The 115,343-nt window shown below is 69.9% G+C and carries 94 protein-coding genes, 2 tRNA genes and 2 pseudogenes; 55 read left to right on the forward strand and 43 right to left on the reverse strand.

Annotation, left to right across the window (positions count from 1 at the left end):
• From E8A74_RS14520 to E8A74_RS14540, 5 genes are all read right to left on the reverse strand, one after another.
• Window positions 1-707 (reverse strand): transporter substrate-binding domain-containing protein (locus E8A74_RS14520; protein WP_136929597.1); only part of this gene is annotated, 707 nt, incomplete at its 3' end.
• Between the two features lie 717 nt (window positions 708-1,424).
• Window positions 1,425-2,381, reverse strand: coding sequence for a hypothetical protein (locus E8A74_RS14525; protein ID WP_136929598.1), 957 nt, complete (start codon window positions 2,379-2,381; stop codon window positions 1,425-1,427).
• On the reverse strand, window positions 2,378-2,683 hold the full coding sequence (locus tag E8A74_RS14530; protein ID WP_136929599.1) for a PadR family transcriptional regulator: 306 nt from the start codon (window positions 2,681-2,683) through the stop codon (window positions 2,378-2,380). The genes E8A74_RS14525 and E8A74_RS14530 overlap by 4 nt, the downstream gene beginning before the upstream one ends.
• Window positions 2,684-2,787: 104 nt before the next feature.
• Window positions 2,788-3,183 carry a hypothetical protein gene (locus E8A74_RS14535; protein ID WP_136929600.1) on the reverse strand — a complete coding sequence of 132 codons (396 nt, stop codon included), beginning with the start codon at window positions 3,181-3,183 and terminating at the stop codon, window positions 2,788-2,790.
• A gap of 131 nt (window positions 3,184-3,314) precedes the next feature.
• The gene (locus E8A74_RS14540; protein ID WP_136929601.1) at window positions 3,315-3,980 is read right to left on the reverse strand and encodes a hypothetical protein; all 666 of its coding nucleotides are present in this window, start codon (window positions 3,978-3,980) and stop codon (window positions 3,315-3,317) included.
• Window positions 3,981-4,231: 251 nt separating this feature from the next.
• Here E8A74_RS14540 and E8A74_RS14545 point away from each other — a divergent pair, with 251 nt between their 5' ends.
• The 3 genes from E8A74_RS14545 (at window position 4,232) to E8A74_RS14555 (ending at window position 7,542) form a co-directional block, all read left to right on the forward strand.
• Entirely contained in the window at window positions 4,232-4,417 is a 186-nt protein-coding gene (locus E8A74_RS14545; RefSeq protein ID WP_136929602.1) for a hypothetical protein, read from the forward strand.
• 380 nt (window positions 4,418-4,797) lie between these two features.
• Complete coding sequence (locus tag E8A74_RS14550; RefSeq protein ID WP_136929603.1) at window positions 4,798-5,118, forward strand: hypothetical protein; 321 nt, start codon at window positions 4,798-4,800, stop codon at window positions 5,116-5,118.
• 87 nt (window positions 5,119-5,205) lie between these two features.
• Window positions 5,206-7,542 (forward strand): MYXO-CTERM sorting domain-containing protein, encoded by a 2,337-nt coding sequence (locus E8A74_RS14555; protein WP_136929604.1) that lies wholly within the window; start codon window positions 5,206-5,208, stop codon window positions 7,540-7,542.
• 251 nt (window positions 7,543-7,793) lie between these two features.
• Here E8A74_RS14555 and E8A74_RS52265 read toward each other — a convergent pair whose 3' ends face one another.
• Together E8A74_RS52265 and E8A74_RS14565 are read right to left on the reverse strand one after the other, a co-directional pair.
• The gene (locus E8A74_RS52265; protein WP_170229126.1) at window positions 7,794-8,630 is read right to left on the reverse strand and encodes a hypothetical protein; all 837 of its coding nucleotides are present in this window, start codon (window positions 8,628-8,630) and stop codon (window positions 7,794-7,796) included.
• Between the two features lie 70 nt (window positions 8,631-8,700).
• Window positions 8,701-9,876, reverse strand: coding sequence for a hypothetical protein (locus E8A74_RS14565; RefSeq protein ID WP_136929605.1), 1,176 nt, complete (start codon window positions 9,874-9,876; stop codon window positions 8,701-8,703).
• Between the two features lie 101 nt (window positions 9,877-9,977).
• Here E8A74_RS14565 and E8A74_RS14570 point away from each other — a divergent pair, with 101 nt between their 5' ends.
• The 6 genes from E8A74_RS14570 to E8A74_RS14600 all read left to right on the forward strand — a co-directional run bounded on the left by E8A74_RS14570 (window position 9,978) and on the right by E8A74_RS14600 (window position 17,563).
• Window positions 9,978-10,850, forward strand: coding sequence for a LysR family transcriptional regulator (locus E8A74_RS14570; RefSeq protein WP_170229127.1), 873 nt, complete (start codon window positions 9,978-9,980; stop codon window positions 10,848-10,850).
• A 113-nt stretch (window positions 10,851-10,963) separates the two neighbouring features.
• Window positions 10,964-11,884 (forward strand): hypothetical protein, encoded by a 921-nt coding sequence (locus tag E8A74_RS52270; RefSeq protein ID WP_170229128.1) that lies wholly within the window; start codon window positions 10,964-10,966, stop codon window positions 11,882-11,884.
• 544 nt (window positions 11,885-12,428) lie between these two features.
• Window positions 12,429-13,019: a hypothetical protein gene (locus E8A74_RS14585; protein WP_136929609.1), complete on the forward strand. Its 591-nt coding sequence runs from the start codon at window positions 12,429-12,431 to the stop codon at window positions 13,017-13,019.
• A gap of 3 nt (window positions 13,020-13,022) precedes the next feature.
• Entirely contained in the window at window positions 13,023-13,505 is a 483-nt protein-coding gene (locus E8A74_RS14590) for a hypothetical protein (RefSeq protein WP_136929610.1), read from the forward strand.
• A gap of 100 nt (window positions 13,506-13,605) precedes the next feature.
• Window positions 13,606-14,619: a hypothetical protein gene (locus E8A74_RS14595; RefSeq protein WP_136929611.1), complete on the forward strand. Its 1,014-nt coding sequence runs from the start codon at window positions 13,606-13,608 to the stop codon at window positions 14,617-14,619.
• Window positions 14,620-14,785: 166 nt separating this feature from the next.
• A complete protein-coding gene (locus E8A74_RS14600; protein WP_170229129.1) occupies window positions 14,786-17,563 on the forward strand; it encodes an RHS repeat-associated core domain-containing protein in 2,778 nt (925 codons plus the stop codon).
• Between the two features lie 277 nt (window positions 17,564-17,840).
• On the opposite strand, the gene E8A74_RS14605 is transcribed toward E8A74_RS14600, so the two are convergent.
• From E8A74_RS14605 to E8A74_RS52275, 3 genes are all read right to left on the reverse strand, one after another.
• On the reverse strand, window positions 17,841-19,145 hold the full coding sequence (locus tag E8A74_RS14605; RefSeq protein WP_136929613.1) for a hypothetical protein: 1,305 nt from the start codon (window positions 19,143-19,145) through the stop codon (window positions 17,841-17,843).
• A 128-nt stretch (window positions 19,146-19,273) separates the two neighbouring features.
• Window positions 19,274-19,486 (reverse strand): hypothetical protein, encoded by a 213-nt coding sequence (locus E8A74_RS14610; RefSeq protein ID WP_136929614.1) that lies wholly within the window; start codon window positions 19,484-19,486, stop codon window positions 19,274-19,276.
• Window positions 19,487-19,490: 4 nt separating this feature from the next.
• Entirely contained in the window at window positions 19,491-20,762 is a 1,272-nt protein-coding gene (locus tag E8A74_RS52275) for an FxLYD domain-containing protein (protein ID WP_170229130.1), read from the reverse strand.
• A 152-nt stretch (window positions 20,763-20,914) separates the two neighbouring features.
• Here E8A74_RS52275 and E8A74_RS14630 point away from each other — a divergent pair, with 152 nt between their 5' ends.
• Entirely contained in the window at window positions 20,915-21,274 is a 360-nt protein-coding gene (locus E8A74_RS14630) for a PEGA domain-containing protein (protein WP_170229131.1), read from the forward strand.
• A 135-nt stretch (window positions 21,275-21,409) separates the two neighbouring features.
• On the opposite strand, the gene E8A74_RS14635 is transcribed toward E8A74_RS14630, so the two are convergent.
• Together E8A74_RS14635 and E8A74_RS14640 are read right to left on the reverse strand one after the other, a co-directional pair.
• Window positions 21,410-22,432, reverse strand: coding sequence for a tetratricopeptide repeat protein (locus E8A74_RS14635; RefSeq protein ID WP_136929617.1), 1,023 nt, complete (start codon window positions 22,430-22,432; stop codon window positions 21,410-21,412).
• A gap of 36 nt (window positions 22,433-22,468) precedes the next feature.
• On the reverse strand, window positions 22,469-22,924 hold the full coding sequence (locus tag E8A74_RS14640) for a hypothetical protein (protein ID WP_136929618.1): 456 nt from the start codon (window positions 22,922-22,924) through the stop codon (window positions 22,469-22,471).
• A 174-nt stretch (window positions 22,925-23,098) separates the two neighbouring features.
• On the opposite strand from E8A74_RS14640, the gene E8A74_RS14645 reads away from it, so the two are divergent.
• The gene (locus E8A74_RS14645) at window positions 23,099-23,422 is read left to right on the forward strand and encodes a hypothetical protein (RefSeq protein ID WP_136929619.1); all 324 of its coding nucleotides are present in this window, start codon (window positions 23,099-23,101) and stop codon (window positions 23,420-23,422) included.
• A gap of 114 nt (window positions 23,423-23,536) precedes the next feature.
• Here E8A74_RS14645 and moeB read toward each other — a convergent pair whose 3' ends face one another.
• Together moeB and E8A74_RS14655 are read right to left on the reverse strand one after the other, a co-directional pair.
• The gene (moeB, locus tag E8A74_RS14650; RefSeq protein WP_136929620.1) at window positions 23,537-24,703 is read right to left on the reverse strand and encodes a molybdopterin-synthase adenylyltransferase MoeB; all 1,167 of its coding nucleotides are present in this window, start codon (window positions 24,701-24,703) and stop codon (window positions 23,537-23,539) included.
• A gap of 98 nt (window positions 24,704-24,801) precedes the next feature.
• The gene (locus E8A74_RS14655; protein ID WP_136929621.1) at window positions 24,802-26,382 is read right to left on the reverse strand and encodes a hypothetical protein; all 1,581 of its coding nucleotides are present in this window, start codon (window positions 26,380-26,382) and stop codon (window positions 24,802-24,804) included.
• Window positions 26,383-26,485: 103 nt separating this feature from the next.
• Here E8A74_RS14655 and E8A74_RS14660 point away from each other — a divergent pair, with 103 nt between their 5' ends.
• Entirely contained in the window at window positions 26,486-27,184 is a 699-nt protein-coding gene (locus E8A74_RS14660) for a cob(I)yrinic acid a,c-diamide adenosyltransferase (protein ID WP_136929622.1), read from the forward strand.
• 44 nt (window positions 27,185-27,228) lie between these two features.
• Here the strand turns inward: E8A74_RS14660 and E8A74_RS55895 are convergent.
• The 3 genes and pseudogenes from E8A74_RS55895 to E8A74_RS14675 all read right to left on the reverse strand — a co-directional run.
• Window positions 27,229-28,077: pseudogene (locus E8A74_RS55895) on the reverse strand (phosphatase PAP2 family protein); the annotation flags it as partial.
• Between the two features lie 8 nt (window positions 28,078-28,085).
• Window positions 28,086-28,907 (reverse strand): CDP-alcohol phosphatidyltransferase family protein, encoded by an 822-nt coding sequence (locus tag E8A74_RS14670; RefSeq protein ID WP_232379566.1) that lies wholly within the window; start codon window positions 28,905-28,907, stop codon window positions 28,086-28,088.
• A gap of 110 nt (window positions 28,908-29,017) precedes the next feature.
• Window positions 29,018-30,178: a hypothetical protein gene (locus E8A74_RS14675; protein WP_170229132.1), complete on the reverse strand. Its 1,161-nt coding sequence runs from the start codon at window positions 30,176-30,178 to the stop codon at window positions 29,018-29,020.
• Between the two features lie 234 nt (window positions 30,179-30,412).
• Between E8A74_RS14675 and E8A74_RS52280 the strand changes: the two genes are divergently transcribed.
• The gene (locus E8A74_RS52280; protein ID WP_170229133.1) at window positions 30,413-31,027 is read left to right on the forward strand and encodes a type II toxin-antitoxin system RatA family toxin; all 615 of its coding nucleotides are present in this window, start codon (window positions 30,413-30,415) and stop codon (window positions 31,025-31,027) included.
• Between the two features lie 328 nt (window positions 31,028-31,355).
• Here E8A74_RS52280 and E8A74_RS14685 read toward each other — a convergent pair whose 3' ends face one another.
• Window positions 31,356-31,742, reverse strand: a complete 387-nt coding sequence (locus E8A74_RS14685; protein ID WP_136929626.1) for a hypothetical protein — start codon at window positions 31,740-31,742, stop codon at window positions 31,356-31,358.
• 5 nt (window positions 31,743-31,747) lie between these two features.
• On the reverse strand, window positions 31,748-32,242 hold the full coding sequence (locus E8A74_RS14690) for a MarR family winged helix-turn-helix transcriptional regulator (protein WP_136929627.1): 495 nt from the start codon (window positions 32,240-32,242) through the stop codon (window positions 31,748-31,750).
• Between the two features lie 212 nt (window positions 32,243-32,454).
• Between E8A74_RS14690 and E8A74_RS14695 the strand changes: the two genes are divergently transcribed.
• From E8A74_RS14695 to coaE, 6 genes are read left to right on the forward strand one after another with little or no spacing between them, the layout of a single operon-like run.
• On the forward strand, window positions 32,455-34,221 hold the full coding sequence (locus E8A74_RS14695; RefSeq protein ID WP_136929628.1) for a glycoside hydrolase family 15 protein: 1,767 nt from the start codon (window positions 32,455-32,457) through the stop codon (window positions 34,219-34,221).
• Window positions 34,203-35,561, forward strand: a complete 1,359-nt coding sequence (locus E8A74_RS14700) for a cation:proton antiporter (RefSeq protein ID WP_232379554.1) — start codon at window positions 34,203-34,205, stop codon at window positions 35,559-35,561. The genes E8A74_RS14695 and E8A74_RS14700 overlap by 19 nt, the downstream gene beginning before the upstream one ends.
• A 32-nt stretch (window positions 35,562-35,593) precedes the next feature.
• The gene (locus E8A74_RS14705) at window positions 35,594-36,982 is read left to right on the forward strand and encodes a nicotinate phosphoribosyltransferase (protein ID WP_136929629.1); all 1,389 of its coding nucleotides are present in this window, start codon (window positions 35,594-35,596) and stop codon (window positions 36,980-36,982) included.
• A gap of 12 nt (window positions 36,983-36,994) precedes the next feature.
• The gene (locus E8A74_RS14710; RefSeq protein ID WP_136929630.1) at window positions 36,995-37,645 is read left to right on the forward strand and encodes a cysteine hydrolase family protein; all 651 of its coding nucleotides are present in this window, start codon (window positions 36,995-36,997) and stop codon (window positions 37,643-37,645) included.
• Window positions 37,642-38,211, forward strand: coding sequence for an NUDIX domain-containing protein (locus tag E8A74_RS14715; RefSeq protein WP_136929631.1), 570 nt, complete (start codon window positions 37,642-37,644; stop codon window positions 38,209-38,211). Before E8A74_RS14710 ends, E8A74_RS14715 begins: the two co-directional genes overlap by 4 nt.
• A 1-nt stretch (window position 38,212) precedes the next feature.
• Window positions 38,213-38,827 carry a dephospho-CoA kinase gene (gene coaE, locus E8A74_RS14720; RefSeq protein WP_136929632.1) on the forward strand — a complete coding sequence of 205 codons (615 nt, stop codon included), beginning with the start codon at window positions 38,213-38,215 and terminating at the stop codon, window positions 38,825-38,827.
• A gap of 336 nt (window positions 38,828-39,163) precedes the next feature.
• Here coaE and E8A74_RS14725 read toward each other — a convergent pair whose 3' ends face one another.
• Window positions 39,164-39,673, reverse strand: coding sequence for a J domain-containing protein (locus E8A74_RS14725; protein WP_136929633.1), 510 nt, complete (start codon window positions 39,671-39,673; stop codon window positions 39,164-39,166).
• 291 nt (window positions 39,674-39,964) lie between these two features.
• Between E8A74_RS14725 and E8A74_RS14730 the strand changes: the two genes are divergently transcribed.
• The 6 genes and pseudogenes from E8A74_RS14730 (at window position 39,965) to E8A74_RS14750 (ending at window position 45,298) form a co-directional block, all read left to right on the forward strand.
• Window positions 39,965-40,732 (forward strand): hypothetical protein, encoded by a 768-nt coding sequence (locus E8A74_RS14730; protein WP_136929634.1) that lies wholly within the window; start codon window positions 39,965-39,967, stop codon window positions 40,730-40,732.
• A gap of 117 nt (window positions 40,733-40,849) precedes the next feature.
• Window positions 40,850-41,092 (forward strand): annotated as a pseudogene (locus E8A74_RS56015) (hypothetical protein); the annotation flags it as partial.
• A gap of 40 nt (window positions 41,093-41,132) precedes the next feature.
• On the forward strand, window positions 41,133-42,446 hold the full coding sequence (locus E8A74_RS14735) for a ribonuclease H-like domain-containing protein (protein ID WP_136929635.1): 1,314 nt from the start codon (window positions 41,133-41,135) through the stop codon (window positions 42,444-42,446).
• Window positions 42,443-42,958 carry a hypothetical protein gene (locus E8A74_RS14740; RefSeq protein ID WP_136929636.1) on the forward strand — a complete coding sequence of 172 codons (516 nt, stop codon included), beginning with the start codon at window positions 42,443-42,445 and terminating at the stop codon, window positions 42,956-42,958. Before E8A74_RS14735 ends, E8A74_RS14740 begins: the two co-directional genes overlap by 4 nt.
• Before the next feature lie 495 nt (window positions 42,959-43,453).
• Window positions 43,454-44,107, forward strand: a complete 654-nt coding sequence (locus E8A74_RS14745) for a DUF72 domain-containing protein (protein WP_136929637.1) — start codon at window positions 43,454-43,456, stop codon at window positions 44,105-44,107.
• A gap of 81 nt (window positions 44,108-44,188) precedes the next feature.
• Window positions 44,189-45,298 carry a hypothetical protein gene (locus tag E8A74_RS14750; RefSeq protein WP_136929638.1) on the forward strand — a complete coding sequence of 370 codons (1,110 nt, stop codon included), beginning with the start codon at window positions 44,189-44,191 and terminating at the stop codon, window positions 45,296-45,298.
• A 1-nt stretch (window position 45,299) separates the two neighbouring features.
• On the opposite strand, the gene E8A74_RS14755 is transcribed toward E8A74_RS14750, so the two are convergent.
• A complete protein-coding gene (locus E8A74_RS14755) occupies window positions 45,300-45,788 on the reverse strand; it encodes a hypothetical protein (RefSeq protein ID WP_136929639.1) in 489 nt (162 codons plus the stop codon).
• A 116-nt stretch (window positions 45,789-45,904) separates the two neighbouring features.
• Here E8A74_RS14755 and E8A74_RS14760 point away from each other — a divergent pair, with 116 nt between their 5' ends.
• Window positions 45,905-46,807, forward strand: coding sequence for a nucleotidyltransferase family protein (locus tag E8A74_RS14760; RefSeq protein ID WP_136929640.1), 903 nt, complete (start codon window positions 45,905-45,907; stop codon window positions 46,805-46,807).
• A 9-nt stretch (window positions 46,808-46,816) separates the two neighbouring features.
• Here the strand turns inward: E8A74_RS14760 and E8A74_RS14765 are convergent, their stop codons facing one another.
• Window positions 46,817-48,196: a hypothetical protein gene (locus E8A74_RS14765; protein WP_232379555.1), complete on the reverse strand. Its 1,380-nt coding sequence runs from the start codon at window positions 48,194-48,196 to the stop codon at window positions 46,817-46,819.
• Between the two features lie 81 nt (window positions 48,197-48,277).
• On the opposite strand from E8A74_RS14765, the gene E8A74_RS14770 reads away from it, so the two are divergent.
• The 3 genes from E8A74_RS14770 to E8A74_RS14780 all read left to right on the forward strand — a co-directional run bounded on the left by E8A74_RS14770 (window position 48,278) and on the right by E8A74_RS14780 (window position 52,526).
• On the forward strand, window positions 48,278-49,747 hold the full coding sequence (locus E8A74_RS14770; RefSeq protein ID WP_136929641.1) for a chorismate-binding protein: 1,470 nt from the start codon (window positions 48,278-48,280) through the stop codon (window positions 49,745-49,747).
• Between the two features lie 77 nt (window positions 49,748-49,824).
• Window positions 49,825-51,693: an arginine--tRNA ligase gene (gene argS, locus E8A74_RS14775; protein ID WP_136929642.1), complete on the forward strand. Its 1,869-nt coding sequence runs from the start codon at window positions 49,825-49,827 to the stop codon at window positions 51,691-51,693.
• Window positions 51,690-52,526 (forward strand): SPOR domain-containing protein, encoded by an 837-nt coding sequence (locus E8A74_RS14780; RefSeq protein ID WP_136929643.1) that lies wholly within the window; start codon window positions 51,690-51,692, stop codon window positions 52,524-52,526. The genes argS and E8A74_RS14780 overlap by 4 nt, the downstream gene beginning before the upstream one ends.
• A gap of 4 nt (window positions 52,527-52,530) precedes the next feature.
• Here E8A74_RS14780 and E8A74_RS14785 read toward each other — a convergent pair whose 3' ends face one another.
• Genes E8A74_RS14785 through E8A74_RS14795 form a run of 3 tightly spaced genes read right to left on the reverse strand, consistent with a single transcriptional unit; the run spans window position 52,531 to window position 54,904 of the window.
• Window positions 52,531-53,250 carry an SDR family oxidoreductase gene (locus E8A74_RS14785; protein WP_136929644.1) on the reverse strand — a complete coding sequence of 240 codons (720 nt, stop codon included), beginning with the start codon at window positions 53,248-53,250 and terminating at the stop codon, window positions 52,531-52,533.
• Complete coding sequence (nikR, locus tag E8A74_RS14790) at window positions 53,247-53,765, reverse strand: nickel-responsive transcriptional regulator NikR (protein WP_136929645.1); 519 nt, start codon at window positions 53,763-53,765, stop codon at window positions 53,247-53,249. Before nikR ends, E8A74_RS14785 begins: the two co-directional genes overlap by 4 nt.
• Window positions 53,766-53,785: 20 nt before the next feature.
• The gene (locus E8A74_RS14795) at window positions 53,786-54,904 is read right to left on the reverse strand and encodes a hypothetical protein (RefSeq protein WP_136929646.1); all 1,119 of its coding nucleotides are present in this window, start codon (window positions 54,902-54,904) and stop codon (window positions 53,786-53,788) included.
• A gap of 100 nt (window positions 54,905-55,004) precedes the next feature.
• Between E8A74_RS14795 and E8A74_RS14800 the strand changes: the two genes are divergently transcribed.
• The 3 genes from E8A74_RS14800 to E8A74_RS14810 all read left to right on the forward strand — a co-directional run bounded on the left by E8A74_RS14800 (window position 55,005) and on the right by E8A74_RS14810 (window position 60,776).
• Window positions 55,005-56,237: an SPFH domain-containing protein gene (locus E8A74_RS14800; protein WP_232379556.1), complete on the forward strand. Its 1,233-nt coding sequence runs from the start codon at window positions 55,005-55,007 to the stop codon at window positions 56,235-56,237.
• A 307-nt stretch (window positions 56,238-56,544) separates the two neighbouring features.
• A complete protein-coding gene (locus E8A74_RS14805) occupies window positions 56,545-58,110 on the forward strand; it encodes a serine/threonine-protein kinase (protein WP_170229135.1) in 1,566 nt (521 codons plus the stop codon).
• Between the two features lie 113 nt (window positions 58,111-58,223).
• On the forward strand, window positions 58,224-60,776 hold the full coding sequence (locus E8A74_RS14810) for a response regulator (RefSeq protein WP_136929648.1): 2,553 nt from the start codon (window positions 58,224-58,226) through the stop codon (window positions 60,774-60,776).
• Here E8A74_RS14810 and E8A74_RS14815 read toward each other — a convergent pair whose 3' ends face one another.
• From E8A74_RS14815 to E8A74_RS14825, 3 genes are read right to left on the reverse strand one after another with little or no spacing between them, the layout of a single operon-like run.
• Complete coding sequence (locus tag E8A74_RS14815) at window positions 60,777-61,805, reverse strand: ABC transporter permease (protein WP_136929765.1); 1,029 nt, start codon at window positions 61,803-61,805, stop codon at window positions 60,777-60,779. It abuts the gene before it with no gap.
• The gene (locus E8A74_RS14820; protein ID WP_232379557.1) at window positions 61,802-64,414 is read right to left on the reverse strand and encodes an ABC transporter substrate-binding protein; all 2,613 of its coding nucleotides are present in this window, start codon (window positions 64,412-64,414) and stop codon (window positions 61,802-61,804) included. The genes E8A74_RS14815 and E8A74_RS14820 overlap by 4 nt, the downstream gene beginning before the upstream one ends.
• Window positions 64,411-65,262, reverse strand: a complete 852-nt coding sequence (locus E8A74_RS14825; protein WP_136929649.1) for an alpha/beta fold hydrolase — start codon at window positions 65,260-65,262, stop codon at window positions 64,411-64,413. Before E8A74_RS14825 ends, E8A74_RS14820 begins: the two co-directional genes overlap by 4 nt.
• A 283-nt stretch (window positions 65,263-65,545) precedes the next feature.
• On the opposite strand from E8A74_RS14825, the gene E8A74_RS14830 reads away from it, so the two are divergent.
• Window positions 65,546-66,070 carry a MerR family transcriptional regulator gene (locus tag E8A74_RS14830; protein ID WP_136929650.1) on the forward strand — a complete coding sequence of 175 codons (525 nt, stop codon included), beginning with the start codon at window positions 65,546-65,548 and terminating at the stop codon, window positions 66,068-66,070.
• A 209-nt stretch (window positions 66,071-66,279) separates the two neighbouring features.
• Window positions 66,280-67,062, forward strand: coding sequence for a sigma factor-like helix-turn-helix DNA-binding protein (locus E8A74_RS14835; protein ID WP_136929651.1), 783 nt, complete (start codon window positions 66,280-66,282; stop codon window positions 67,060-67,062).
• Between the two features lie 385 nt (window positions 67,063-67,447).
• On the opposite strand, the gene E8A74_RS14840 is transcribed toward E8A74_RS14835, so the two are convergent.
• Window positions 67,448-69,928, reverse strand: a complete 2,481-nt coding sequence (locus E8A74_RS14840; RefSeq protein ID WP_136929652.1) for a serine/threonine-protein kinase — start codon at window positions 69,926-69,928, stop codon at window positions 67,448-67,450.
• A gap of 28 nt (window positions 69,929-69,956) precedes the next feature.
• A complete protein-coding gene (locus E8A74_RS14845) occupies window positions 69,957-70,838 on the reverse strand; it encodes a hypothetical protein (RefSeq protein ID WP_136929653.1) in 882 nt (293 codons plus the stop codon).
• 120 nt (window positions 70,839-70,958) lie between these two features.
• Here E8A74_RS14845 and E8A74_RS14850 point away from each other — a divergent pair, with 120 nt between their 5' ends.
• On the forward strand, window positions 70,959-71,477 hold the full coding sequence (locus E8A74_RS14850; protein WP_232379558.1) for a hypothetical protein: 519 nt from the start codon (window positions 70,959-70,961) through the stop codon (window positions 71,475-71,477).
• 86 nt (window positions 71,478-71,563) lie between these two features.
• Entirely contained in the window at window positions 71,564-72,025 is a 462-nt protein-coding gene (locus E8A74_RS14855) for a septal ring lytic transglycosylase RlpA family protein (protein WP_136929654.1), read from the forward strand.
• Window positions 72,026-72,834: 809 nt separating this feature from the next.
• Here the strand turns inward: E8A74_RS14855 and E8A74_RS14860 are convergent.
• Entirely contained in the window at window positions 72,835-75,192 is a 2,358-nt protein-coding gene (locus E8A74_RS14860) for a PQQ-binding-like beta-propeller repeat protein (RefSeq protein ID WP_136929655.1), read from the reverse strand.
• 101 nt (window positions 75,193-75,293) lie between these two features.
• Here E8A74_RS14860 and E8A74_RS14865 point away from each other — a divergent pair, with 101 nt between their 5' ends.
• From E8A74_RS14865 to E8A74_RS14875, 3 genes are all read left to right on the forward strand, one after another.
• Window positions 75,294-76,742: a hypothetical protein gene (locus E8A74_RS14865; protein ID WP_136929656.1), complete on the forward strand. Its 1,449-nt coding sequence runs from the start codon at window positions 75,294-75,296 to the stop codon at window positions 76,740-76,742.
• 31 nt (window positions 76,743-76,773) lie between these two features.
• Complete coding sequence (locus E8A74_RS55500; protein ID WP_136929657.1) at window positions 76,774-79,314, forward strand: dynamin family protein; 2,541 nt, start codon at window positions 76,774-76,776, stop codon at window positions 79,312-79,314.
• Between the two features lie 92 nt (window positions 79,315-79,406).
• Complete coding sequence (locus tag E8A74_RS14875; protein ID WP_136929658.1) at window positions 79,407-81,167, forward strand: ABC transporter substrate-binding protein; 1,761 nt, start codon at window positions 79,407-79,409, stop codon at window positions 81,165-81,167.
• A gap of 138 nt (window positions 81,168-81,305) precedes the next feature.
• On the opposite strand, the gene E8A74_RS14880 is transcribed toward E8A74_RS14875, so the two are convergent.
• On the reverse strand, window positions 81,306-82,376 hold the full coding sequence (locus E8A74_RS14880; RefSeq protein ID WP_136929659.1) for a PEGA domain-containing protein: 1,071 nt from the start codon (window positions 82,374-82,376) through the stop codon (window positions 81,306-81,308).
• Complete coding sequence (locus E8A74_RS14885) at window positions 82,376-84,091, reverse strand: serine/threonine-protein kinase (protein WP_170229136.1); 1,716 nt, start codon at window positions 84,089-84,091, stop codon at window positions 82,376-82,378. The genes E8A74_RS14880 and E8A74_RS14885 overlap by 1 nt, the downstream gene beginning before the upstream one ends.
• Before the next feature lie 336 nt (window positions 84,092-84,427).
• Between E8A74_RS14885 and E8A74_RS14890 the strand changes: the two genes are divergently transcribed.
• From E8A74_RS14890 to E8A74_RS14930, 9 genes are read left to right on the forward strand one after another with little or no spacing between them, the layout of a single operon-like run.
• The gene (locus E8A74_RS14890; RefSeq protein WP_170229137.1) at window positions 84,428-85,615 is read left to right on the forward strand and encodes an FIST signal transduction protein; all 1,188 of its coding nucleotides are present in this window, start codon (window positions 84,428-84,430) and stop codon (window positions 85,613-85,615) included.
• A gap of 60 nt (window positions 85,616-85,675) precedes the next feature.
• A complete protein-coding gene (locus E8A74_RS14895) occupies window positions 85,676-86,761 on the forward strand; it encodes a methyl-accepting chemotaxis protein (RefSeq protein ID WP_136929662.1) in 1,086 nt (361 codons plus the stop codon).
• 14 nt (window positions 86,762-86,775) lie between these two features.
• Window positions 86,776-87,186, forward strand: coding sequence for a chemotaxis protein CheW (locus E8A74_RS14900; RefSeq protein ID WP_136929663.1), 411 nt, complete (start codon window positions 86,776-86,778; stop codon window positions 87,184-87,186).
• Entirely contained in the window at window positions 87,173-88,576 is a 1,404-nt protein-coding gene (locus E8A74_RS14905) for a CheR family methyltransferase (protein WP_136929664.1), read from the forward strand. The genes E8A74_RS14900 and E8A74_RS14905 overlap by 14 nt, the downstream gene beginning before the upstream one ends.
• Window positions 88,573-89,178 carry a chemotaxis protein CheW gene (locus E8A74_RS14910; protein WP_170229138.1) on the forward strand — a complete coding sequence of 202 codons (606 nt, stop codon included), beginning with the start codon at window positions 88,573-88,575 and terminating at the stop codon, window positions 89,176-89,178. Before E8A74_RS14905 ends, E8A74_RS14910 begins: the two co-directional genes overlap by 4 nt.
• Entirely contained in the window at window positions 89,178-91,901 is a 2,724-nt protein-coding gene (locus E8A74_RS14915; protein ID WP_136929666.1) for a response regulator, read from the forward strand. The genes E8A74_RS14910 and E8A74_RS14915 overlap by 1 nt, the downstream gene beginning before the upstream one ends.
• A complete protein-coding gene (locus E8A74_RS14920; RefSeq protein WP_136929667.1) occupies window positions 91,901-93,367 on the forward strand; it encodes a chemotaxis protein CheB in 1,467 nt (488 codons plus the stop codon). Before E8A74_RS14915 ends, E8A74_RS14920 begins: the two co-directional genes overlap by 1 nt.
• Before the next feature lie 18 nt (window positions 93,368-93,385).
• Window positions 93,386-94,735: a serine/threonine-protein kinase gene (locus E8A74_RS14925; protein WP_136929668.1), complete on the forward strand. Its 1,350-nt coding sequence runs from the start codon at window positions 93,386-93,388 to the stop codon at window positions 94,733-94,735.
• A 52-nt stretch (window positions 94,736-94,787) separates the two neighbouring features.
• On the forward strand, window positions 94,788-95,825 hold the full coding sequence (locus E8A74_RS14930; protein ID WP_136929669.1) for a hypothetical protein: 1,038 nt from the start codon (window positions 94,788-94,790) through the stop codon (window positions 95,823-95,825).
• Here E8A74_RS14930 and E8A74_RS14935 read toward each other — a convergent pair.
• Complete coding sequence (locus E8A74_RS14935; protein WP_136929670.1) at window positions 95,822-96,610, reverse strand: exodeoxyribonuclease III; 789 nt, start codon at window positions 96,608-96,610, stop codon at window positions 95,822-95,824. The two genes, E8A74_RS14930 and E8A74_RS14935, sit on opposite strands and share 4 nt — an antisense overlap.
• 147 nt (window positions 96,611-96,757) lie before the next feature.
• On the opposite strand from E8A74_RS14935, the gene E8A74_RS14940 reads away from it, so the two are divergent.
• Entirely contained in the window at window positions 96,758-97,585 is an 828-nt protein-coding gene (locus tag E8A74_RS14940) for a hypothetical protein (RefSeq protein WP_136929671.1), read from the forward strand.
• 273 nt (window positions 97,586-97,858) lie between these two features.
• Here E8A74_RS14940 and E8A74_RS14945 read toward each other — a convergent pair.
• A tRNA-Asp gene (locus tag E8A74_RS14945) sits at window positions 97,859-97,932 on the reverse strand.
• A gap of 138 nt (window positions 97,933-98,070) precedes the next feature.
• A tRNA-Val gene (locus tag E8A74_RS14950) sits at window positions 98,071-98,142 on the reverse strand.
• Between the two features lie 184 nt (window positions 98,143-98,326).
• On the opposite strand from E8A74_RS14950, the gene E8A74_RS14955 reads away from it, so the two are divergent.
• The 4 genes from E8A74_RS14955 to E8A74_RS14970 all read left to right on the forward strand — a co-directional run bounded on the left by E8A74_RS14955 (window position 98,327) and on the right by E8A74_RS14970 (window position 102,716).
• Entirely contained in the window at window positions 98,327-99,307 is a 981-nt protein-coding gene (locus E8A74_RS14955) for an ATP-grasp domain-containing protein (RefSeq protein WP_136929672.1), read from the forward strand.
• Window positions 99,304-100,695: a circularly permuted type 2 ATP-grasp protein gene (locus tag E8A74_RS14960; RefSeq protein ID WP_136929673.1), complete on the forward strand. Its 1,392-nt coding sequence runs from the start codon at window positions 99,304-99,306 to the stop codon at window positions 100,693-100,695. Before E8A74_RS14955 ends, E8A74_RS14960 begins: the two co-directional genes overlap by 4 nt.
• Entirely contained in the window at window positions 100,692-101,819 is a 1,128-nt protein-coding gene (locus E8A74_RS14965) for a carboxylate-amine ligase (protein ID WP_136929674.1), read from the forward strand. The genes E8A74_RS14960 and E8A74_RS14965 overlap by 4 nt, the downstream gene beginning before the upstream one ends.
• Before the next feature lie 123 nt (window positions 101,820-101,942).
• Complete coding sequence (locus E8A74_RS14970; protein ID WP_136929675.1) at window positions 101,943-102,716, forward strand: hypothetical protein; 774 nt, start codon at window positions 101,943-101,945, stop codon at window positions 102,714-102,716.
• Window positions 102,717-102,749: 33 nt separating this feature from the next.
• Here the strand turns inward: E8A74_RS14970 and E8A74_RS14975 are convergent, their stop codons facing one another.
• Entirely contained in the window at window positions 102,750-104,528 is a 1,779-nt protein-coding gene (locus E8A74_RS14975) for a serine/threonine protein kinase (RefSeq protein ID WP_136929676.1), read from the reverse strand.
• A gap of 291 nt (window positions 104,529-104,819) precedes the next feature.
• Here E8A74_RS14975 and E8A74_RS14980 point away from each other — a divergent pair, with 291 nt between their 5' ends.
• Window positions 104,820-106,448 carry a hypothetical protein gene (locus E8A74_RS14980; RefSeq protein ID WP_136929677.1) on the forward strand — a complete coding sequence of 543 codons (1,629 nt, stop codon included), beginning with the start codon at window positions 104,820-104,822 and terminating at the stop codon, window positions 106,446-106,448.
• A 21-nt stretch (window positions 106,449-106,469) separates the two neighbouring features.
• Window positions 106,470-107,018 (forward strand): GNAT family N-acetyltransferase, encoded by a 549-nt coding sequence (locus E8A74_RS14985; protein ID WP_136929678.1) that lies wholly within the window; start codon window positions 106,470-106,472, stop codon window positions 107,016-107,018.
• A 454-nt stretch (window positions 107,019-107,472) separates the two neighbouring features.
• Here E8A74_RS14985 and E8A74_RS14990 read toward each other — a convergent pair whose 3' ends face one another.
• The 6 genes from E8A74_RS14990 to E8A74_RS15015 form a co-directional block, all read right to left on the reverse strand.
• Window positions 107,473-108,786: an outer membrane protein assembly factor BamB family protein gene (locus E8A74_RS14990; RefSeq protein WP_232379559.1), complete on the reverse strand. Its 1,314-nt coding sequence runs from the start codon at window positions 108,784-108,786 to the stop codon at window positions 107,473-107,475.
• Window positions 108,787-108,797: 11 nt separating this feature from the next.
• A complete protein-coding gene (locus E8A74_RS14995; RefSeq protein WP_136929679.1) occupies window positions 108,798-110,114 on the reverse strand; it encodes a tetratricopeptide repeat protein in 1,317 nt (438 codons plus the stop codon).
• 123 nt (window positions 110,115-110,237) lie between these two features.
• Window positions 110,238-113,579: a sulfatase-like hydrolase/transferase gene (locus E8A74_RS15000; protein WP_136929680.1), complete on the reverse strand. Its 3,342-nt coding sequence runs from the start codon at window positions 113,577-113,579 to the stop codon at window positions 110,238-110,240.
• Entirely contained in the window at window positions 113,576-114,052 is a 477-nt protein-coding gene (gene greA / locus E8A74_RS15005; RefSeq protein ID WP_136929681.1) for a transcription elongation factor GreA, read from the reverse strand. Before greA ends, E8A74_RS15000 begins: the two co-directional genes overlap by 4 nt.
• Window positions 114,053-114,140: 88 nt before the next feature.
• A complete protein-coding gene (locus E8A74_RS15010) occupies window positions 114,141-114,473 on the reverse strand; it encodes a hypothetical protein (protein ID WP_136929682.1) in 333 nt (110 codons plus the stop codon).
• A 5-nt stretch (window positions 114,474-114,478) separates the two neighbouring features.
• Window positions 114,479-115,333: an outer membrane protein assembly factor BamD gene (locus E8A74_RS15015; RefSeq protein WP_136929683.1), complete on the reverse strand. Its 855-nt coding sequence runs from the start codon at window positions 115,331-115,333 to the stop codon at window positions 114,479-114,481.
• Window positions 115,334-115,343: the final 10 nt, after the last annotated feature.

A 115,343-nucleotide genomic window follows, 5' to 3' on the forward strand; every position in this document is an offset into this window, starting at 1 on the left:
ATGGTGTCGAAGTTCGAGTTGACCCACTTCGGGGTCAGGCATAGCTCCTTGGCGATGGCTTCGATGAGCTCGACATCGAATCCCGTCGTTTCGCCGCTCTCGGTGAACAACTCGAAAGGAGGATAGGGGAGGTCCGATCCGATCGTCAACATCTTCGGCTGCACGGTCGATAGCGAGGGGCAGCCGGAGAAGGGTACGGCCGTCGCCTCCTCCACATGAGACGGGAGCTGCTGCCTGGGAAAATACTTGGTGAAGATCGCCTTGTAGGTGCCGTCGGCGAAGAGGTTCTCGAGCGCCTGGTCGATGCCCTGGAGGAGCGCGAGGTTCTCCTTGTGGACGGCGAATGCGTATTTTTCGCCATTGTCGATCCGCTGGACGATCTTCAGATCGGGCTTCCTCTCGACCACGTCCTCGGAGATCGGAAGGTCGTTGATGATGGCTTGGATCTGCCCCGCCTCAAGCGCGTTGTACATATCCGGGGCCTTGATGAAGGTCACGATCTGGACACCCCTCGGCGCAAGCGTGTCCTCCGCGTAGAACGCGCCGGTCGTGCCCCGCTGCACGCCAACCCTCGCCCCGGGCATGAGGTCGCTCACGCTCGTGATCGGGTGGGCGGGGAGCGAGGGCGGTGCCCTCTTGTCGCACGCCGCAGCGGCCAACCCTATCGCGGCGAGGAACGCCGACGCCCAGGCGAATCGCTTCTGCATTCTTGTCCTCTCTCCGCACGAATCCGGGCACGAGCTGGACCAGACGCCGGGCTCGCCCAACGCATCCGTTTCGTTGGGCTGGCGATCGAACAGGTTGTCCAGGCGGGCGCAGGCTTCCTTGGCGCCGAGCCGACAGAACAGGCAACGCGAGCTCCGCGCCTGCAGGCTCCGCGCGCGAGAGATGTCCGCCGAGCAGCAACGACGCGTCTGCGGCCGCGGCGGCGCCGAGGGACGACCATCGCCTGCGGAAATCGTACATGGTCCATGGCGATTGCACGTGTCGTGCCCAGCGTGGCCAAAGCGTTCCCTGGCACGCGGATCGCTTCAGCATTTGCGTGCGGTCCGGTACCGAAAAACCGCCACCTCGGAGAAGAAGCAATGAGAGCGAGCGCCCGGCTGGCGCAGATCCTCACGAACCTGCTCGACAACGCCGCCAAGTACTCCGGCGCCGGCTCGCCGATCCGGGTGACCCTCCGTGCGGAGGCTGAGCATTGGTCTCATCGGGGGCGTGGGAGCCGGGGCGCTGCCCCGGACCCCGCGGGGGCTGTTCGCCCCTCGACCCGAACCAGCGCCTGCGCTGGACCTTTTGTGGAAGAACTGCGCTCCGCGCAGTTTTTCCAAGGGCCGATGGCAAGACCACGGACGCGCGTCTCTACTGGCAACGGGGCGTTGCCAGCGGAGCCGTCAGCGCTGCATGGCGCCTTTCTGAAGCTTCGGTCAGGCCATCTCGCGGTCGCTGCGACCCTGTCCCGAGCCGGCAGCCTGCCGACGGAGGACACGCCAGTGCACCCAGGAAACCGTCACGACGACCGCGGTTCCAAGGAACACGAGCGGATCGCTCGTCTGCAGGAAGTCGCGTGTGTTCCAGCCGATCACGGCAACCCCGAGCGCGATGAACCAGCGGGGATCCGCGAACCCGGAGACGGTGCACGCGACGAGCAGAAGAGCCGCGACGGCGGTCGCGCATCGGTCGATGGTGCCGGGCACGAGGTGCCACGTCGTCGTCGCGAACCAGGCCGCGAAGCGAAAGGCCGTCGCCGCGAACGACACCAGCGCAAGCCCGACGAGCGCCGGCCGAACGGCGAGCGCGCGCTCGGTCTTCCTCGTGCCCATCGTGCATGCAGCCATCACGAAGGGGATGGCGCCCGGAACCGCCATACCGAGCGCCCACCGGATGCCGATGGGTCCCGGGTAGCGGAGCGTCCCGAGGAGGCCGATGGCGCCGAGGGTGAGGGCTCCCGTCCAGAGGAGCACACGCCGCCGATGCAGCAGCGCGACCGCGAGGAGCACGTACGCCGCGAGCTCGAGCGCGAGCGGCCCGGCGTAGAGCGCGAGCTCCTCGGACGGCACGCCGGCGGCGCTGTTGGCTGGGAGCCAGCGCAAAAACCACCCGAAGCGAAGCAGGAGGGCGCCAATACGAACGCCGGCGAGGAGGATCGCGCCGAGCACGATGCCCTGGGCGAGCACGAGGCGGAAGGGTTCGGTCGCGGGCGTCGTCGCGTGGGCGCGAATCGCCGAGAGGACGAGATCCCACGCGTCTCGCGGGTGGGGCCAGGACTGCTCGGCCGTGCACGTCTCGAGCGTGGTACGGACGAGCTCTTCCTCCCACCGCGCTCGAAACGACGCCGGGAAGAGGGAAATGAGCGCGCGGACGCGACGTTCGAGGGGGCTCATCGGTGCGCGAGCCTTTGCTTGGCGAGCCCCACGAGGGCCTCCCGCCGTTCGGTTTCTTCGACGAGGAGGCTCCGCCCGCGCCGCGTCAGGCGGAAATAACGTCGCGGCCGCCCCTCCTCGATTTCCTCGCGATCGAGCTCGACGTGACCGGCTTCTTCCAGCCGCTCGAGCGCTCCGTACAAAGTCCCGGGGCCGAGCCGGATCGTCCCTCGGCTCAACTCGCTCGCCTCGAGGAGAATGCCGTAGCCATGGCGAGGCCGATCCGAGAGCGCGAGGAGAATCAGGTACGTGGGGTCCTGCATCGGCTCTCCACATGTCGCTTCCCCATGTATCGGTCAACGATATATGTCGCCCGGGCGACCGTCGTCAGAGCCGCCCGGGGCTCCGGACGCGGCGTCGCGCGTGTTTACGTGGACGTAGAAAGCTCGCCTTCCTCGATCTTGGCCTCGAGTCGCGCCAGGGCTTGCTGCAGGTTCGTGCGCTGCGAGCGACTCTCGATTCCGTACTCGTAGAAGCCGTCGTCTCCGCCCACTTGCTCCGGAAAGCGCGCGCGGAGCCACGCACGCAATCGTGCGCTCAGCGAGGGGTGCGTGAGGTCGAGCCGCACGCAGATGCCTGGGGAGACCCAGCTCCCTCGGTACACGCCGTCATAGGGGGGGTCACCGGGGATGATCGGGTGCGCAGGCGCCTGCGCATAATGGTACGGGAGCCAGCCGACGTCTTCGCTCATCGGACGCGCCGGAGCCGCATCGAGCGCGTCCGCGAACGGCAGCAACCCGGGCGAGAGCTTGGAGGGGGACATGGGCACCTGGCGAGACTATCACTCCCTTTCTGTGCGTGTCGACGCCGGCCGTCATGACGTCGTGACGGGTGCTGTCACGGCGTCATGACGATGGTCGCGCGCCCGTGACGGCCTGCGTGGGTCGCCTGCGCTCAATTCGAGCGCGCACAGTTGAGGTAGAAGCAGTTTCCCACGGGAAACGCCACGCCGAACGCTCCCTCACCCCTGTGGCAGGACCCGGTCGATTCCCCGGCCTTCCCCGTGGCCCCGACGGCCTCGGCGCCGGTGCACGCCCACCCGTCGTTCGAATTCTTGTCGATGACGGAGGTACAGGTGTACCCCGTGCCGCTCACCGCGTCGTTCAGCGTCGTTCCCGTCGAATCGACCGATACGACCGTGAGCGCGACGTCCGCCTCCGGACAGCCCCGCTCGCAGACGCCGGCCTTGCAGGCGCCCTTGCAGTCGAATACCTCCTCGACGACCACGCCCGTGAGGATTGGCTCGCAGGCTTGGGGGTCGCAAATCATGGTGGATTCGCAGTTGTATTGGACGAGGTGGCCGCTCTCGTCGCAATGGTCGACGAACGTGCCATTGGTTCCCTTCACGGCCTCCACGACGTACGGGTTGGTCGAGATGCCATACGTGGTAACGCCCTGCCAGCACTCGTGCGTCTTCGTGGGGCCACCTCCGTCTCCGCCGGCCGCACCCCCGCCTCCGCCTTCGCCGGCCGCGCCTCCGCTGCAGCCGGCCATCACCACCACCCAGGCTGCCGCCACGAGCCCCAAAACCCGCCCCCTCCGGCCATCTCTCTTCGCCATGTTCGCCTCCGTGCGTCGCGCGTGCCTTTGCAACCGCCGTGCCGCGCCTTCGACGCGGGCAGAGGGCATGCCGGGTCGAACTCTCACTCGGCGACGAGAATCCCTCGCACCGTGGACGCCTGACCGATGCCGCTCGTCGCGATGAGGATCGGATATCCATTGTCGACCGGCATGAGGAAGTTCTTGCTCTCGCCGTCCCCCAGGCTGCCGGTCTCCAGGATCGTCTTGTCGTATGCTCGAGCTTGATCGCCGTGTCCGTGCTCGCGAACACGAGCGCCTGCTGCCAGGAGTCGAAGGCCCCGCCGCTCCCGTTCCAGGGGCCGCGCATCGACATGCGATTGAGGTTCGTGTTCGGCACGAATTCCTTGCCGTCGCCGTCGATGAACCCGTCGGAGCTTTCCATCCTGCGCAGCGCGTGGGCCATGTCGAAGAGCTGATTGGCCACCACGCTGTCCCACTCGCCGGGCGGCTTCGTCGAGACCGTGAATTTGCTGCCGTTCTCCACGTAGATGGCGAAAGGCGTATCGGTGTTTCGGTCGACGAGGCGGGCCCCGTAGACCTGGAGCGTCTTGAAATGCTGGGACACCGGGGGGGCCGGGTGAGCGCTCTCCCTGATGTCGGCGGCGCAGACCTCGTCGAACCTCCGGGCCCTGGACATGCGCGGTCGCTTTTCTTACCAGGGCGCGTGTCGCCGCATGTGGGCCCATAGCCCCCGGTAAATCAATTCACCATCTCGATTTCGACTGCGGCTTCTGATAGCGTGACGTCACGCCTGGAACAGGAGCACTTGAAGATGTTGCGTACAGCATGGGTTGTCATGCTCGCAGCCCTCGTTTTCGGCTGCGGCGACGATGGCGAGCGCCCGATCACCGACTTCAACGGCGTTCCGTTCGGTGCGACGTGCGACAACGACAAGGATTGTGGCGGCGCGCAAAACGCATGCTGCACAGGGGGAAAGTGTTCTCCCGAGGGGTGGTGCAGCCCAAACTGCGCGAGCGATCAGGATTGCCCGAGCGGTTTCTTTTGCATCGACCGAGACGGAAAGCGCTGCTTCAACGAATGTGCGGACGACCGCGATTGTCCCACGGACTTCATCTGCGAAGAGAAAAGCGGGCACAAGACGTGCCGGTACAAGTGAGAATTGCCTGCGCGGAACGAGGTCGTTCGTGAGCAAAGGGGCGCCGCGCGGCCTCGAACGCACAGGCCCATGCTGGAGGAGGCACGCATGAAGCTCAGCAAACTCTTGTTCGCGGGGATGGCACTCTGCCCTGCGCTGGCGCTCACCACCGTCGCCGCGCGCGAAGCTCGCGCGGAGGACCGGACCTTCCCCGCCGGGAGCCTGATCATCCCCATGGATCAGGCCTACCAAGCCGAGGGGATCTACCAGTCCTACGGGCTGCTCTTTCACCTCCTCCGCGAGGGCGTGCCCGTGCATTGGGTGATCGAGTCTGACAAGGTCTGGCACGGCGCGGCTTGCAACACCGCCGGCGACCTGTGCGCGTGGGACTGCGCGGAGGAGGGCTCGGGGGTGAAATGCCCATACCCCACGGCGAGCCCCGACTTCTTCGCGGGCGCCCAGGTGGTCTGGGGCAACCCCGCGAAAGGCGCCACGATCAAGAACCACGGCTACCGCGGCGGGCCGTTCGTCGTCGACGCGCCCCACCGCGACAAGGCGCTCGAGATCGTCAACGCCTGGAACGATCAAAGCCTGTGGGGCCAGAACCCGTGGGCGGACCGCGCCACATTCCAGGTCGTGACGGTCCACGAGGCGACCGCGCCCTTCACCGCCGATTCCAAGAAGGAGCTCCTCGCGGCGCCGACCATCGCCGTCTTCGCCGACGGCAACGAGGACATCGCGACGGCGTATCTGCGGGCTGCAGGGATCAAGCAATCGAATGGGGCGGAGTTCCCGGCGGCCAAGTGCGGCGCGGGCACCTGCGGCCCCGGCACGACGAACCCGGACCTGCTCACCGTGCCCAGCGTCATGGGGAACATGGGCACCTGCGATGCGCCGAACCAGAACCACAAGAATGGCGCCCTCTTCACGCCCGAGGGCCTGCCGGCCTACTGCCAGATCATGAGCATGCACTGGAACGTGGCCGACCGGGAGCTCGTGCAATGCGGCGGCGGGAACTGCCCGGCGACGCCGGAGGAATGCGCCGGCGAGCCCATCACCTACCACGGCCACGAGGTCGTCGCCGAGGTCCGCTCGTTCCTCCAGTACCCGACCCATTTCTTCGCCGAGTGCCAGGCGGTCAACGCGTACGAGAATGCGGTGCCGAACCCTGCGTGGCCCTATCTCGACGATCCCGGGCGCATGGGCCATTTCCTCACGACGACCGGAAACCCGCCCCCCTGTCCCTGCAACCCCGGCCCCGACGAGGGCGACTTCCAATGCGTGGTCGACGGCTGCGGCCCCGGCAAGGACTGCTGCCTGCCGAAGGACATCAAGGAGAGAGGCGCCGGCTTTCTCATCGCGCCCTCGCCGAGCCCCATCAAGGTGCTGCGCCCCGACGTGCCGTACATGCAATTCGATGGCTTCTTCGCGCCCGAGGGCGGGAGCGAGCCGGCCTATAACCTGAGCACCTACCTCGGGACCACGTACAAGAATGATCGCGACGTGACGTTCATCACGGCCACGGACGGGCCCGGCAAGGAGGACGTCTGGATGTCCGGGTACATGGACGGGACGTGTGACGTCGATCCGCCGCCGCCACCTCCCAAGTTCACGGGCGACGAGGCGCCGCCGAAGAGCTTCAACCCGGAAGCGTCGTGCGGCGGCAAGGTGAGCTACCTGGGCGGCCATTCCTATACCGGGAAGGCGGGGCAACGCCTCTTTTTGAATGCCCTCTTCGAGGCGGATTGCACGAGCGAAAGTGGGCAACCGCGCATGGGCCTGTCGCTCACCGGCGAGCTCGTCGTGGCGGCGAAGAGCCTGCCCGTCGAGCGCGGCTACGTGGTCGGTTACAAAAACGAGGGGAGCGGGCCGGCGCTCGACGCGGTCCTCCGCGCGCTCCATGCCGCGAGCGGCCTCGAGGTCGTCGACGCCAAGATGGGCACCGTCTCGGCCGAGGGCGGGAGCTGGGCGCTCGGCGCCGTCAGCGGCACGATCTCGCAGCCGAACGATCCCGCGGCGTCGGGCTCACGCGACGCGACGCTGAAGTTCACCCAGTTCGGCGAACACGTGCTCAACCTGGACATCCGCTACAGGGTCGGCGTGTCGAACCTTTCGAGCACGATGAACGTCACGATCCGCGTGCTCCTCGACACCGACGCCGACGGCGTGCCCGACGAGACCGATCCTTCGCCGAACGACCCCGCGTCGTGCGGCGACTCCGATATGGATGAGTGCGACGATTGCAAGAGCGGCACGTTTGATCCCGGAAACGATGGGTGTGGACCTTCCGGGAACGGCGGGAGCGGCTCGTCGGGCGGCGCCTCGTCGGATCCGGCCGGCTGCGGCTGCCATATCGGCCCGGCCAGCACGAGCCCGGCCTTGCTGCTCGCGTTTTCACTCCTGGGCCTGGGCCTCGGCCGAAGGACCCGGCGCCGCCCCCGCTGAAGCGCCCGCCTCTGCCCCCCTCAACCATGCCGATGGAGGGACCGACGTGGACACGGGTCCACCTTCGCCATGTTCGCCTCCTTCGTCTTGCACCACCGCTGTTCTCCGGCAGTGGGAGCGGAAGCGGGAGCGGAAGCGGCAGCGGGAGCGGAAGCGGGAGCGGAAGCGGCGGCGGAAGCGGAAGCGGAAGCGGGAGCGGCAGCGGCAGCGGCAGCGGCGGCGGTGACGTCCGGCGCCGCGCGGCGCTCGCCTCATTCCACGCGGGCCGAGAGCGCGCGCACGAGTTCGACCGTGGCCTGCCCGAGGAGCCCGGTCTGCGCGAGTCCCTCGAAGGTCGCGGCGTGGGCCGCAAACGCCGCGCGGCAGTCACGGATCACGGGCACGGCGGCGAGGTGCGCCGCGACCAGGTCGTCGAGCAGGAAGAGCGGCCCGCCCTCCGCTTCGAGCGTCGCCTGGATCCGGGCCTTCACCACCGCCTCGGGCTCGTCGGGCAGCTCTTCCAAGGACTCCTCGGCGATCACCTCGAGCCAGTCGCGGAGCGTCTCGCGCGAAGACACGGCGGGCATCGCGAGCAGATCCGCCATCGCGGCGACCGCCGCCGGGGCCGCCGAGGCGACCGTATGCTGGTGGGCCACGCACTCGCCCGCGAGCTCCGCGGCGTCCTCCGCCCACGCGGGGTCGACCGCGAGGCAGCGCCGCAAAAGCACGCCGACCATCGTCCCCGGGCCAAAGGCGCACGTAAAGCGCCACCAGGGCGCGCGCTCGATGGAGTCCGGGCTCGGGCTGGCGCGCGTAGGCTCACGGAAGGGCGCGAGATCGAGCCCCGAGGCCGCCAGGGTGGCGTCGAGCTCGGCGAGCGACGGCGCCCGCTCCGGCGGGAGCGGCCGCGTGGTCCAGTCCTCGTGCTCGTCGAAGGGCTCGACGGTCGAAACGCCGAGGAAGGTGCGGCCGAATTCCCCGGCGAGCCCGTCGCGGCGCGCGGCGGCGAGGGCTTGGGGCAGGCTCTCGCGATCGAGGAACTGCCAGGCCTCCTCGGTGCAGGTACCGTCGGGATGGCGGAAGGCGAGACCCATGATGTAGGAGGGCATGGGGGCTCGTGTACCACGCGGACGGAGGGCGACGCAGCCGAACCGTGGGCCGAATCGAGCGCCCGTGCGCTCAGGGCGTGATGCTGAACCGCGTCGTCCAGCGCTGCGTCGTGCCCGGGATCGTCACGGAAAGCCGGCACTCGCCAGGGTCCCCGATCACGGCCACCGGCATGATGCTGGACGCGAAGGGCTCGACGCCGCCCACGCTCGCCTCGCATTGCGCGGGCGTCGACGACGACGACGCGAACCAGGACTCCGGCATGTTCGCGCAGAGCTTTCCATGGGTGGTCATCGCCGCTTCGACGTGGAGATCGACGCCGTTGCTCTCCTCGGGGAGGAAGATCGAGTACGACGTGCCTTCCTCGATGGGCACGGAGACGTTGCCCTTGAGGGCGGCCTTGCGCAGGTAGAACGAGGCCTCGACGGACGTCAGCGCGTCGGGGCCCACCACCTCGAAGGCCTGCATTCCCTTCACCGGCAGCGTCGTGTCGACCGACACCGTGACCGTGCCTGGGCCCGCGGTCAGGTACGTCGAGCCAGGCCCCGGCGTCAGAGCTCCGTGCGACCGGAGCGTGAGGGCCACGGGCGCGGGCGCGTTGACCGGCGAAAAGGGGTTTTCCATTGCATCGAGCGGGCGCGCCGTCGGCGCCCACAATGGCGCGTCCGACGGCAGCACGAGGGTGTCCCAGCAGTCGGCGAGGCGCTGGTCGAACTGCTCGATCACGAAGCCGGCGACGGGTTTGACGTGCAGCACGAGCCGGTGCTGGAGCGGCACCGCCGTCGCCATCGATCCGTCGCCGGAGGGGCAATGCTGCTTCGTGATCTCGCCTTCGAGGAGCACGGTCACGGTGCCCTCCTCCCGTAGCTCGATCGCGAGCGCGCCGTCGACGAGAGCGACCGTCGCGGCCGTCCCCTGCACGTCGGTGATCGACTGCCAGACCACCTGGCCCGGGGAGGTCGAGCAGTCGGACGACAAGACGAAGCCGTTCTTCGCCACGAGCGTCACGTCGCGCGGGTAGCCATCGGAGAGCCCGTAGGTCACTTCGGTCTCTTCCTTCGCCAGCCCATTCACGAGTTCGGCGTAGGCGACGACGTCGGACGACGACGCATACCTCGTGGGCAACGTCAGCGTGTGGATCGGCTTTGCGGGGCCAGACGGCGGCTCGGCAGCGTTCGGGGCGGGGTTGTCGGCGCAAGCGGCGAGGGCGAGGCCGAACATGAGCATGAGCGAGGCGAAGGGGCGCATGAAAACCTCCAGGGGGCGAGGGGACGCGGCAGGCGTAGCGCCCCGGAGGCCGGGGGAGAATGCACGTCGGCACCCGACGGCCGTGCAAGAATCCACAGCGTATGAACTGGGACGATCTTCGCTTCGTCGCGGCGCTTTCGCGCGCCGGATCGCTCGCCAAGACGGCCGCGGCGCTCGGCGTCGACCACACCACGGTCGGCCGTCGTATCGAGGCCGCCGAGCGCGCGCTCGGCCTACGGCTGTTCACGCGCACCGCCGCCGGGTACGTGCTGACCCGCGACGGCGAGCGGATGCTCTCGCCCCTGCGCCAGGTCGAGGACGCGGTGCTCGCGCTGGAGCGCGGCGTCCACGCGCAGCGCGGCGCGCTGGAGGGCACGGTGCGGGTGACCTCGCCGGAGACCTTCGGCATTGCGTACCTGGCCCCGCGCCTCGCGCGGTTTGGCCGCCAGTACCCGGCGCTCTGCGTCGAGCTTTTGCCGGCAGGCGTGGTGCTCGACCTCAGCCGCAGCGAGGCCGAGCTGGCGCTGCGTTTTGTACGTACATCGCACGAGTCGTTGCGGGTCCGCCGCGTCGGCGAGGTGAGGCACGGCTTGTATGCGTCCGCCGCGTACCTGGCCCGGCATCCGGTGCGTGGTCCGGGGGATCTGCACGCGCACCCGCTGCTGCTGCCCTCGAGCGGCGTCGAAGTGGCCTGGCTCGAGCAGCTCTCGCCGGGCGTGCGGCCCGCCTTCGTGAGCGACGTGTCGCTGGCCCTCGCGGAGGCCGCCCAGGCCGACGCCGGGGTGGCGGTGCTGCCGAGGTTCTTGGGGGATCAGGCGCCGGGCCTGACGCACGTGCCCATGCCGCGCGAGCCGGGGCAACCGTTATGGTTGACCGTGCACCGCGACCTGCGGCAAACCCCGCGGGTGCGCGTGCTGGTCGATTTTCTGGTGGCCGCCCTGCGAGCCGACCGTGACGTCTTGCTCGGCGCCTAAGCCTTTCGCCCTCGCGGGTGGTGGCCGGCCCCGATGTTGCAGCCTGCGCCCGGCATGCACCCCGGCCGCGTCCTTGCTTGTGCCGGGCTGTGCCTGGGAGGCGAGCTGGGATCATGGACCTCACGAAGCGCATCGGACTTCTCGCGGCCCTCTTCCTCGTGGTCCTCGCCCCGGCCTGCAAGAACGCAGAGGTGACGGGCGGCCCGGGGGAGAACCTCGGGGGCGGTGGCACGGGTGGCACAGGGGGGGCGAGCGACGGCGGCGGGGGCACCGGCGGGTGCCAGGACCCTGCACCGTGTCCGGTGAGCTGTCCGGGGGACGGCACGCCGCCGGGAGGACCCTGCCTGGTCGAGGGCGAGGTGTGCGTGGATTTCGACGAATGCGGCTATGGCATGCGGGTGGCGTGCGAGGACGGGTTCTGGTCGACTTCCGTGCACGATCCCGGGCCCCACGCGTGCGGGTGCGGCGCGCCCTGCATCGATCCCTGTCCTGAAGCGCAACCCGTGCCTGGCAGCGCGTGCGACGGCGATTTTTATGAGTGCTCCTACCCCGAGCCGATGTGCGACGGGAACGAGAATGTCGCGATGTGCAAGGGCGGGACGTGGGTCCTCAGCTATCACGGCTGCCTGAAGCCGTGCCCGGATACGCTGCCGGCCGAAGGCACGCCCTGCAATGCATGTTGTGCGTCGAGCACCTGTGCCTACCTCGACACGAGCGGCTGCCCCGCGCAGATCGCCTGTGAGAACGGCGTATGGGCTTCAAGCGCAGCGTCCTGCACGCCGAGCTCGGCGTGCGCCACCCTGGACAAGGGCCCGTGCAGCCATGCCCAGGGGTGTCGATGGATGCAATGGATGCCCATCGGCACGTGTGACTCCTTGCCCGAGGGTGGTTTCCCGCAGGGCTGTTATCCGGTGGCCGACTGCGCCTCGGACGCGGACTGCAAGGGCGGGACGTGCAAGGCCGTCGCGGTCGACCCTTGCCCCGACGGCGATTGCAACATGTGCGCGGACCTGGCGCATCTCTGCGTGCCCTGATCGACCCGCCTTCGAGAGGGTCGTGACCCTCCCGCATGGCAGGTCGAGCCCCCTCCGAGAGGGTAACGAGCGTCCCGCAAGTGCCGTCGACAAGCCTTCGAGAGGGTCACGACGGTCCCGCAAGTCTCGTCGACCCCCCTCCGAGAGGGGTGTGACCCTCCCGCATGCCTCGTCGAGCCCCCTCCGAGAGGGTCACGATCGTCCCGCAAGCCCCGTCGACATGCTTCCGAGAGGGTCGTGACCCTCCCGCAGGCCTCGTCGACCCCCCTCGGAGAGGGTCGTGACCGTCCCGCAAGTCCCGTCGACAACGCCTTCGCGAGGGTCATGACCCTCCCGCAGGCCTCGTCGAGCCCCCTCCGAGAGGGGTGTGGCTGTCTTGCAAGCCCCGTCGACATGTCTCCGCGAGGGGCGCGACCGTCCCGCAGGTCTGCTCGACCCGGCTCGGAGAGGGTCACGACCCTCCCGCGGCCAAGGACCTGCGCCCCTCCCAGCGGCTCCGCTGTCCCGCCGCACCCCCTCGCGACGCCGATGAGGGATGGGGAAGGTGCTCACGACGAACATGTCGTCCGGAGATCACAACTTCACGAGCAACGTCGTGCTGCAAGCGGTCACGCCTTCCTCCATCCAGCCGTCGCAGCTCACCATGACCACCCAGATCCTGCTGAACGACCCCGTGATGAGCGGTGTGACGCAGAGAGTCACCGCATACTTCTGGACGATGCCCGTCGGGCTGGAGATCTACTCCATCACGCACGTGGGTGAGCCGAAGCTCTTCTTCGTCAGAAAGGACCAAGGCCAGCTTTTGCGCGGGAGAGGGTATCCATCCGATATCAACATGCTCGTGTACACGTCGTATGGCGACTTCAATATTTTCGGGTGGCAATACCGCATCACCATCGCGAAGAACCAGTTCGCCGTGGATGTGCTCCGTGTAAACCCCTTTAGTGCCGTAAAATCCACCTGGAATACGGGTGTGGTGTTTTCCGTCATCGACATGTACGGCAACGAGCACCGGTACCGCGTCGATCCATCGAGCGACGACTCGACCGTGACCATCGCCCCTGGTCCAAGGTCAATCGAACTGCCCCAGGCTGAGCCGGCGCATGCAGAGCTCGCGCACGAGGGGGAAGCGTAAGCCATGAGCGTATCCATTTACTCTAACGCGTTCAATTTCGGCTCGTACCTGAGCGGCGCGGTGGACCCGCGGACCGGGCAGTATTCGGTCGCCATTCCCTTCGTGCAGATCCGGCCGCCCAACCTGGATGATCTGAGCCGCAGCATCGGGATCACCTTTTCGGCGCTGCGCCTCGAGAACCGAGGGTTCGGTATCGGCTGGTCGATGAGCCTGTGCTCGCTGGATCTGACGAACAATCAGAATGTGCTCACGCTCTCCGATGGCCGGTCATTCCAGGGCAACAGCCTGCCGCCGGACGGCTACGATCTCACCTTCAAGGATCAGAAGCTCAAGGACTTCCGCGTCACCAAGATCGACGCCAACACGTTCGACGTCATCTCCAAGGACGGCGTGGTGGAGCGGCTGGTCAAAGGGGGGGGGCGAGCTCATCGCCCGGCTCTCGCTCCTGCGCTTCCCCAGCGGCGAGACCTTTCAATATTCCTATGATCATCAGGTCAATGGCGTCTCTTATCTGACCAAGATCGTCTTCGTTCAGACCGGGGAGACCTACCTGGAGATCACCTACCAGGGTTTCAACGCGCGCCAGGTGACCTATCCGGTCGACCATGGCAAGACGGCGCGGATCCAGCTCGATCACCAGAACGACTTGCTCACGTCGGTGACCCTGCCCCATGACGCCGGCCAGAGCGGGGGCAGCGCCGCGGCGTTGCCCAGGTACACGATTTCGTACCGTCTCCTCCTCGGGGCTTTTCAGGGCATCGACCGGCTACGGAGCCCCACCGGCTCGGTTGAGACGCTCCAGTACAAGGAGCAGGGGCACAAGCTCAACGGCGGTGGTTACATCCCCTTCGTCCTCTCGCACGAAGTGGCGCCCGGGCGTGGCCAACCGGGCACGAGGAAGACCTACAGCTTCAGCCAGGACCAGAATTTCCTCGGGTATGCCTCAGGGGCGCCCGTGTTCAGGCCGGGCGAGGACAATCTGTATCTGGTGCTGGGGAACTATACCTACAAGAGCACGGAGTATGTCCTCGAGAACGGGAGCAATCTCTCCATCACCGAGCGCGAGTTCAACCGGTTTCATCTCTTGACCAAAGAGGGGAAGACCCAGCAAGGGACCCGGACGTCGACCGAGATCACCTACAATGAGATCGCGGGGCAGAGCTTCTCCCAGCAGCCGGCGAATTTGCAGCAGCCGCGGGTCGTGACCAAGCGGTACGAGAACATCCAGCCCTATGCCTCCCGCGACGAGCGAACCGAGACGGAGACGGACGAATACGGCAATCCCCTGAGCCAGCTCGATCCGACCGGGGTGAAGACGCCCTTCACGTACTACGCGAAGGGCGGGGAACCGGGATGCCCGGCGGATCCCTTCGGCTTCGTGCGCTACGTGAAGCGCGCCACCGTGACCCCCGGGGCGGCCGGATCGACGACCCCCAAGGTCACGGACTACACCTACCTGGAGACGTCGACCTTGGGTCAGGCGCCCGCGCGTTATTTCGTGAACAAGGCGACGGAGACGTTCGGTGGTCGAACACACCACGTCCCCGGGCACCTCGTCCGCGGCCACGCGGCGCTACGAGTACAGCTTCCCCGGCGGTGACGAGACCGGCCGCTGGCCCGTGCTGACGGAGACGGACCCGCAGGGGGTCGGCAAGAGGGTCCATTTCGACGGCCTGGGTCGCGTCGCCGCCGAAGAGGCGCAGGATGACGTGAGCGGCTCGAGCGCCCCGGGGGCGTATCGCCTGGTGACGGAGAGGTTTTATGACGTGCTCGGCCGGACCGTCTCGGAGAAGCGCCACGATTGGTGGTGGAACGCCGGGCAGACAGCGCGTACCGAGACGATCCACGAGACCCGGTTCGAGCACGACGGCTGGGACCGGCTCCGGCGGACGGTCTTCGCCGACGGTCACGCCGAGCTGACGATCCACGATGTCGTCGCCAGGACGGTGAGGACGGGCATCGAGGGGGAGGGCAACATCCTCACGGTGCTCGATGCCTTCGGCAATCCGCTGACCAGCACCCAGGTTCATGCGAACGGCGTCACGTACGCCACCTGGCGCAACCAGTACGATGGTTTCGGGCGGAAGATCAGCGAGCAGGACGCGCTCGGGAACACGACCCGGTACAGCTACGACCTCTTCGACCGCGTGACCGAGAGAACCCTGCCGGAGAACACCCAGGTGCGGGTCCAGTACGCGGATTTCAGCGCCCACGACCTGATGGTGAGCTTGACGGTGGACGGCACCAGCTTCGGCACGCGCAGCTACGACGGCCTGGGTCGGGTGACCACGGCAGGCGTGGGCGGACGCACCACCAGGTACGCCTATCAAGGAGGCGGCGACAAGCCTTCCCAGGTGACCACGCCCAAAGGCAACGTGCTGGCGATGGCGTACGCGCCCGTCCTGGGGGGGCGGCTCGTCGGCGTCACCGGGCCCGACGTCTCCTCCCAGTATCAGCTCGATGGGCGGACCACGGCCCTCACGCAGGCGAAGAGCGGCGACTTCATCCAGGACCTCCGCTACTTCGCCTCGGGGCTCTCGCGCAGCTCGTCCGAGCAGGCCATCCCGCGCCTCGGGCGGGGCAGCGTGACCACGAGCTACGCCTACAGCATGGCCGGTCGGATCCAGACCTTCGTCGACGGTTCCGGCAATGCGCACACGCGTGAATACGACAGCCAAGGCCGCTTGAAGTCCTGCCAGCAGGGCAACCGCAGGGCGAGCTTCGGGTACGATGCCAAGAGCCGCCCGAAGAGCATCGTGGTGGAGGACGCCGCCCAGAGAACGAGCCTGACCACCAGCTTGACCTACGACGATTTCGGTCGCGAGACCCTGCGGGTTACCTCGGGCGCATCCTCCACGCGGATCGAGACGAGTTACTTCGCCAACGGTCAGGTCAGCGGCCGGGTCACGACCGAGGGCGGCGTGGTCCTGCGTAACGAGAGCTACGTCTACGACAAGCGGAGCCGCCTCCAGCAGTACCGTTGCGCGGGGAGTCAGCCGCCGCGCGATGCTCGCGGGCGCGCGGTGCTGGCGCAGCAGTTCACCTTCGACAAGTGGAGCAACATCACGCGGCGCGAGACGACCTTCACCGAGGGTGTGGAGGTCACGACCTACCAGTTCAGCGCCCAGGACCCGACCCAGCTCTCCGCCGTCGTGCAGAATGGCCAGACCATCGCCCTCGCCTACGACGCCGCGGGGAACCTGACGCGGGACGAGCGGGGCCAGGAGCTCGAATACGACAGCCAGAACCGGCTCATCCGGGTGCGGAACAGCCATGGGCAGTTGCTGAGCGAGTACCACTACGACGCGATGGGCAAGCTGGTGGCGCAGTCCCTGCCCAGCGGCGGTCACGCCCAGCGGTACTACCAGGGCGAGATCGTCAGCAACCAGACCCTGGACGATCGAACGATCACGTACCTGGGCGCAGAGGGCCAGTATTTCGCGCAGGAGGAGCGGCAAGGCGCCACCACCCGCGGGCAGCTCTTCGTGACCAACAGGGAGCACAGCCTGGTGGCGTCGGTGGACGCCGGGAGCACCGAGGACGTCCGCTACACCCCTTACGGCGAGCGCAGCACCTCGGGGGAGGGAAGGATCGTGATCGGGTTCAATGGCGAGAGCGTGGATCCGGTCACCGGGTGGTATTTCCTGGGCAATGGGTATCGCGTCGATAACCCCACGCTCATGCGCTTCCATAGCCCGGACGGCTGGAGTCCCTTCGGGCAAGGAGGGGTGAACCCGTACGTGTACAGCGCCGGCGATCCCACCGGACATCTGAGCTTAAAGGCCTGGCTGAACATCGGCCTCGCCGTGATCGGGATCGCGGTGGGTATCGTCACGTTGGGGGCGGGGGCGGCCGTCAGCGCGGCGGCCATCGCCGCGACGACGCTGGGGATGGCGTCCAGCGCCGTGAGCATCGCCGGGGCGGTCCTCGAAGACAACGAGAAGGCGTCTTCGATCCTGGGCTGGGTATCGCTCGGGCTCGGGGTCGCCAGCGTGGGCGCCGGGATCACCGCGTTCGCCCGATCCACGGCGTCCGTTGTCTCCGCCGGAGCGAAGGCCGCCCAGACCGTCAAGAACGAGGTGGCAGGGATCACCGAGAGTCTGGTGAGCAAATCCCTGGCGGTTTCTCGGGGCAAAACCATTGCGATGGCGGTGGAAGGGATCGGCCACGCCGCGGATGTGGTCTCCAAAGGCACAGGGATCGCCGCCAACTTCGTTGAGAATGAAAAAATCGCAAACATCCTCAACTGGGTATCTGTAGGGACCGGGGCCGTCCCCACCGCCCTGGGCGGCGGTGGCCTGATCAAGTCGGGGCTGACCAAAGGCAGCACCGAGAGCCCAGCGCTCCACGCCGCGCCGACCGGGAGCCGAGCCTCCAGCTCCGACGTCGCGCTGCTGGCCGCGCGGCCGCTCCGCGCCGATACCCCGTTCCGGGTGAGCTCGGATCGCTTCAACAACGCCTACAACATCTTGCCCATCTCGCCGCACGGGCTCTTCCGCAATGCGGAGATCGAAGTCGAGAGCCTCTTCGTCACGCGACTATGAAGCTCCCGTCACGTTAGAAAACCCCGGGGGGCGAGGAATGCCTCGCCCCCCCGGCGAGAGCGCCCCTCTCGACCAGCTCCGCGCCGTCGAGCGCGACGCCGTCGAGCGCCCGCGAGAGCAAAGAAGAGCTAGAGCCGTTGGGGGGCTCACGTGGTTCGTGATGGAACCAAGGATCCGCCACGCCGTGGAAAGCGGGCCGGGGGGGAGGGTGGGGGAGGCTGAGGGTGGGGGAGGCGGAGGGTGGGGGAGGCGGAGGGTGGGGGAGGCGGAGGGACGCTCAGCGCTTCTTCGTCGCCCGCGGCTTCGTCGTGCGGGCCTTCGTCGTCGTCGCCGGCAGCGCGCGCTTCTTCGTCGTCGCCTTCGTCGCCTTCTTGCGCGTGCCTTCTTCCGTCGTGGCGGACTTCGTCGCGCGTTTCGTCGTCGCGCGCTTCTTCGTCGTCGTTCGCGCAGCCGACGCACGCGTGGTCGCAGACGTCCGCGAGCTCGCCCGAGGCGAGCGCTTCGTCGTGGTCCGCGCGCGCGCAGGCTTCGGCTCCGGCTCGGAGGGCACGGCCTCCTCCTCGGCTGCCTCCTCGAGGGGGAGCACCGCGCCATTGCCATTGGCGTGACGCGGAGGCTCGGGCGCCTCAGGCCTCACCGCGGGTTTTCCGCGCGGCTGCGCGCGGGCTGGCTCGGCGGGCGCAGGCGCGGGCGCCGCGGGCAGGGACGTGATGAGCGGCGCGCCCGCGTCCGCGAGCAAGGCGTCCACCTCGGCGGCGAAGGCCGCGACGTGCATGTCGACGTCGCGCGCATCCAGCTCCGAGAGCGGCGTGTAGACGACACGCACCCTGCGCCCGTCCGGGATCTCCCACGAAGCCGTGTTGCCCGTGCGGCGGAGCGTGCGCGTGGCCGCACGATCGATGAAGCGCATGAGCCGCGCGCGCTCCGAGGGGCTGACCTCACGCGTGAGCGGCGCCGTCCGTTCGAGCGTCGGCAGCTCCACCGCGCCTTGCTCGACGAGCGCGCAGAGCTCGTCCGCGACCGCTTCCTCGAGCTCCAGGTGCAGATCCGGATCGGCCGGCGGCTCGGGCACGAAGACAGCTTCGCGCGTGGCGGGATCGTAGCTGTCGAGCCGCGCGCCTGCGATGAGCCCCGCGCGCTCGAGCGCCACCACGAGCGAGTCCGCCCGCGCGCGTTTGCCCGCGGTGGCCGCGACGTACCCGAGCAGATCGAGCTCGACACGCACGACCGCTTCGTCCTGCGAGGCGCTCGCCTCGTCGAGCGCGATGCGCGCCGCGTCGAGCACCTCGCGCTCGACGACGCTGCGATCCGCGAAGACATCTTCGAGGTGCTCGGACGCGAGCAGCGCCTGCGCGACGCGGCCCGTGAGCCGCGAGAGCGCCTCGCGCGTGGCAGGATCGTCGGCGGGCGTCGGCACGCGTAGCGCACGCTCGGCGAGCGGCTCGACGTAGCCGGACATGGCATCGTCCACGGCGCGGACGAGCGCGGCCGTCCCGCCTTTGACGACGAGGATCCGGCCTCGACCCTTGAGACCCTCGACGATGCGGGAAGCGAGCCTCCGGGAGAGGTTGAGCGCGTTCACGAAGCGTGAAGCTTACACGCTTTGGCGCACATGGGCCGCCGTTTCGAGGACGAAACGTGCGCGCAACGAGAGGAGAAGGGATCGAGAGGAGGGGACGCGACGAACGTCCGCGCAGAGCGGGAGACGTCCTAGTCGGCCTCGACGAGCTTGACGACCACGTCGCCGATCCGAGCAGGCACGCGGGCCTTCGCCTCGGCGAGCGTTCCAGGGCGAACGCTCACGCGCACGACGAACCCAATGCCGTCTTCACGCTCGACGCCGACGCCGGCGCAGAAGGGCTCTGCGCCGATGTCGTTCTTCAGTTGTTCCTTCGCGCGGCGCGCGGAGCCGACGTCGCTCATCGGATCACTCGCTGTAGCCGACGGCGAGGACGCGGAAGGTGTCGGGCGGAGCGGCGACGTTGTAGATCTTCGCCGTGAAGATGCCGCCCGAGTTCGAGTCGAGATCGTTGCCGGCGACGAGGGCCTGATCCGCGCCGCAGATCTTGCCCTCCTTGTCGTAGAGCGAGACGAGCGCCCACACGCTCTTCGCCTTGAACGCGCTCTCGTTCGTGATCTTGCCCTCGACCTGGTGAGGGTTGAAGCCCTTCTTGGCCGTGAACTTGGTGTCCGAGATCTTGAGCTTCGCCGCCTTGCCCGTGAAGAGCGGGCGCATCGGGTTCGCCTCGGTCTTGTACGACGCCCACTTCGTCGTCTTGTAGAGCGAGAACGTGCAGGGGACCTTCTCGCCCGGCGCGAGCTCGCGGATGAGGCTCGAGCAGGTGCCGCTGTCGATCGCCGTGTTCCCGTCGTCGAAGAACGTCACCTTGATGTTCGGGAAGCCGAGCGGATCCTTGCCCGTGTTGTGAATCTCGCCCACGAAGTGGATCGTGCTGCCGTACTCGGCCTTGTAGTGGCGAAGGTCCTTGAGCTCGGCCTTGAGATCACCCGCCTTCGGGGGCTTCGCGAGGTCGCCGAGATCGCCGAGCTTCGGGCCGTCCGGGTTCGCCGAATCGAGCGGGATCGCCGCGATCGCCTCGGACGTCTTCTTGGCCGCGTACCAGAAGAAGCCGACGACGCCGATGATGGTGACGAGGAGGAGGCCGCCGCAGCCAAGGCCGATGATGAGGCCCATGTTCGGGCCCTTCTTCTGCTGCGGGAGAATGGGCCCGCCCATCGGAGGGCCACCCATCGGAGGGCCGCCCATCGGAGGGCCGCCGAAGCCGCCGCCGGGAGGAGGGCCATAACCGCCGCCGGGAGGAGGACCATAACCGCCGCCGGGAGGCGCGCCGCCAGGAGGCCCACCGGGAGGACCGCCGAAGCCGCCGCCGCCGGGAGGACCGCCAGGGGGGCCGCCAAAGCCACCGCCGCCGGGAGGCCCGCCGGGAGGACCGCCAAAGCCACCGCCGCCAGGAGGACCGCCGCCGGGAGGCCCGCCGTAGCCGCCACCGCCGGGAGGGGGACCGTAACCGCCGGGCGGGCCACCACCGCCGAAGCCGCCAGGCGGACCGCCGCCGCCAAAGTTGTCACCTCCCGAAGGCGGTGCCCCGCCCGGGGGTGGTGCAGGCGGCGGCAATCCGCCCCCACCGGGTCCAAATCCATTTGCCATGCGCGGCTCGCCCGTCGTGTTCTCGATCATGGCGACGGAGTATGCCGCAAAATGGGGAAGGACGGGCAAACGGATCCAGACGAGACGAACAGGATCCGTCGGCCGGGGCTGCGCGGCTGCTACGATGGGCCCTCATGACGACCGAGGCGTGTTCGACGATCCGCACAATCCTTGCGATTTCCATGATCTTCGTGTTCGCCGGGGGAGGCGCGCTCGGCTGCGGAGGGGCCGCCGAGGGCGGGGCCGGCCCCGAGACAGCAGGCCAAACAGCCCCGAAGGTCGAGGAGCCAGAGCAAGCCGAGGAGGTCGTGGAGGACTCGGGGACGCTGGACATTCTCTCCGACCCCCCGCAAGACGTGCTGCTCGACGGCAAGCCCATCGGAAAGACGCCGCTCACGAACCACCGCGTGAAGATGGGCCCCCACGACGTGACGTTCCTCGATCCAGCCGAAGGCGATCGCACGATGAGCGTCAACGTGTCGCCAGGTGATCACCAGACGGTGAAGCTCGATCACCCGCCGAAGATCCGCGAGCAGAAGTAAAGCTGATGCAGCGCGGCGCCGGGGCTTCACCCCGGGCCCGACCAGGGGTTGTCCACCCCTGGACCCGGACCAGGGCCAGCCCTGGACCGCAGGTGCATCGACCGCGGTGCGGTCGATGCAAGAGAGGGGGAGATTTTAGAGGTGCCTGCGCGCGATCTCGGCCCACGTGCCCGTGGGTTCGATCTCGAGGTACTTGCGCCAGCAAGGCCGCGCCTTCGCGCTCTCGCCGACCTGCTCGTACGCCATCGCGAGGTTGAAGTACGCATCGGCGAAGCGCGGATCACTCTCGATCGCGCCGCGGAAAAACTCGACCGCCGCGCCCGCGTGGCCCCGCTCGAGCATGACGTAGCCGAGGTTGTACTGCGCCTCGGGTTGCTTGCGATCGATCTCGAGCGCGCGTCGATAAAGCGACTCGGCCTGCACCTCGTCGCCGCGGCGAAAGCAGATGTTGCCGAGGTTCGTGTACGCGATGGCGAGCCACGGATCGATTTCGAGCGCGCGACGGTAAAGCTCCTCGGCCTCGGACATCGTCTGCGGGTTCTCGTCGAGCTGGCTTGCGCGCACGTAAATCTCGTACGCAGTCTTCGCGCGATCCCGGCCGACCATGGGGCGCAGGACGCGCACGACGTCGTCGCGCAGCGACTTCACGTCGAAGTCGAGCACCATCTGCCCCGTGAGCGGTTCGAACGTGCCCGCCGCGCTCTTCACGACGACACGTTGCCCATCGGAGACGATGCGCAGCTCGGCGAGCGGACGCGTGACCTTGGGGAGCGCGCCGCGGATGTTCTCGACCGCGCGCGCAACATCGCGGAGGCGCACCTTGCGCGCGAGCAGATCCCGCGCAGCCCGGAGCGCAATCACGTCGGAGAACGTGTACGCGCGGCGGCCCTTGCGACGGCCACTCGGCGAGACGATCCCCGCGCGATCGAGCGATCGCAGCCGGCCCGCAGAGATGCCGAGGAGGCGAGACACCTCGGCCCCGGTGAACATGTCGCTCACGGGCTCGCGCGTCTGCGGGACGGGCAGCTCCGCGGGCAAACGCGCCGGGTCGGGATCGGGCAGGCGCTTCGGAGGCTCGGCCACGCGTCCACCGCCCGGCCCGAAGATCACGTGGATGACCTTGTTGGCGTCGGGGTCGCGGCGTTCTTTGTTGTTCATGGCGTAGGGCAGGAGCGAGGGGCGAGGGGCGCGAGTTTAGCGCGATGCGCCGCTCGCGGCGGAGGCATGTACGACGGCGACGACGTCCACCAGCACGACGACACCCGCAGCGGACGCGCGTACGTCGATCTCGGCGCGCACAGGTCCGAGCTCCCCCTGCACACGTGTACACGCCTCCCTGCGCGCGATGCGGAGCACGCGGAGCTTGAGGTGCGGGTCACACGCGAGGAGCGCGGCCATGGACGCGAGATCGGGATCGGGCAGCGTGCCACCCCGAGAGCGCGCGAGCAAAAGCACGCTCGTCGAGCCGTAGTAGACGACGCCGTCTCCTTCGGTCTGGGGCATGCCCTCGCTCACGATGTCCGCGCCTTCGACCATGGCACGGACGAGGCCGTCCTCCGCGGCGACGAGATCGAGCTGTCGACGCCGGACAAGAGGCCCCGGGCCTGCCTTGACGAGGCCGGGACGCGTGCGCGGTGGGCTCTTTGCCATCGGCGACGGATCGTAGAGATCACGCGCGCCGAGATCGAAAAACCGGCACGATCGCGAGGGAACTTGCGCGCGGGGGCGCTTCCGTGCATCGGCGATTTCGTGCGACTGCCCGCACGAACTTGGCCCGCGGTCGTGGGGTCTGCGAGGGTCGCGCGTGGGAGGAGCGAAACCGAGATGGGACACCCTGGCGTCGAGCGTCGGAAGCACTGCGTCTACGTCACCCGCAACACGGAGTACCACATGCGCGACGGGGTCTGCGTCGCGGTGCGGGACCGTCGGACGGGGAAGTTCGTCCCCGCGCACATCGCGGTGTCGTTGAAGCTCGAAGGGGGCGTGCGCTTGTTCCCGAACGGCGCAGTGATCCCGCGCATCGACAAACCCGGCGTGGGAGACGCGATCTGGTTCGCCACGGCCACCGACGCGAGCCGGCAGCTCGTGACGAGCCGGATCGAGGCGATCGAGCGTCCGTCGAAGGACATCGTCGCCTCGTACGCGTGACTCGACGCTCGTTCACGAGCGGCGAGGGGAGATCGCGAAGCGAGCTCCCTCGGGGGGTGAACGGGACGAGCTTTGCTCGGCCCGAGAGGGGGACGCCTCGCGTCCCCCTCGGGACTAACCGATGTTGCAGAAGTGTTCGTAGTCGATGTAGCTCGTGATCGTCGGATCGGCGCCGCAGACGGGGCAGGTCTTGTCCTTGCGGAGCTTGAGCTCACCGAACTTCATGCGGAGGGAGTCGTAGGTGAGCAGGCGGCCGACGAGGGGGTTGCCCTGGCCGAGCACGAGCTTGATCGCCTCGGTCGCCTGGACCGTGCCGACGAGGCCCGGCAGGACGCCTAGAACGCCAGCCTCCTGGCAGCTCGGCGCGAGGTGCGGCGGCGGCGGCTCGGGGTAGAGGCAACGGTAGCAAGGGCCGCCGGCCGCGGGGTGGAAGGTCGTGACCTGACCCTCGAAGCGGAAGATCGAGCCGTGCACGACGGGCTTCTTCATCCACACGGAGGCGTCGTTCACGAGGTACCGCGTGGGGAAGTTGTCGCAGCCGTCCACGATGATGTCGAAGTCGCGGAAGATGCGCTCGACGTTGTCGCTCGTGAGCCGCTCCTCGAACTTCACGACCTTCACGTCGGGGTTCAGATCACGGATCATCTTCTCGCCGCTTTCGACCTTGGGCATGCCGACGCGCGAGGTGGCGTGCATGATCTGGCGCTGGAGGTTCGAGGCGTCGACGACGTCGGCGTCGACGAGGCCGATCGTGCCGACGCCGGCCGCGGCGAGGTAGAGCGCAGCGGGGCTGCCGAGGCCACCCGCGCCAAGGAGCAGGATCTTCGAGGCGAGGAGCTTCGCCTGCCCCGCCTCGCCGACCTCGGGCAGGAGCAGGTGGCGCGAGTACCGATCGCGCTGCGCGTCCGAGAGCTGGGGCGGGGTCTCCATCGGATACCCGAGATCCTTCCAGCGCACGAAGCCGGGGTTCGCGCTCTCGACGCGCGTGTAGCCGAGGTCGAGGAGCGTCTTGGCGGCGAGCGCCGAGCGCGTGCCGCCCGCGCAGTAGAGGACCACGGGCGCGTTCTTGTCCGGGACCTTCTGCTCGATTTGCATTTCGAGGAAGCCACGCGGGACGCTGAGCGCGCCCGGGATGTAGCCGGCGCGGTTCTCGTCTTTCTCGCGCACGTCGACGAGCACCATGGGCTCGCGCGCTTCGAGGCGGCGCTTGATCTCCTCCAGAGTCACGGTCGAGATGGTCTTGCGGACCTCGGCGATCAGATCGGTGTAGGTCGTCGGCATGCGGGTCCTCGCTGGGCGGGGAGGGGTTCGTCGTTCGGAGACAACGTGCCGTCAAGGGTGGCCCGTGGAGCCGCCCTCGGCACGTGGCGGGTCCTTGCTCACTTGGGCGCGGGCAGGTCCTCGGGGCGCGCGCGCAGGCCGGGCAGGACCTCGTCCTTGCGCAAGCCGCCCTCGCACACGAGCTTCACCGTGCGCTGATCGGGCAGGACCTCTTCGAGCGTGACGATCTGCGTCTTCGCCTGGCAGAACGCGACGAGCTTCGCGCCCGGCAGGAGGCGGCCGATGCGCAACGTGCCGCGCTTGACGACCATCTCCTTGTCGTCGGCGAGGCGCTTGACCGTGACGTCCTGCCCCTTCACGGCCGAGACCGTGCCGAGCTCGAGGTTCGCCTCGCCCGGGCGGAGCGGCGCCCAGACACGCGTGCCGACGAGCTGATCGTCCGGCGGGATCCAGTCGGTCGTGTTCTTCGCGGCGAGCCGCGCGAGCGGCGCCCAGCCGACGGCGCGCTCGAGCTGCACGTCGAGCGAGGCGTTCGCCGGATCGACGTCCGTGACGAGCGCGAGGTCCTTCGTTTGTCCGAGGACCCACACCTCGGTCGCGGGCGCGAGGTCGCGCTTCGAGGGCGCGTCGCTCTTCGCCGCGGGCAGGACCGCGATCTTGCCGTGCGCCCAGCGCTTCTCGGCCTTCTTGGCGGGCTTCATCTTCACGCGCTGGGCCTCGACCCAGACCGCGAGCGCCTGGCGCTTCTTCGCCACGACCTCCGGCGCCGCCTTGTCCTTGGCGACGGGCGCCCCGTCTGGGCCCACGATCTCCCAGCGCACGAGCTTGATGAGCCGATCGACCTCTTCGAGCGATTTCGGCGCCTCGCGGCCCTGGCCCACGGACCGCGCCGAAAGGCCCGCGATCTCGGGCGTGATCGCCGCGCGCACCACGCCGAGCAGGCCCTTGGCGCCTTCGTCGCTGATGTCGCCGCTCTTCTGCGCCTCGTCGATCTTCGCGAGCGCGTCGGCCCAGTGCTTGGCCTTGAGCGGCTCTTCGAGCGAGGCCTTCTTCGCCTCGAAGATCGTGGTGTCGACCTCGGTCACGAGCTTCTTCTGCGCGGCGCCGCCGAGCACCGTCTTCGTGTCCTCCGCGCCGACGAGCGCGCGCGCGGCGGCGAACTTGCCCGCCGTCGTGGCCTCGTCGATCCGACCTTGCACGCACGCGAGGGCCTGCGCGCCGATGAGCCGTCGCAGCTCGCGCACGAAGACCTCGCTCTCCAGATCCCGCATCGGGCCCGCGATCTCGCCGAACGCGCCCTTGCAGTCGCCGTCCTTGAGCGACGCCTCGATCTCGTTCGCCCAGAGCTTGGCGTGGCGCTTGTCGACCCTCTCGAGCTGCTCGGCGATCTGGAAGCTCAGCGACTCGACGTTGAGGTCCTTCGCCTGGCCGAGGAGCTTGCGCGCCTCGTCGAAGTCCTTCGCGTTGTAGGCCTCGTCGGCCTTCTCCATGAGCTTCTTGGCGTTTTCGATCTTGGCCTTCTCGGCGCGCTCTTCCGCGCTCTCCGGCGGCTTCGCGGGCGCCGGCGGCGGGCCGCACGCGACGAAGGTCGCGGCGAGGGAGGCCGCGGCCGCGAAGCGCGCGAGGATCGTCGCGACGCGCTGCGTGGTGCTCGGGAGGGAACGGACGCTCTTTCGCATGACGCGGGACTCTCCCATCCCACATCCTCGATCGTCAACTCGCGCGAGCGCCGAACCCTCTCGGCTTGACCGGCCTGCCCCGGCGTCCTACGACGGCCAGGCCATGGCGGACGAGTCGAAAGAGGAGGGGCAGGCCCCCACGGAGGGCGCCCGCACCTTCAACAAGCCGCGGGTCACCATCAACCGGGTCTACACGAAGAAGGGGGACACGGGCGATACGGGCCTCGTGGGCGGGCAGCGGGTGCCCAAGGACGACGCGCGGATCGAGGCCTACGGGACGGTCGACGAGCTGAACGCGTTCGTCGGCGCGGCCCGGCAGTCGATCCTGGAGGGGCTCGCCGCGGACAAGATGCGCCCCGAGAGCGCGGCGGCGCTCGGGGAGCTCTCCGATACGCTCTGTCGGGTCCAGCACGAGCTCTTCAACCTGGGCTCGCTGCTCGCCACGTTGCCCGAGGACGTGCACCCGCGTCAGCCCCGGGTGACGGCCGCGGACGTGGAGCGGCTCGAAGCCGAGATGGATCGTTGCCAGGAGGAGCTTCCGATCCTGCGCTCGTTCGTGCTGCCGGGCGGCTCCCGCGCGAACACCGACCTGCACGTCTGCCGGACGGTGTGCCGGCGCGCCGAGCGGCTCTGCGTCTCGCTCGCCCGGCAGACGGAGGTCGATCCGCTCGCCGTGACCTACCTGAACCGCCTGAGCGACGCGCTTTTCGTCTGGAGCCGCTTCGTGGCGCTCCATCTCGGCACGGGCGAGGTGCTCTGGGAGCCGGACAAGTCAGCGACGGGCCAGTCGAAGGCGCGCTGACGAAACGAGGCCTCGCCCACCACGAGGGAGAGGCCGTACACGAGCGCCACGTACGCGAGGCCGAGCACGACGTCGATCACGTAGTGGTGCCCGAGGTAGACCGCGGCGAACGGCATCACGAGCGCGTAGGCAATCTGCAGGGCGCGCGAGGGCGCGCTCGCCGTGCGGAACGTCGCGATCAAGCCGTAGAGCGGATATGTGACGTGCAGCGAGGGGAGGGCGCCGAAGACCACGGCGCCGTGCCCGTAGAGCGAGGCGAAGGTGCCGTACCCGAGCCATGCGTCGACCCGCGTGAGCGCGGCCGGCGAGCCGTGGGCGGCGAGATCGATCGCGCAGCCGTGCGTGGCCACGTACCAGGGCGGCGCCGCCGGCAGGAGCAGGTACGTGGCGAAGCCGAGGACGTGCGTGCCGAGCGCGAGCGTTGCGAAGCGCCGCGCCGCGTCGGGTCGTTTCACGCAAAGGTGGGCGTACTGCGCGGCCATGATGCCGAGGTACGCGCCGTAGGGCAGGGCACAGAGCAGATCGAGCGCGGGGTTCGCGAGGCCCGCGAGCCACTCGTTCGGCGTGACGATCATGCCGCGCACGCCCACGCCGAAGAACACGAGCTCGACGTCGCGTAGCTCGCAGCCGAGGACACGCGACGCCGAGACGCTGACGGGCCACAGGTACCGGAGCGCGTCGTACAGGAGGAAGAGCGTGAGCGCCGGGATCGCGGCGAGGTAGAAGCGACGCACGCGCGCGCCGCCGTAGGCCGCGGTGGTGGCGAGGGCCGCGACGAGGAGGATGTCCCAGCGCGGCCGGTCGACGGCCACGACGAGCGCCGCGTATCCGATCCAGGGGAACGCCGGCAGGAAGAAACCAAACCCCCAGCGCGCGCGCGCTCGCGCCCTCATGGCTCGCCTCAGTGCTCGACGGGGAGAGGTCCTCGCGCGCCTTCGCCCTTCCGCGCGAACGACTTGCCCGCGCGCTTCGAGGTCGTGGGCTCGGGATCCCGCAGCGCCGCGCGGGTCCGCGCGACGAGCATGATCGACGCGAGCGTGCCCACGACCGCCACGAGGCCCACGCCCACGAGCGTGAGCGGGCGAGGCAGGCCGCCGAGCAAATTCGTGGACGGGACGAGCGGCCCGAGGAGGAGCGACGCCGACAGGTACACGACACGCTCGTGCCTGCGCATGAGGCCATTCGGGAGCACGAGTTTGTGCTGATCGGCCTTCGCCCGCGCGTAGCTCACGAGCGACGAGGCGACCATTGCCGCGAGCGGGATGACGAGCGAGACGACGTTGTGCCGGTAGTAGATCGCGAGGCCGACGAAGGGCGCCGCGTCCGCGATGCGATCGACGAACGAGTCGAGCACCGCGCCCGAGGGCGACGCGACGCCCCGCGCGCGCGCCACCATGCCGTCCAGGGCATCGAGCACCGAGCCCACGATCACCACGGCCGCGGCCTCGGCGAAGCGGCCCGTCGCTGCGAGCGGCAGGCTCGCGCAGCAGAACACGAGCGAGGCGTAGGTGCATGCGTCCGGCGAGACGTGCAGCGCGATGAGCGCCCGTCCCGGCGCGTGCATCGCCCAGTAAAAAGCCTCGACGAGCCAGCCGGGCAGGAGCGCGCTGCCGGGCGAGGGACCGAGGCGCGGGTGCGCCGCCCGTCCCGAGCGGGCCACGTGCGTCGCGTAAGCCGCGACCACCATCGTGCACAGAAGAAGCGCCACGAGCGTGATGACCATGGTCACGACGTCCGCTGGTGCACGAGGCGCGCCCGCCCCCGCTGCGCGGATTTCAGGCGGGCGCGCGGAATGGTTTGCTCGCTCGAGCGCTGTCCCGAGGGGGACGCGCGTCAGTCGCAGGCGACCCGACGCATCCGGATGCCCGCGTCCTTCTCCGCCCACGCCACGCCGAGCTCGCTGCCCGTGAACGTGACAGCCGGGTAGCGCGCGTTTTTGCCCGAGACGCGGAGCGTCGCGCCGTTACGCGCGAGCCCTGGCCCGAAGACGGCCAGGAAGATCGACGGCGGACCGCCCTGGAACTGGTAGTAGGCGATGGCCGCGCGCTCGCCCATGACGGCCACGGCGGGCCAGTTCGCGCTGCCTTCCGCGTCCTCGACGCGCACCTCGTCTTGCTTCGCGCCGCTCGCGGAGACGCGCGCGAGATAGATGCGCTCCTCGCCCTCGCGCGTGTCCTCCCAGGCGACGAGCGAGGCTCCGCTCGCGTCGATCGCCACGCTCGGCACCCGCGCCTCGCCGGCGCCCGTTCGCACCACCGTCCCCGCCACCTGCCCACCGGGCATGCCCGTCGTCCGCGCGATCGAGAGATCGGAGCCCGTGCTCCACACGACGGCGAGCTCGCCACCGTGGCTCGCGAGCGCCGGAAAACGCGCCCCGGGCAGCGCCGTCGTGGAGCTCATGCCCGCGCCGCTCACGAGCCCGAGCCGCGCGCCCGGCGTCTCCATCCACGCGACCGCGAGCCCGCCCGACATCGGCGCCGTCGCAGGCCGCGCCTCCGACGCGTCGCTCGTGCCGAGCTGGATCGGCTGCCCCGTCGGCGTCCCGTCCGCGCCGAGCATGTGCGCCTGGATCACGATCCCCGACGGTCCCGTGTCCTCCCACGTGACCATCGGCCCGCTGCTCGTCGCCTGCAGCGTGGGAAGCGCATGCGATCCCGCGAGCGTCGCCACGGCGTGCGCAGGCGACACACTGCCGTCCGTGCCGATCCGCGCGACCCGCACCTCCTCCGTCCCGCCCGTGCGTGTCTGCCAAGCGAGGAGGTAGCTCCCGTTCGTCCAGAGGATCGAGGGCGTGATTCCGTCCTCCTGGCTCACCACCACCGTCCCGCCGAGCGGCGCACACGCCGCCTCTTCGACGCCCGGCCCCGCGTCGGTCGTCACCGGCGGCTCCGGCGGCTTCGTCCCGGGCGGCGCCGGCGTCTCGTCGCCGCCACAACCGAGGACCCCGAGCGCCGCCGCGAGCCCGGACAAAAACATCAAGGACATTCGAATCATAGGTACCCCCCTTGTCCACGCGCCGGCGATCCGGGGCGGCAGCACGCGCACGCCACGCCACGCGGTTCACGCGCGGGTCCACGCACCACATCCCCCCGTCTGGACCTCCGGACCATGATTCGTTTCAGTATGCGGTGTTACTTGTCTCAGGCCACGCCGCGCGCTGGCAACGGATCCATCCGTTCACACGCCACGCATGTGCGTGGATGTGTTTATTGGACCACAATCGATCGCATGCAGCATCGAACGCGCGGCGGGGTGCGCTTCCGGTGGTTCGGGGCGCTGGGGCTGATGGGGGTGTTCGGGGGCGGGGAGGCGGTGGCGGAGCCCGCACGAGCCGCCGCCTCCACGGCAGCAAACGCGATGGCCGTCGCCGTCCCGATCCCAGGATCCAACCTCGTGCGAGGGCGCGCGAAGGTGATCGTGGCCGCCCCGATCGACGTGGTGCGCGCGCAGGTGCTCGCCTTCGGGGACTACGCGCGCTTCATGCCGCACTACAGCCGCTCGAAGATCCTCGGCCGCACAAAGAGCGGAGACCGCGAGATCTACATGGAGGTCACCGCCCTGCACGGAGCCGCGCGCTTCTGGGCACGGATGGCCGTACGCAAGCTCGCGAGCACAGCCGGCGGCATCGAGACCTACGACGTCTCGATGCTCGAGGGCAACGTGAAGGACTTCCACGCCGTCTGGCGTCTACGCCCCCTCGACGCCACGCGCACCGAGCTCGAACTCGAGGTCTTCCTGCTGCCACGTCTGCCCCTCCCAGCAAGCCTGCTCAACACGGAAAACCTTCAAGGCGCGAGCAAAGGCGTCCGCGCGATGCGATCGTTCGTGGAAGGAAAACGCTGAGGCACCTGGCGAAGGCGTCGCGCCGGGGCGCTGCCCCGGACCCCGCGGGGGCTGTCCGCCCCTCGACCCGGACCAGGCACAGCCTGGACCGAGGGTTGAAAAACTGCGCTCCACGCAGTTTTTCAAACGGGCCGACGAAGAAGCCGGGCTGCCAGCCGAACCCGCAGCGCGGCTGTCTCGGTTGGCAGGCTCGTCGCCGGTCTTGCCAACGGCTGCTCGATGAACTGCGCACCGCGCAGTTCATCGACCCGGGGTCCAGCGCCTCGCTGGTCCGGGGTGGAGGGGGCGGATAGCCCCCTCCTGGGGCCTGGGGCAAAGCCCCAGCGAACTACGGACAGCCGGCGGGCGTCGTGCCTGTGTAGGCCGTGATCACGCAGCCTTCGAGCGCGACCTTGATCTCGTCACACGTCGTCTGCGCTGCGTAGAACTCGAGGCAGCCGTCGACGCTGCCCTTGTCGTATTCCAGGCACTCGGCGCCGAACTCCGCGCGCAAAAAGCCTGGGCACGTGCGTGACGTGCCGAAGCAGCCGAGCGTGCCCATCCGCTTGCTGTGCGCGTCGAGGAGCGTATTGCACGCGAGCGCCTCGGTCGTGCGTTCGCCGCTCGCCGGTGGGCGGAACCTTCCGTCGTCGGGCAAGGGCGTGAGATCCGGATCCTCCCCGCCGCACGCGGCGAGGAGCATGGAGAAGATGAGCGCGACGCGGAGCTCTCGCATGCGGGTTACTCTTTCTCTTCGAGGAGGGCCATCGCGAGCGCGTGGAGCACGTCGCGCGCCGAGCCGACCTTGCGCGGCGGGAGCTTCGCGAGCGAGCGCCGCACGATCGACTCCACGGTTCCGATCTTCAGGCCGTCGAGCTCGCGCCCGCGCGCTGTCAATTCGAAGAGCGCGCGCCGCGCGTCGTCCGGATCGGGCTTGCGACCGATGATGCTGCGGCCTTCGAGGCGTTTGAGGATCCCCGTGAGCGTGCTCGGATGGATGTGCAGCACGCTCGCGAGCTCGCCTGCCGAGATGCCCGGGAAGCGCCCCACGATCCGGATCACGAGGCGTTGCGGCCCCGTGACGCCGAGCGACGCCTCCATGCGCTTCGACATCGACTGCAGGGCGTGATCCACGGCCCAGAGCAGGCGCATGAAATCCAGGACCTCGCCGAGCTTCTCGGCCTTGTCCGCCTTCTGCTTCTTCTTTTCGCTCTTTTCGCTGGGTGCTGCGCTCATGACCGAGCCGATTCCCTTTCCGCCAAGCGAGCCACGCTAGCCCACCTCGCCCCGTCGATCGAGATCGTCGAAGGGGTGCACCGCGCAGTGTTCGCGCGGCGGCGCCAGACGACCCGTCGGAATGAAACGCAGGAAGGTTCCCCCGGACGATCGTTTTTTGCTCCGACGGTTTTCCTTTTGAGCGGCAACGACGGGCAGGCCATCCTTGACCGGTGCGACTCGAAGATCTTGCCGTCATCGGAAACTGCCAATATTCCGCGCTGATAGACCGCTCGGGGTCGATCGTGTGGTGTTGCCTGCCGCGCTTCGACGCCGAGCCGGTCTTCTCCTCTTTGCTCGATGAGCAGGGGGGGGGTGTCTTCACCGTGGGGCCGGCGGGGGGGGAGCCGGGCGTGCAGCGATATCTTCCGAACACAAACATCCTCGAGACGACCTTCCGCTCCCCCTCGGGCGCGTTCCGGGTCCTCGACTTCGCGCCGCGTTACTTCCAGAAGGACCGGTTCTTTCGGCCGACGATGATCGTGCGGATCGTCGAGCCGCTCGAGGGCACGCCCCGCGTGCGTGTCCGCTGTGAGCCGCGCCTCGGCTGGGGCAAGGGGACGCCGGGCCGGCTCGTCGGGTCGAACCACATCCGGTACGAGGGCTTCGCGGCTCCGCTCCGCTTGACGACGGACATCCCGCTCTCGTACGTGACCGACATCCCGTTCGCGCTCACGGGCAAGAAGCACTTGGTGCTCGCCTGGGGCCCGCCGCTCGAGGACTCGCTCCCGACCGCTTGTGAGCACTTCCTCGGGCAAACGCAGCGGTACTGGGAGCGCTGGGTCATGCACTGCGACATCCCGCCGCTCTTCCAGCAGGAGGTCATCCGCTCGGCGCTCGCGCTCAAGCTGCACTGCTTCGAGGACACGGGCGCGATCGTCGCGGCCATGACGACGAGCATCCCCGAGGCGCCGGGCAGCGGGCGCAACTGGGACTATCGTTATTGCTGGCTGCGCGACGCGTACTACGCGCTCGCGGCGTTCCGCCTGCTCGGGCACTTCGAGGAGCGCGAGCAGTTCATCCAGTACCTCTTCAACATCGCCGCCTCGGCTGCGCCCTCGCTCTCGCTCGGCCCGCTCTATCGTGTCGACGGCACGCCCGATCTCGAAGAGTCCATCCTCGATGCGTGGCCGGGCTACGAAGGGCAGGGGCCTGTGCGCGTCGGCAACGCGGCGGCCACGCAGCTCCAGCACGACGTCTTCGGGGAGATGGTCCTCGCGCTCGCGCCCGTCTTCCTCGACGATCGTTTCGTCGCCGAACGATCGACGCACGGGCTCGATCTCCTGGAGCGGCTCACGCAGAAGGCGATCGAGGTCGCGGGCACGCCGGACGCGGGGATCTGGGAGTTCCGCTCGGACGCGCGGCCGCAGACCTTTTCGAGCCTCATGTGCTTTTGCGCCGCCGACCGCATGGCGCGCGTCGCCGAGCGCCACCGGCCTGCGCGGGCGAACCATTATCGCGCCGCGGCCGAGCGCATCCGCGCCGAGATCGTGGAGAAGGCTTGGCGCTCGGACCTGAACTCGTTCGTGTCGAGTTACGGCGGCGAGGAGCTCGACGCGGCGCTCCTGCAGATGGCGCCGCTCCGTTTCTTGCCGCCGAACGATCCCCGCCTGCACGGGACGATCGACGCGATCCGCGATCGCTTGTCCCAGGGCGGCTGGCTCATGCGGTATCGCGGCGACGAGTTCGGCGAGACGAGCGTGGCGTTCATCATCTGCACCTTCTGGCTCGTCGAGGCGCTCGCGACCGTGGGCCGCAAGGCCGAGGCGCGCGAGGTGCTCGATCGCGCGCGCTCCGCGCTCTCGCCGGTGGGGCTGCTATCCGAAGACTACGAGACCCGCACGCTGCGGATGTGGGGTAATTTCCCCCAGGCCTACTCCCACGTGGGCCTCATCCACGCAGCGTTCGCGTCGTCTCCTCCGTGGTCCGACATCCTCTAAAGACAAGCCTCCTCCTCGCCGTCCTCGTCGGCGCGCTCCTTCCCTCGATCGCGCTCGGATCCGAGGGGAGCGCGCACGCCGATCCGATCGGCGCCGTCGTCCTCTACCTCGCGGTGATCCTCGCGGCGGCCAAGCTCGGCGGGGATCTCGCCGTTCGTGTTGGGCAGCCCGCGGTGCTCGGCGAGCTCGTCGCCGGCGTGATCCTCGGCAACCTCGGCGCGCTCGGGGTCTCGGCGTTCGAACCGATCAAGACGGACGCGAGCATCGACATGCTCTCGCGGATCGGCGTGCTCGTGCTCCTCTTCGAGGTCGGGCTCGAATCGACGGTCGCGCAGATGCTGAAGGTGGGCGTCACGAGCTTTTTCGTCGCGACGCTCGGCGTGGTCGCGCCCTTCGCGCTCGGCTGGCTCTTCGGCGCGTGGCTCCTGCCGGAGGCGAGCCCGTACGTGCACGCCTTCCTCGGCGCGACGCTCACCGCGACGAGCGTCGGCATCACGGCGCGCGTGCTGCAGGACCTGAAGGCGTCGCAGAGCGCGGAGGCGCGCATCATCCTCGGCGCGGCCGTCATCGACGACGTGCTCGGGCTCGTGATCCTCGCGGTCGTCACGGGCATCCTCGGCGCGGCCGATCGCGGCGGGGCGATGAGCTACGGCGAGATCGGGATCGTGTTCGGCAAGGCCCTCGTGTTCCTCGTCGGCTCGCTCGTGATCGGCGCCAAGCTCTCTCGGCGCCTCTTCTCCGTGGCCTCGCGCCTCCGCGCCCGCGGCGTCCTGCTCGCGCTCGGCCTCGCGTTTTGCTTCTTCCTCTCATGGCTCGCGGGCCTCATCGGCCTCGCCCCGATCGTCGGCGCGTTCGCCGCGGGCCTCGTGCTCGAAGACCTGCACTTCCGCGACTTCACGGCGCGCGGCGAGTCCACGCTGGAGCACCTCGTTCAGCCGATCTCGTCGTTCCTCGTGCCGATCTTCTTCGTGCTCATGGGCGCGCGCACGGACCTCGGCGCCTTCGGGCAGCCGGGCGTGCCGCTGCTCGCGGCGGCGCTCACGGTCGCGGCGATCCTCGGCAAGCAGGCGTGCTCGCTCGGCGTGGGCAAGGGGATCGATCGGCTGACCATCGGCGTCGGCATGGTCCCGCGCGGCGAGGTCGGGCTCATCTTCGCCAACATCGGCCAGACGCTCACGGTGGGCGGCAAGCCCGTGATCTCCGGCGCGGTCTTCTCGGCCGTCGTGGCCATGGTCATCGTCACCACGATGTTCACGCCGCCCGCGCTCAAGTGGAGCCTGTCCCGACGCGCGGCGAAGTCGCCCAAGCCTCCGATCCCCGGCGCACACGACGCGCATTGACCCGACGAGGCGGTGCTCGTAACACCGATCTCGTGGACGCCCTGCGCACCGACCTCTACCAGCTCACGATGGCCGCGGGGTACTTCCACCGCGGCATGCAAGACAGGCGCGCGACGTGCGAGATGTTCGTGCGCCGCTTGCCGCGGCACCGGCGCTACCTCCTCGCGATGGGGATCGAGCGGCTCCTCGGCTACCTCGAGACCCTCTCCTTCACCGAGGACGAGATCCGCTACCTGCGGGACGTCCCGGCGCTGCGCGACGCGATGACCGAGCCGTTCGTCGAGTACCTGCGGCGCTTCCGGTTCCGGGGCGACGTCGCGGCCGTCCGCGAGGGCACGGTGGTGTTCGCGAACGAGCCACTCGTGCGGATCTCGGCGCCGATCATCGAGGCGCAGATCGTCGAGACGTTCCTGCTCTCGGCGATGAACCACGCGACGATGATCGCGTCGAAGGCTGCACGCGTGGTGCGCGCGGCGGGCGGCGCAGGCGTCATCGAGTTCGGCACGCGGCGCACGCACCCGGAGGCAGCCGTCGACGCAGCGCGTAGCGCGTATGCCGCGGGGTTCGTGGGCACGTCGAACGTGGAGGCGGGCAAGCGCTTCGGCATCCCCGTGATGGGCACGGCCGCGCACATCTGGACGATGGCGCACGCGACGGAGGAGGAGGCGTTCGAGAACTACGTCGCCACGTTCCCGAGCGCGTCGATCCTGCTCATCGACACGTACGACACGCTTCGGGGGGCCGAGCGCGCCGCGCGGATCGCCAAGGACAAGCTGAAGGGCGTGCGCCTCGACTCGGGCGATCTGCTCGCGCTCTCGCGCGCGGTGCGGCCCATCCTGGACGCGGCGGGCTGTACGTCGGCGAAGATCGTCGCGTCGGGGGATCTCAACGAGTACAAGATCGAAGCGCTCGTCCGCGCGGGCGCGCCGATCGATCTGTACGGCGTGGGTACGGACGTCGTGGCGAGCATCGACTCGCCCGCGCTCGGCGGCGTCTACAAGCTCGTCGAGATCGAGCAGGAGGGGAGGGGCGTCGTCCCGATCTGCAAGTTCTCCGAGGGCAAGGCCACGTTCCCGGGGCCGCACCAGGTCTACCGCTTCGTGGACGGCGCGGGCGTGCTCGCGCGCGACGTGATCGCGCTCGCGGACGAGGACCCGCGCGGGCTCGGCGAAGGGGAGCCCGAGGCGCTGCTCGTGCCGCGCATGAAGAGCGGAGCACGCGTGGAGCCGGCCGAGGGGCTCGACGTGGTGCGGGCGCGGGTGACGCGGGAGCTAGCGCGTTTGCCGGGGGCGCTCCACGTGCTCGACGAGGCGCCGCCGCCTCCGGAGCGCACGGACGAGCCGTTCCGCCCCGTGCCTTCTGCGCGGCTGCTCGAGCTCGTGGAGGATGTACGCGCCCGGGTTGTCGGGGCTGCGACGTAGGAGGGAAGGGGCATGCGAACGATTTTCGTCGACGTGGACGTGCAGCGGGATTTCTGCGAGCCAAGCGGCTCGCTTTACGTGAAAGGATCACCGACCGACGCGATGCGGAGGCTCGTCGCGTACGCGGTCGCGCGCCACATCCCGATCCTCGGCTCGGTCGACTCGCACGCCTGGGACGCGTGGGAGTTCGCCTCCACGAGCGCCACGGGTCCGAACGGGGAGAAGCCCAATTTCCCGGAGCACTGCGTGAAGGGCACGCCGGGCTGGCTGAAGGTGGATGGCACGCTGCCGCCGCGCTTCCGGTTCGTGCCGAACGTGGCGTCCGCGCCGATCGCGCCCATCGTGGACGAGGTGGTCCGCGGCGAGACGCAGGGCGTGTACTTCGAGAAGGAGGTCTACAGCCTCTTCGTGAATCCGCTCGCCGATCCGTTCGTGAAGGCGCTCGCCGAGCGGTACGGCGAGCCTCTCTCGTTCGTGGTCTTCGGCGTGGCCACGGACTACTGCGTGCGCGCCGCCGCGCTCGGGCTCGCGGAGCGCGGGTACACGACGACGCTCGTCACCGATGCGAGCGCGGGCATCACGGAGGAGGGCGTCGCAAAGGCGCTGCAGGAGATGCGCGCCGCAGGCGTGAAACTCGCGACGTCGTCCCAGGTGACCCCGTGAGCGACAAGGAGTACCCGAAGCCGAGCCTGACCGCGGACGTCGTGACGTTCTCGCTCGACGACACGGGCCGCATCTCCGTGCTGCTCATCCAGCGCGGCAAGGATCCGTTCGCAGGGCGGTGGGCAGTCCCCGGCGGATTCTGCGAGCCCTTGGAGACAGTGCGCGAGAGCGCGGCGCGCGAGCTCGTGGAAGAGACAGGCATTCGAGATCTGCCGATGGTCGAGCTCGGCGTGTTCTCGCGGCCAGGCCGTGATCCACGCGGATGGGTCGTGAGCGTCGCGCACGTCGCGATTCTCCCTGCCAACCGGCGCGGCGAGGCAAAGGGCGGCGACGACGCGCGCGCCGCGAAGTTCTTCTCGATCCGCCTGGACGAGCGTGGTCGCGTGGCGCTCACGGCCGACGGCGAGGAGGCAGGCCCGCTCGCATTCGATCACGACGAGATCCTCGCGCGCGCGATCGCGCGGCTCGAAGCAAGCTCGGACATGCTAGGGCCGCTGCTCTTCGGCCAACCCATGTCAGGAGAAGAGGCGCAGCGAGCGATCGAGACGGCGCTCTCGCGAGATTGATATGGCGTTCGTATTCTTCGGCCTGACAGGCGGGATCGCGTGCGGCAAGAGCACGGTCGCAGCGCGCTTCCGCGAGCAAGGCGTGCAGGTGATCGACGCAGACGTGGTCGCGCGTCAGGCCGTCGCGCCGGGGACGAGCGGGCTCACAGAAATCATCAAGCTGTTCGGCGAAGGCGTGCTCCGGCACGACGGAACCCTCGATCGCAGCAAGCTCGGTTCCATCGTGTTCGGCGACGAGGAGAAGCGTCGCGCCCTGAACCGCATCCTGCACCCACGCATCGGAGCGCGGACGATGATGCTCGCGCAAGAACTCGCGCAGCGCGGCGAGCCCCTCGCATGTTACGAGGCCGCGCTGCTCGTAGAGAACGGGCTGACAGACGCCTTTCGCCCACTCGTCGTGGTAAGCGCACCCGAAGCCATCCAGGTCACGCGCACGATGGAGCGCGACGGCGTCGACGAGAAAGCCGCCCTCGCACGCATCCGCGCACAAATGCCCGTCGCAGAAAAGGTAAAGGTCGCCGACTACGTGATCGACACGAGCGGCACGATGGAGCAAACGATCCAACGCGCCGACGAGGTCCTCGCCGCCATCCGCGCAAAGGCGGACGCGAGCTAGGCTCGGCGCGAGGCGTTGCGCTGGGGCGTTGCCCCAGGCCCCAGCAGGGGCTGTCCGCCCCTGCACCCGGACCAGCCAGGGGCTGGACCCAAGCTCGATGAACTGCGCGATGCGCAGTTCATCGAACAGGCCCGGTCAAGACCGGCAGCGGCGTCGCGCTCGAAGACGGCCGCGCTGCTGGTTCTGCTGGCGACCAGGGTTCTTCGTCGGCCTGTTTGAAAAACTGCGCACCGCGCAGTTTTTCAACCCTGGGTCCAGCGCCTCGCTGGTCCGGGGTCGAGGGGGCGGACAGCCCCCCGCGGGGTCCGGGGCAGCGCCCCGGCGCGACGCCTCCGGCTAGACCCGCTTGGCGGCTCGGAATGTGGCTTCGTCGCGGGCCCAGGTGACGCGGATGAAGGCGGCGGCGTTGCCGCCTCGGTCGGGGTGTGTTTCCAGGGCGCGACGACGGAAGGCGCGGCGGATGTCGTCTGGGGAGGCGGTTTTGGGTAGGCCGAGGACTTCGAAGGGGCAGAGGGTGGGGTCGGCGATGGTGGGGGTGGATCTGCGACGTTTTTGTCGTGAATCTTGGGGCGGGGGTTCTTCGTGGTGGGTGCGGGTTTTGGATTCGACCCAGGGGGGTTGCCCGGCTTGCACGCGGATCCAGGCGCGTGCCCAGATGGCTTCGATTTCGCGGAGGGGTTGGCCTGCGGCGCGCTCGGCTTGTTTGCGCGCTTCTTCGAGGGTTTTTGCGCCGCCGGAGGAGGCGTCGGGTTTGCGGAAGGGGGCGCGTGTCGGCTCGCCTGTCCACCAGGCGCACCAGAGGTAGCGGCGGCGCTTGGTGGTGGTGATGGAGACGACGCCGGGCATGGGGGGACTTTGGCGGGAAGGATGGCTGTGAAGTGGGGGGCTGTCACGTGCTCGACGCTGCGTCGCTTGGTTAAGCTTTGGCGCCGAAGCGGCTGTCATGCGGGCGCACCACCTTGCTGTCACGGCGGCGTGACATCTGTCTTGGCGCCGTTACGCGTGGACGAGGGGGGGGCTCGCGTCGTGCCGCGGTGATTCCTCTCGGGCGAACCTGGCATGCCGCGTGCAGCCCTTGAAGATCTCTCGTGAACGCCGCCCCATCGGGGCGTGCGTTACGGCTGACGTGGAGTCTCCATGAAACGAAACATCCTTCCTGCATCGCTGCTCCCTCTCTTCGCGTTGCTCGCGCTTGCGTGCTCTGGGAAGGACCCTGAGCCCCCGCCGCCTCCTCCTGATTACCTTTACGACGTCGAGGCGCAGCCTTTCGGCAAGACGTACGAGCAGTGGGCCGAGGCGTGGTTCCAATGGGCGTTCTCGATCCCCAAGGCTGAAAACCCGATCCTGGAGGGGCCTTGCGACCAGGACCAGACGGGCGACGTGTTTTTCCTGGTGGGCAATACGGGCGGCCAGACCACGCGCGCTTGCACCGTTCCCTCGGGAAAGGCGATCTTCTTCCCGATCGTCAATTCCATCGCGCGGACGTGCCCGGAGTATGTCGCCATCGACCCCAGCCAGATGTGCGAAACGTTGACGTCGGAGACTGAGATCCACGACGTCGCTACGTCGTTCTTCGAGGATTACGAGGTCACGGCGACGCTCGAAGTCGATGGCAATGCCATCACGGGCCTCGAGGAACGACGCGCGCACACGGCCACCTTCGACGACCCCACGTCGAGCCAGGCCGAGGATATCTTCGGGACCCCTTGCAGCGGCCCCATCCGGGAGAATTCTTGCGGCGTGCCGGTGGACTCGACGCGGATGGCCGCTGCCGACGGCCTCTGGGTCATGCTGAAGCCCCTCTCCGCTGGAGACCACGAGATCCGGTTCACCGCGAAGATCGTGACGGCGCCGGATCAGGCGTTCGAGCTGGACGTCACGTACAACCTCACCATCACGCCTTGATCGTACGCTCCCGCCGTTGCGGGACATGACCCCGCCGTTGCGGGACATGAGCCCGCCGTTGCGGGACATGAGCCCGCCGTTGCGGAACATGAGCCCGCCGTTGCGGGACACGAGCCCGCCGTTGCGGGACACGAGGCCGCCGTTGCGGGACACGAGCCCGCCGTTGCGGGACACGAGGCCGCCGTTGCGGGACACGACCCCGCCGTTGCGGGACACGAGCCCGCCGTTGCGGGACACGACCCCGCCGTTGCGGGACACGAGGCCGCCGTTGCGGGACACGAGCCCGCCGTTGCGGGACACGACCCGGGCCTTGCGGAACGCAACCCGGCGGCCCTCCGCTGCCGGGCGCGCCTGTCTTGATGTTCAGTGTTCGTCGTGCCAGCCTGGGCCCTGGGAGCGCATGGCCTCGTTTGCATCCAAGCTCGCCCGCTTGCCGCCGATGCCCGGGGCCGCGCCTGCGCCTGCCGCCGCGCCTGCGCCTGCCCCTGCGCCCGCTCCCGCCCCCGAGTCCGTTCCCGTTCCCGAGAACGCCGCGGCCGCGCTGAAGTCCAAGCCGTCGCTCGACGAGCTGCGTGATCGGATCGCCCGCATCCTCGGCAAGGCCGCGCCCACCGCGCCGCGGCCCGATCCCTCGCACACCGAGCTGCCCTTTTTCGTCGAGCACACGACACGGGGGCCGCTCTACGTGCGTCGTGATCGCACGCCGCCCGCCGCGCGTGTCGGCCGAGCGCCGCTCGTGGCCGCGCGGGATGCCGAGCCAGGCCTGCTCTCGCTGCTCGCACTCGATCCAGCGCTCGCGGCCTGCGACGCACGGCGCGCGCTCTTCATCGACACCGAGACGACAGGGCTCCAGGGCGGCACCGGCACGGTCGCGTTCCTGCTCGGGATGTCGTTCTACGACGAGGCCCAAGGCGCGTTCATCCTGGAGCAAGCGCTGCTCCGGCGGCTCGGCGAGGAAGCGCCCATGCTGGAGCTGCTCGCGCGAAGGCTCGACGAGGCCTCGATGATCGTCACGTACAACGGCAAGTCCTTCGACATGCCGCTGCTCCGCGCGCGCTGCGTGATGAACCGCATGCCGCCGCCGCGGGAGTTGCCGCACCTCGATCTCGTACACGTCGCGCGCCGCATCCACGGGCATCGGCTCAAGAGCCGCACGCTCGCCGCGATCGAGAGCGAGGTGCTCGGGCGCGAGCGCGTGGGCGACGTCGGCGGTGCAGACGTGGTCGCGTGTTACATGCACTATCTGCGCACGTCGGACGAGGGCGCGCTCTCCGGCGTGGTCACGCACAACGAGCACGACGTGCTCTCGATGGTGGCCCTCGTGGGGCTCTACGGCGAGCCGATGAACGGCGGGCTGCCCGGCGCAGATCTCGCCGGCGTGGCAAAGACGCTCCGTCGCGCAGGCGAGCTCGATCGCGCAGCGGAGACCGCGGAAGCGGCCGTCGCGCGAGGCGGCGGCGCGCTCGCGAAGCGAACACGCGGCGACATCGCGAAGGCGCGCGGAGACAAGGCGCGCGCGCTGCTCGACTACCAGGCGCTCGCCGAGGAGGTCGACGATCCCTCCGTGCGGCTCGAACTCGCGAAGCTCTACGAGCACCACGTCAAATCATTCGCAGCAGCGCTCGCGCTCGTCGAGCGCGGGACAGGCGAAGCAGACGCGGCCACGGAGAAGCGGCGCACGCGGCTCCGGCGCAAGATCGAGAAGCGTCCGTGAAGAGGTGGTTCGTCGCGCTCGTGGGGCTCGTCGTCGTGCCGGGATGCGGGTATCGCCTCGTGGGCGCCGCAGCCGAACACGCGGAGCCACTCGCCGTCCTACCTGCACCCGGGGTGGTCGCATCCGCCGCCGCCGAGGAGGGGGTCGTCGCAGGCGCGCGCGCCGAGCTCGCAGCCGGAGGCCTGCTCGCGTCGTGTGATCCACGCACCGACGCGCGATGCCCAGCCCTCGTCGTCGAGCTCGTGCGTGTCGAGGAAGGCGGCGCAGCACCAGGCGTCGCGACCCGAGACGGCCCGCCCCTCGCACGCTCCGTGACCTTCACGCTCCGCGGCCGCGCCTTCGTACGTCGCACGAAAGACGCACCCCCCGAGCGACTCGGCCCCGACGTCACCGTGCGCGAGTTCGCCGCACGAGAGGACGATCCCACCTCGTTTCACGCGACCCGCGAGGAAGCCCTCCGCCGCGCGGCGCTTCGCCTCGGCGCGCAGCTCGTGCGGCGGGCCCTCGAGTGAAACGTCGCGCCGGGGTTTCACCCCGGACCCCGTCTGGTCAACGATGGGGCTGCGCTCGGCAAGCCGAGCTACGCCCCAAACCCCGGGGTTGTCCACCCCTGGACCCGGACCAGGCACGGCCTGGACCGGTGATGCAAAAACCGCGCATCGCGCGGTTTTTGCAACGGGCCGAGTCAAGACCGGCGACGGGCTGGCCAGCGCGAACGGGGGGGCAGCGCCGCCGTCTTGGTGGGCAAGGGGGTCCGTGGTCTTGCCACGGGCCCGTCGTAGAAACCGCGCATCGCGCGGTTTCTACGCCTTCGGTCCAGGCCGTGCCTGGTCCGGGGTGAAGGGGGCGGACAGCCCCCTTCCGGGGTGCGGGGCAGAGCCCCGCGCGTCCCCGTGGGGCTCCGCTGGGAGGTTTGCCCACTGGCCTTCCCCCGTGTGCGCCCTCCTCGGGGCGGGGCCTTTCTCCAGCAATGACAAACAGCGCGGCGTAGGCTACCGTGGGAGACGATGATTACCGTCGGCTGCGCCGGCTTTCCCGTCCCAGCGACGAGGTACTTCCGCGAATTCATGTTCGTGGAGGTCCAGGAAACCCACATGTCCATGCCTGGCCCTGGCACCATCCGGCGGTGGCGGCGCGAGGCCCCGGAGGGGTTTCGGTTTGCGTTGCTTGGACCGCGCGAGGTCGGGCAGGAGGGGTTCCGGGATGGCAAGGTCATCGAGACGGCGTTGAAGGGTCTCGAGGGCGTGGCGGAGGAGCTCGAGGCCAAGACGGCGGTCTTCGTGGCGCCGCCCGAGTTTGCGCCCAGCAAGACGAACAAGGGCATGCTCCGGGAGTTCCTCCATGCCGTGCGTTCGCGCTTCGACCGCGTCGTCTATGAGCCCGCGCCTGGCTGGGACCCGGACGAGTGTGACGAGCTCACGCAGGAGGTCGGGGCCCTCGCGGCGCGGGATCCGCTCGTCTCCGGCCTCTCGAAGCTGCCGACGGGGTACTACCGCTTGCACGGCCCTGCGGGGCACAAGTCCCGGTACGAGGATCCGGCGATCGAGAAACTCGCCGACATCGCCCGCGGCGGCAGGCATCACAAGGATGCGACGTACGTGTTCACGAACGTCGACATGTTCGCGGATGCGAAGCGCTTCAAGAAAGCCTTGAAGCTGTAGCGTTTGCGCCTCGCCGTGGACGCGGGAGGCCTCGCGCGCGCGCCGCTTCTCGCGGGCGGGGGCTTGCGATAGGCTGTCATCGTGCGCGCCTGGCTGGCTTGCTTGTTCCTGCTCGCGCCGACCGTGGGGCTGGCGTCGAGTTGTGCCCTCGAAGGCTTCGAGAAATTCACGCCTCCGCCCGAGTCCGAGGAGCTCTGCGGCCACGCGTCGGTGCCGGGGCCTCCGGCGCCGACGCCCCCGAACGACGCGGCGCCCGAGGAAGAGTTCGTCGTGGCGCTGCGTGTCCTCCGGCTGAAGACGGACAAGGACGGCGCTGATCTCGGGCTCGATCTCGACAGGTTTTGCAGTTGCCAGGGCGAGGAGCGGTCGTGCATCCCGCCGGAGGGGCAGCCGGAGAAGTTGAGCTGCGACAAGGCGATGGGGCGGGACAACCAGATGCCCGCGCTCTTCAGCCTCGTCGAGCTCGCGCTCCAGGTGCAGGACCTGTCGGAGCGGTACAGCCTGTTCGCCGAGCTCGGGAGCTGGGGCATCATCTTCCACGTCAGCGGCTACAACGGTCAGCCGAACGACTCGAAGGTGCGCGTCGCCTGGTACGGGAGCGAAGGGACGGAGGCGCAGCCCGCGTGGGACGGGAGCGACGCCTGGCCGATCGCGACGAGCACGCTCGAAGACCCCGCCAACGTGAACACCCCGAAGTACTACGACAACGACGCGTACGTGACCGACGGGATGCTCGTCCTCTCGGCGCCGGTGGGTGGGATCGCGGTCGCCGGCGGCAACACGCGGCTGCACATCAACCTGTCCTCAGGCACGATCCAGGCGAAGATCCTGAAAGACAACCTCGGCCGCTGGATCCTGCGCGACGGCCTCATCGCAGGGCGCATCCCGCAGGTCGAGCTCTTCCGGATGGTGCAGAGCTTCCGCGACGACACGGGCAAGCCGTTCTGCACCGACAACATCTTCTGGGGCGCGACGCAGGACGCATTCTGCCGCGGGCTCGACGTGCAGACCGGCCCACCCGAGCCGAACAAAGCCTGCAACGCGGTCTCGTTCGCCGCAGGCTTCGACGCCGACCCCGCGGTGATCGGCGTGCCGAAAGCGCCGAACCCCGACTCGCCAGGCTGCCCGACCGAGACCGATCCGATCGCGTCGTTCACGATGCTCGGCTGCCCGCCGCCGCCGAACCCCTGATTCACTCCATCGCGGCGTCGCCCGCGTCGTTCCCGGAGGGCGTCGTCGTGCCCGTGTCCGCCGGCTTCGCGACGAACGCGCAGTCGGCGAGCTGCTCGGGCTTGCGCGCGATCACCACGCATGGCGTGATCGTGGCGGGATCCGCGGCGGCGACGAGCGGCTCGGCGGGGCAGTCGACCATCGTCGCCGCGCCCGCGCGCGCGCAGGCGGCCACGGCGTGGACAGCCTCGACGCAGCGGGCCGTCGCATCGGCGCCGGGCTCCTGGCCGCTCTGGAGGCCGTGCAAGCATTGATCGCGGTAGAGGTCGATGCAGTGCATCGCCTCGGCCTCGGTGGCGCCGCAAGCCTGCGTGGCTTCGCACCGCGCCGATTCGATCTCCCGGCAGGCGTCGATCCCGACGGCATCCGTGCCGCAGGCGCTCGCGGCGCTGCCGACGAGGAGACCGAAGGCCGCGGCGAAGAGGTGGCGGAGTTCGGGGCGCACGCGCACGGCGGTCCGGTAGCACGGCTCTTGGCCATGCGTCGAGCTTTCGGCAAAGCTACGCGCCCTGACGCCGCCCCGAGGGAACGTCTCCCGTCCCGGGCGCGCGCGTGCCGGGTTCGACCATGACGACCGCGATGATCCTCTGCGCCGGCCTCGGCACGCGCCTTCGGCCGCTCACCGACGAGACGCCCAAGCCGCTCGTTTGGTTCGGCAACAAGCCGCTGCTCTTTCACATCCTCGATCGCCTCGCCGCCGCCGGCGTCGAGCAGGTCGTGCTGAACACGCACCACCTCGCGGAGCGCTTCGAGCCGCAGATGTTCCTGGGGAACCCGGTCGGGGTGACCCTCGTGCACGAGCCGAAGATCCTCGGCACCGCGGGGGGCGTCGCGGCGGCGGCCCCCGCGCTCGGGCCGGGGGATGTGCTCGTGTGGAATGGCGACATCCTCGCGACGTTCTCCGTCACGGCGCTCGAGGGGGCCCACGCGCGCGCGAAGGCCAAGGGCGCGATCGCCACGCTCGCGGTCGCGTTCCGGGATGACGAGAAGATGCGGGTCGGGGAGGGGACCGTGGGCCTCGGGGAGGATGGCTCGATCGTGCGGCTGCGCGGCGAGACGTTTGGTCGCGAGGTGCGAGGGGCGGATTTCGTCGGCGTGCAGATGCTCGGCGAGGTGGCGCGCGCACGCCTGCCCAGCGAGGGCTGCCTCGTCGGCGACGTGTACTTGCCGGCGCTCCGCGCGGGCGAGCGGGTCGCGGGGAGCGCGATCGTGTCGCGCTTCTGCGACCTCGGCACGCCCCGCGCTTATTTCGAGGAGAGCATGCACTGGCTCGCCGAGTTCGGATCGTGGCGCGGCGACGACGTGCACGTCGATCCCGACGTCTCCCTCGAGAGCGTCATCCTCGGCGACGGCGTGACCGTGCGAGGGCAGGGCGAGCTCCGCAAGGTCGTGGCCTGCCCCGGCGCCGTCGTGGAAGCGCCGCTCGAGCGCGCGATCGTCCTCGGGAGCGGCACGATCGTTCGGATCTGAACGAATCGATCAGTCGGGGAACAACGTCTCCACGTGCAGCGCGGGCGAGCCGTCCTCGAGCACGCCGCCCAGGATCGCGAGCGTCCCGTTCGGCGCGGCCACCACCGCCGCGCCCGCGCGTGGCTCGCGGAGCGGTCGTTCTTCCACCGTCGGCCCGCTTCGATCGACCACGAACACCCGCACGAGCTTCGCCGCCGTCGCCTCGTGCCCGACCACGAGCATCCGCGAGCCGCCCAGCGAAAACCCCTGCGCCCGCGTGAGCCCGACGGGCAACACAGCGCCCGCCACTTCCTCGGTCGCGCATGCCGACGTGCAGCTCGGGCTCCACGTCCGGACGTTCGCGGCTGCGCCCATGGCGTCGAGCCCGCCGACGAGCGCCATCTTTCCATCCCCCGCCACCACCGCCGCCGCGCCTTCCGTCGCGTCCGCCGGCATGTCCCTCGGCGCGAACGCCGTCCCGCCCTCCGGCAGCACCTCGAACCCCGCCGCGCTCGTGTTTCCCCCGGCCACCACGAGCCCCACGCCCGGCGCCCACGCCGCCGCCGCGCCTCTCCGCGCCGCCGACAGCCTTAGCACCGAGAGCGCGCCCGCCGAGCTCACCACGAGCACGACGTCCGTCGCCGTCCCCGCCCGCGTCGCGCCCACCACGTAACTCGTGCCGGACGGCGACTCGACCACGAGCCCCCCGGCCACGTCGGCGAACGAGCCCGCGCTCGCCGGCCACGCCACCGCGTACGCCGAGCCGTCCGCGTCCACCGCGCTCGCCCCCGTCTCCCCGAGGAGCATCATCCCGCCCGGCCGCCCCACGATCGTCCGCGCCGGAAGTGGAAGCGCCGGCGTCACGGCCGGCCCCAAGCCGAGCAGATCGTAAAAATCCCCGAGCCGCACGTCGGCCGCGCCATCCGCGCTCGCCGCCGCGCTCCCGCCCGTCGTCACCAGGAACTGCTCGCCCAGCACCGCGGCCGGCGCGTCCACGTGCGCCCGCACGAGCCCCCCCGGCGGCCGCGCCCACTGCCCGACGCGCTGCACGAACACCGGGATGTCCGCGCTCGCGAACGCGCCGGGCACGATGCCCGTGAGCGAGCGGCCTCGCACGACGGTCGCCCCCTCCGCCGTGGTGCCCGTCACCTCGACGCCGAGCGGCTCGTCTTCGGGCACCTCGCCGAGGTCGAACGTGCCGCCGGGCGTCGTCTCCGCGGCGAACGTCGTCCCGCTCGCCGTCTTGGCTTGGATGCGGATCTTCGTCACGGCGGGCGTGGCCGAGAACGTGTCCGCCTCGTGTCCCGTCACGATCTGCAGCGTCCGCTCGATCGGCTCCTCGCTGCATCCGCTCCCGAGGAGCGCCGCCGCCACGAGCCACCCAGCGCGCCGGTCCATTCGAGCGTTCACGCGGCGCGAGCGTAGCCCGAGCCCGGCGGCTTTTCATCTCGCCGCCGCGCCGCGCGGCCCCCGTGCTAGCAGGATCTCGCCGTGCTCGTCGGTCGACAGCTCCCTCTCGCGCCCGATCCGATCGCCCTCGCCGAGCGCCTCCGCGCGACCGCCGCGGACCGCCTCGCCCTGCTCCACGCGGCCGATCGCACCCCCGGCCCCTACGCTCGGTTCTCCTACGTCGCGTGTGATCCCGACCGCCAGTCGAGCGCCCTCGATCCGCTCGCCGACGACCCCGACTTTCCGTTCGGCGGCGCGACGGGCACGTTTCGATCCGTGCCCCGCTGGATCGGCGTGCTGCCGTACGAGGGGCACCGGCACCTCGAACGTCCCGGCTGGTCACCACGCGAGGGAGATCGGCGACCACGGGCGATGCTGGAACGGCCGCTGTGGCTCCGGTACCCGGCCGTGGTCGTGGTGGACCATGCCGAGGGCCGCGTGTTTGCAGTGGGCGTCACGCAGGACCACGTCGAGGCGCTCGCGCGTCGCCTGCTCGCGGCGCCTGCGCCTGCGCCTGCGGGGCGGGGGGCGTTTGCCGTCGAGGTCGCGGATGCGGAGCCGACGCGGCTTCACCTGGAGCGGATCCTCGCGGCGAAGGAGCTCATCGCCCGGGGGGAGCTGTACCAGGTCAACCTGGCGCGACGGCTGCTCGTGTCGCTCGTGCGGGGCGAGCCGCTCGATCTGCACCGCCGCTTGAGCGCCGCCGCGCCGTCCCCGTTCGCCGCGTGTCTGCACCTCGGTCGTGATCTCGCCGTGGTGTCTACGTCCCCCGAGCTGCTCCTCGAAGCCCGAACGAGGCAATCGACGGAAGGCGTGGAGTTTCCGCAGGATAGGATGCGATCCTTCGCGTCGGACGTACGAGAGGGCCAAAAGCGGCCCGATCGAGGAGGGGAGCTACGACGGAACGCGGTTCTGAACTCGGTACCTTTCGGCCGATTGTTCACGTGTCCCATCAAGGGCACGCGACCGCGCGGAAAGGACGCCCGCGAGGACGCGGCGCTCGTCCAGGAGCTCGATCAAGACCCCAAGGAAAACGCGGAGCTCACGATGATCGTGGATGTGGAGCGTAACGATCTCGGGCGCGTCGCGGCCGTGGGATCGGTCCAGGTCCTCCACGGGCCCGGTGTGGTCACGCACAGAACCATCCACCACCGCGAGGCCTTGCTCGGAGCGTGGACCCGACCCGGCGCGACCCGGCACGACGTGCTCGCCGCCATGGTCCCGAGCGGCAGCGTCACCGGCGCGCCCAAGGTCCGCGCGATGGAGGTCATCGCCCGGCTCGAAAGCGCGCGCCGCGGCCTCTACACCGGCGGCTTCGGCCACGTCGCCCACGACGGCAGCGTCACCCTCGCCATGGCCATCCGCACCGTCGTGCTCCAGGGCCGTGAGGGCGAATACTTCACCGGCGGCGGCATCGTCGCCGACTCCGATCCCGCGCGCGAGCTCGAGGAGACCCGCTGGAAGGCGCTTCAACTCGAAAAAGCGGCAAATCGGGCCTTCGTGGGATCGTGATGTACACCGATGTAGGACCATGTGTTGACAGAAAGTTGGTGGTTCGAGCGGCCTCGGGGTACTAATCCGCCCGTACGATGGGCGTCGAAGAGCAAGTTCGGAATCTGGTGGTGGGTGCACTCACCGATCTGGCGGGGAGTGGAGTCCTGCCGTCGGAAGTCACGTCTGTAACGTTCTCGGTGGAGCGCCCGAAGCGCCCCGAGCACGGAGACCTGGCGACGAACGCGGCCCTCGCGGTCCAGAAGGCAGCCAAGAAGCCGCCTCGGGAGATCGCGACGCTGCTGGCCGAGCGCCTCGGCAAAGAGCCCGACATCCGCGCCGTGGAGATCGCCGGGCCGGGCTTTCTGAACCTGCGCCTCGCGCCGGCGATCTACCAGCGCGTGCTCGGCGACGTGACGGCCGCGGGGCCGGCCTTCGGGCGAGGGCCCGCGGGGCTCGGCGAGCGGGTGCTCGTCGAGTTCGTCAGCGCCAACCCGACGGGCCCGCTGCTCATCTCGCACGGCCGAGGCGCGATCCTCGGCGACGCGGTGGCGACGCTCCTGGAGGCCACGGGGCACCGCGTCACGCGCGAGTACTACATCAACGACTTCGGCAACCAGATCCGGCTGCTCGCGGCGAGCGTGCTCGCCGTGGCGCTCGGCCGCGAGCCGCCCGAGGGCGGCTACGGCAATAACGACTACCTCGAGGATCTCGTCACCTGGCTGCAAAAGACGAGCCCCGAGCTGATTGCCGACGACAAGGTCGAAGAGCTCTCGCGCGTGTGCGTGACGCGCATGCTCGACGGCGTGCCGGGCTCGAAGGCGCTGCCGGGCATCAAGAAGACGCTCGCGTCGCTGCGCATCCAGTTCGACGGCTGGTACTCCGAGGAGAGCCTGCACCGGTGGGGACGCGTGAACGCGGCGCTCGCCGAGCTGCAGACGCGCGGCTCCCTCGAAGAGCGCGAAGGGGCGCTCTTCTTCAAGAGCACCGACGAGGGCGACGACAAGGACCGGGTCGTCAAGAAGCGCGACGGCTACTTCACGTACTTCGCGAGCGACATCGCGTACCACGCCGACAAGATCAACCGCGGCTACGACCGGCTCGTGAACGTGCTCGGCGCCGATCACCACGGCTACACGGCGCGGGTGCGCGGCGCGCTCGCGGCGCTCGGCTTGCCGAAGGAGCGCTTCGAGGTGGTGCTCTACCAGCTCGTGAACCTGCTGCGCGACGGCAAGCCCTACAAGATGGGCAAGCGGCTCGGCAACCTCGTCACGATCGAGGAGGTCGTCGACGAGATCGACGAGGCCGCGCGGAGGAAGGGCGCCGGCGCCGACGCGCTCCGTTACTTCTACCTCGCGCGGCGGAGCGACACGACGATCGATCTCGACATCGAGCTCGCCAAGAAGGCCTCGATGGACAACCCCGTCTTTTATCTGCAGTACGGCTACGCGCGCCTCTGCTCGATCCTGCGCCGCGCCCAGGAAAAGTTTGGGCTCCAAGTTCCGAGGCACACGCCCGCGCTCGCCGCGCGTCTCGAGCACCCGGACGAGCTGGCGATCCTCGGGCGCCTCGGGCGCTTCCCGGCCATCGTGGCGGAGGCCTCGGCGCTACGCGAGCCGCACCGGATCCTGTTCTACCTGCAGGAGCTGTCGCAGGACTTCCAGAGCTACTTCACGCGGCTGAAGAAGGACGGCGACACGATCCTGCCGCTCGACGCGCAGATGGCGGAGGCGGGCTGGCAGGAGACGTGGGATCGCCCGAAGAGCGAGGCGCGGCTGCTCTGGATCGATGCGATCCGCACGGTGTACGGCGCGGGGCTCAAGCTCGCGGGCATCACCGCGCTCGAGCGCATGCACAAGCTCGAAGGCGAGGCCGTCGCGGCGGAAGCAGAGCTGGGGTTTGGGGCGGAGGAAGCCGAAGGCGATCCGCAGCCCCAAGCGTCGAAGAAGGAGGCCGAAGCGTCATGACCGTACGTTCGGACATCGGGGACGGCGGGGCGATCAAGAACCTGGAGGACATCCAGGAGGCCGATCCCGCGTCGCGACCGTCGCGCGCCTCGGCGCTCGTGCTCGCCTCGCTCGGCGGCGCGTGCATCATGTTCGCGGCCGTCGCGCTGCTCCGCGCGCCCGTGAAGGAGAAGCCGACGAACGTGGATCCGCTCGGCGATCTCGTGGCGAAGGCGCACCCCGCGGGCGTGAAGGTGGAGAAGAAGCCGGATCTCGCCGGCCACGAGATCACCTTCCCGGGGATGCTCTCGGACACGAAGAACACGACGGCGCTCGAAGCCGTGCGCTCGCCGCAGGCCGCAAAGCCGCCGCCGCCGGAAGGCGCTGCCGAGGCGGCGTTGCCGCTGCCGCCGCCGGAGACGGTCGCGGACCGGCTGCCGCCGTCACCGCTGCCGGCGCAGCACATCCTGCAAGCACCGCCGGACTCGGCCGCGGGGCGCGACACGCTCACGCAGATGGCGAAGCACGTCGCGCGGGAAGACGGCGCCGAGGCGGCGGAGGCGGGCGGCCCGGGGCAGTACCAGCTCCAGGTGAGCTCGTTCAAGACGCAGCAGGAGGGCGACAAGTTCGCGGCTGCGCTGCGTCGACGGGGCCACCGCGCCTACGTCGAGCCCGCGATGGTGAAGGGCCGCGGGCTCTGGTACCGCGTGCGCATCGGCCCCTTCAAGTACAAGCACTCGGCCACGATCTACCGGCAGGATTTCGAGGCGAAGGAGCGCTTGGTGACCTTCATCGTCGAGCCGCCGAAGAAGGACGCGGCCGGCAAGCTCGCGGACGAGAGCGCCGCGCCGTAAGCGGCTACCGCCCGATCCCCCAGATCTCGCCCGTCGCCCACGTCGCGTCGAGCAGCGACAGCGCCCCGTGCACGACCTCCGCGGGCGTGCCGAAGCGGCCGAGCGGCGAGCGGGCGGCGAGGCGGTGCAGGCGCTTCGGATCGGCGTCGGCCTCGGGGTCGGCGACGATGCCGATGGCGAGCAGGTTGACGCGCACCTGCGGCGCGAGCTCGACAGCGAGCGCGCGCAGGCCCGTCTGCAGCGCGCCCTTCGCGGTCAGGTACGCGACGTGGTTCGGGAAGGGCCGCGTGACGCCCGCGTCGACGAGCGCGACGACCGCGCCCTCGGTGCGCGTGAGCTCCTCGGAGAGCGCGTTCACGAGCAGGAGCGGCGCGACCGCGTGCACGGCGAGCGTGTTCTCGAGGTCCTCGCGCGAGAGCTTTTCGAGCGGCGTGTGCGGGAAGGGGCCGCAGGCGAGGATGATGCCGTCGAGGCGGCCGGTTTCGAGCACGCGGCTCGCGATGCGCTCGGGCGCCGCGGGATCCCGCAGGTCGGCGCAGATGGTGGTGGGGCGGCCCGTGGGTTCACACGTGAGCTCGTCGGCTAGGGCGTCGAGGCGCGGCTCGCTGCGGGCCGTGACGGCGACGTGATCGCCGCGCTGCACGAGGGCCTTCGCGATGGCGACGCCGAGCCTGCCGGTGGCGCCGACGACGAGGATACGCTTCGGATCGTGGGGGATCGTCATCCCTGCTCCTGGTCTCTGTCTCTGTCTCTGTCTCTGTCTCTGTCTCTGTCTCTGTCTCTGTCTCTGTCTCTGGGGGGGGATACCTGGACCTCGTTTGTGCGCGTGTCGTCCGCCACGGAGGCGGCGACGTGCAGCTCGCAGGAGAGCACGCCCTTCGTGCCGGCGATCTTGCCGGCGAGCGCGGAGAGGCTCTCCGCGGGGCCGCGCAGGACCATCGTGTCGAGGCAGCGCTCACGATCGATCCGCACGTGCTGGCTCGCGACGACGAGGTCGACGCTCGCGGGCTCGGGCTCGGCGAGGCGCAGGACCTCGGCGCGCACGTGGGGCTTGTAGACGACGGAGAGCGTGGCGACGACGGCGGCGCCGCGGTCCCAGGCGGCGCGCGTGAGATCGGCGCGGACGAGATCGCGGATGGCCTCCGAGCGGTTCTCGTAGCCGAGCGCCGCGATGCGCCGATCGAACTCGGTGAGCAGCGCGCGGTCCATGGCCACGCCGAAGCGGACGAGGTCGCTCATCGTTCGTACACCGTATCAGCTCATTGCTTCTTCCGGTCGAGGTGCCTGCGCGCGGCCTCCTGGATGGCCGCGGTGACGTTCTTGCTTTTGGCGAGCTGGCGGACGTCCGCGTCGCGGAGGAGCGGGATCAGGCGCGTCGACAGGGAGAGGGGCGTCTTCGGGTTCTCCACGAGGTTGCGCTTGATCGTGTAACTCTTCAGCCACTCGGCATTCGAACCGAGGATGCGCAGCACCTCCTCGGAGACGTTCCTGTTCTTCGTGATGAGGTTGACGTCGTCCTCCTGGAGCAGGGGGCTCCGGGCGACGGCGCTCGCCACGAGGCGGTTCCGGTCGCGCACGAGCATGAGCCGCTCCTCCTTCGAGCCGAGCTGCGCGCGTCGCACCTTCTGGCTGATGCTCATCTCCGCGATGAGCTTGTAGAGCGGCTTGAACTTCGGTTTTACGGCCTCGGCGCCCTCGTCGCTCGCCTCGTGCGTGTCCTCGGGCGCGGGCGAGGCGAGCGTGTCGGCGAGCGCGGCGGTCTCGGCGAAGAGGACGTCGTCGGGCGTGGGCTCCTCCGCGGCCTCGGGGATGAGCTCGCCTTCGAGCGCCGCCGCGGCCTCGCGGAAGGCGGGGATCCCGGAGAGCTCGAGGCCACTCCGCCGCGCGAGGTCGACGATGCGATCGGCCGTGGACATGCGCGTCGTCCGGTTCATGTAGAGCAGCTCGATGAGCCGGGGATGGGCGAGCAGGCGCGCCTCGTTCGTGGCCACGAGCTCGGTGACGGCCTCGGTCCCCGTGCGCGCGAGGTGCTCGATCGTCTCCAGATCGACGCGCGGCATCGTGACGAGCTTGTCGAGCACGTCGAGCTTGCCGTCCGAGGCCCTCGCGAGGGCGTCGATCACGGCCGGGTGGAGGTCGCTCGCGAGGGCGCCGGCGAGCAGGGGCGGGGGCAGGGCGGCGAGCGTCGCGCGCGCGGTCGTGGCGACGTCGGCGCGCTCGCTCTTCGCGAGGAGCACGACGACGGCGAGGGTGTCCGGCGGCTTCAGGCCGGGCGCGACGCCGCGCGCGGCGAGCTCTTGCAGCTTCGGCGGCGCGCTCGGGTCGACGAGCTTTTGGGCTGGGCCTGGCAGGGAGCTGATGTCGATGGGGGTAGCCATGGGGGACCTGTGCTCTTCCGGCCGGCTTGCCATTGCTGGAGACCGTGCTCGGCACTATTCTCACCGACGTCGCGGTCCGTCGCGGCGAAAAGTTCGGGCCATGGGAAGCGGGCCTGCCGAGAGCGGGTTTCGTGTGACGTGGCAAGGCGTCCGTCCCGCTTTCGTGCGGGCGGAGAGCAGGGAGCTCGACATGGGGATCATGGATTTCGTCAAGGGTGGCGTGCGCGAGATGATGATCGCGCGCCCCGATAGGTTCAAAAACCTCATCGTCTACAAGCACCCGGATCAGAACGTCCCGTTCTGGTCGCAGCTCACCGTCGACAGCGACGAGTGCGCGCTCTTCTTCAAGGACGGCAAGTACATGGGTTACCTGCCGCCGGGGCGTCACACGCTGCAGACGCAGAACATCCCGTTCCTGAACAACCTCATCAACAGCTTCACGGGCGGCGACGTCTTCATCGCGGAGATCTACTTCGTGAAGATGCAGCCGATCCGGAGCGTCCCGTTCGGCGGCCCGCTCGAGTCGATGGAGGATCCGATCCTCTACGAGTTCGTCACGCCGCGCATCTTCGGTGAGTTCTCGCTCGTCGTGACGGACCCGGTGCGGTTCGTCATCGGCTACCACGGCCAGGCGGCCGGCGCGCAGGACAACGACGTGATCCTGAACTGGATCAAGGGCCTGTTCTTCATGAGCGTGAAGACGGTCATCGGCACGATGTGTGCGCAGCAGGGCAAGAGCCTGCTCAACCTCGGCGGCATGAGCATGGAGATCGCGGGGCGCATCCAGCAGAGCGCGCCGAACCTCGACGAGATCGGGGTCAAGATCCTGCAGATCGGCAACTTCAACATCAACTTCGCGGCCGACGATCAAAAGCGCCTCACGGAGGCGAACAAGGCGCGGGCCGAGGCGCGGCGCGGCGTCGGGATCGCGGCGGACACGGCGCGGGCGAACCAGTTCCAGCTCGATCAGAAGTTCCAGCAGGATGCGCGCAACGCGCAGCACCTCGGGACGAACCCGGGTTGGAACAACTACGCGGCGGGGCAGGCAATGATGGGCGCCGGCGAGGGCATGGCCAAGGGCGGCGGGAACACGGGCGTCGCGCAGCTCGGCGCGCAGGCCGCGATCGGCATGGGCATGGCGCAGATGATGCACCCGCAGAACTTCCAGCAGCCGCAGTATGCCCAGCAGCCGCAGCCCCCGCAGCAGCAGGCGGCGGGCGGGACGCAGAGCGTGGAGGCGCGGCTCCAGAAGCTCGCTGCGCTCAAGCAGCAGGGCCTGATCAGCGACGAGGACTTCAACGCGCGCAAGGCGAAGATCCTCGAAGAGATCTGAGCGACCGAGCGGCCTCGGCGAAGGGCACGGGCGCCTCGCGGGATCCGCGGGGGCCCGTGCTTCGTCCTTCGTTTTCGAGGCGTGACGGCGTTTCGAGAAGGTTGCCCGACCCACGGGCGGATTGATACCTTGGGGCTCGGGGGCGGGTCGGCGGGGGCCGTCGGTTTGTCCCCGCGCGGAAGACCATTTTGAGGACGCGGCCTGCCGGTTCCTCGGTTAGAGTTGTTCAGTGGCGCGAACCATCCGTATAGGGAATGACGCTCCGGCGCCTTCGCCCGCCCCTCCTCGCGAGTCGAACGGAGCCGCCGTGGACGCATCACTCGTGGCCGACGGGAGGCAAAAGCGGGCGCGCGCCCGGCGTTGCCCCGCGTGCGACAAGTGCTTCTCCGGCGAGGTGCGCTTCTGCCCGTTCGACGGCGACGCGCTCATCGACGCGCCGGACTGGAATCCGAACGCCGATCCGCTGATCGGCCAGATCATCGACGCGCGGTACGAGGTCGTGTCGGTGCTCGGCGAGGGCGGCACGGGCTCGGTGTACGAGGTCCGGCACACGACCCTCGGGCGCAGGTTCGCGCTCAAGGTGCTGCGCGCCGACATCGCGCGGGACGCGCAGATCGTCACGCGGTTCATCCAGGAAGCGAAGGCGGCCGCGGCGATCGGGCACCCGAACATCGTCGCCGTGAGCGACTTCGGCGAGGTGCAGCCGGACAAGAGCGCGCCGCTCACCTCGAAGGTCCCGTACTTCGTGATGGAGCTGCTCACGGGCAGCTCGCTCGCGAGCGTGCTGCGCAGCGAGAGGATCCTGCCGGCGGATCGCACGGCGGCGATCGGGCTCCAGTGCGCGCTCGGCCTCGCGTCGGCGCACGAGGCGGGTGTCATCCACCGCGATCTCAAGCCGGACAACGTCTTCCTCGTGCGCAGCGGCGATCGCGAGTTCGTCAAGCTGCTCGATTTCGGTCTCGCGAAGATCGCGGGCACGAGCCGCGTCACGCGCCAGGGCATCATTTTCGGCACGCCGCACTACATGAGCCCCGAGCAAGCGATGGGGCAGCCGGTCGATCACCGGACGGACATCTACGCGCTCGGCGTGATCATGTACGAGTGCCTGACCGGCCGCGTGCCCTTCGAGGCCGACAGCTTCAAGGGCGTGCTCGATCAGCACATCCACGGCGCGGCCGTGCCCGTCGAGCAACGTGTCCCCGATCCCACGCAGATCGGGCCGCTCGGTGACATCATCAACCGCTGCCTCGCGAAAAACCCGGCCGAGCGGTTCGCCACGATGGCGGAGCTCGCGGCGGCGCTCGAAGAGGCGATGGGCCTCATCCCGCAGAGCGGCGACCTCATGTTCGGCGAGGAAGGCCAGGCCATCGGCCCGCCGCGTGTAGAAAAACGCGAGCCGCCCGCCGCGTCGGCCGCGCGTGGGCCGCTCGTCGTGGTGCTCGCCGCGGCCACGGTGATCGCGCTCGGCGTGGTCGCGTATCTCGCGATCCAGCCGCCGCTCCACCCGCCGACGACGGGAGCGACGGCGGCGGCCCCCACGGCGCCGACCGCGCCGACGGCCACGGTGCCGGCGACGCCGACCACGCCGGCCGTGGTCGCGACGCCTGCGCCGACGCCGACGGTCACGACGCCGGCCGTGGTCGCGACGGAGGAGCCGACGGCGCCGACGCAGACCACGCAGGTCGCGCCGCCTTCGCTCGGCACGCCGACGGCTGTGGTGCGTCCGTTTGGCACGACGACCGGCGGGACGTTGAAGAGCACAGGATCGCCGCCCACCGCGACCGCGCCTGCGACCACGCCGACGGCGCCGCCCACCACGACGACGAAAAAGAAGTCGGGCGGCGGTGGAGACGTCGTCGATCCGTGGGGCTAGCGGGGCCTGCCGGCGTTCTCGATCACGTGCGAAGGACGGGCCTTTGCTGGCGGGAACGCCCGACTTGACACCCGACGCGCGCCCTCGCCATCCTTCCTGGGCGGAAAACCCTCGTGGCAAAACAACAGCTCCTCCTGGTCGACGCTGACGCCCGCAGCCTGCGGGTGCTCGAAGTAAGCCTCAAAAAGGCCGGTTTCAGCGTCACGACGGCGCAAGACGGAGCGGATGCCCTCTCGAAGATCGAGCTCTCGCCGCCGGACCTGATCCTCACCGACACGCGCTTGCCGAACATGGACGGCTACGCGCTCGTGCGGCGGCTGAAGGAGAACCGCGATTGGGCGTCGATCCCCGTCGTTTTCCTCACGAGCCAGAAATCGATCGAGGACAAGATCCGGGGCCTCGAGCTCGGCGTCGAGGACTACCTGACGAAGCCGATCTTCGTCCGCGAGCTCATCGCGCGCGTGAACCTGCTCATCGCGCGGCGCACGCGCGAGGGCATCGCCACGAAGCAGCAGAACCAGACCGGCGGCCGTACGCGTTTTGCGGGGCTGGTCTCGGACATGGGCGTGGTCGACTTGCTGCAGACCTTCGAGGTCAGCCGCAAGAGCGGCATCGTGCACATCCGCTACGAGCGGCACGACGCGCACATCTACTTTCGCGAAGGCAAGGTCGTCGACGCGACGCTCGGGCGGCTCATGGGCGAGGAGGCGGTCTACCGCGCGCTCCTCTGGAACGAGGGGTCGTTCGAGGTCGAGTTCTGCAAGGTCGACAATGTCGACGTGATCGGTGCCTCGACGCAGGGCCTCCTGATGGAAGGCATGCGTCGCGTCGACGAGTGGGGGCGCCTGCTCGAAGCGCTGCCGTCGCTCACCACGGTGTTCGAGGTGAACGCCGAGGAGCTCGTCGATCGGTTGAACGAGATCCCCGACGAGCTGAACGGGATTCTTCGGTTGTTCGATGGTCGTCGGGATCTGATGGCCGTCGTCGATGCGTCGCCGTTCGAGGATCTCTCGACGCTGTCGACCATTTCGAAACTTTACTTCGAGGGGTTGCTCGTTCCGCGCATGGAACCCTCGGAGCCGCCGGCGCCGCTGGAAGACGCGGTCGTGGGCGAGCACGGGCACGACGAGGCGGCGCCGCAGACGGCGATGGCGCGTTCGCTGCTCGGCGCGACGTCGTCACAACGCGCGGTCGTTCCGGGCGAGCCGATCGCACCGATGCCGGGAGATCTGCTCTTCGAGGATCCGGTCGTGCCGGCCGCGTCGTCGATGTTGCTCTCGTCGGCGGCGCCGGTGAGCTCGCGGGGGCGAGGCGCGTGGGGCGGCGTGACGAGCCCGATTCGATCCATCGGGATCTCGCCTGCGCCCGAGAGTCGGCTGAATCCGCCGCGCGGGCCGGAGACGATCCGGCAAGGGACGCCCGGCGCGACCGCGGGCACGCGATCGGCCGAAGAAGAGCGGCCGCCGCAGACGCGTCGTGCAGGTGGAAAGGGAGCGCTCGGCGTGCCGGATCGGCTCGCCGCGGACGAAGGCGAGGAGACCGCGCCGCCGACGACGGCGTCGGGTCGAGCGCCCGGCGCACCGCCGCCCGCCGCGTCGTCACCGGAGCCGGCGGCGACCGATGCCGCCGCGGAGCCCACCCCGGAAGAAGCGCCGGAGCCGCTGAAGGCAGCCGAGACGACGCAACGCACCGAGCGTGAAGCCGTGGCGCTGCCGGAGCCCGAGGCCCCGACGGAGGAGCAAGCGTCGGAGGCGGCTGCGGCGCCGGCGGAAGCGGAAGCGGCGCAGCAGGAAGAGGCGCCGGCCGAGGCCGCGGAGGCGACGCAAGAAGAGGCGCCGGCCGCGGAGGAAGCAGCGGCCGCGGAGGAAGCGACGGACGCGGCGGAAGAAGCGCCGGCGGAGGCGAACGCGAGCGACGAGGGCGCGGCGTTCCCCGCGGAGGAGCCGGACGCGGAAGGAGCGGGCGAGCCGCTGGAGGACGCGGCCAGCGCGGAGATGGCGCGCATCAGCGAGCCGCCGCCGTCGAGCGACGTGCTCCCGATCGGTCCGTCGCCCGAGCAACGCGCGCGTCAGGCGCGCATGATGAAGATCGTCGGCGGGGTGCTCGCCGTGCTCGCCGCGCTCGTGCTGATCGGCGTGGTGAAGCAGCAGTTGTCCGGACGAACCGAGATGAAAGGCACGACCCCGGCGCCGCTGCCGACGCAGGCGGCGCCGGCGCCGACGCCGACGCCCACGCAGAACGTGGTCGCGCCTGCGGCCACGACCCAAGCGCCTGCACCTGAGCCGACGCCGACGACCACGCCGACGACGGAGCCCACGGCCGCGCCGACGGCCGAGCCCACGGCGGCCCCGTCGTCCGCGCCGACCTCGCAGCCGACGTCCACGGGCAAGCCCGCGGGCGGCGGCGATGCGCCCGCGCCTGCGCCCGCGCCGGCCGACGACTCGGGCCCGCTGCCGGTGCGGATCCAGAAGGCGATGGAGTCCGGCAACATGGGCAAGGCGCGGCAACTCGCGAAGCAGTACACGCAGCAGTCGCCGGGCAGCGCGGAGGCTTGGTACCTGCTCGGCGCGGCGGGCGGCGGCGCGTCTGCGTTCCGCAAGTGTGCCGAGATCGCCGGCCCCGAGTCGGCGCGCGGCGCCGAGTGCCGCGCGCTCGCCGGCATGTGATCACGCGCCGTTCTTCGGAGCGCGGTCGATCCGCGGATCGAGGAGCGGCGCGAGCAGATCGACGAGCAAGGTCGAGAGCACGACGGCCGTCGACGCGACGAGCACCGTCGCGACGATGACGGGCCCGTCGCGGTTCAAGAGCGACTCGACGGCCATCTGCCCCATGCCGGGCCATCGGAAGAGCCGCTCGGTGACGACGGCGCCGCCCACGAGCGCGCCGAGATCGAGCGCGGCGAGCGTCGTGATCGGGACGAGCGTCGTGCGCAAGCCGTGCACGACGAGGGCACGCGCGCGCGAGGCGCCCTTGGCGATCGCGGTGCGCACGTGGTCTTCGGTGAGCGCGGTGCCGAGCTCGGCGCGGACGAGCCGCGCGTAGAGAGCGCTCCCGTAGATGCCGAGCGTGAGGGCCGGCAGCACGAGCGAAAGGAGATGCTCACCGGGGGTTTTTCCGGGTCCGTCGTAGGGGAGGACGCCGAGGCGATGCGCGAGCACGTACTGGAGCGCGAGCCCCGTGAGGAACGTCGGCGCGCTGATGCCGAGGAGCGAGAGCCCTGTGCCGAGCTCGTCCCAGCGGCTGCCGCGGCGCGCGGCCGTGCTGATGCCGAGGCCGAGGCCGAGGGTGAGCTGCACGAAGAGCGCGGCGAGCGCGAGCTCCAGGGAGTTCGGGAGCTTCGTGGCCACGAGGTCCACGACGGGCCGCCGGTAATGAAAGCTGTGCCCGAGGTCGATGTGCACCGGACCGATCGCCGCGCAGCTCCGGTGCTCGGGCTCCTTTCGTGCTTCGGCGGTGGGGCCCGCGCCGGTGTGCACGAGCCTTCGCATGAAGCGCAGGTACTGCACGCGGAGCGGGCCTCCATGTCCGTAGAGTTCGCGCGCGCGCGCGACGTCGGCGGCCGAGGCCTGCGGGCCGACGAGCATCCGCACTGGATCGCCCGGGAGCACGTGCACGAGGACGAACGACACCATCGTCACGCCGTAGACGACGACGATCGCCCAGCCGACGCGTCGCGCCATCCGCGCGAGGCTCATCGCCACGGAGCACCTCGTCGCGCGCCGAACGGGAGCAAGAGCGACGCGGGGCCGAGCGACGCGCTCGTGTGCGTCTCGGCGAGGGCGATCGTGTCGATCCACGTGTCGCGGAAGCGCTGCGGGACGACCGGGTGCGGCGTGTAGCCGCGGACGTAGGGTTGCCAGATCTCGAAGACACGCGGCGAATACGTCGGCGCCCACGGGGCCTCGTCGCGGACGATCTCCTCGGCGCGCAAGAAGAGGCGGCGACGCGCCTCGGGATCCCGCTCGCTCGACGCGGCGTCGAGCACGCGGTCGAGCTCCTCGTGCGCGAAGAAGGCGTAGTTCTGCGAGTGGTCTTCGCTGATCGCGCGCGACGAGAGCGTGGGCTCGAAGAAGTTCCCGGGGTCGGGGAAGTCGGCCTTCCATCCGGCCCAGCCCATCGGCGTCGTGCGCCTGCGCGAGGCCTCCGCGAGGTACGTCGCGTAACTCGTGAGCCGCAGCCGGATGCGTAGACCGATTCGCGCGAGCTGCTGCGCGAAGATCTCGGCCGCTTGTTGTTCGAAGGTGTCCGCGGGCGCGAGGTAGTCGATGGGATGCGGGTAGCCGCCGCGGCCCGTCGCCGGATCAAAGGCGTAGCCGGCGTGCCGCATTTCTTCGAGCGCCGCGGCGAGGTCGTGGCGGCGCATCTGCGGGATGCCTTCGGCGCCCGGGATGCCTTCGGGCAGCACGCGTGAGGTCTCGCGCGCTTCGCCGCGGACCTTTTCGAGCACGCTCGGATCGATCGCGAGCGCCACCGCGCGGCGCACGGCGCGCACGTCGAAGGGCGGGAGCTCGGTGTTCATGAAGATCGCGTTCGTCGCGCGGGAAGGCGAGAACGCGTGCTGCCCCGACCACGCGGGGCTCGCGCGGTAGAGGGCGGCGTCCTGGCTGCCGAGGTCACGCGTGGCGTCGAGCGCGCCGTGTTCGAACTTGTACCGTTGCGAGGTGGGCCGCTCGCTCGTGTGCCACTCGATCGCGTCGAGGTAGGGTTTGCCGGGTACGAAGTAGGCCCCGTGCCGCGCGAGCCGGATCGGCCCCTCGGGCTCCCACGACGCGACGCGAAAAGGGCCGGCGCCGCAAGGCGTCGGCGGGCGAGCGGCATCCACGGTCGCGCCGGACGACGGGCAGACGGGCGCGGCGAAGGCGAGCGTGAGGAGCGGGAGGAACGTCGGGTCGGGGCGCTCGAGCGTGATCTCCACGGTGAGATCCCCCGTGGCGCGCACGCCTTCGAGGTGCGGCGTTTTTCCCGCGTGAAAGGCGGAAAAACCCTGGATGGACGCGTAGTGGTTCGCGGCCGGGCAGGGCGTGCGCGGGTGGAGCGTGCGTTCGAGGGAGCGCGCGACGTCGGCGGCGCGGAAGCGCGCGCCGTCGTGGAAGACGACGCCGTCGCGGAGGAAAAACGTGTACGTGCGGCCGTCGGCCGAGACCTGGAGGTCACGCGCGAGCTCGGGGACGATGCGGCCGTCTTCGGCGAAGGTCACGAGGCGCGCGAAGACGAGGTCGGAGAGCGACGTCGCGGCCTCGTCGTAGGCGAGCGCGGGATCGAGCGTGCGCACGTTGACGAAGGTCGCGACGCGGAGCGTGCCCCCGCGCATAGGCGAGCGATCGGGCGGGCGCGCGGCGATGGGCGGCGCGACGGGCGCGGGGCGGAGGACGGCGATGAGGAGGAGCGCGGCCGCGACGAGCAGGAGATCGGCTTGCAAGCGCGCCTTCGGGGGAGTTTGTCCCGCCGGAGCATCCAACGCGTCGCGTAGTCCCTCGCCGACACGACCGAAGGCGAGCACGGAGAGGAGGATGGCGATCGCGGGGGCGGCGACGAGGCCGAGGCGCGTGCCGACGAAGGGCTCGGCCTCGTGCAGCATGCGGCCCCACGTGGCCTCGGGCGGCGGCACGCCGAGCGAGAGGTACCCGAGCACGGCCTCGGCGAGCATCATCTGCCCGATGCTCGTGGTGGCGAGCACGGCGATGGCGCTCGCGGCGTTCGGCAGGACGTGGCGTAAGACGATACGCACATGCCCGGCGCCGAGCGCGCGTGCGGCCGTGATGAACGAGAGCGCGCGGATCTGCATCGTCTTCGCGCGGAGGACACGCGCGAAGCCGCCCCAGCCCGAGAGGCCGAGCACGCAGAGCACGGTGAGCGTGTCAGCTCGACCGACGAACGCGCCGATCGCCGTGACGGTGAGCAGGAAGGGGAGCGCGAGCAGGATGTCGACGAGCCGCATGAGCGCGACGTCGATCGCCCGGGCGCGCGTCTCGGCGGCATACCCGGCCGTCACGCCGACGACGGTGCCGACGAGCGTGGCGATCAGCGTGGCGAGGGTCGCGATGCCGAGCGAGAGCCGCCCGCCGTGGGCGAGGCGCGCGAGCACGTCGCGGTAGAGGGCGTCGGTGCCGAGGAGGTGCGCGCGTGAGGGGCCGGGGGGCGCGCCGAGCGCGTCGCGCGCGAGGGAGAAATCGCTCGTGTTGGGATCGTGCGCGAGGAGGAGGGGGCCGAGGAACGAAAAACCGACGAGGCCGACCACGAGGAAAATCCCCGTACGTTGCGCGGGGTTTTTGACGAAGGTCCGCGCGGCCTCGCGGACGTTCACCGTTTGCCCTCCAAGAATTGCGCGGCGAGATCGGCGAACTCGCGCGGGCGCTCCTCGTGCGGGGCGTGCGCGGCGTCGAGGATCGCGAGCTTGGCCTGGGGCAACTCGCGGGCGAGGCGTTGCGCGGAGGCGGCGGGGAAGATGCGATCGTCGCGGCCCCACACGACGAGCGTAGGCGTCGTGATGCGCGTGATGCGCGCGATGATCGGCCGCGTGTCGAGGATGCTGCGCAGCACCGCGTACGCGCTTTCGCGCGCGGAGGGGCCGTTGAAGAAGTCGTAGTGCTGATCGATGCGCTCGTGCGGCAGCGCCGCGCCGGGGCGGAAGAACTCGTCGCGGAAGTAGGCGCGGAACGTCCTGCGCCCGTAGAGCTGCTTGAAGATCGCGCCGCCGATCACGGGCAGGAGCGGCAAGCGGCCGCGGAGGCTCAGCGGGAACGGGTAACAGAGCGCGTCTTCCACGACGAGGCGCGTCACGAGCTCGGGGTGCTCGGCCGCGAGCGTGAGCGCGACGGCCGCGCCCATCGCGTGGCCGATGACGGACGCGCGGCCGACGCCGAAGGCCGCGATGAGATCGGCCATCGACTCGGCGAAGGCCTCGATCCCGTACGGATACCGCGTCGGGCTCGGCTTCTCGCTCTCGCCGAAGCCGGGCAGATCGGGCGCGATGACGTGAAAGCGCGGAGCGAGCGCGTCGATGATCTCGTCGAACGAGCGGTGGCTCGTGAGGAAGCCGTGCACGAGCAAGAGCGCGGGCCCCGAGCCCGCTTCGAGGACACGCATGCGGACGCCGCGGGCGTTGACGTCCCGCAAGACCCGCGCGGGGGGGTCGGGGTTCTTGTCGGCCATGGGAGGAGGCAAGCCTATCAGTCGTGCGGAAAGGGGCAGGCTGTGTAGGGAAATGCACCAATTGACGGGCGAGGGGGGGATCCTCAGATGCACAAAACCGTCAAGAAAAAATGATCTCGGGGCGGACCATAAATGTCCTAGCGCGTTTCGGAAAATGCGGAACACGCCGGCTCTTCGCGCATCCGGAAATAATCACATGCCGTTAGATTGACTGTATTCTACTCAGTGGAATACATTCACTCGCGTCGTTGGGAGCTGCCCCGATCGGGGCGGAGGGGAAACCTTGCAGCGGATCTCGGACGACGCGCTCGATCGTCTCGAACGCGAACACGAACAAGGCATCACGTCGGCCGAGATCCTCGACATCTTCGCCGTCCACGAGATCAAATTCAGTGAGGCCACGCTTCGAAAATACGTACAGCTCGGCCTCCTGCCCCGGAGCGTCCGGGTAGGCAAAAAGGGCAAGCACCAGGGCTCACAAGGGCTCTACCCGGCGACGGTGGTCAGGCAAATCCAGCGCATCAAGGAGATGATGGCGCAGGACTACACGATCGAGGAAATCCAACGGGAATTCCTCTTCGTGCGGGGCGATATCGAGGAGCTCGAGCGGACGATCGGCAAGGTATTCGATGCGCTTCGTGACGCAGCCAAAGATCGACGAAGCGAGACGAGCGACCGAGCCATTCACCAGGAGCTCTCCATGGCGGAGAGGCTCGCCAAGGACCTCGTGACCAAGCTCTCGGCGATCGAAGAGCGATTGATGGCACAGGCCCGGCTCTCGCGAAGAGCAGCGGCAACAGGCTCCTGAGGATCGAAAAAGAAGATTTTTCCGGCGGCGTCGCGAGTGACGCCCCGGCGCTGATTTCAAGTCGATGAAGGACGGCTGGACCGTCCTCCATCGATGAAGACGAAAACGTAATCGACAGGGAGCAGGACCCCTGCACTCGTCCGGACCGGTCTCCGAACGGGCAGGGGGACGTGCGCGCGCAGTACGGAAGGACCAGCGGGAGGCAGCGCATGGCAACGATGGGTGATGGCGAGCTCGGCGGTTTCAGTGAGCTCGAGGGAGACATGGACGGCGGTATGAACGACGCGCAGACGAGGGAGACCGGCGACGAGAACCTCGTCGAGGGCGCGCTCGCCCGAAAGGCAGCCCCCGCAACATCCGCGACCGCAATCACACGCGAGCAAAGGCGCTCGCGTCGAAAGCGCGAAGTCCGCGCCCGCACGATCAGCGTCAAGCGCATGACCAAGCGGGAGCTCGAGATCGGGCGGATGCTCTATCCCGAGATGGACTACTGGAAGCCCCGCACACGCGCCGAGTGCGTCGACGGTCCGCGGCCGTGCCCGTACGTGTCGTGCAAGCACCACCTCTTCCTCGACGTGTCAGCGAGGACGGGCGCGATCAAGCTGAACTTCCCAGACCTCGAAGCCTGGGAAATGAGCGAGAGCTGCGCACTCGACGTGGCCGATCGCGGCGGGACGACGCTAGAAGACGTGGGCGCAATCATGAACCTGACGCGCGAGCGCATCCGCCAGGTCGAGGTAAAGGCGCTCGCAAAGCTGCAAGCGCTGCGCGACATGATGGGGCTGCGCGACTACGTCGACGAGGGCCCCGTCGGCAAGCGCCGTCTGCCCGTCCTCGCGCAGACCGACGACGAGGACATCGACGAGGAAGAGCGCGACGAGGACGACGAGGACGACGACGATATCGATGATGCCGACGCCGAGGCAGACGCCGAGGCAAAGGCGGACGCAGAGGAGCCGCAGCTCCTCGAAGAGTCGGACGATCTGTTCTGAGAGATCCCCCTCAGGGGATCTCGCAGCGTCGCGCCGGGGTTTCACCCCGGACCCCGACCAGGGGTTGTCCACCCCTGGACCCGGACCCGGCACGGCCTGGACCGGGGTCGATGAACTGCGCTCCGCGCAGTTCATCGAACAGCCAGGGTCAAGACCCTCCACGATCCTGCCAACCAAGGCGGCAGCGCTGCGGGTTCAACCAGCAACGTGCACGTCGCCCATCAAGACACCCCCATGGTCTTGCCACCGGCCCGTTGGAAGAACTGCGCACTGCGCAGTTCTTCCACCCTCGGTCCAGGCCGTGCCTGGTCCGGGTCGAGGGGCGGACAGCCCCCGCGGGGTCCGGGGCAGCGCCCCGGCGCAACGGCCTCCGCGACGAGAGCGGTCAGGGATCCGGGTGTGCCTCGACGACGAGGAGCGTGCTTTCGGCGAGCGACGTTGCGAGGAACGTGGTGAGCGCCTGGGGTGTGGGTGTCTCGCGGGGCGCTTGGCTGCGGCCGGACCAGAGATGAATGAGGCGGCGGCGCGGGTCGGCGCGTGACTCGGTGTCGCGTCGCGACGCGAGTGCTGCTGCGCGGCTGAACTCCGGTGCGCTGAGGCCTCCGCGCGAGAGCCGGCCGAGGAGCGCGCGGATGTCGGTCACTGCGGATGTGAGCAGATCCGACGGCGCGCGGACGTCGACGACGAGCGCGGCGGCTTGGCTCGTGCCGACGATGCGCGTGGTGGCGCGGACGCCGCCCGAGGGCGGGAGTGTGGCTTCGAGGAGACCCCCTTCGCCGTCGAGCGCGAGTGCGACGAAGAGCGCGAGGTCGTGACCGGGGGCGCCTACGGCTGGCATGGGTGCTGCGATGAGCGCTTGTGCGAGGCCGGCGTCCCGCGCGAGGCGCGCGGTGAGTGGGCCCGTGCGAGATGCGCCGCGTGTTGGCGTTGGGCATGCGCGTGCAGGTGAGCGCGGGACGAGCCATCGATCGACGGCTTGTGCGAGCTCCGTGGCTTGCGCGGCGTCTGCGTTTGCGAGGACGGCGAGACGGAGCGGCCCTTCGAGGAGCGTGCGCAGGTGGAGGCGCGTGCCTTCGAGGCCTGCGCCGGAGACGCGCGTGTAGATGCCGAGCGGATCGAGCCATGAAGGATGCTCGGGCACGAGCGCGGAGGCGAGCGCTTCGAAGGCGACGCCGCCGCGGCCGGTCGTGCGCTCGAGGTGCGCGAGGGCCGAGGTGCGCGCTTCGGTGAGCGCGATCGGCGTGAGCGCGGTTGGCGACAAGGCGCGCGCGGCTGCGTCGCCGACACGTCGCGCAAGCTCGACGGACGTCTCGTGTTCGTCACGCGGCGCGGCATGCGCGACGAGGCCCATGCCGTCGGGTCCGATCCACGGTTCGAGCGCGACGCCCGCGTTCGGATCCCGCGTGGCCGATGCGGCGAGCATCGCGAGGGCCGTCATGCCTGCGTCGGTGGCGCCTTCGTCGATGACGCCGCAAGGGCTCGCGACGAGGGCCCAGACCTCCCCTTGGCCACGCTCGACGGCGGTGCGACGCTCGACGACGGGCTCGCTCGCTTTGGCCCACGCGCTTTCGAGCTCGGCGGCGAACGCGCGCCCGGACGAACCCGGCGTCGGCGTGGCGCGCGGCGGCAAGGCGAGGGCGACGGCGACGCGTGGCGGCGCGGCGGGGACGGGCGTCGTGAGATCCCACCAGGCGGCGCGGGATGCGGCGTCGCGCGGGTCGGCTGCGGAGAGGATCTGGCGCATCGCGACGGAGGCGCTCGTCGGGGCTGCGCTTTCGAGGCGGATCTCGTGACGCGTGATGGTGGCCGCGCGGGCGGCGGCGCGCTCGAGCGCCGCGGCGTCGAGGCGCGTGTCGGGCTCGATCGTCACGCTCACGCAGCCGCCGCGCGCGCGCGCGACGCCGACGACCTCCACGGCGTGGAAGGCTTCGGGCAGGCTGCCGAGCCGCGCATGCAGCGGTGATCCGGGGGCCGCGAGGCGCTCGGCGATGGCGACCGCGCCGAGGGCATCGCCGAGCCGAACGGCGAGCGTGACCTGGCCACGCGGCGCGCTCTGCGGCGGCGCGACGTAACTCGTGACGGTGTCCGCGGTCGGGAAGGGATCGGCGGCGGGCTCGCCGACGGGCCATCCTTCGCTCGCTTCGAGCGCCTTCGCGACGAGCGCGCCGAACGACGCGGGGCCGACGGCGGCGATCGCGGCGCGGCCGGCGTGCAGACCTTCGCGGCGTTGTCCTTCGAGCTCGCCGGCGAACGTGGGCGACGTGGGATCGGGCATGGACTCGCTCGGCGAGAGGCCGAGGCGACCGGTGCATGCTGCGATCGCCGCGAGCTCGGGCGCGTCGAGCGGCGTCTTTCGCAAGGCCGCGAGGCGGCGCGTGACGAGGGGCGACTCGGGGCCCTTCGCGACGACGGGATCCCGCATCGCGCGGACGAGCGCAGCAAGGAAGGGCGCGACGCGCGTCGGGTTGTCGACGAGCCACTCCACGCGGAAGCCGGTGCGATCGGCGCGCACGCGCGTCTCGAACCCCGCGGCCGCGAGGCGTGCTTCGACGAGCGCCGACAGCGCGGCCGCCGTGGCCGGGCCCGGATCGGTGGCGAACGCGACGGCGATGGCGGGCGCAGGATCCCCGTCGCGGTTCACGAGCGTGAGGCGCGGGCGCTCGTCGAGGGCGTGGACCTCGATCCCCGCGATCGGCGTGCTCCCGGGCGTGGCGAGCACGGAAGGGCCGCCCCGCGTGGAGGATGTATTCGCGCCGCTGCACGAGGCGAGCACGAGAGGCGCGGCGAGCGCGGCGATGTGTACGAACGTGCGCGACGGAGGCCGCCGCGGGAGGGGCTCGGGCGGGGTCTCGGGCGTCGTCATCATGGCCGGTGCGAGGCGCGGAGCTCGCTGGTCAGAGCTCGAAGTCGGCCGCGGAGCGAGGCGCGAGCTTGAAGCCGTAGAAGTAGGTGACGACGCCGGTGACGGACTTGAACTTCACGCCCTCGGCGAGGAGCGGGCCCTCGTTCTTGAGGTCGAAGAGCTCGTTCGAGATGCTGGGCACGTCGATCTGGCTGATGCCGCCGCCGACGTCGATCGGCGCGGAGTAGCGGCCGCTGCTCTCGTAGGCCTTGTCCGCGATCGCGACGTTCTCGATGCGCACGAGCATGCCGAGATACTGGCGCGCGCCCTCGTACGTCTTGAGGTCGGTGGTCGGGATCGTCTTCGCAGGGAGCGCTGACCCGAGCTCGAAGCGGAAGGTCATCGTGCCGCCGATCTCCGGCAAGGTGCGGCACTGCGGGAACGGGCCACTCGTGGGGCCGGCGAACTCCATGAGGTTGCCGAGCACGTCGACGACGTCCCCCACGGCGAGGCGCAAATCCGGCGGGCTGAACGAAGGCGCGTAGACCGTCATGCCCGCGTAGGGGCCGATGGGATCAGCGCAGCCGTCTTGTACGTAGTAGTTGCCCGACGCGCCGTTGCCGGTCTCGTCGTAGCGATCGATGGCGACGATCCGCAGGCCCGAGAGGTTGACCGGTCGGTCGGGCGGGTAGCTGCACGATTTGCTCATCGCCTGGGTGGGATCGACCCAGGTCGGCTCTCCGACGACGTCGGGCAGTCGGTCGCCTCCGCCACAAGGATCGGCGGCAGGTTTGCTGGGCGGATCCCCCGTGCCGCCGTCGCCGGTGCCGCTGCAGGCCGAGGTGGCCAGGGCGACGAGGAGCGCGAACACGAAAGGTCGCGCGGCAACGCAGGTCGAGGCGAACGTGGCGAAGCAGTCGCGAAAGAAGCGCATCTCCTGCCGGGGTCTTACCACGTCTCGGGCGATGCTTGGATCCAAAGGCCCGGGCAGCTCGTTCGTGTCGTCGTCGAAACCACGCCTGCCCCGAGGCGCGCACGTTGCTATAGGGAGAACGTGCTCTCCGGTCGCGCGCTCGCTCTCGTGGTGCTTGCCTGGTCGCTGCTCAAGGTCCTCGTCGGGAGGCTGTTCGGGCGGAAGACAGGCCTCCCGCTGTTCCACGAGAACTACGACGCCGACGGTCTGCCGGCGCTCGACGCCGCAGAACGCGAGCGCATCGCGAGTTTTTCGCGATGCATCGCGTGCGGGCGTTGCGACGTGGGCGAGGCAGATCGCATCGCAGCCTCCGGCGGCGAGTACCCCGGTCTGATGACGATCGTGCTCTCGTCGTCACGCAGCATGCCGGACTACGACGCCGCCGCGCGTTCTCTCGCGCACGTGCCGATGGAAGTGCTCGCGCAAAAAGAAGAGATCTGTCCGACGCGCGTGCCCTTCGTGGAGCTCGCGCGGTTCGTGCGATCCAAGGCCGGCGCGAAGCAACGCCCGACGCCGAGCGTCACCGCCACCGCCGTGGAAGAGGCAGGCGCGCAGGCTCCCGGCCAACGTGAGCACCCCCCGGCGACGGCCCCCACGTAGGCCTCCCCGCCGTCCAATTTGCTTGGAGCCCCCAGCATGTCGGGATAGACGGGACCTAGGCCGCGCTCTCGGCGCGCCTCCCGATCATGCTGGTTCGACGCCCCTCTTCCGTGCTCGTTCTCGCGACGGTCCTCAGCCTGTCCACAGGTTGCGGCGGCAGCGCAGAAGCCGCAGGGCGAGGCGCCGTCACGCCGGAAGCCACGTCCGCAGGCGCATCGGGGGCAGGGGAGGTCGAGCGCGGCGGAGCGAGTTATTACTCGGACAAGCTGAAGGGTCGGCCCACCGCAAGCGGAGAGCCGTACGAGCCAACCGAGATGACAGCCGCCCACAAGACGCTGCCCTTCGGCACGATCGTACGGGTCGAGCGCGAAGGTCGATCGATCGAGGTACGGATCAACGATCGAGGCCCCCACGTCCGAGGGCGGATCATCGATCTGTCACGCCGCGCCGCCGAAGCCCTGGGCATCGTACGGATGGGCGTCGCCGACGTGGTGCTACGCGTCGTGTCGATGCCGCCGAAGAAGTCCGCGAAGAAGAAGCGTCGCTGACACAGGCACGGCGCGGAGCCGGGGTTTCACCCCGGACCCCGACCAGGGGTTGTCCACCCCTGGACCCGGACCAGCCAGGGGCTGGACCCAGGGTCGATGAACTGCGCGATGCGCAGTTCATCGAACGGGCAAGGGAAGGTCGCGGCGCGCGGCGATCCATGTGTTGGCGGACAGGTGCGCTCAGGCGTTGACGGTGTTTGTTCGGCCGCGCGACAGGTGTCGCCGGTAGGCGATTGCGGGGGGGCGCGGCCTGTCCCTCTGACGTTGGCTTCGGCGCTGGCTTGTGGTCCTCCGCGACAAGGTCCGTGGCCAGCCGACAGCGCGTGTTCGGCTGCTCGACAAGGATTGTCGGCCGCCTGCGCACCTCGTCGTCGGCTGCGACCTTCCCCCGGGAACACGCGTCGCCACATGTTCGGCGGCGAGACACTTGCCCGCCTGCGCCGACGAGCCTTGTCCGGCTTCGTGACCGATGCCCTGTGGTGGAGCTGTGGCTTGTCGTGGCGCAGAACAGACGAGGACGACGATCGATGTCGTCTGTCGACATGCCCAACAACAACGGCTCGGTGGGGCGCCGATCGAGGACGAGCGCGTCGCTCCCCTCGTCGCCCCCCCCCCGAACCTCGTCCGCGCCGCGGCCTTGGCTGGCAGACCCGTCCCCCGCCTTGTCCACGCCCGCTCGATGAACTGCGCATCGCGCAGTTCATCGTCCTGGGTCCAGCGCCTCGCTGGTCCGGGGTGGAGGGGGCGGACAGCCCCCTCCTGGGGCCTGGGGCAACGCCCCAGCGCGACGCTCCCGTGCAAGCCTCTGCTTACACGAGCCGGAGACGTGGGCCGGTGGAGAAGGCGGCGATGTGACCGCTTTCTTCGACGACGTAGACGTCGCAACGTTCGTCGACGCGGAAGAGGTCGGGGACGAGGTCGGCGGGGACGCGTCCGAGGAGCTTTCCGTCTTGGGGGCGGACGACGAAGAGCTCGCTTTGGGGGACGAAGAGGGCGCCCGAGCGGAGCATGGGTTCGAGCCTGCGGGGCCTGTCGCCTTCGGCGCCGCCGAAGACGTGACGGTAACGGGTTGCTCCGTCTTTTGCGTCGATGGCGACGAGCTCGCCTCCTTCGCTGTTGAGGATGACGGTGCCGTCGACGACGAGACAGGAGGCGGTGGAGGCGCAGGCGACGATGTCGAAGCGCGGGGCGCCTGTGGCTCGGTCGAAGCCGACGAGGCCTGTGCCGCGACGGCCGTGGGTCTGGATGACGACGGTGTCGGGGGCGAGCAGGGGGGCGCCGAGGGGGCGTGTGTCGGCGGGCAGATCGATGCTCCAGCGTGCGGCGCCGGACCAGGGATCGATGTGGTGGAGACGTGCGCTGCCTCGATCGACGAAGGCGCCGTCGCCGCTCACGGCGAAGAGGGCGTCGTGATCGACGGTCACGTGGGAGGCGAAACGACGACGGTCGCAGAATCGCCAGACGACCTCGCCTGTGAGCACGTCGAGGGCGACGAGCGCGGACTCGCCGGAGGCGACGACGAGCAGCTTGCCGGCGCGACGTAGCCGGAACATCCCGCTCCTTCGCGACGCGTAGCGCCACCGCACTTCGCCGCCGTGGAGATCGATCGCGGCGAGGTGGCGCGCGCCTTCGCTCACCACGAGCATGCGCGGCAGACCGGGCGTGCTCACGACGACGCCCGAGGTGCTCGCGCCGGCGCGCGGCGTCAGGCTCGTCGTCCAGAGGACATCACCCGTCTGCAGGTCGTGCAGGTGGAGCGCGCCTTCGGCTTCCATGCGCGCGAGACCGAGGGGCGTCATCACGCTCGCGGCGCGTGTCACGGGGCGCGTCCAGGCGAGCTCGCCCGTGCGACGGTCGATGCAGGACAGCTCGCGCGTGGCGCCGACGACGAGCGCGTCGCCGCAGAGGAACGTCGCGCGCAGATCGATCGAGGGGATCGCGGCGAACCAGCGCGGCGTGTAGCGCAGACGGCTCGACGCGAGCGTCTCGTCTTCGGCGGGCTGCGGCGGCTGGCGGAGGGACGCGGCGAAGGCGCGGTAGCCTTCGGGCGCGTCGTTGATCTTCGAGTCGTCGCGCGTGAGGTCGCGCATGCGCTCGCCGAGCTCGCGCACCTTCGTGCGGAAGGCGGAGAGCCGGAGGTTTTGCGCTTGCGCGCGGTCGCGGCGCACGACGCTCCGCGCGAGGGCGCGGCCGAAGGCGACGACGCTTTGCACGAGCGCGCCCACGTCGACGGCGGGGAACGTCCATACGTGGCCCCGCTCGTCGGAGCCGCGGCGTGGCATGCCGATCGTCAGCGAGGCGTGGCCTTCGCCTTGGATGCGCACCGCGCAGATGGCGCCGCCGATGGTGAGGCGACGGTAGTAGGGCCGGCCGAGCGCCCACGCGGAGAGCGCTTCGAGCGTGATCTCCACGAGCTGCTCCGCGAAGAGGAAGACGAACACGTCGGGCAGCTCGCGCGCGTGCTCGCCCACGATGACGCGTAGCTTGCCGCGGAAGAGCAGCGCGAAGAGATCCGCGCGCTGCACGGCTGTCTCCGCTGCCGCCGAGGGCGCGGGCGTGCGCATCAGGATGTCGGCCGCGATCGTGATCGGCACGTCTCCTGTGGGCTCGACGGCGACGACGGCGGGCTCGGCGAGGTCCTCGCCTGCGCCGAAGGGCGCGCTCGCGGCGAGGTGCTCGCGTGCTGCGGCGATACGCGCGGCTTCTCCGTAGAGCTGGGAGCGCGGGCCTTCGCCGTCGAGGGACGCGAGCGAGGCGATGGCGCTCTGCTCCGAGGGGCGCGCGAGCGCGTCGAGGGCGTTGAGGACCCGCGTGGAGAGCGCGTCGCCGTCGACGCGTCGCTCGTGGATCGCCACTTCGGGCTTCGAGCTCGTCTGCGCGAGCGAGACGAGCACGTCTCGCCCGGCGCGTTCGAGGCCGAGCTCCCAGGGCTCTCCGCCGAGGCTCACGCGGATGGCGGCGCGACGCCTCCGGAGAGCGCAGAGGTCCGCGACCGTGTAAGCGAGGTCGATCACGAGCGTAGTCGCGTCACGCTCGGGAAGGACGGTGGCGTCGGGGGCTCGATCGAGCACGAGGTCGAAGAGCGCGCGCAGCGCCGGGCCGTCGACCGAGGGGGTCGAGGCAGGCTGGATCTCGGGGCGTCGGGCAACGAGAGTAAGGCCGGTCATCCGTGGGCCGAATGCTAAAGAGGCTTCTGTCGCTTCCTAAGTTTTGTGCATCGATCGTCGCGGAGTGGACAAACCGATGGAGTCTCGCTAGGAGCCCGTCCGTGCCGGTTTTTGGGCCGCGCGCCCTCGGAATTTCCGCGCTCGGCGCGGCCCTCGCGCTCGTGCCGGCGCTCTTCTTGTTCGGCTTCACCGTCGACGATGCGCTCCTCCCTGCGCGCTACGCGACCCACATCGCGCGTGGCCTCGGCTACCGGTGGAACGTCCACGGGCCGATCACAGACGCCGTCACGCCGCTCGGGTTTCCGTACCTGCTCGCGCCCTTCGCTGCGGGGGGACCGCTCGATGCGCTCGCGGCGGCGAAGGTCCTCGGGCTCCTCGTATGGACGGCGGCGGCGGCGATGCTGGCGGTCACGATCGATCGTGCGTCTTTGGCGCGCGCGCGCTGGGCTGCGCTCGTGATGTTGCCCGCCTCGGCGCCGCTCGCGGCGTGGAGCGTCGCGGGGCTCGAGACGGGCTTCGCGACGGCGCTCGTGTCGATCGGCGTGTGCCTCGTCGCGATCGGGCGGCCGAGAGCGGGCGTGGTTCCGCTCGGGCTCGCGGCTGCGCTTCGGCCGGAGCTCTTGCCGTTCGTGCTCGTCGTCGCGATCACGCCGCCGCCGGGGGAGCCGATGCGCCTCGGACGCGCGGAGGGATTTCGTGTGGCCTTCGCGGCGGCGCCCTTTTTTTTCGTCGTCGCGATTCGCCTCGCCGTGTTCGGTCGTCCGACGCCGCTCGCGGTGCTCGCGAAGCCCTCGGATCCCTGGCTCGGCGCGAAGTACGCGCTCGCGTGTTTCTTGCTCACGGGTCCGCTCGCGCTCGTCGCGCCGCGCGCGCTCCTTCGATCGACTTCGTTCGTGCGCGGCCTCGTGCTCGCCGTCGCCGTTCACTTCGCCGCGGTCGCGGTCGCGGGCGGCGACTGGATGCCGCTCTCGCGCCTCGTCGTCCCCGTGCTCCCCGTGGTGATCCTCGCGGCTGCGCACCTCGGCTCCGTCGCGGACGCGCGCGTGACGGCGGCGCGTGTCGCGCTCGCGCTCGCGGGCGAGCTCTTCGTCATGATCAAGATCGGCCCCGTGGCCGCGCGTGTCGGCGCGGCTCGGACCGCGCTCGTGCGTGAGCTCGGCCCTGTGCTCGAAGGCGCCCGCGTCGTGGCTTCGCTCGATGCAGGCTGGGTCGGCGCGGCGACCGAGGCGAGCATCGTGGATCTCGCGGGGCTCACGGATCCGGCGATCGCCGCCTTGCCGGGCGGACACACGACGAAGCGGATCGCGCCGGCGATGCTCGACGCGCGCGGCGTGGATACGCTCGTCCTCCTGCTCGCGCCGGGCGCGCGTGTCGAGACGCCGTGGACGGCTTCGATCTTCGATCGCGGCGTCGAGGCGCGGATCGCGCGTTTTCCGGACATGGCGGCGAGCTTCGTGGTGACCGCGGAGAGCCGCGTGCCCGGCTTGCCCTACCTGGTGCTGCGGCGACGGACCGACGCGGCGGGGGACGTCACGGGCGAAGCCCCTTGATCCGAAGCCGCGGCCGGCCTTTGATGCAGCCATGGCGCGGCTCGTCGAAAGCCTGTCGAACTTCTTCGGACGGGTCGAAATCCTGGCGCGTGGCCTCGAAAATGAGCGCCGCGCTGCAGAACACGCGCTCGCGCGGGACCGCCCGCTCGAAGCGCGTGACCTCGCCCGGACCATCCTCGCGAGCGTGCCCGGCTCGCCGCTCGGGCTCGCGTTGTGGGCGGACGCCGCCGAGGATGCGGGGCTCGATCACGAGGCGGCCGAGGCGCTCGACGAGCTCGCCACGCTCGTCCCCTGGCGCGCCGACGTGTGGCTGCGGCTCGGTCAGGCGCGGGCGCGCATGGGCGACGTGCGCGCGGCCGAGGCGCTCGAGCGCGCGGCCGACGCGCCCGAGGTGCGTGACGCCGCGCGGCTCGCGCTCCTCGACCTGTGTGATCGTGATCTCTGGGCCGGAGATCCGGCGCGGGCCGGTCGCTGGCTCGATCGCATCGGCGCGTCGCTCGTGGTCGTCGCGACGAGCGGGAACGAGCTGCCTGCGGCGCCCGATCGCGAGGTCGCGTTGCGGCGGGCCGAGTGCGCGCTCGCGCTCGGCGACGTGGCCGCGGCCGCGCGGTATGCGCCCGCCGTGGATCCCGAGCGGATCGACGGTCGCGGCGCGCTCGTCCGCGCGCGTCTCGCGTTTGCGCAGGGACAGTGGTCGCCCGCGCTCGACCTCGGCCTGCGCGCTTGCATCCTCGACGCGCCGGGCTCCGCGGAGCTGCTCTCCGCGCTCATCGCGGGCTGCCGCGACGCCTTGCTCGTCGATCGCGCGCGCCGCGTGGTGACGGCCGCGGGCCTCATGGAGGAGCCTGCGTGGGCCGCGGCGTTTGCGTTCGCGGAGGGCCGCCGCGCCGACGCGCGCGCCGCGCTCTCGCGGGGCCTGTCCGCTGGGCATGCGGGCGCCGCGGCTGCGCTGCTCCGGCTCGCCACCGAGACGCGGGATCTCGACGCACTGCATGCGCTCGCCGCGCGGGATCCGGGCCGCCTGCCCGAGGACCTGCGCACGCTGCGCGAGGGCGCCGTGCTCGCGGCCGAGGGGCGTCCTCGCGCCGCGCTCGCCAAGCTCGAACGTGTCTCGGGCGAGGCCGCGGCGTGGTCGGCCGAGATCGCGAGCGGGATCATCCGGAGCTGGGTCCCCGACGAGGGCATCGCCGCGTGGCCCGATCTGCTCGACGAGCTCGGCCGCTCTGCGCGCGCGCTCGAGCGGCTCGACGTCGTCACGGGCGTCGAGGCGATTGCCGTCGAGCGCGCGCGTCCGCTGCGTGTGGCCGTGGTGGGCGAGTTCAACGCGGGCAAGAGCACGTTCCTGAACGCGCTGCTCGGCGAGGACGTGGCGCCGACGGGCGTCTTGCCGACGACCGCGACGATGCACTGGGTCGCGTGGGCGCCGGATCCCTTCGCGCGGATCGTCGTGCGCGGCGCGCCCGATCGCGTCGTGCCGCACGTCGGCTTGAAGGCCGCCTTGAAGAGCCTCGCGGCGAGCGGCGAGCGGGTCGAGCGGGTCTTCATCTATGCGCCGATCGAGCGGCTCAAGCGCGTGGAGATCCTCGACACGCCGGGCTTCAACGCGCCCGATCCCGATCACATCGCCGCGGCGCGGCAGGCCTTCGACGAGGCGCACGTCGCCGTGTGGCTGCTCGACGCGAGCGGGCCGATGAAGGAGAGCGAGCGGCGCGTGCTCTCCGAGATCAAAGGCCTCGGCGTGCCCGTGCAGATCCTCGTCAACAAGGCCGATCGCCTCGCGCCCGAGGAGCTCGCGCGCGTGCTCGTGCACGTGCAGACGAGCCTGGAGGAGACGGGGATCGGCTCCTACGCGCCGCCGCTCGCGTTCTCGGCGCGGCTGTCCTTGAAGGGCAAGCTCGGCGACGCGGACGCGCTCGAAGCGTCGGGGTGGGCGGGCGTCGAGGCGCTCTTCGCCGAGCGGATCGTCGATCGCTCGGCGGAGCTGCGCGAGCGGGCCCTGCGCCGGAGGGCGCTGCGTTTCGCGCGGGAGCTCGCGTCCGTCGCGTCGACGCGCGCCGCGGAGGATCGCGCGAAGATCGAGGAGGCACGCGCGATGAACGAGGCGCTGCTCGCGTCCGCGGCCAAGCTCCGCCACGAGCGACGCAACCTCGTGGCATCGATCGAGAAGGCCCTCGAGCCGGCGCGGCGCATGCTCGCGACCGATCTGCGCCCGCTCGGCGACCTCACGGACGAGCGAAAACGCACCGATCCTGGACTCGAGGCCTATGTCGAAGAGCGCTTCGTTTCCAGGCTCACGGAGCCTTTGGTGCAGGAGATCGCGCAGCATGCCGGCGTCGCGACGCCGCCCGCGGCCGCGGCCTCCGTGCGCGCCGCGCTCATGGGCGCGGTGGCCGCGCTGGAGACGCCTGCCGAGCGTGTCGATCGGCCGCTCGGGCGCGTGATCGAAGCTGCGATCGTGGCCTTCGCGGCGGCGCTCGTGGCCGCGGCGGAGGTGGGCCTGCCCGCGGCGCCGTTCGCGCTCCTCGAGCAACGCGCGGCGATGGTGGAGCGCGCGCTCTCTGCAAAGACGTGAGCGGCCCGGCCCGGAAAAACGATCCGAGGCCCACGGACCGCGCATTTCGTGCTCCCCGCGCGCCTTCACGCGGGTATCATCTCACTCGTAGAATGTTGCAGGATCGAGGCAAGATCATGGATTTGTCCTTTGGCGGGAGCGGTGACGTGCAGAAGCGAAATTCGTATCGGCGGGGCCTCTTCGGCGCGCTCGCGCTCGCGCTCGGTCTCGTCGCGATCACGCCCTCCTGCTCCGTCATCGTCGACACGAGCACGAAGCAGTGCGCTGTGAACACGGATTGCCCGAACGGCATGAAGTGCGAGGAAGGCGTCTGCGTCGGCGGCGGCGACGTGATCTGCGCAAACACGAGCGAATGCAGCGCGGCCGGCGCGGAGCAGTTCTGCCGCAAGGCGCCCGGCGCGGCGTCCGGCGTGTGCAAACCGCTGAAGTCCCCCGAGTGTCAGGTCATCGAGGGGGATCCGACGGCCGAAAACGCCTTCCTGATCGGCTCGATCCATCCGACCACGGCGACGGGCTTCGACGGTGAGATCGGCGTGTCGATGGAGAACAGCATCCGGCTCGCGATCCGGGACATGAAGGGGAACGTGGGCGGCCTGCCTTCGGTCGGGGGAGGGTCCCCGCGCCCCGTCGTGATGATCGGCTGCACCGACGCGGGCGAGGCCACCGTGAGCGTCAAGGCGGCCAGGCACCTCATCGACAACCTCGGCGTCCAGGCCATCATCGGCGGCGCGTTCAGCGGCGTCGCGCTCGAGACGGCCAACCAGGCGACGCTCGACGCACGCGTGCTGCTCATCAGCGCGTCCGCCACGGGCATCGCGTTGACGGGCGTCGACGACACGCCGCCCGGCGCGACGGCCGGGCTCCTGTGGCGCACGGTCCCTTCGGACATCTTCCAGGCAAACGCGATCCTGCAGTACGTGCCGCAGCTCGAGAAGCGGATCCGCGAGGAGCTTGGGCTCACCGACGAGCCGATCAAGCTCGCGCTCGTCCACAAGGGCGACGCCTACGGCCGGGGCCTCCGATCCGCCCTCGAGGCGACGCTGACCTTCAACGGCAAGACCGCGCTCAACAACGGCGAGAACTTCCTCCTCGTCGACTACGGCGATCCCGACGGGACGACCAAGTACCCCGAGACGATCGAAGCGGTGAAGAACCACGGCTCGCACATCGTCCTGATGTTCGGAACGGGCGAGGCGGTGTCGTCGCTGTACGGCCCCATCGAGATCGGGTGGAACAGCGCGCTCGGGTACAAGCCGCGGTACGTCTTCTCCGACTCGAACTACAACACCGGCGCGCTCGCAGGTGCCATCGACGTCGGGGCGGACGCGGCGGCAAAAGCCGACTGGCGCAAGCGCACGACGGGCGTCGTGCCCGGCCCGCAGAACACCGACCAGAACTACCAGCTCTTCGTGAATCTGTACGGGACGACGTTCGGGACCGAGAACGGCGACCCCTCGATCCTCGGCGCGGCGAGCGCGTACGACGCCGCCTACTTGCTGTTCTACAGCGCGTCGACGATCGCCGACGGTGTCATCACGGGCCAGAAACTCGCCGAGGGGATGACGAAGATGTCGAACGCGGATCCTGCCATGGTCGGCGAGATCAACTCCGGGCCGGGCAAGCTCAGCGATACGATGAAGAAGCTCATGTCGGGGGAATACAAGTCGATCGATTACAACGGCGCTTTCGGCCCGCTCGACTTCGATCCCGAGACGAATGATCCCGCAGCGAACGTCCAGGTGTTCTGCCTGTCCGACGACGGAACCGGCAAGACCAAGGAGCAGCTCTCCGGCCAGTACTACGAAGCGGAGTCGCAGATGCTCAAGGGCACGTTCACCGACGCCTGCAAGTAAAGCGGCGCGCTGAAAGGAACAAAACGCCGTCCTTCGGGGCGGCGTTTTCGTTTCGAATGCACGCGCAAAGGTGCGGACACGAAAAAGGCCGCGGTGCCTTTCGGCGCCGCGGCCTTCGTTCACGGGCGGGGGAGGGAGCTAGAAGCTGCCCTTCAACGTGAAGCCCGTCGGCGAAACGCCGACGTCCATGCTCTTGATCAGCCCCGTCTTGGGCTGCTCCTTCGCAGGCCCGGGATCACGGACCGTGAAGTAGAGCGTCACAGCGCCCGCCACGACCGCGGCGCCCGTGAAGATGTCGCTGACGAGCGCGAGGGTCGCGGTGGAGCTCGAAGCGTCGTCGAGCTGCGTTTTCGTCGCGCCCGAGTCGGGCTTGCGCAGATCCGCGAGCTCGCCGCTCTTCGAGAGCGCGAGCGCGCCCGTGGCGATCGCGCCGACCGCGAGCGCACCCGTCACGCCCCATCCGGCCCACGGGATCGACTTCGGGGGCGGGGGAGGCGGGGTCACGGGCGCGGTGCTCGTCGTCGTCGCCGTCGCCGTGGGCGCCGTCGGTAGCGTCGTGGGCACGGTCCCCGTCTCGAGCGGCTTCGGCGCGAGCTCGGGCAGATCGAGCGTCACCTTCTCCGAGTCGAAGCTCGCCACCTCGATGGTCTTCGAGGCGCTCGTGCGACCTTCTTTCGTCGCCACGATGCGATGGCGGCCCGGGTTCACGAGCAGCGGCTTCGTGAAGGGCGACTTGCCGACGAGCACGTCGTCGATCGTCACGTCCGCGTCCGGGACGCTCGTCACGATCTCCACGCGCGCGACGCGGGTGCGCAGCTTCTCGATGTCTTTTTCCACGTCGGCGCGGCGCTTCGGGTCGATCGTGGCGCCGCCCTCGGCCAGGTACTTCTCGAACGAGACGAGCGCGTTCGCGTAGTCCTGGAGCTGGAAGTAGACGTTCCCGATGTTGTAGAGGACGTTGTAATTCGGAGCGAGCTCGTACGCGCGCCGGAACTCGATGAGCGCGGCGCGGTAGTCGCCTTCGCCGAAGAGCTCGATGCCACGCTTGAAGCGCCGCGACGCTTCTTCCTTGGCTTCTTTCGTGGGTTCGGCTTGCGGTGTGGGGGCGGCGGCCGGGGCCCCGCCCGCGGGCTGCTGGGCCGAGACGGCGAGGGGGACGACGGGGAGCGAGAGGGCGACCGCGAGGGCGATACGTCGGGATGTCTTCATCACTGATACGGGTTGTTCGGGTCGACGGTGCGGTTCGTCTTCTTGGTGCCGCCGGTCTTCATCGGATCCTCGGCGGTCGTGGTCGGCTGCGGGACGAAGATGACCTTGGTCTTTTCCTTCGAGGTGTCCGTGGGCGGCGGCGTGGCCAAGGGCGCCGCGGCCTGCTGCTCGAGGACCATCTCGATCGTGCGGTCCTTGTCGAAGGTCACGTCGCGGCTGCGCGTGGTGAAACCTGCGGCCTCCGCCTTGATGATATGCGTCTTGTCCTCGCGAGGGAACTTGCCGACGTAGGGGTTCGTCGCGAGCTCCTTGCCGTCGAGGAAGATCTTCGCGTTCGGCGGCGTGACCGTGATCGTCACCTCGATGTCGCCCACGACGGGCGTGGCCGTCGCTGGCGACGGCGGCGCGGGCGGCGGCTGGCGCGTCATGACGAAGACGCCCACGCCGGCCGCGGCGATCGCGATGAGCGCGACGGCGCCGAGCAGGCCCCCACGCTTCGGCCCCGCGGCGGCCTGCGAGCCCGTGCTCGTCGCAGCGGCGGCAGAGGCCGTGAGCGACGTCGGCGACGAGACGCCGTTCGTGCGGCGCGTGCCGGGCGACGAGAGATCCTGGCTCGACATCGCCTCGCGCGCGCCCGTCCGATCGACGGACATCGGGCCCGACGCCGACGTGCCGTCGAGGTGCGGCAGGCCGATCGACTGGAACTCCGTCGTCGCCATCGACTTCGCGGCCTTGAGCTGCGTCTCGACGATCTGCTTGATCTTCGAGCGGTTCTCTTCGAAGTGCTTCGCGACGAGCTTGCCGACCTCGCGCAGCGAGGACTTGTCGCCCATCTGATCCAGGAGCTCTTCGAGCGCGGTCGCGAGGTCCGTCGAGGTCGCATACCGATCCTCGCGGCGCAGCGCGAGCGCCTTCATGACGATCTTCTCGAGGCCCTCGGGGACGTCGGGATCCACCGAGCGAGGCGAGGGGATGTCGCCGTTGATGAGGCGGTGCAGGACCGTCAGATCCGGGATGCCCTTCCAGAGGCGCCGGCCCGTCGCGGCCTCCCACAACATCACGCCCGCGGAGAAGATGTCCGCGCGCCGGTCGACGCGCTCACCGCGCGCTTGCTCGGGCGCCATGTACGCGACTTTGCCCTTCACCACGCCGAGGCGCGTCTCGGCCGACGAGTTCATCGCCTTCGCGATGCCGAAGTCGACGACCTTCACCTGGCCGTCGTACGTGACGAACACGTTGTGCGGCGTGACGTCGCGATGCACGACGTTGAGCGGCGTGCCGTCGAAATCCGTGAGCTCGTGCGCGTGGTGCAGGCCCGAGAGCATGTCGACGATGATGCGCAGGTGCATCGGGAGCGTGAGCCCGCCGTCGCGGCCGATCCGGTGCAGGATGCGGTTCAGCGGCTGCCCTTCGAGGTACTCCATCGCGATGAAGTACCGCTCGCCCTCCTGACCGACCTCGTTCGTCTGCACGACGTTCGGGTGCGAGAGGCGCGCCGCGAGCCGGGCCTCGTCGAGGAACATGCCGAGGAACTCGGGATCCGTCGCGAGCTGCGGGCGGATCTGCTTGATCACGCAGAGCTTGTTGAACCCTGCAGGTCCCTGCACGACGGCCAGATAGACCTCGGCCATGCCGCCATGACCGAGCTCGGCGATGAGCCTGTATTTGCCGAGGGTATTGGCCTCGGGCCCCTTCGTGACGCTGGACCCCTCCATGGTCGACATTCACCTCGCTGGAGAGCCGGATCGGATCTGTGGTGCGCGTGCTCCAGTACGCGCCCCCACTGCAAAGCATGCTACCGAAGAGTGCCCCTGGATCGCAATCGATGCGAGTTTTTGGTGCGCAAAAAAAACGGGCGCACGGTTCGCACCGGAAGCGTGGATCCAGGCTCGCGCGAGAGCTGGTGTCGCAGGGTACATCGAGCCCCGCGAAGGACCGAAAGGGAGGTCCTCGCGCGGCGTGGCTCGCACGCCGCGGCTGTCCGGGGGGCGGTTGACGGAGGGGCCCGAGGTCGGGCACCGTGGCTCTCGTCGCATCGACGGGAGGCGCGCATGACGACAAGGGCCGGTGTCGGTTTCTCGAACGAATCGTCCTCGACCGACGCGGGGACGGCGGCCGCGCAAGAGGCGCTGCGCACGCTCGGCGGCGGGGAAGCGGACATCGTCTTCGTCTTCGCGTCGACGAACCACGACTACGGCAAGCTCCTGCCCGCGATCCGCAAGATCATCGGGCCCGTGCCCCTCGTCGGCTGCTCGACCGCGGGCGAGTTCACGCACGCCCACGTGGGACACGGATCGGTCGCCGTGATGGCGATCAAGAGCGACGTGATCCGCTTCCGCGTGGGCTTCGGCCGCGGCCTCAAGGCCATGCGCCAGAGCGCGACGACCGAGGCGCTCAAATCGTTCGCCGCCGAGCACCGCGCCGCGCGCACGGCGGGCTTCGGGCACGCGACGTGTATCGTGCTGAGCGACGGGCTCGCCGGGCAGGGCGAGGACATCGTGGAGTCGGTGCACGCGAGCGCAAGCATGCTCGCGCAGGTCGTCGGCGGCGCCGCGGCGGACGACGCGAAGTTCGCGCGGACCGACGTCTTCCTCGACGATCGGCACTACACGGACGCGATCGTCGTGGTGTCCGCGTTCTCGAAGACGCCGATCGGCATCGGCGTGCGGCACGGCCTCTCGTCCGCGTGTCCGAGCATGATCGTGACGCGCGCCGCGGGCAACGTGATTCACGAGATCGACGGCCGCCCGGCGCTCGACGCGTACGAGCGGTTCGCGGCGGGGATCGGCGAGCCGCTCACGGAGGCGAACCGCGACGCGTTCATGATCACGCACGAGCTCGGCATGCTGACGTCGAGCGGGGAGTACAAGATCCGGGCGCCGCTCAAGGCGACCGACGAGCGCGCGATCGTCATGGCCTCCGAGGTGCCCGTGGGCGCGAGCGTCGCCATCATGACGGGCACCGAGGAGAAGCTCGTGTCCGCGGCGGAGCACGCGGCGCGCAGCGCGCTCGTGAACCTCGCGGGGGGCCGGCCGGGCGCCGTCCTGGTGTTCGACTGCATTTGCCGCCGGATCTTCCTCGGCGAGCAATACAAGCGTCAGGTCGCCGCGTTCCGCTCGGTCGTGGGTCAGGACGTGCCGCTGATCGGCTGGGAGACGTACGGCGAGATCGCGCTCACGCCCGGACAGCAATCTGGCTGGCACAACTCGACCTCGGTCGTCGCGATCCTGCCCGACTGAAGCAGACGATCCGGGTTGAAAAACGGGGCGACCGAGCCGAAGCTGAGAAGCGGAGAGCAAGTGGCTGACAAGACGGATTCGAACGAGCAAAAAGAGCGCGATCCCGCGGCACGCCGCGCGGTCACGCGGCGCAAGATCGACGTCTACCTCGATCGCATCGTCACCGATGTCGAGGCGATCGCGCGCGGAGACGACGGGCGCGAGCTCTCGGCTCCGCCGGCGGACGAGCCGCGCGCGGCCCGCCTCCACGCGGCGCTCTCCACGCTCGTCGATTCGAACCGGAAGGCCGGCCGCGGGGTCGCCGCCGCGACGCGCATGCGCACGCTCGGCCAGCAGGTCGCGGGCACGCTCGCCGAGCTCCTCGCGAGCACGCGCCAGCAAGCCGCGAGCGGCAGCCAGCAAGCCGGGATGGTCAACGACATCACGACGACCATCGAGGAGCTCAACGAGGTCGGGATCCAGAACGTCGAGAAGGCCGAAGGGATCATCCAGATCGCTGAGCAATCGGAGCAGATCTCGCAGGACGGCCAGCGCGACGTCGTCGCCGCGATCGAGGGCATCGACCGGCTGCGCCAGCAGGTCGAGCTGATCGCGGCCAAGATCCTCGATCTGACTGAGCGCACGCAGCAGATCGGCGAGATCATCAGCAGCGTCAACGAGATCGCCGAGCAGAGCAAGCTGCTCGCCCTGAACGCCTCGATCGAGGCGGCGAAGGCTGGCGAGCACGGGCGCGGCTTCGCCGTCGTCGCCCTCGAGATCCGCACGCTCGCCGAGCAGTCGAAACAAGCGACGCAGCAGGTGCGCTCGATCCTCGGCGAGATCCAGAAGGCGAGCCACAGCGCCGCGATGGTCACCGAGGAGGGCTCGAAGGCCGCGACCGAAGGCAGCTCCAAGGTGCGCCGCATCGGCGAGCGCCTCGGGCAGCTCGTCTACGTCATCAACCAGACGACGCGCGCGGCCCGGCAGATCACGGGCGCGATGCGGCAGCAGAGCCTCGGGCTCGAGCAGATCGCGCAAGGCATGAAGCAGATCAACATGGCCACGCAGGAGACGAAGATCAGCGTGGAGCAGGCCGAGCTCGCGCTCGATCGGCTGGCCCGATTGACGGAGCCGATCCGGGCCCACGACCACGGCACGGAGGCTTGAGCTTGGACGGCGGGGTGACGAACCTCGTCCTCACGCGGATGGGCGGCCGCCCGTGCGCGATCCCGTGCGAGCACGTGGTCGAGATCATCCCGCGTGTGCAGCTCGATCACGTGCCCGACGCGCCCTCCGAGGTGCTCGGCGTGATCAACCTGCGTGGCCGTGTCGTGCCGGTGATCGACCTGCGGGGGCGGCTCTCGCAGACGAAGCCGCTGCCGTTCTACCAGCACCTCGTCATCGTCCGGGCCGCGAAAGGAAAGCTGCTCGGGCTCGCGGTCGACGAGGTCCGGGACGTGGTGACCGTGCAGGAGGACGCGATCGAAAAGCCGGGGGAGATCGCCGGCGTACGTTCGCCGGGTGTCGTGCGTATCGAGGACGACCTCGTGCTCGTGCTCGGTCCGGAGGACGCCTACCATGGCTCGAGCTGAGGACCGGCGCGCCCCGGATCCGGGTGTCGTGCGGCGCCTCGGCGATCTGGTCCGCGCCCGGACGCGGCTGCAGATGCGCCCCCGCAACCTGGAGATCATCGAGCGCGTGGCCGAGCGTCGCGCCGCCGAGCGTGGCGCGTCTGCGGACGCCTACCTCGAGCACGTGATCCTCTCGCACGACATGGCCGAGCTCGAGCCGTTCATCGCGGAGCTCACGGTCGGCGAGACCCACTTCTTTCGTGGGCCTCCGCAGTTCGAGGCGCTGCGCAGCGAGATCGTCCCTTCGCTCGTGCACAAGCGGCGCAAGGAGCGCGTGATCACGGCGCTCTCCGCCGGCTGCTCCACCGGCGAAGAGGCCTACTCGCTCGCGATCGTGCTCCGCGAGGCCGCCATGAACGAGGGGATGCGCGTCGAGGTCACGGGCATCGACCTGAACCCGCGCTCCTTGCAGAAGGCCGAATCGGCGCGGTACTCGGCGTGGTCGCTGCGCGACATGCCCGAGGTCGTGCGCCGCCAGTATTTCCGCACCGAGGGCGACTTCTGGCACCTCTCCGAGGACGTGCGTCGCCTCGTGCGGTTCCGTCGCTTCGGGCTCACGGAAGGCCCGCTCGTGAGCGTGTTTCCGAGGGGCTTTGATCTGATCCTCTGCCAGAACGTCCTTTATTACCTGGAGCCGGACGCGCGGCCCGAGGTGATCGCCTCGCTCGCGGCCGCGCTCGCGCCGGGCGGCGTGTTGATGTTCGGCCCCGTGGACCACGCCGGGGACGTGCCCGGGTGCCGAGCGGTGCACGTCGGCGAGGTCGTGGTGCACGAGCGTTTCGGGCCCGTGAGCGTGCCGCCCTCGTCGCCGCGCGGCCGCCGGTATGCGCTTCTCTCGATCCCCCCCGCGCCTTTGCCGGCGCTGCGTATGGAGGGCGTGCCCGCGTTACCGGTCGCCGCCGCGACGCTTCCACCCGTGGTGCCCGAGCCTGCGTCGGCGCCTTTGACTTCGAGCGCACCGCCTTCGCTCGCGAGCGCCTTCGCCCACGCCGATGCGGGGAACCTCGAAGCCGCCCTCGCGGAGCTCGAAGCGCTGCTCGAAGAGGAGCCCGAGGAGCCGCGGGCGCACCTGCTCGAGGGGCTTCTCCTGGTCGAGCTCGGCGGCTTCGAAGCAGCGCTCGACGCCTTCCGCCGCTGCGTGTACCTCGATCCCTCGATGATGCTCGCGCACGCGGGCGCGGCCGTGGCGGGCCTCCGCCTCGGCCGCCCCGATCTCGTCGAACGCCACGCCGCACGCCTGCGCGCCCTCACGGTCGCGCGAGGCAAGGGCGTCGACGCGCCGATCGAGGGATGGGACGGCATGACCGTGGGCCGGCTGCTCCGGCTGTTTCGAGACACCGAGATCCAATGAGCGCCCGGGAAGAGAGCGTCTACGAGAAGCTGCGCACCTCGCTCGCCGAGCTCGAGGAGAAGCTGCGCGAGGGCAAGACCGGCGAGCGGGAGGTCCACCCGCGCATCCTCGCCGAGCGGACACGCCGCATCGCGCGCGAACCGACGCGCCTCGATCGCGCGCCCGACTCGATCAGTTGCATCGTCTTCGAGCGAAGCGGGCGGCGCTACGCCGTGCAGCTCGAGTCCGTCGACGAGGTCGGCCCGATGAGCCGGATCACGCGTGTCCCCGGCGTGCCCGAGTATTTCCTCGGCGTCGCGGCGCGCCGCGGCCGGATCGTCGCCGTCGTCGATCTGCCGCTGCTCTTCACGCCCGACGCGCGCTCCGAATCGTCTGCCGAGCACCTCGTCATGGCGTCGAACGCGGAGGTCGTCTGCGCGGTGGCGGCGGACGCGCTCCACAATATCATCGAGGTCAACCGCCGCACGATCGCCAAGGCCATGCCCACGTTTCCCCCGCTGGTCCAGCGTCACACGCTGGGCGTGCTCGAGGACCGCACCGTCGTCCTCGATCTCGGATCGCTGCTGTCCGACCGCTCCTTGCGCGTCGAGGAGCGCGGCTGATGGCCCTCGACGACGCGGCGTTCGAGGCCCTCTGCGAGACCCTTCGCAACGAGGCCGTCGAGCAGGTCGAGCGCATCGGCACGGCGCTCCTCCTCGTCGAGCGCGGCGCCGAGGGCAGCGCGCGCGAGCAGCTCATCGACGAGGCGTTCCGGCAGGCGCACAACATGAAAGGCGCCGCGAGCTCGCTCGGGTTCGCGCACACGGCGCGCCTCGCGCACGCGATCGAGTCGGTCCTCGCCTCGCTCCGCGCGATGGACTACGAGCGCGCGCCCGAGGTCTTCGACACGCTGAACGCGGGCCTCTCGACCGTGCACCACGCGCTGCGCGTGGATCCGAACCCCGAGCCGGATCTCGTCATCCTGGAGGCGATCGAGGGCCTCGAAGCCGTGCTCCTGGCCTCGAAACCCTCACATGCCCTGCCGCTGCCGGCCCCGCCGCCGCCGCCCGTCGTGCGGCCGGCCGACGGCATCACGGTCGCGACGCGATCGCGCAGCCCCCAGTCGATCTTGCGGCAGCACCGGATGGCCGCCGAGGCCGCGGCGCCGCCGCCCAACGTGAACGCGGGCTACGCCGAGCCGAAGACGAAGCACAGCGAGCCGCCGCCGCACCCGCACGCGAGCGTGCCCCTCGTGTCGTCGCATTACGACGGCGCGCCGATCCCCGCGGGCTTTGGTCCGCCTCCGCCGGTCGGGTTCAGCTCGCCCGCGATCGGCCCGTACGGACCCTCGACGGGGTACGTCGCGCGCGCGGACCTCGCGATCCCGGGTGGCATCACGCCGCCGCCTGCGCCTGTCGTCACGCCTGGCACCTCGAGCGGCAACGCGCCCGGCACGTCCGCGGGCTCGCCCGGTACCTCGGCCGGCGCTGCGGTGGCCGCGGCCCGCTCGATGGCCCAAGGCAGCGAGCGGGGGCCGAACGCGACGGGGCAGCTCCCGAAGATCCCGAACGCGCCTGCGCCGCTTCGTTCGAGCACCGAAGAGACGCTTCGCGTCTCCATGAAAAAACTCTCGGCGCTCATGGCGCAGGTCGGCGAGCTGCTCGCCGCGCGCGTGCGCACCGATCAGCGCCTCGCCGAGCTACGCGCCGTCCTCGCCGCCGAGGAAGAGCGCCTCAAAGCACAGACCTCGATCCGCGCGATGGTGCGCGACGAGGCGCCGGCGAAGCTCGAAGGCTGGTCCGAGCGGCTCGTCGAGGTCCAGAACGAGGACCTCGAACACGAGCGCCTCCTCGTGCGCAGGCTGCGCGAGATCGTGCGCGCGTTCGAGGCCGACGCGCTCCAGTCGACGATCCTCTCGGGCCAGCTCCAGGAGGACATCCGCCGCATCCAGACCTTCCCGCTCGCGAGCGTGCTCGAGCCCTTGCCGCGGGCGGTCCGCAACATGGCGCGCGAGGCCGGCAAGATGGTCGACCTCGTCATCACGGGCGCCGAGCTCGAGCTCGACAAGAAGGTCCTCGAAGAGCTGCGTGATCCGCTCTACCACCTCCTTCGCAACGCGATCGATCACGGCTGCGAGCACCCGGGCCCCCGCACCGCCGCGGGCAAACCCTCGCGCGGCACGATCCGCATCCGCGCCGAGCATCGCGGCGACGTCGTCACGATCACGGTCAGCGACGACGGCCCCGGCGTCGACATCGCCGGCGTGCGCCGCGCGGCCATCGCGTCGGGTCTCGCGTCGGCGCTCGAAGCGGCGGAGATGCCCGAGCACCGCGTCCTCGAACTGCTCTTCGCGCCCGGCCTCACGACGCGCTCCGAGGTCGGCGAGCTCTCGGGCCGCGGCGTCGGGCTCGACGCGGTCCGCACCAACATCGAGCGGCTCCACGGCACGGTCACGGTCGAGTCGCGGCAGGGCGTGGGGACCTCCTTCGTCATCGTCCTGCCGCTCACGATCTACGTCGTCCACTCGCTGCTCCTGCGCGTCGGCGAGGAGCAGTTCGCGATGCCGATCTCCTCGATCCAGCGCATCTTGCGCATCAGCGCGACGGATGTGCTGGAGGTCGAGCGCACGCACGCGATCGTCGTCGACGGCCGCCCGATCGCGCTCGTCCCGCTGGCCACGCTGCTCGGCCTTCCGGTCGAGCTTCCTCCGCCGCCCGAGCGCATCCCGGTCCTCGTCATCGGCATCGGCGAGACCCGGTGCGCGCTCGCGGTCCGGGAGATCGTGAGTGATCAGACGGTCCTTGCGAAAAACCTCGAACCGCCGCTGGTTCGTGTACGGAACATCGCAGGTGCGACCATCCTTGGGGACGGCCGCGTCGTGTTGATGTTAAATCCCATCGATCTCCTCCGCTCGGCCTCCGGACGCGACGCCGACCGCTTCCGGGCGCTCCTGCCGAGGGTCGAAAACCGCCCCAAGCCGAGGCTCCTTTTGGTCGACGATTCATTCACCACCCGCGCGCTGGAGCGATCGGTGCTCGAGGTCGCCGGCTTCGACGTCGTCGCAGTCGCAGACGGCAACGAGGCGCTCTCGGCGCTCGAGCTCGAGACGTTCGACATCGTCGTGAGCGACGTCTCGATGCCCGAAATGTCCGGCCTCGAGCTCTGCTCGAACATCCGACAAAATGAGCGGCTTCGGAGGCTTCCGGTCGTCCTGGTCACGTCGCTCGGATCCGACGATGATCGCCGGGCAGGCCTCGCCGTCGGCGCCGATGCCTACATCGTCAAGAGCGAGTTCGATCACGAGGTCTTCGTGAAGACCGTGAACGAGCTCGTAGGGAGGGCCTGATGGCACGCGTTCTCATCGTCGACGACTCGGTCGTGATGCGCGACATCGTGCGCGCCCACCTCGCCGGACTCGCCCTCGATCTCGAGGTCGCGAGCAACGGAGAGGACGCGCTCACGCGCATGGCCACGTCGAGCCAGCCCTTCGATCTCGTCATCACCGACTACGCGATGCCCAACATGAACGGGCTCGAGCTCGCGCGTCGCGTGAAGGAGAAGGGAGGCACGCTCGCGCCGAAGGTCATCCTGATCAGCGCGAACAAGGAGCTCCGCGAGCGCGATCTTCTGGCCACCGGCTACATCGACGCCTTCTTCCCGAAGCCCGTCGACGGATCCCAGCTCTCCGCGCGTGTCTCCACGATCCTCTCGCTCACGATCCCGTCCGCGCCGGTCGTCCCTTCGAGCCGCAGGGTGCGCCCCGTGATCCGCGTCGTCATCGCCGACGACACCGAGGTCGGCCGCACGTTGCTCGCGCGTGTCCTCAAGGCCGATCCCGAGATCGACGTCGTCGGCATGGCGCGCGACGGCCAGGGCGCCGTGGATCTCGCCGTGCGCGAGAACCCGCAGATCATCCTGCTCGACGCGATGATGCCCGGCCTCGACGGCGTCGCCGCCACCCGACGCATCATGGCCCTCGCGCCGACCCGCGTCGTCATCGTCTCCGATCAACAGGGCAGCCGACCCGCCGCGCAGATCTTCGCCGCGACCGAGGCCGGCGCGCTCGACGTGATCGCGCGGCCAAGCTGGGGGGATCCGATGGGGCCGCAGGCCGTCGCCTTGCGCGACAAGATCAAGATGCTCGCCGAGATCCCCGTGGTGCGTCGCTGGGCCGACGGGCCGCGCTCGGTGCGATCACGTCGCGGTGGTAGCCTCCGCGCGCAGAACCGCGCGACGGTCGTCGGCATCTGCGCTTCCACGGGCGGACCCGCAGCCATCGCCGCGATGTTGCCGGGCCTCGCGGCCGCTTCCTCGTTGATCCCGATCCTCATCGTGCAGCACGTGCTCGCGGGCTTCGACGAGGCGCTCGCCGAGTGGCTCGCCGAGGTCACGCAGCTCCCCGTTCGCCTCGCCACGCACGGCATGCCCTTGCGCGCCGGCGTCATCGCGCTCGCGCCCGAAGGCAAGCACCTCGTCGCGCAATCGCCGCTCACGATCGGCGTGATCGAGGGCCCGCCCGTCGGCAACCATCGCCCCTCGGGCACGCCGCTCTTCGAATCTCTCGCGCGGCATTTCGGCGACGGCGCGCTCGGCGTGATGCTCACGGGCATGGGCAACGATGGGGTCGAGGGCCTGCGCGCAATCAAAGCGGCCGGCGGAAGTGTGCTCGTCCAGTCGCCGGATTCCTGCGTGGTAAGCGGTATGCCAGGTGCCGCGATTTCGCGCGGATACGCAGATGCCGTTTTGTCCCTCGACGAACTCGGCCCCGAAATCGTCGAGCGCGTCCGTGCCCCGGCGCGCTCGCGCCATTGAAGGAGCAAAGGAGCTGATATGGTTCCTCCGATGCAGGAGCCGGAGCTCCCGGAGCGGCTGGGGAAGTATCAGATCATCCGCAGGCTCGCCTATGGCGGCATGGCCGAGGTACTCCTCGGCCGCCTCACGGGGACCGACGGCTTCATGAAAGAGGTCGTCGTCAAGCGGGTGCTCCCGCAGTACGCGTCGAACAACGAGTTCATCGCGATGTTCCGCGACGAGGCGCGCATCACGTCGCGCCTTCATCACGGCAACATCGTGCAGGTCGTCGAGTTCGCGGAGGAGGGCGGCCAGTACTACCTCGTCCTCGAGTACGTCGACGGCCCGAGTCTCGGCGCCACGCTTTACGAGCTCCGCAAGCGCGGCGAGCGCCTCAGCATCCCCGAGGTCGCGCACATCGCGGTCGAGACCGCGCGCGGCCTCGACTACGCGCATCACAAGCTCGGCGAGGATGGCCGTCCCTTGCTCATCGTCCATCGCGACGTGAGCCCGTCGAACATCCTCCTCTCGCGTGAGGGCGTCGTGAAGCTCGCCGACTTCGGCATCGCGCGCGCCCGCGAACGGCTCTCGCCCACGCAAGGCGGCGCAGGCACGCTCAAGGGCAAATTCGCCTACATGGCGCCCGAGACCATCCTGCGCGGCCGCCTCGACGCGCGCTCGGATCTCTTCTCGTTCGGCGTCGTCCTCTTCGAGATGCTCACGGGCAGGAGCGCGTTCACCGGCGAGACCGAGGCGCACACCATCCAGCGCGTCACGACCGAGGACCTGCCCCCCGCGTCGAGCCAGAACCGCGCCGTCCCGCCCGAGTTCGACGAGATCGTTCACCGGCTGCTCGATCGCGACCCCGACAACCGCCCCTCGCGTGGCCTCGAGATCGTCGACGCGATCGGCAAGCTCCGCCTGCACACCTCGCCGCCGCCGAGCGAGCTGCTCATGGAGACGCTCACGCGCCTCTTCCCGATCCACCGCCACGAGGCGCGGGATCGCGCTACGGTTCGTCCGGCGAAACCACGTGTCATCGTCGTCGACGAGTCGCGCACGCTGCGCGCGCTCGTCCGCGCGAGCCTCGGCCAGCGGTACACCGTCATCGAGGCTTCCACGGGCGACGAGGCGCGTGCCGCGATGCGCGGCGCCGTGCCGGATGCGATCGTCTGTCAGCGGACGCTCCAGGGCATGTCGGGGCTCGAGCTCTGCCATTCGATGCGCGAGAACCCCCGCCTCGCCGACGTCCCGTTCATCTTGCTCGCGGCCGACATCACGCCGGAGCTCGAAGCGGAGGCGCGCGTGATCGGCGTGCAAGCGGTCCTGCCGAAGCGCTTCGATCCACGCCAGCTCGAAGCTACGTTGCAGAAGATTCTCGAATCGTGACGCGGACCGATCGTTCGGCCGCTCGTCATTTCCTGGGGAAGGGGAGCGCGGCATGAACGACACGGAGCACCTGTTTCGACAGCGACCTCGCTCCGACGAGGAGCTCTACGAGCGGCTCGCGGAGATCACGAAGGACGAGCTCCGCAGGGATCTCGTCGCGCGCCTCGCCGCGCACGGCGCGCTCCCGCGCGAGGTCCCGATCTACGTGCGCGCCTTCGCGTTCCTCGGCCTCACGACGTCGGATCTGCCCGCGCTCACCCGCGTGCTCCTCGACGCGCGGGCGCCGATCGAGGGGCGCGCCGTCGCGCTCGCGCTCGTACGCTCGGTCGATCCGACGCGCGCGCAGGAGCTCGCGCGGCAGGTCACGCAGACCGAGCTCCTCGCCATGAACGACGCGCAGCTCCTCGTGGTGATCGCGGGCATCGCCACGGCGCCTGCGCGCCTGCCCGAGATCTCGGAGAAGGTCGCGCGCCAGCCGCTCGAATCCCGCCTCGCCCGCTTCGAGCAGATCGAGCGCCTGCGCAAGCGCGCGCGGGTCCCTGCGGCGTTCCTGTACGAAGACCTCGTTCGTCGTGACGACCTCGGCATCGGCGACGGTGCCGTGGATCGCATCGTCGAGGAGGGCGGCGCGGCGGCCGTGTGGCTGTGCGAGTCGCTCTGGCACGAGGCGTCGAGCAAGGCGTCACGCGCGCGCTGGGCCGACGTCCTCGCGCGTGTGTTTCGTTCATCGGGACGCGCGAGCGTGGAGGGGGGGCGCGCTCTCGTGTTCGCCTCGGAGCGGGGCGAGGACGGCGCGCGCACGGCCGTGCTCTCCGTGGAGAGCCCGCTCGATGGATCGCTCACGCTCGCGCGCGTGCACGTGGACGCGAGCGGTGCCCTCGCGGATGGCGCGCTCACGACGCTCGCGGACGAACGTGACCTCGAGGATTGGCTCTCCGCAGGTCCGGCGCTCCTGCCTCGTGTCCCGTCGCCGATGGCCTCGATCGCGCCCTGGGTCGAGGACGCCGCGCGCCGCACGAGCACGCCGCCGCGCGCGGCTCCGTATACCTTCGCGGCGGCGTGCTGGTTCTCGCTCGCCGCGCGCAGCTAGCCCACGATCGCGTCCTCCACCTCGACACCCACGGGGCAGTGATCACTGCCCGTCACGTGAGGCGAGAGGAACGCGCGCTTGAGGTGCTTCGCCGCGCCCTCCGACGCGAGCACGTAATCGATGCGCCACCCGACGTTTTTCGCGCGCACGCCGAACCGCTGGCTCCACCACGAGTAGTGCCCGGGCCCCGACTCGAAGGCGCGGAACGTATCCACGTAGCCGGCGCGGATCCATCGATCGAGCTCCTCGCGCTCCTCGGAGGTAAACCCGCTCGTCTTCACGTTTTCCTTCGGCCGCGCGAGGTCGATCTCCCGGTGGGCCGTGTTGAAATCACCCATCACGAGGATCGGATCGCCGCGGCGCTTCCTCGGCTCGAGCACGTCGAAGAGGCGTCGGTAGAACGCGAGCTTGAACGGGATGCGGCTGTTGTCCCGGTTCTGCCCGCTGCCGTTCGGGAAGTACACGTTCGCCAGCGTGAGCCGACCAAAGCGTGCGATCTGCACGCGCCCCTCGGCGTCGAACGCCGCGTCCTTCATCGACGTCGTGACCCGATCGGCGGGCAGCCGCGAGAGCAGCCCCACGCCGCTGTACCCCGGTCGTTCGGCCGACGAGAACGCGCGCAGCCACGCGCCGCCGATCGACTCCAGGCACGGCCCGAGCTGCGCCTCCTGCGCGCGCACCTCCTGGATGCCCACGATGTCGGCCCGCTCCTCCGCGAGCCACGTGCAGAACCCTTTTCCGAGGACCGAGCGCAGCCCATTCACGTTCCAGCTCACGATCTTCATGCGTCGAAGACAGCTCTAGGGTTTGGCCGGGCCATGTCAAGGAAAACCAGTCCTCGGCCGGGAGATGTCGAGCAAGCGCTCGGTTTTTACCCGCGCGGGGGCTCCCGTGTCCGAAGCTCCCGGACATCCCATCGAGGAGGGACTCGCATGAACACGCGCGCTTTCGCCATCGCCCTGTTGATCCCCGCCACGCTCGCCACCACGTCCTGCCGCAAGCAGGAAGAGATGACGACGGCCGAGGCCCTGCAAGCCGTGCAAGAGGCCAGCATCTCGGGCGACGCCGAGAACGTCACCTCGGGCAGCATCGAGATCACCACCGACTTCACCATCGGTCAGGCCGCCGAGGCCGCCGCGCAGGAGATCCGCGACTTCGTCACCTCGCAGCTCCCCTGCGCCGCCGTCACGCTCGCAGGCGCCAAGCTCACGGTCGAGTACGGCAAGAACCCCGGGAGCTGCACCTACAAGGGCAACACCTACAGCGGCACGCACGAGATCACGGTCACGAAGAACGAGATGAGCGACGTGGTCGTGAACCATACGTGGTCCAAGCTTTCGAACGGCCGCGTCGAGGTGAGCGGCACGGCCGAGGTGACGTGGAGCGCGAGCGACAAGACCCGCCACGTCGCGCACGAGCTCGACTGGACGCGCCTCTCGGACGGCAAGACCGGCAAAGGCACGGGCGATCGCACGCAAAGGCCACTCGAAGGCGGGCTCGCCGAGGGCTTTCAGGTCGACGGCGCGCGCTCATGGACAGGGCAGGGCGGCACGTGGGACCTCGCGATCGAGGGCGTGCAGTTCCGCTGGGTCGATCCCGTGCCGCAGGCAGGGACCTACAGGCTCGCCGATCCCAAGGAGCGCTCGATCGAGATGAGCTTCGGTCGCGTCGACGAGGACACCATCGAGGTCACGCTGAAGAGCGGCGCGAAGTCGTTCTCGTTCAACGTCTCAAAGGCGGGGACCGTCTCCGAGTCCTGAGAGCGGGGCCGCTGCGTCTCGCCGGGGTTTCACCCCGGACCCGACCAGGGGTTGTCCACCCCTGGACCCGGACCAGGGCCAGCCCTGGACCTTTGGTGCATCGACCGCGATGCGGTCGATGCACAGGCGCAGGAGGTTCACTCGCGCGACGCCTGGGCAACGCCCTCGGAGATCTCCGCACATCGCGCGGGCAGGGGAGCGCCGGGCGGGCAGACAAAAGCAAAACAGCCGAACCCTTTCGGGATCGGCTGTTTTGTACTGCATGCAGGGAAGCGGGGTGGACGGGACTCGAACCCGCGGCCTCCGGCGTGACAGGCCGGCGTTATAACCGACTTAACTACCACCCCAATGTGGCGAACTGCGTCGTCGCTGTTTCTTTCTCGCTGACGGGGCCGGTATCTACCAGCCTTGTTTCCCGTTTGCAAGCCCCTGTTTTCTTTTTTCTTTCCGCCGCCGACCCTCATCAACTTCGATAAGGAGCCGGGTGGGCGGGACAGGGTTCGAACCTGCGACCATCGGCTTGTAAGGCCAATGCTCTACCGCTGAGCTACCCGCCCCGACGGAGAGGCCGCGGAGTCTACTCAGGGAGCCTTTTCCGTCAAGAGGTTTTTTTCTGGGGCGGATCCCGCCACGCCAAACTTCCGCCCGCCCGGACAATCGGGCTAGAGTCGACGGCGCGGGCGCACGATCGAAGGCGCGCCCTGGCCGCTTCGGGCGGCCCGAGGAGGAACGGAGAGTCGCATGACGGAGCGGATCGGCATTCTCGCTGGCTGGGAGCAGTCCTTCCCCCAGGCGTTCATCGATCGGTGCAACCGGGTCCCGGGCATCCACGCGGAGTTCGCGAAGATCGGAGGGACGCCGGAGCGCTTCGTCTCTCCGTACCGCGTCCTCGTCGACCGCATCAGCCAGGAGGTCAAGCACTACCGCTTCTACCTCAAGGCCGCGGCGCTCGGCGGCGCGTACGTCATCAACGACCCCCTCTGGTGGAGCGCCGACGACAAGTTCTTCGGCTACTCGCTCGCCTCGCGCCTCGGCGTCGCCACGCCGCGCACGGTGATGCTCCCGCAGAAGGACTACATCCCCGCGATCGACAAGAACCGCTCGCTGCGCAACCTCGAGTTCCCGCTGAACTGGGAAGCGATCGTCGACTACGTGAAGTTCCCCGCGATCCTCAAGCCCGCCGACGGCGGCGGCTGGAAGGACGTGACGGTCGTGCGCACGCCGGGGGATCTGCTCCGCGCGTACAACGACTCGAACCTCAACGTGATGACGCTGCAGGAGTTCATCGACTTCGACGACTACGCGCGCTGTATCTGCATCGGCCGCGAGCGTGTCCTCACGATCCAGTACGACCCGAAGCAAATCGGCCCGACCGGGCTCCGCGGTCGTTACATCTTCCGCGACCAGGAGCGCTGGCTGCCGCAGGATCTGCACGACCGCATCGTCAACGACGCGCTGCGCCTGAACCACGCGCTCGGCTACGACATGAACTCGGTCGAGTTCGCCATCAAGGATGGCGTCCCCTACGCCATCGACTTCACGAACCCCGCGCCCGACATGCACATCGAGCACCTCGGCGAGCGCTTCTTCGACACGGTCACCGACTGGATGGTCGACTTCTGCGTCCGCGCCGCCAAGGAAGGCCGCACGATCCGCGACCGTTACGCCTGGAGCAAGATGGCGGCCGAAGTCGAACCCATCCGGTGGGATAGAAGCACGTGACCCACCACGAGCGGCCGTCGAAGCACCCCTTCACCGCCGCGCTCGACGCAGCCGTCGACCGCTACCACGACGCGCTCACGGCTTACGTAGATCGAGGGGGCGAGGATCACCTCGCCCTGCTCGAGCGCATGGTGGCGCGAGGCGCCGTCTTCGCTGGTCGTCCTCTCTGCACGTTCCTCCGCCCGAACTTCGTCCTCCGCGCCCAGTACAACCTGCTCCTCGGAGCGCTCCGGCACTTCCGCAGCGCCGTCATCAAGGCGAAGGATCTCGTCCTCGCGGACCCCACGCTTCTCGAGCTCATGGGTCTGACCGACGGCGAGCGGCGGCTCTTCTCCTACAACCCGGCCTTCGAGTCCGTCGGCGTCGTCACGCGCCTCGACGCGATCCTCGCAGGCTCCGATCTCTCGTTCGTCGAGCTCAACGCCGAGGGCGCCTTCGGCCCGAGCTACGCCGACCGGCTCACCGAGCTCTTCGAGGCCTTCCAGCCGATGCGCGAGTTCGCCCGCATCTCGCCGATCACGCCGGTCTACGCGGGCAACTCCCTCGTCGGATCGATCCTCGACGCGTGGCACGAGTTCGGCGGGACGCACGTCCCGAAGGTCGCCGTCGTCGACTGGCAGGAGGTCGCGACGCGGACCGAGTTCGACATGATCTGCGAGCGCTTCCGGCTGCACGGCATCCCGGCGCGCTTCGTCGATCCACGCGAGCTCGAGTACCGCGACGGCAAGCTCTCGGCGAAGGGCGAGGAGATCGATCTCGTCTACCGCCGCGTGCTCACGAGCGAGCTGCTCGGCCGTGAGGACGAGGTACGGCCGCTCATCGAGGCGTACAAGGCGCGCGTCGTGTGCGTCGTGAACAGCTTTCGCGCGAAGCTGCTCGACAAGAAGGTCCTCTTCGCCTTGCTCTTCGATCCGCGCGTGATGTCGCTCTACACGAAGGACGAGAGCGTCGCCGTGCACCAGTTCATCCCGTGGACGAGGCGCGTCGAGGAGATGAAGACCGAAGGCCCGGACGGCGAGGAGATCGACCTCGTCCCGTGGGCGCGTGACAACCGCGCGCGCCTCGTGATCAAGCCGAACGACGAGGTCGGCGGCCGCGGCGTGGTGATCGGCGCGAACGTGGAGAGCAGCGTGTGGGAGCGAGCGTTGAAGCTCGCGCTCGTCGATCCGTCCGTTTTGCAGCTCCGCGTTTCGCTGCCGACGGCGATGTTTCCGGAGGTCGGCGCGGCGGGCGAGCTCTACTTCTCGCGGCGCCACATCGAGCTCGATCCGATCCTGTTTCGCGGCGAGCTCGGCGGTATGCTGGGCAGGTTATCCGCGACGAACATGTGTAACGTTCATGCGGGGGCGGGAACGGTCCCCACGTTCATCATCGAGGGAGATTCATGAGCACCACGGTCCAGGGTCTGCTCGACGGTCAATTCACGCTCGGCATCGAGGAAGAGTTTCAGATCGTCCACCCCGAGACGCGCGAGCTCCGCTCGTACGTGAGTCAGCTCCTCGAGGGGGGGAAGCACTCGGTCCTGCGCGAGCGCGTGCGGCCCGAGATGCACCAGTCCGTCGTCGAGACGGGCACGGGCATCTGCCGCGACATCCGGCAAGCGCGCCAGGAGATCTGCGAGCTGCGCGGGGAGCTCAGCGCGCTCGCGGGCAAGCACGGCCTCCGGATCGTCGCGGCCGGCACGCATCCTTTCAGCGACTGGAAGAAGCAGGAGATCACCGACGGCGAGCGCTACAAGGTGATCGTCGAGGACCTGCAGGACGTCGCGCGCGCGAACCTGATCTTCGGCCTCCACGTCCACGTCGGCATCAAGGACAAGGAGGTCGCGATGGCGCTCGCGAACCAGGTCCGTTACTTCCTGCCGCACCTCCTCGCGCTCTCGACGAGCTCGCCGTTCTGGCTCGGCCGCGCGACAGGCCTGAAGAGCATCCGCAGCGAGATCTTCAAGCGCTTCCCGCGCACGGGCATCCCGGGCCACTTCGACTCGTACGCGCAGTTCCAGTCGTACGTCGAGCTGCTCGTGAAGACGGGCTGTATCGACAACGCGAAGAAGATCTGGTGGGACGTCCGCGCCCATCCGTTCTTCGACACGGTCGAGGTGCGCATCTGCGACATGACGACGCGCATCGACGACACCGTCGCGCTGACGGCGCTCATCCAGGCGCTCATGGGCAAGCTCTACCTGCTCTACCGGAAGAACATGGGCTTCCGCGAGTACGCGCGCGAGCTCATCGAGGAGAACAAGTGGCGCGCGCTGCGCTACGGCATCGACGGCCAGCTCATCGACTTCGGCAAGCAGGAGCAGTTGCCTGTGCGCGTGCTCATCGGCGAGCTGCTCGACTTCGTCGAGGAGGCCGCGGCCATCTTCAAGTCCGAGGCCGATCTGGATCGCATCCGCGGCATCCTCCGGGAGGGGACGAGCGCGGACAAACAGCTCGCCGTCTTCCAGAAGACGCAGAGCGTGCAGGCCATCGTCGATCATCTGATCGAGCAGACCGCGATGGGCGCCTGAGCGCTCCCGTTTGCGCCCATCCTCGTCCAAAAATCGAAAAGATCCGGGTACTTGGCCTTCGGTCAGGCGCCTTTCGTCACCGAGGATTTCTGTCCGGGCCCTCCGCGGTGATACCGTGCGCTCGTGGGAACGAAGAGAGCGTTGCATCGGGTCGCCGCCCTCGCCGTGACGGGGCTCGTGGTGTCCGTGGGAGCGGTGAGCTGCACGTCCACGGAGTTCATCCAGGAGCCGCCGGGTCAGCCGACCGATCGTGCTTCGGGGGCCGTGCCCGCGGGCGCGATCGGGGTGTGCAAGCGTGAGGGGACGAAGCGCCCGCCCGTCGTGAGCGAGAAGCTCTGGGAGCACGCGAAGCCGTGCACGACGAAGACGCCCGAGAAGTACATCCGGCTCGGCTACTCGGACAAAGACGACCCCGGCGTCGAGGCGCAGAACGAGCAGATCCTCGCGGCGCTGCGCGAAGGGCCGAAGGAAGACGGCGGCAACAACCAGTTCGTCGCGATGCTCCGAGGCGTGCGTCAACGCTCGCTCGACATCCCTTCGCTGCGCTACCGCGTCTCGCGCGACACGACGTCGGCAGGCGCCTGCGACTTCACGTACATGCTCAACACGATGGGCAAGTCGCGCGAGAAGATCGAGCGCGACGCCTGCACGGCCGAGGTCTACGACTCCGAGGAGCGCAAGGAGGTCTGCCTCTTCGACAAGCCCGAGGGCCTGTGGCTGACGTCCGGCTGGGCTTGCCTCATGAACGTGCGCGCGCTCGGGTCGGATCAGTCCTGCCATCGTTTGTGTGCATACGATGACTACTGCGCGCGTCAGGTGAGCTGCGCGGGCGCGGACGTCGATCTGCTCCTGTGCGCGATGGGCGTCTGTTTGCCCGAGCAGACCGGCCTGTACTGAGGAGACGCTCGGCCCGCCGCGGAAGGCGGCGGGCTAGTCGCCGTACGGATCGTTCGTGTCGACCTTGGGCGCGCCGCCCGTCGGCGCGGCCGTCGTGGCTCCGCCCGGCAGGCGTGACGGCGGTCTCCACCACGGGGGCGGATACCAGAGGCCGTCGATGCGCTTCCAGCCGCCGCCGGGGTTCGGCGGGAGAAACCTGTAGCCGCCGCCGTCGGGCAAGCCGCCGTCGAGCGCGTCGGAGCCCGCGTCGCCTGCGTCGGTCCCTGCGTCGGGTCCGGCATCGCTCTCTGCATCGCTGCCGGCGTCGCTCGGCGCGCCTGCATCGAGGGCGAGCGTGTCCTCGCTCGGCGCGGTCGCGGAAGGAGCGGCGCTCGCGCTCATCACGGCGCTCGGCGCAGGCGCGACGCTCGCAGGCGGCGGAGGAGGCGCGGGGGCCGGCGTGGCCTCGGCCTTGGGCGGAGGCAGGAGCCAGCGGAGGGCCGGCGGGACGAGCGGTTCGGCCCCGGGCAGGTGGCCCATGCGAAGCGCCGCGCCTGCGCCGCCGAGCGCGGCGACGAGCACGAGCACGAGCCACGGCCAGACGGACGGCTTGCGCTTCGACGTGACGAGCGCCGCCGGCGCAGACGGCGGGGGAGGCGGCACGCTGGGGACGACGATCACCGGAGGCGGAGGAGGCGCGACATCTCCGCCGTCGAGCGTGATCGGGATGATGCCTTCGAGCGAAGCGCCGCGCGACGATGGCGTGCCGCCGCTGCGCCGGCGTGACGTGGGCCCTTCGGCCTTCCGCGATGCAGGCGCTTCCGCGGCTTCGACCCCGCGCGCGTCCGCGGCCTGGATCGCGGCGGCGATCTCCGCGCGGCGCTGCGACGAGCGCTCGCCCATCAGGTTGCGCACGAACGAAGCCATGTCGCCATCGGTCACGGCCGCACCGATGGCGTTCGTGATCTGATCGAGCGCGCGTTGCATTTCGGCGCAGTCGGACCAGCGATCGTCGACGCGCTTCGCGAGGGCGCGCATCACCACGGCTTCGAGATCGGGGCGCACCGAGGGGACGAGATCGCGGATCGGGACGGGCTCGGTGCCGACGATGTTGTCCATCGTCTGCTTATCCGTGCTCGCCTTGAACGGGTGGCGCCCGGTGATCATCACGTACATGAGGATCCCGAGCGAGAAGATGTCGGAGCGTCGATCGAGCCGATCGCCGCGGATCTGCTCGGGCGACATGTAGTGCGCTTTGCCCTTCAGCATGCCGGGCACGCGCGTGATGGTGACGCTCGCCGTGGCCTTCGCGACGCCGAAGTCGACGATCTTCACGATCCCGTCGTACGAGACCATGACGTTCGCCGGGTTCACGTCGCGGTGCACGAGGCCGAGCGGGCGGCCGTCGTCGTCGCGCATCTCGTGCGCGGCGTGCAGGCCCGCGCAGGCGCTCGAGAGCATGCGCAGGAACAAGGGGAGGGGGAAGCCACCTTGATCCTTGGCGTTGCGGTTGATCACGAAGAGCGACTCTCCGTTGATCCACTCCATCACGATGTAGAGCACGCCGTTCTCGTCGCCGAGATCGAGGATCTCGGCGACGTGCGGGTGCCGGATGCGCGCCGCGAGCCGCGCCTCGTCGAGGAACATCGCCTCGAACTCGGGATCTTCCGAGAGGCCCGGCAGCATCGTCTTGATGGCGACGAGCTTCTGGAAGCCGCGCGAGCCGACCATGCGCGCGGCCCACACGGCGGCCATCCCGCCCTGCGCCACGGGCATGAGGATCTCGTAGCGTCCTAGCGTGACGCCGGGCTTGAGATCTCGGTTATGAAGCACGAACGAGGATCCTCTGGGATGCGTCCTCGGCAGCGGGACCGCGAGGGAAAAGGGGAGCGAAGGCTACCGCGCAGGGGAGGGTGTCACGATCGCCGCTCGCGGCTCAAGAGTGAAGCAGCGGAATCGGCATGCGAAGGGGTTTTCCGCACAAGCGAGAGGTGCGAGCGAAGAAAATTCGGGGGGGGTCCGGAGGGGCGGGGGCACACGCCGGGGCGGGCCCGTGCGCGGCGAGAGACGGCGCGAGGAGAGTCGTGGTATGGGCAAACTGCGAGGCAAACGAGCGCGACGACCATGGTTGATAGCCCGATCCCGCCCCCGAAAGACGACGACGACGAGGATGTCCACTGGGCGCTGTCGACGGCCTCCGCGCTGTGGGGCCGCGGGGAGCGAGCCGAAGCGCTGCGCTGGCTGAAGCGCGCCGCGGAGCAAGCCTCCGACGCGGACAAGGACATGCGGTCGCTCGAGCTCTTCAAGGCGGCCGCGGACATCGCGCCCCAGCTCGCGGCTGCGGCCGCGGCCGCGCCGCAAGCTGCGCCTGCACCCGCACCTGCGCCGCAAACCGCGGCCGCGCCGCCGCCGCCCGCGCCGCCGCCGCAAGCTGCACCTCCGCCCGTTCCGCAAGCTGCGCCCGCGCCCGAGTCGGCCCCCCAGGCTCCGCCTGCGCCGCTTCGTTCGACGCCGCCGCCGCCGCCGAGTCGTTCGGTCCCGCCGCCGCTCCCGCCCGGGCGTGGGGTGGCCGTGTCCGCGCCCGCGCCGCGCGCTCCGCTCGTGACCCAGCCGCCCATGCCGCAAGCGCCGGCCACGCCGACCCCTGTGACGCGGGGCGCTCCGCCGCCTCCGCCCTTGCCGCGGGGCGCGCGTCCTGCGGTGCCGCCGGCCGTCACGCCCGCGCCTCCGTCGGTTGGCCCGCAGAGCCACGTGCGGCCGAATACGGGTGGCGTGGCGCCCGCCGTGCTCCCGGCCATCGCCATCCCGCGCGCTGCGCCTGCTGCGCCCGTCGCTGCCACGCCTGCACCTGCTGCGCCTGCGACCGCTGAGGCGCCTGCGCAGCCGGGCAGGGCTCCCGGGGTGCCGGGGCCCCGCAAGCGGCTTCCGTCACGCACGGGTGCTCGAAAGAGTGCCGCCGCCATGGCTGCGGTCGATCCTGCGGCTGCGCGCACTGGCCCTCGTGCGCCCGCCGCGCCCGCCGCTCCCGCCGCTCCGCCGGTTGTGACCGCAGCTCCCGCGCCCGCCGCGGGGGGTCCGAAACGCGCGACCCCGAAGACGACCGTGATCGACCAGGCCTGGGGCGACTTTGCCCCCTCGGCGCCGCCCGTCGCGCCGCCGCCGCCGCCCCTCGAGGAAGAGATCACGGCTCCGCAGGCGCATAACGAGCTGTTCGACATTCCGGTCGATGACCTCGACGGCGAGACGAACGTGCTCTCCGGCCAGGATCTCGGCCGCATCCCGGTGACGCCCGCGCAAGAGCCCGCCGCCGCGCCTGCGCCCGCACCCGCGGCCGCACCTGCGCCCGCCGCCGCACCTGCGCCGGTGGCCGCGCCGGCGCCTGCGTCGGTGGCAGCTCCGATCGCCCCCGTTGCGCCCGCGCCCGTGCCCGTCGCGGCGGTCACGCCTGCGCCGGCCCGTGTCGCTCGCACGCCGGTACGCCCCGTGGCTCCCGTGAACGTCCCGGGCCCAGCTGCCGCGCCCGCGCCTGTGGCTGCGTCTGCGCCCGCGCCTGTGCCGGGCGCGGCCGCGCCGATCGTCCCGCGCGTGGCTCTGGTCGTCGCGGTTCGGGTCGCCGTGGTCGGTCGGGAAGGGGAAATTCGGGTCGTCCCGCTCGCGCCGGGCCAGAGCCCGCCGCCCGGCACGGCCGTCGCCTTGCTCGTTCCCGCGGGAGACGAGGACGCCGCCGTGATCGGCCGCCTCGTGGGCCTTTAGAAGCTCGGAAGGGGATCACCCATGACGGACGCATCGGATCGAGTGAGGCCGCAACGCATCCGCATCACGAAGCTCCAGGAGACGCAAGTCAGCGATCTCGTGGCGCTCGAGAAGGCGTGCACGGCGATGTACCACGACCTCGGCTTCGACGCGGCCGAGGTGCCGCCGCGGACCTGGAACGACATCGCGAATCTGCCGCGGCATCACAACGTCTTCGTGGCCGAGGCCGATCACGAGGTCGCCGGCTACCTCGCGTGGCGGGACGAGTCGCCGGGCGTCGCGTACCTCGAAGAGCTCTCGGTGCACCCGCAGTTCCAGCGCTTCGGCGTGGGGACGCGGCTGCTCCAGAAGTTCGAGGAGGACGCGCTGGGCTGTGGGCTGAATGACGCGATCGCGCGGATGTTCGAGAAAGCCACGTGGGCGCAGGGGTTCTACGCGCACCATGGCTACACGCAGCTCGGGGAGCAGGCGTCGCGGAAGGTGCTCGCGTGGCGCGAGGAACGTTCGGGCGGGCGTCCGCTGACGAGGCCTGGCGAGGTCCTGATCTGGAAGTCGTTCCGGGCACAGTGACGTCCGGCCGGTAGGTCGGGACGGCGGAGCACGAGGGGCGGGCGGGGGCGCGGTGCGCGTCGAGGGGAGACGTGTGTCTTCCGGATGAGGCCGACGGACCGGGGACGAGGTCGAACTCGGGGCGCTCGGCCAGGGTCCGGGTTGGTCCGCGTCGGTTCCGCGAGCGTGTCCGTCGCCATGTCCGGCGGGGCGTCCACATCTGCTCTGAGGCGGATCGCGCGAGTTGACATAATGTATCTTATGCGAAATGTAAACGGACCCGGAGGAAGGGGATCCGAGCCGAAAACAGGCCTGAAACCAGGAGTTCCTCGGGTTCGTTTGGACACACGGCGGCCGCGCGACGCGCGCGCACACCTCGGCCTCACGTCCGGTCGCCACGGCCGTCGCCTTCTGTCCCCGCCGTTCCACGCTCCGGCGGCGGCGTCCCCCCGGACGCCTCTCCGCCCCGGTCTCGTCAGCCGCCCTTGCCGCCGAGCCAGCTCATCGTCGTGTCGGCCGGCGCCGGCGCCGGCGGCGTGACCAGCACGCTGAGGAACGAACCGCCGTTGCCCACCACGAACGCCCGCACCCCGAACGCCGCCGGGGTCATCGCGAAGCTGCCGCCCGGCAGGATTCCGTCGATGAGCCCACCCGTCACGGGCGAAAACAGGAACAAGCCGTACCGCGTCGTCCCCACGAGCAGCGCGCCCGCCACCGGGACCGGCGCCGTGATCCCGCCCTCCGGCAGGTTCCGCCGCCAGAGCGTCCGCCCGTCATTCGGATCGAGCGCCCAAAGTCCGGTGATCCCGCTCGCAGCGAACAGGATCCGCTGCCCCGGGACCGACGGAAGCGGCCCCGTCCGCGGCGCGTGCGCCGGCTGCTCCCACAAAACGAGCTCCGTCACCCCGACGGCCTTCTCGTTCACCCACGCCCGCGTGCCGTTCTCCGCGTCGAGCGCGTACACGCCGCCCGCGTAGCTGCCCACGAACACGACCTCACCCGAGGTGATCCGTGCCACCAGCGGTGTCGTGTCCACGTCCAGATAACGCGGCGTATCACCGCCGGCCTGCTGCTCCGCCTCGGCCGCGAGATCCACGGCCGGCCACTGCTCCGAACCGTCTTCGAGGTCGTACGCGAGCACCACGCCGTCCGAGTACGCCGTGTAAACCTTGTCCCGCCCGAGCGCCGGCCCCGCGTACCCGGCGGACTCCATGCCGAACGCCGGCGTCCGGTGCTGGTGCCACTTGAGCGCCCCGGTCGCCGCGTTCATCGCGATCAGCGTGTCGTTCGCGTTGGTGACATAGACTACGCCGTTCCGCAGCACCGGCTTCCGGCCCACCTCGGCGTTCGTCGCGAACCGCCAGAGCATGCGGCCGTTCGTCGCGTTCACCTTGTAAACTGCGCCGTCGTTCGAGCCGAAGTAGACGACGTCCTCATCGGCGTCGAAGAGCGGCTCGCTCTGCACCGGCCCCATCGTCTCGAAGCGCCAGATCGTCGAGCCGTCCTCGACGCGGAGCGCGTACAGGCCGTTGTCGCTCGACGGGACGAAGACGCGCCGGCCGGCGACGTCGATCGCGGGCTGGCCGCGCTCGTAGACCTCGGCTTGCTGGCGCGACTCGGCCGTCAGCGGCCTTCGGTACGTGATCGAGAGCGTGCCGCCCGGGTGGTGCAGCCACGTCGGGACCTGCGGTGTCGCCGGGATGCTCAGGCTCTCGCAGCCGAAGAGCGGGAGCGCGAGGGCCGCGACGGCCGCGAGAACGCCACGCGAGATCGCGACGGGAGCCCTCACGCTTCGCTCGATCACGGCGTCCCGCCCTGCTGCTGGGCCGCCTTCTTCTGGGCCTCCTCGACCATGCGCCGCGCCTTCTCCTGGATGTCGGCGGGCAAAGGCGCCCCCGCGCCGCCCCCGAACGCCGGCTGTTGCGCGGCTGCGGCGGCCGGATCGATCTGGACCATGAGATCGTGCACCGCGCCCTTGAGGTACTCGAGCGGCTCGGGCTCCTTGCTCGGGAGCGCGAGCTTCTCGTCGAGCGGCTTCAGGACCTCCTTCGCCTTGTCCTTGTTGCCCTTGGCGAAGAGGACACGCGCCTCGTGATAGGTCGCGAGGTCCTTGTATCCCTTGACGTCGATGCCCGCGAGCTCCTTGAAGCTCGCCATCGCACCGTCGAGATCTCCTTTGCCTTCCTTGGCGTATCCGATGCCCTCGGTGGCGCGCCCCTTCACGTCCGGATCCGCGGCCGCGAGCGGCGACGAAAGCACGGACGCGTAGGCCTCGAGCGCCTTGTCCCAGTCGCGTTTTTCGAGGTACGTGCCGCCCTGGCCGAGCCGCGCGAGCAGCGCCGCGCCCGTGCCGGCGTGCTTGTCGATGACCTTGCCGTACGCGTCGAGCGCAGCCTGCGCCTTGTCGGCTTCGTTCTTGAAGACGCGCGTCGGGTCGATCTCTTTCTGATCGTCGGGGCGCTTGTCCTCTTCCATCACGAGACCGCGATTCGCAGCGACGCCCGTAAAGAGATCCGACGAGGCATCCCCGAGCTTCTTGTCGGAGCGCGATGACCAGAAGGCATATCCGCCCGCGCCGACGATCGCCGCGAGGACCACCCACTGGAGGACCCCGACGTTCGCCTTGAGCCACTTCGTGACGGCGGAGGCGCTTCGCGCGAGCGCGTCGTCGACCATCTCGCCCGCGTCGAGCGAGCTCGCGACCGGGCGGCGCTCGGCCGCGTCCGCCTGCTCGCGGCGCCGCTTCAGCAACTCCTTGGCGCGCGCGTTCTTGTCGCGAGGCAGGGCCGCGTCGTCCTCCGCAGCCGCCGTACCGCCGACGCGCTTCTTGCGCCGCGCGAGCGCATCCTCGCGCCTGCGTGCCGCGCGGTTCGGCTTCGCGGCCTCTTCTTCCTTCTCGCCCTCGTCGGGCTCCGCGGCCGCATCGCCGCCTTCGATCGAGGCGTCCTCTTCCCCCGCGACGCCGAGCGCTGCGGCGACACGCTGCGCGGCTTCATCCTCGGACTCCGACGCATGAGCCTTCGAAGGCTCGTCGTCCCCCGAGGTCTCCGCCTCGCGCGCGTCCTCGTCCTCGCGCTTCGCGCGGCCCTCTTCCGACTGCTTGTCCTCTCGCGACACGCTCGGGACTCTAGCCGCGCCGCCCCCGGCGTCAATCGGCCTCATCGCGGTTTCCGCGGGACTTCCGTGGTCGTCCGGGGGCCACGCGCGGCGCCTCCGTCCCCTGCCCGTTCGTGACAAAAGTCACGGATTTTGCGGAGGATCCCCGTCGGATGAGCCCTCCCCGCCCTCCTCGGGCGTCCACGGCTCGGGCGGCGGCGGAGGCAGCTCGGCGACGAGCGGGACGACCGCGCAGGCCGAGAGCTCCACGTTCTGCGTCGCGTAGACGACGAACTCGCCGTGCTGACCGGGGCGCACCTTCACCGCCGCGGGCAGCGGCGCGAAGACCTCTTGTGGCTTGTCGCCCGGCGGCACGTAAAGCGTCGCCGCGGTGCGCGCATCGAGCTCGGGCGCGCGCTTGGGAACGAGGCCGCCCGTCTCGCGATCGCCGCTGCTCACGAGCCGGCGCGTCCCCACCCCGAAGCGGATCTCGCCGGGCCGGTCGTCGTTCGAACGCGCGCGGCAGAGGACGCGCAGCGCGTCGCCGCCGCCCTCGGACTTCGGCACGACCATACCGACCGCGACGCCACTCCGCGCGAACCGCCGGAGTTTTTCGAGGTCGCGCTCCCGCGGCCCCCCGACGAGCTCGAGCACGTCCGCCTGGAGCGCGATCCGCAGGCCGTTCGGCAACGGATCCGGCACGCCGAGCAGCCGGATGAGCGGGGCGCGGAGCTCGGGGCCGGCGCCGAGCGTGACGAGCGCCTCGGAGAGCGCGACACGCGCGTGCTGGTAGCGCTCGGTCGCGAGGTGCTCGGCGAGCGCGGGGCGGGCCGCGTCCTGGCCGATCGCAGCGAGCGCCTCGGCCACATGCGGCCGCAGGCGGACGTCGTCGAGCGCCGTGATGAGCACGGGGAGCGCGGACTTGGCGCGGATCTTCGCGAGCGCCGCGACGATCTCCTTCGCCCGTTCGAATGGGATCACCTCGCGCTTCTGTGCGCGCTTGCCGTACGCCTCGCGGAACCATGCCACGAGATCGTCCTCGCCGCGGCCGTCTCCGCCCTCGGCGAGCGCGAGCGCCGCGAGGCGCCGCCACCGGGGATCCCGATCTTCGAGCAGCTCACGCGTACGCGGCGCACCCTCACCGAGCCTCGTCAGCGTGAGCGCCGACCAGCGCCGCACCTCGTCGTCCTCGTCCCGCACGAGCGCGAGCCGCATCGTCGGCGAGACCTCGGGCCGTTGGAGCTCAAACAGAACCTCGGCGGCCTTGCGCCGGATGAGCACGTCCGCGTCGTCGAGCAACGCGGCCACGTCGAGCGCTGCGTCCGCATCCCCCGCGATCCCGCGCCGGAGCGCCTCGGGCCAACCCTTGCCCTCGCTGCGCAGCCCTGCGATCTCGTACCGCCCGTGCGAGGCCTCCACGCCGCGGAGCTCTGTGCGCATGTCGGCCATGTCGGCGGCGCGCGCGCCCGAGAGATCCCGCGTCTGCGTCGGATCCCGCTCCACGTCGTAGAGCGCGCACGCGCCAATCCTTCGAGCACAAACGAGCCGGAGGGACCCACGCGCCAGCATGGTCATCGTCTCCGTCTCGGCGAACGCGAAGCCGCGCGCGTCCTCCGGGCTCGTGGCCGTGCCCACGAGCGCGCGCCCGAGATCCGCGCCGCGCACGCGCGCCGGCCGCGGGATGTCGAGCCCCGAGAGCACCGTCGGCAGCAGATCGACGAGCTGCACGGGAGCCGACACGCGCCGCGGCGCAAGGAGCCCCGGCGCATGCACCACGAGCGGCACGCGGACCTGCTCCTCGTAGACCGTGGTGCCGTGGTAGCGGCCGCCGTGATCCTGGAACTCCTCGCCGTGATCGGCGCTCACGATCACCACCGCGCCCGGCCTTCGCGCGCGCACCGCAGCGAGGAGCGAGCCGAGGCCCGCGTCCGCCGCGGCGATCTCCGCATCGTAGCGATCGATGTCGCGATCGCCGAAGTCGTGCTCGGGGTGCGTCTCGTAAGGCTCGTGCGGCTCGAAGAGGTGCACCCACAAGAAGACGCGGGCGTCCTTGTCGACGCCGTCGAGGTACGACTCGACCTGCTTGGCGCGGCGATCGGCGCTCGCGAACTCGACCTTGCGGTACTCGAAGTCGAGCCCACGCTCGCGGATCGCGCCGAAGCGCTCGGCGTCGATGAAAAAGACCGCCGGCGGGAAGAAGGCCGCGGTCTTGTAGCCGTAACGGCGGAGCTGCCCGGCCCACGTCTCGGAGTCGGCGCCGAGCCCCTGCAGCACGAGCGGGCGGATGTACTTGCCCGTCATCAGCGAGGTGACGGCGTACGAGGTGTGCGGCGTCGGCGTGTAGGCCCGCTCGAAGACCACACCCTCGGCCGCGAGCGCATCGATCGTCGGCGTGGTTTTTCGCCCGTAGCCGTAGGCACCGACGTGATCGGCGCGCAGCGCGTCGATCGTGACGAGCACGATGTCGCGGCCCGCGAGATCCACCGCGCGCCCCGCCTGCCCCTGGTTCATGACGAGCGGCGCGTCGTCGAGCGGCGGCGGCGGCGAGAGCGCGGCCGCGATCTCCACGGCATTCGCGAGCACCGGCGCGCGCGTCAGGTACACGAGCCGCACGTTGTCCGCGGGCGCGAGACGCTCCGCCGCCGAGGGCGAAGCCGCTGCGGACAAAGCGAACAAGCCGAGCGCGAGCGCCGCGCGCGCGAGCTTCATGCCGACCGGCGCGATCGGCCCTTCGGGATCGTCCGTGCTCCCGGGTCGCGTTCGCCGCGGCGCGTCCCACGCGACGGTGGCGAACGGTGCGACGAGGAGCGCGAGGAGCGCGAGGCCACGATGGAACGCCGGATACAGCCGCGGCAGGACGAGCAGGTTGACGAGCTCGATCGCGAAGAGCAGCGCGATCACGCCGAGAAAGACACCCAAGCTGAACGTGCGTCGCGGCTTCGGCGCGAGCGCCCGCGCCACGAGCGGCCCGATCACGAACACGCCGGCGAACGCGACGGCGGCGACGATCCCCACGAACGGCGCGCGGAGAGACCCGGACAGGAGGCGCCCCGTGGACACGCCGAACGCCACGGCACCGGCGAAACCTGCCGCGGCGAGCGCAAACCCGACCCTGCCCCAGCGTCCTTCCGCGTGACGCGCGAGCTCGACGATAACCCCGCCGATCGCCGCGATCGGCGCGGCCGCCGCAAACGCGATCGGCCACAGCTTTCCGAGCGCGAGCGTGAGCTCGTGCAGCCCGACGAGCTCACGCCGGAAGACAATGCCGATGACGACGAGCTCGATCAGCAGGAACACGCCGATCGCGAGATAGCCGTCGGCGATCCGCCATCCGAGTGGAAGATCCCGCGTCCGCGCGCGCGTCCGCGCCACGCTCGCGCCGTCCCGGTCCGGCTTGGGCGCCGAGACCGCGAGCCGACCCTTCGCGCGGCTCGGTCGAGGCGCGGCGGGCGGGACGTGTGCGCCCTCCCCGCCGCGGTTCGTCATGCGTAGATGATCTCGAGGATCTCGTAGGTGCGCGGCCCGGCCGGCATGACGACGCGGACCTCCTCGCCGACCTCACGGCCGATGAGCGCGCGCGCGAGCGGCGAGGACACCGAGATGCGGTTCTGCTTGATGTCCGCTTCTTCGGGACCGACGATTTGGTAGACGACTTCCTCGTCCGAATCGACGTTCATGAGCTTCACGCGGGCGCCGAACTGGATCTTGCTGCCGCTCAGCTTGCTCGGGTCGATGACCTCTGCGCGGCTCAGCGTTTGCTCGATGAACGTGATGCGCGCGACGATGAGCCCCTGACGTTCCTTCGCGGCGTGGTACTCGGCGTTCTCCGACAGGTCGCCGTGATCGCGGGCCACGCTGATGTCCTTGACCACCTGCGGGAGCTCGATCTTCTTGAGCCGCTCGAGCTCCTCGCGCAGCCGAGCTTGCCCTTCGGGCGTCATGGGCACCTTTTCAGACATCGCAACACCTCGAAAACGACGCTCGGACACGCCGAGCCGAACCTTCGATCCCCTTTAGCATGTTCACGCCGAAGCCGCGCCCACCCCGTCAGCTCGGGCCACGCCAGCGTACGATCCGCCGCGGCATCGGCCTGCCGGCGTCACGTGCCGCGCGCAGGGCCGCCTTGACCAACGCCGCGCCCGCTTTCTCCAGGCCCGCGACGTCCACCCCGACGGCTGCGCCCTCGATCCGCGCCGCCACGTTCGCGCGGCCTTCCGCGCCGCCCTCGCCCGCTTGCTCGACGCGAATTTCGAGCGGCAAGTCCACGTCGGGCAAGTGCGCGAACCCGCGGTAGGTCACGCCCGCCCCTTCCTCCTCGCCCTCGCCGCGCACGAGCGCGTACCGCACGCCCGCCGTGGGGCGCCTCTGCGACGCGTCCATTCGAACTAGGTTCCCTGCTTGCCCGCTTTTTGCGCGTCGAGCTCCGCGAGGAACCGCTTCGCCGTCACGGCGAAGGGCCCGCCGTACTCGTCGAGCACCTTCTGGAAGACGGCGCGCGCGTCGTCGGGTTTGTCCATTCGCATCAACGTCTCGCCCTTGAGCACGAGCGCCTCGGGTTCGAGCGTCGAGCCGGGGAAGAGCTTCAGCGCGTGATCGATCCGCGCGATCGTCGCCGGGTAGATGTCCTGCCGCAGGTAGAAGCGCGCCACGTAGAGCTCGTGCCGCATGAGCCGGCCTTGCACGGCCTGGTGCATCTTGCGCACGTCCTCCGCGTAGCGGCTGCGCGGGTTGTCGCGCAGGAACGCGCCGAGCTCGCGGTAGGCCTCGAGCGCCGTGCCTTGATCACGCTCTTCCTGCGGCGGAAGGAGGAATGTGTCGTCGATGTCGCGGAAGAGCGATTTCGCGATGCGGTAGCGCGCGTACTCGACGTCGCGATCCGTGCGGTGGTTCTGGATGAACTCGCGGTAGGCCGAGACGGCGTCCGCGTACTTCTCCTGCTCGAACTCGACGTCGGCGATGCGCAGCTCCGCGAGCGTCGCGTAGCGGCTGTACGGGAAGAGCTTGCGCACCTCGGCGAACAGGGCGCGCGCGTCTTCCCACGACTTGCTGCGGTAGGAGCGCATCGCCTCCTCGTAGGCGGCGCGCGCGTCGTCCGTGTAGGTGAGGGTCGCCTTGCGCCCGTCGCCGACCTGGATATCGCAGCCCGCCGCCGCGAGGAGAAGAAGGGGGACGACGAAGCCGAGCGCTCGGGCGAACCGCGCCGAGGGCCTCGAAGACGTCGAACCGCAGACCTTGCCCATCCCGCGCTCC

It is taken from the genome of Polyangium fumosum (genome assembly GCF_005144585.1).
GTDB lineage: Bacteria > Myxococcota_A > Polyangia > Polyangiales > Polyangiaceae > Polyangium > Polyangium fumosum.

Coding starts and splice junctions, on each gene's coding strand:
- E8A74_RS14525 (WP_136929598.1), bottom strand. CDS start 2,381: ATGAGCCCCCTCGAACGTCGCGTCCGCGCGCTCATTTCCCTCTTCCCG.
- E8A74_RS14530 (WP_136929599.1), bottom strand. CDS start 2,683: ATGCAGGACCCCACGTACCTGATTCTCCTCGCGCTCTCGGATCGGCCT.
- E8A74_RS14535 (WP_136929600.1), bottom strand. CDS start 3,183: ATGTCCCCCTCCAAGCTCTCGCCCGGGTTGCTGCCGTTCGCGGACGCG.
- E8A74_RS14540 (WP_136929601.1), bottom strand. CDS start 3,980: ATGGCGAAGAGAGATGGCCGGAGGGGGCGGGTTTTGGGGCTCGTGGCG.
- E8A74_RS14550 (WP_136929603.1), top strand. CDS start 4,798: ATGCTCGCAGCCCTCGTTTTCGGCTGCGGCGACGATGGCGAGCGCCCG.
- E8A74_RS14555 (WP_136929604.1), top strand. CDS start 5,206: ATGAAGCTCAGCAAACTCTTGTTCGCGGGGATGGCACTCTGCCCTGCG.
- E8A74_RS52265 (WP_170229126.1), bottom strand. CDS start 8,630: ATGCCCTCCTACATCATGGGTCTCGCCTTCCGCCATCCCGACGGTACC.
- E8A74_RS14565 (WP_136929605.1), bottom strand. CDS start 9,876: ATGCGCCCCTTCGCCTCGCTCATGCTCATGTTCGGCCTCGCCCTCGCC.
- E8A74_RS14570 (WP_170229127.1), top strand. CDS start 9,978: ATGAACTGGGACGATCTTCGCTTCGTCGCGGCGCTTTCGCGCGCCGGA.
- E8A74_RS52270 (WP_170229128.1), top strand. CDS start 10,964: ATGGACCTCACGAAGCGCATCGGACTTCTCGCGGCCCTCTTCCTCGTG.
- E8A74_RS14590 (WP_136929610.1), top strand. CDS start 13,023: ATGAGCGTATCCATTTACTCTAACGCGTTCAATTTCGGCTCGTACCTG.
- E8A74_RS14610 (WP_136929614.1), bottom strand. CDS start 19,486: ATGAGCGACGTCGGCTCCGCGCGCCGCGCGAAGGAACAACTGAAGAAC.
- E8A74_RS52275 (WP_170229130.1), bottom strand. CDS start 20,762: ATGATCGAGAACACGACGGGCGAGCCGCGCATGGCAAATGGATTTGGA.
- E8A74_RS14630 (WP_170229131.1), top strand. CDS start 20,915: ATGATCTTCGTGTTCGCCGGGGGAGGCGCGCTCGGCTGCGGAGGGGCC.
- E8A74_RS14635 (WP_136929617.1), bottom strand. CDS start 22,432: ATGAACAACAAAGAACGCCGCGACCCCGACGCCAACAAGGTCATCCAC.
- E8A74_RS14640 (WP_136929618.1), bottom strand. CDS start 22,924: ATGGCAAAGAGCCCACCGCGCACGCGTCCCGGCCTCGTCAAGGCAGGC.
- E8A74_RS14645 (WP_136929619.1), top strand. CDS start 23,099: ATGGGACACCCTGGCGTCGAGCGTCGGAAGCACTGCGTCTACGTCACC.
- moeB (WP_136929620.1), bottom strand. CDS start 24,703: ATGCCGACGACCTACACCGATCTGATCGCCGAGGTCCGCAAGACCATC.
- E8A74_RS14655 (WP_136929621.1), bottom strand. CDS start 26,382: ATGCGAAAGAGCGTCCGTTCCCTCCCGAGCACCACGCAGCGCGTCGCG.
- E8A74_RS14660 (WP_136929622.1), top strand. CDS start 26,486: ATGGCGGACGAGTCGAAAGAGGAGGGGCAGGCCCCCACGGAGGGCGCC.
- E8A74_RS14670 (WP_232379566.1), bottom strand. CDS start 28,907: ATGGTCATCACGCTCGTGGCGCTTCTTCTGTGCACGATGGTGGTCGCG.
- E8A74_RS14675 (WP_170229132.1), bottom strand. CDS start 30,178: ATGATTCGAATGTCCTTGATGTTTTTGTCCGGGCTCGCGGCGGCGCTC.
- E8A74_RS52280 (WP_170229133.1), top strand. CDS start 30,413: ATGCAGCATCGAACGCGCGGCGGGGTGCGCTTCCGGTGGTTCGGGGCG.
- E8A74_RS14685 (WP_136929626.1), bottom strand. CDS start 31,742: ATGCGAGAGCTCCGCGTCGCGCTCATCTTCTCCATGCTCCTCGCCGCG.
- E8A74_RS14690 (WP_136929627.1), bottom strand. CDS start 32,242: ATGAGCGCAGCACCCAGCGAAAAGAGCGAAAAGAAGAAGCAGAAGGCG.
- E8A74_RS14710 (WP_136929630.1), top strand. CDS start 36,995: ATGCGAACGATTTTCGTCGACGTGGACGTGCAGCGGGATTTCTGCGAG.
- coaE (WP_136929632.1), top strand. CDS start 38,213: ATGGCGTTCGTATTCTTCGGCCTGACAGGCGGGATCGCGTGCGGCAAG.
- E8A74_RS14725 (WP_136929633.1), bottom strand. CDS start 39,673: ATGCCCGGCGTCGTCTCCATCACCACCACCAAGCGCCGCCGCTACCTC.
- E8A74_RS14730 (WP_136929634.1), top strand. CDS start 39,965: ATGAAACGAAACATCCTTCCTGCATCGCTGCTCCCTCTCTTCGCGTTG.
- E8A74_RS14735 (WP_136929635.1), top strand. CDS start 41,133: ATGGCCTCGTTTGCATCCAAGCTCGCCCGCTTGCCGCCGATGCCCGGG.
- E8A74_RS14745 (WP_136929637.1), top strand. CDS start 43,454: ATGATTACCGTCGGCTGCGCCGGCTTTCCCGTCCCAGCGACGAGGTAC.
- E8A74_RS14760 (WP_136929640.1), top strand. CDS start 45,905: ATGACGACCGCGATGATCCTCTGCGCCGGCCTCGGCACGCGCCTTCGG.
- argS (WP_136929642.1), top strand. CDS start 49,825: ATGGGCGTCGAAGAGCAAGTTCGGAATCTGGTGGTGGGTGCACTCACC.
- E8A74_RS14780 (WP_136929643.1), top strand. CDS start 51,690: ATGACCGTACGTTCGGACATCGGGGACGGCGGGGCGATCAAGAACCTG.
- E8A74_RS14785 (WP_136929644.1), bottom strand. CDS start 53,250: ATGACGATCCCCCACGATCCGAAGCGTATCCTCGTCGTCGGCGCCACC.
- nikR (WP_136929645.1), bottom strand. CDS start 53,765: ATGAGCGACCTCGTCCGCTTCGGCGTGGCCATGGACCGCGCGCTGCTC.
- E8A74_RS14795 (WP_136929646.1), bottom strand. CDS start 54,904: ATGGCTACCCCCATCGACATCAGCTCCCTGCCAGGCCCAGCCCAAAAG.
- E8A74_RS14800 (WP_232379556.1), top strand. CDS start 55,005: ATGGGAAGCGGGCCTGCCGAGAGCGGGTTTCGTGTGACGTGGCAAGGC.
- E8A74_RS14815 (WP_136929765.1), bottom strand. CDS start 61,805: ATGAGCCTCGCGCGGATGGCGCGACGCGTCGGCTGGGCGATCGTCGTC.
- E8A74_RS14825 (WP_136929649.1), bottom strand. CDS start 65,262: ATGGCCGACAAGAACCCCGACCCCCCCGCGCGGGTCTTGCGGGACGTC.
- E8A74_RS14835 (WP_136929651.1), top strand. CDS start 66,280: ATGGCAACGATGGGTGATGGCGAGCTCGGCGGTTTCAGTGAGCTCGAG.
- E8A74_RS14840 (WP_136929652.1), bottom strand. CDS start 69,928: ATGATGACGACGCCCGAGACCCCGCCCGAGCCCCTCCCGCGGCGGCCT.
- E8A74_RS14845 (WP_136929653.1), bottom strand. CDS start 70,838: ATGCGCTTCTTTCGCGACTGCTTCGCCACGTTCGCCTCGACCTGCGTT.
- E8A74_RS14855 (WP_136929654.1), top strand. CDS start 71,564: ATGCTGGTTCGACGCCCCTCTTCCGTGCTCGTTCTCGCGACGGTCCTC.
- E8A74_RS14860 (WP_136929655.1), bottom strand. CDS start 75,192: ATGACCGGCCTTACTCTCGTTGCCCGACGCCCCGAGATCCAGCCTGCC.
- E8A74_RS55500 (WP_136929657.1), top strand. CDS start 76,774: ATGGCGCGGCTCGTCGAAAGCCTGTCGAACTTCTTCGGACGGGTCGAA.
- E8A74_RS14875 (WP_136929658.1), top strand. CDS start 79,407: ATGTTGCAGGATCGAGGCAAGATCATGGATTTGTCCTTTGGCGGGAGC.
- E8A74_RS14880 (WP_136929659.1), bottom strand. CDS start 82,376: ATGAAGACATCCCGACGTATCGCCCTCGCGGTCGCCCTCTCGCTCCCC.
- E8A74_RS14885 (WP_170229136.1), bottom strand. CDS start 84,091: ATGGAGGGGTCCAGCGTCACGAAGGGGCCCGAGGCCAATACCCTCGGC.
- E8A74_RS14890 (WP_170229137.1), top strand. CDS start 84,428: ATGACGACAAGGGCCGGTGTCGGTTTCTCGAACGAATCGTCCTCGACC.
- E8A74_RS14905 (WP_136929664.1), top strand. CDS start 87,173: ATGGCTCGAGCTGAGGACCGGCGCGCCCCGGATCCGGGTGTCGTGCGG.
- E8A74_RS14910 (WP_170229138.1), top strand. CDS start 88,573: ATGAGCGCCCGGGAAGAGAGCGTCTACGAGAAGCTGCGCACCTCGCTC.
- E8A74_RS14915 (WP_136929666.1), top strand. CDS start 89,178: ATGGCCCTCGACGACGCGGCGTTCGAGGCCCTCTGCGAGACCCTTCGC.
- E8A74_RS14920 (WP_136929667.1), top strand. CDS start 91,901: ATGGCACGCGTTCTCATCGTCGACGACTCGGTCGTGATGCGCGACATC.
- E8A74_RS14925 (WP_136929668.1), top strand. CDS start 93,386: ATGGTTCCTCCGATGCAGGAGCCGGAGCTCCCGGAGCGGCTGGGGAAG.
- E8A74_RS14930 (WP_136929669.1), top strand. CDS start 94,788: ATGAACGACACGGAGCACCTGTTTCGACAGCGACCTCGCTCCGACGAG.
- E8A74_RS14935 (WP_136929670.1), bottom strand. CDS start 96,610: ATGAAGATCGTGAGCTGGAACGTGAATGGGCTGCGCTCGGTCCTCGGA.
- E8A74_RS14940 (WP_136929671.1), top strand. CDS start 96,758: ATGAACACGCGCGCTTTCGCCATCGCCCTGTTGATCCCCGCCACGCTC.
- E8A74_RS14955 (WP_136929672.1), top strand. CDS start 98,327: ATGACGGAGCGGATCGGCATTCTCGCTGGCTGGGAGCAGTCCTTCCCC.
- E8A74_RS14965 (WP_136929674.1), top strand. CDS start 100,692: ATGAGCACCACGGTCCAGGGTCTGCTCGACGGTCAATTCACGCTCGGC.
- E8A74_RS14980 (WP_136929677.1), top strand. CDS start 104,820: ATGGTTGATAGCCCGATCCCGCCCCCGAAAGACGACGACGACGAGGAT.
- E8A74_RS14985 (WP_136929678.1), top strand. CDS start 106,470: ATGACGGACGCATCGGATCGAGTGAGGCCGCAACGCATCCGCATCACG.
- E8A74_RS15000 (WP_136929680.1), bottom strand. CDS start 113,579: ATGACGAACCGCGGCGGGGAGGGCGCACACGTCCCGCCCGCCGCGCCT.
- greA (WP_136929681.1), bottom strand. CDS start 114,052: ATGTCTGAAAAGGTGCCCATGACGCCCGAAGGGCAAGCTCGGCTGCGC.
- E8A74_RS15010 (WP_136929682.1), bottom strand. CDS start 114,473: ATGGACGCGTCGCAGAGGCGCCCCACGGCGGGCGTGCGGTACGCGCTC.
- E8A74_RS15015 (WP_136929683.1), bottom strand. CDS start 115,333: ATGGGCAAGGTCTGCGGTTCGACGTCTTCGAGGCCCTCGGCGCGGTTC.